The 113,407-nt window shown below is 58.8% G+C and carries 104 protein-coding genes (1 of these 104 cut by a window edge); 44 read left to right on the plus strand and 60 right to left on the minus strand.

Annotated elements, in window-relative coordinates; translation table 11 throughout:
• Positions 1-522: 522 nt before the first annotated feature.
• Positions 523-1,629 carry an AraC family transcriptional regulator gene (locus tag H598_RS0107845; RefSeq protein WP_028112530.1) on the plus strand — a complete coding sequence of 369 codons (1,107 nt, stop codon included), beginning with the start codon at positions 523-525 and terminating at the stop codon, positions 1,627-1,629.
• 3 nt (positions 1,630-1,632) lie between these two features.
• Here H598_RS0107845 and H598_RS0107850 read toward each other — a convergent pair whose 3' ends face one another.
• From H598_RS0107850 to glpK, 9 genes are all read right to left on the minus strand, one after another.
• Positions 1,633-2,784, minus strand: a complete 1,152-nt coding sequence (locus tag H598_RS0107850; protein WP_028112531.1) for an SO2930 family diheme c-type cytochrome — start codon at positions 2,782-2,784, stop codon at positions 1,633-1,635.
• A 55-nt stretch (positions 2,785-2,839) separates the two neighbouring features.
• Positions 2,840-5,470: an SO2930 family diheme c-type cytochrome gene (locus H598_RS0107855; RefSeq protein WP_028112532.1), complete on the minus strand. Its 2,631-nt coding sequence runs from the start codon at positions 5,468-5,470 to the stop codon at positions 2,840-2,842.
• A gap of 234 nt (positions 5,471-5,704) precedes the next feature.
• Positions 5,705-7,108, minus strand: coding sequence for an o-succinylbenzoate--CoA ligase (menE, locus tag H598_RS0107860; RefSeq protein ID WP_051252576.1), 1,404 nt, complete (start codon positions 7,106-7,108; stop codon positions 5,705-5,707).
• Positions 7,099-8,046, minus strand: coding sequence for an o-succinylbenzoate synthase (gene menC / locus H598_RS23695; RefSeq protein WP_051252577.1), 948 nt, complete (start codon positions 8,044-8,046; stop codon positions 7,099-7,101). The genes menE and menC overlap by 10 nt, the downstream gene beginning before the upstream one ends.
• A 7-nt stretch (positions 8,047-8,053) precedes the next feature.
• Entirely contained in the window at positions 8,054-8,842 is a 789-nt protein-coding gene (menH, locus tag H598_RS0107870; protein WP_035415682.1) for a 2-succinyl-6-hydroxy-2,4-cyclohexadiene-1-carboxylate synthase, read from the minus strand.
• On the minus strand, positions 8,826-10,544 hold the full coding sequence (gene menD / locus H598_RS0107875) for a 2-succinyl-5-enolpyruvyl-6-hydroxy-3-cyclohexene-1-carboxylic-acid synthase (RefSeq protein WP_028112535.1): 1,719 nt from the start codon (positions 10,542-10,544) through the stop codon (positions 8,826-8,828). The genes menH and menD overlap by 17 nt, the downstream gene beginning before the upstream one ends.
• Positions 10,541-11,893, minus strand: coding sequence for an isochorismate synthase (locus H598_RS0107880; protein WP_028112536.1), 1,353 nt, complete (start codon positions 11,891-11,893; stop codon positions 10,541-10,543). Before H598_RS0107880 ends, menD begins: the two co-directional genes overlap by 4 nt.
• Positions 11,894-11,998: 105 nt before the next feature.
• Positions 11,999-12,442: a hypothetical protein gene (locus H598_RS0107885; protein ID WP_156896975.1), complete on the minus strand. Its 444-nt coding sequence runs from the start codon at positions 12,440-12,442 to the stop codon at positions 11,999-12,001.
• Between the two features lie 225 nt (positions 12,443-12,667).
• Positions 12,668-14,167 carry a glycerol kinase GlpK gene (gene glpK, locus H598_RS0107890; protein WP_028112538.1) on the minus strand — a complete coding sequence of 500 codons (1,500 nt, stop codon included), beginning with the start codon at positions 14,165-14,167 and terminating at the stop codon, positions 12,668-12,670.
• A 203-nt stretch (positions 14,168-14,370) separates the two neighbouring features.
• On the opposite strand from glpK, the gene H598_RS23700 reads away from it, so the two are divergent.
• Together H598_RS23700 and H598_RS0107900 are read left to right on the plus strand one after the other, a co-directional pair.
• A complete protein-coding gene (locus H598_RS23700; protein WP_051252578.1) occupies positions 14,371-14,628 on the plus strand; it encodes a DUF3081 family protein in 258 nt (85 codons plus the stop codon).
• 177 nt (positions 14,629-14,805) lie between these two features.
• Positions 14,806-15,054: an HP1242/YdcH family protein gene (locus H598_RS0107900; RefSeq protein WP_028112539.1), complete on the plus strand. Its 249-nt coding sequence runs from the start codon at positions 14,806-14,808 to the stop codon at positions 15,052-15,054.
• 59 nt (positions 15,055-15,113) lie between these two features.
• Here H598_RS0107900 and H598_RS0107905 read toward each other — a convergent pair whose 3' ends face one another.
• Entirely contained in the window at positions 15,114-15,323 is a 210-nt protein-coding gene (locus H598_RS0107905; protein WP_028112540.1) for a dodecin, read from the minus strand.
• 116 nt (positions 15,324-15,439) lie between these two features.
• On the opposite strand from H598_RS0107905, the gene H598_RS23705 reads away from it, so the two are divergent.
• Positions 15,440-15,775: a glutaredoxin family protein gene (locus H598_RS23705; RefSeq protein ID WP_051252579.1), complete on the plus strand. Its 336-nt coding sequence runs from the start codon at positions 15,440-15,442 to the stop codon at positions 15,773-15,775.
• A gap of 53 nt (positions 15,776-15,828) precedes the next feature.
• Here the strand turns inward: H598_RS23705 and H598_RS23710 are convergent, their stop codons facing one another.
• The 3 genes from H598_RS23710 to H598_RS0107925 all read right to left on the minus strand — a co-directional run bounded on the left by H598_RS23710 (position 15,829) and on the right by H598_RS0107925 (position 20,920).
• On the minus strand, positions 15,829-16,338 hold the full coding sequence (locus H598_RS23710; protein ID WP_051252580.1) for a TlpA family protein disulfide reductase: 510 nt from the start codon (positions 16,336-16,338) through the stop codon (positions 15,829-15,831).
• Positions 16,338-18,533 (minus strand): TonB-dependent receptor plug domain-containing protein, encoded by a 2,196-nt coding sequence (locus tag H598_RS0107920; RefSeq protein ID WP_028112541.1) that lies wholly within the window; start codon positions 18,531-18,533, stop codon positions 16,338-16,340. Before H598_RS0107920 ends, H598_RS23710 begins: the two co-directional genes overlap by 1 nt.
• 767 nt (positions 18,534-19,300) lie before the next feature.
• Positions 19,301-20,920 carry a sigma-54-dependent Fis family transcriptional regulator gene (locus H598_RS0107925; RefSeq protein WP_028112542.1) on the minus strand — a complete coding sequence of 540 codons (1,620 nt, stop codon included), beginning with the start codon at positions 20,918-20,920 and terminating at the stop codon, positions 19,301-19,303.
• A gap of 320 nt (positions 20,921-21,240) precedes the next feature.
• On the opposite strand from H598_RS0107925, the gene H598_RS0107930 reads away from it, so the two are divergent.
• Positions 21,241-22,767, plus strand: coding sequence for an FAD-dependent oxidoreductase (locus tag H598_RS0107930; RefSeq protein WP_028112543.1), 1,527 nt, complete (start codon positions 21,241-21,243; stop codon positions 22,765-22,767).
• A gap of 65 nt (positions 22,768-22,832) precedes the next feature.
• Positions 22,833-23,171 carry a cytochrome c3 family protein gene (locus H598_RS25505; protein WP_169629241.1) on the plus strand — a complete coding sequence of 113 codons (339 nt, stop codon included), beginning with the start codon at positions 22,833-22,835 and terminating at the stop codon, positions 23,169-23,171.
• A gap of 86 nt (positions 23,172-23,257) precedes the next feature.
• On the opposite strand, the gene gorA is transcribed toward H598_RS25505, so the two are convergent.
• The 7 genes from gorA to H598_RS23725 form a co-directional block, all read right to left on the minus strand.
• Positions 23,258-24,613, minus strand: coding sequence for a glutathione-disulfide reductase (gene gorA, locus H598_RS0107940; RefSeq protein WP_028112544.1), 1,356 nt, complete (start codon positions 24,611-24,613; stop codon positions 23,258-23,260).
• A gap of 151 nt (positions 24,614-24,764) precedes the next feature.
• Positions 24,765-25,547 carry a glutathione S-transferase family protein gene (locus tag H598_RS23720; RefSeq protein ID WP_051252582.1) on the minus strand — a complete coding sequence of 261 codons (783 nt, stop codon included), beginning with the start codon at positions 25,545-25,547 and terminating at the stop codon, positions 24,765-24,767.
• An 88-nt stretch (positions 25,548-25,635) separates the two neighbouring features.
• A complete protein-coding gene (gene sigZ / locus H598_RS0107950) occupies positions 25,636-26,172 on the minus strand; it encodes an RNA polymerase sigma factor SigZ (protein WP_028112545.1) in 537 nt (178 codons plus the stop codon).
• 149 nt (positions 26,173-26,321) lie between these two features.
• A complete protein-coding gene (locus H598_RS0107955) occupies positions 26,322-26,858 on the minus strand; it encodes a hypothetical protein (RefSeq protein WP_028112546.1) in 537 nt (178 codons plus the stop codon).
• A gap of 24 nt (positions 26,859-26,882) precedes the next feature.
• The gene (locus H598_RS0107960) at positions 26,883-27,572 is read right to left on the minus strand and encodes a HupE/UreJ family protein (protein ID WP_028112547.1); all 690 of its coding nucleotides are present in this window, start codon (positions 27,570-27,572) and stop codon (positions 26,883-26,885) included.
• A gap of 71 nt (positions 27,573-27,643) precedes the next feature.
• On the minus strand, positions 27,644-28,051 hold the full coding sequence (locus H598_RS0107965) for a hypothetical protein (protein WP_156896976.1): 408 nt from the start codon (positions 28,049-28,051) through the stop codon (positions 27,644-27,646).
• 241 nt (positions 28,052-28,292) lie between these two features.
• Positions 28,293-28,985, minus strand: coding sequence for a porin family protein (locus tag H598_RS23725; RefSeq protein ID WP_051252583.1), 693 nt, complete (start codon positions 28,983-28,985; stop codon positions 28,293-28,295).
• Between the two features lie 241 nt (positions 28,986-29,226).
• Between H598_RS23725 and prlC the strand changes: the two genes are divergently transcribed.
• A complete protein-coding gene (gene prlC, locus H598_RS0107975; RefSeq protein ID WP_028112549.1) occupies positions 29,227-31,269 on the plus strand; it encodes an oligopeptidase A in 2,043 nt (680 codons plus the stop codon).
• Between the two features lie 53 nt (positions 31,270-31,322).
• On the opposite strand, the gene H598_RS0107980 is transcribed toward prlC, so the two are convergent.
• Positions 31,323-31,940, minus strand: coding sequence for a hypothetical protein (locus tag H598_RS0107980; protein WP_028112550.1), 618 nt, complete (start codon positions 31,938-31,940; stop codon positions 31,323-31,325).
• A gap of 390 nt (positions 31,941-32,330) precedes the next feature.
• Here H598_RS0107980 and H598_RS0107990 point away from each other — a divergent pair, with 390 nt between their 5' ends.
• Both H598_RS0107990 and H598_RS0107995 read left to right on the plus strand, forming a co-directional pair.
• Positions 32,331-33,047, plus strand: coding sequence for a TetR/AcrR family transcriptional regulator (locus H598_RS0107990; protein WP_028112551.1), 717 nt, complete (start codon positions 32,331-32,333; stop codon positions 33,045-33,047).
• A gap of 135 nt (positions 33,048-33,182) precedes the next feature.
• Positions 33,183-33,944, plus strand: a complete 762-nt coding sequence (locus tag H598_RS0107995) for a class I SAM-dependent methyltransferase (RefSeq protein WP_028112552.1) — start codon at positions 33,183-33,185, stop codon at positions 33,942-33,944.
• Here the strand turns inward: H598_RS0107995 and H598_RS26460 are convergent.
• The gene (locus H598_RS26460; protein ID WP_156896977.1) at positions 33,941-34,090 is read right to left on the minus strand and encodes a hypothetical protein; all 150 of its coding nucleotides are present in this window, start codon (positions 34,088-34,090) and stop codon (positions 33,941-33,943) included. The genes H598_RS0107995 and H598_RS26460 overlap by 4 nt on opposite strands.
• An 81-nt stretch (positions 34,091-34,171) precedes the next feature.
• Here H598_RS26460 and H598_RS23730 point away from each other — a divergent pair, with 81 nt between their 5' ends.
• From H598_RS23730 to H598_RS0108035, 7 genes are all read left to right on the plus strand, one after another.
• Positions 34,172-34,603, plus strand: a complete 432-nt coding sequence (locus H598_RS23730) for a GNAT family N-acetyltransferase (protein WP_035415686.1) — start codon at positions 34,172-34,174, stop codon at positions 34,601-34,603.
• Positions 34,604-34,785: 182 nt separating this feature from the next.
• Positions 34,786-36,441: a GGDEF domain-containing protein gene (locus tag H598_RS0108010; protein ID WP_084144381.1), complete on the plus strand. Its 1,656-nt coding sequence runs from the start codon at positions 34,786-34,788 to the stop codon at positions 36,439-36,441.
• 64 nt (positions 36,442-36,505) lie between these two features.
• On the plus strand, positions 36,506-37,039 hold the full coding sequence (ftnA, locus tag H598_RS0108015) for a non-heme ferritin (RefSeq protein WP_028112554.1): 534 nt from the start codon (positions 36,506-36,508) through the stop codon (positions 37,037-37,039).
• A 40-nt stretch (positions 37,040-37,079) separates the two neighbouring features.
• Positions 37,080-38,447 (plus strand): MFS transporter, encoded by a 1,368-nt coding sequence (locus H598_RS0108020; protein ID WP_084144382.1) that lies wholly within the window; start codon positions 37,080-37,082, stop codon positions 38,445-38,447.
• A gap of 2 nt (positions 38,448-38,449) precedes the next feature.
• Entirely contained in the window at positions 38,450-39,904 is a 1,455-nt protein-coding gene (locus H598_RS23735; RefSeq protein ID WP_084144383.1) for a DUF4145 domain-containing protein, read from the plus strand.
• 248 nt (positions 39,905-40,152) lie between these two features.
• Positions 40,153-41,490 carry a M16 family metallopeptidase gene (locus tag H598_RS0108030; protein ID WP_028112556.1) on the plus strand — a complete coding sequence of 446 codons (1,338 nt, stop codon included), beginning with the start codon at positions 40,153-40,155 and terminating at the stop codon, positions 41,488-41,490.
• On the plus strand, positions 41,487-42,935 hold the full coding sequence (locus tag H598_RS0108035; protein ID WP_028112557.1) for a M16 family metallopeptidase: 1,449 nt from the start codon (positions 41,487-41,489) through the stop codon (positions 42,933-42,935). The genes H598_RS0108030 and H598_RS0108035 overlap by 4 nt, the downstream gene beginning before the upstream one ends.
• 49 nt (positions 42,936-42,984) lie before the next feature.
• Here the strand turns inward: H598_RS0108035 and H598_RS0108040 are convergent, their stop codons facing one another.
• The 3 genes from H598_RS0108040 to H598_RS0108050 all read right to left on the minus strand — a co-directional run bounded on the left by H598_RS0108040 (position 42,985) and on the right by H598_RS0108050 (position 47,261).
• The gene (locus tag H598_RS0108040) at positions 42,985-44,007 is read right to left on the minus strand and encodes a P1 family peptidase (protein WP_084144384.1); all 1,023 of its coding nucleotides are present in this window, start codon (positions 44,005-44,007) and stop codon (positions 42,985-42,987) included.
• Positions 44,008-44,131: 124 nt separating this feature from the next.
• Entirely contained in the window at positions 44,132-46,159 is a 2,028-nt protein-coding gene (gene fusA / locus H598_RS0108045) for an elongation factor G (RefSeq protein WP_028112559.1), read from the minus strand.
• Positions 46,160-46,358: 199 nt separating this feature from the next.
• Positions 46,359-47,261, minus strand: a complete 903-nt coding sequence (locus tag H598_RS0108050; RefSeq protein WP_028112560.1) for a LysR family transcriptional regulator — start codon at positions 47,259-47,261, stop codon at positions 46,359-46,361.
• A gap of 97 nt (positions 47,262-47,358) precedes the next feature.
• Here H598_RS0108050 and yjjG point away from each other — a divergent pair, with 97 nt between their 5' ends.
• Positions 47,359-48,033 (plus strand): pyrimidine 5'-nucleotidase, encoded by a 675-nt coding sequence (gene yjjG / locus H598_RS0108055; RefSeq protein WP_028112561.1) that lies wholly within the window; start codon positions 47,359-47,361, stop codon positions 48,031-48,033.
• A gap of 3 nt (positions 48,034-48,036) precedes the next feature.
• On the opposite strand, the gene H598_RS0108060 is transcribed toward yjjG, so the two are convergent.
• The 3 genes from H598_RS0108060 to H598_RS0108070 form a co-directional block, all read right to left on the minus strand.
• Positions 48,037-48,501 carry a tRNA (cytidine(34)-2'-O)-methyltransferase gene (locus H598_RS0108060; protein ID WP_028112562.1) on the minus strand — a complete coding sequence of 155 codons (465 nt, stop codon included), beginning with the start codon at positions 48,499-48,501 and terminating at the stop codon, positions 48,037-48,039.
• An 81-nt stretch (positions 48,502-48,582) separates the two neighbouring features.
• On the minus strand, positions 48,583-50,010 hold the full coding sequence (locus H598_RS0108065) for an ATP-binding protein (protein WP_028112563.1): 1,428 nt from the start codon (positions 50,008-50,010) through the stop codon (positions 48,583-48,585).
• A complete protein-coding gene (locus H598_RS0108070) occupies positions 49,998-50,678 on the minus strand; it encodes a response regulator (protein WP_028112564.1) in 681 nt (226 codons plus the stop codon). Before H598_RS0108070 ends, H598_RS0108065 begins: the two co-directional genes overlap by 13 nt.
• A gap of 161 nt (positions 50,679-50,839) precedes the next feature.
• Between H598_RS0108070 and H598_RS0108075 the strand changes: the two genes are divergently transcribed.
• Together H598_RS0108075 and fieF are read left to right on the plus strand one after the other, a co-directional pair.
• A complete protein-coding gene (locus H598_RS0108075; RefSeq protein ID WP_028112565.1) occupies positions 50,840-51,334 on the plus strand; it encodes a Spy/CpxP family protein refolding chaperone in 495 nt (164 codons plus the stop codon).
• 109 nt (positions 51,335-51,443) lie between these two features.
• Positions 51,444-52,343: a cation efflux pump FieF gene (gene fieF / locus H598_RS0108080; RefSeq protein ID WP_028112566.1), complete on the plus strand. Its 900-nt coding sequence runs from the start codon at positions 51,444-51,446 to the stop codon at positions 52,341-52,343.
• On the opposite strand, the gene glnG is transcribed toward fieF, so the two are convergent.
• From glnG to glnA, 4 genes are all read right to left on the minus strand, one after another.
• Positions 52,340-53,734 (minus strand): nitrogen regulation protein NR(I), encoded by a 1,395-nt coding sequence (gene glnG, locus H598_RS0108085; RefSeq protein ID WP_028112567.1) that lies wholly within the window; start codon positions 53,732-53,734, stop codon positions 52,340-52,342. The two genes, fieF and glnG, sit on opposite strands and share 4 nt — an antisense overlap.
• A complete protein-coding gene (gene glnL, locus H598_RS0108090; protein WP_028112568.1) occupies positions 53,731-54,777 on the minus strand; it encodes a nitrogen regulation protein NR(II) in 1,047 nt (348 codons plus the stop codon). The genes glnG and glnL overlap by 4 nt, the downstream gene beginning before the upstream one ends.
• A gap of 184 nt (positions 54,778-54,961) precedes the next feature.
• Positions 54,962-55,480, minus strand: coding sequence for a DUF4124 domain-containing protein (locus H598_RS0108095; RefSeq protein ID WP_028112569.1), 519 nt, complete (start codon positions 55,478-55,480; stop codon positions 54,962-54,964).
• Positions 55,481-55,574: 94 nt separating this feature from the next.
• Positions 55,575-56,984, minus strand: a complete 1,410-nt coding sequence (glnA, locus tag H598_RS0108100) for a glutamate--ammonia ligase (protein ID WP_028112570.1) — start codon at positions 56,982-56,984, stop codon at positions 55,575-55,577.
• A 279-nt stretch (positions 56,985-57,263) separates the two neighbouring features.
• Here glnA and typA point away from each other — a divergent pair, with 279 nt between their 5' ends.
• The gene (gene typA / locus H598_RS0108105) at positions 57,264-59,102 is read left to right on the plus strand and encodes a translational GTPase TypA (RefSeq protein ID WP_035415692.1); all 1,839 of its coding nucleotides are present in this window, start codon (positions 57,264-57,266) and stop codon (positions 59,100-59,102) included.
• Between the two features lie 117 nt (positions 59,103-59,219).
• Here the strand turns inward: typA and H598_RS23740 are convergent, their stop codons facing one another.
• The 4 genes from H598_RS23740 to H598_RS0108125 all read right to left on the minus strand — a co-directional run bounded on the left by H598_RS23740 (position 59,220) and on the right by H598_RS0108125 (position 62,419).
• Complete coding sequence (locus H598_RS23740) at positions 59,220-60,455, minus strand: 4Fe-4S binding protein (protein WP_051252585.1); 1,236 nt, start codon at positions 60,453-60,455, stop codon at positions 59,220-59,222.
• Positions 60,456-60,569: 114 nt separating this feature from the next.
• On the minus strand, positions 60,570-61,202 hold the full coding sequence (locus tag H598_RS0108115) for a DUF2959 domain-containing protein (protein WP_028112572.1): 633 nt from the start codon (positions 61,200-61,202) through the stop codon (positions 60,570-60,572).
• Between the two features lie 9 nt (positions 61,203-61,211).
• Positions 61,212-61,427, minus strand: a complete 216-nt coding sequence (locus H598_RS0108120) for a hypothetical protein (protein ID WP_028112573.1) — start codon at positions 61,425-61,427, stop codon at positions 61,212-61,214.
• Positions 61,428-61,546: 119 nt separating this feature from the next.
• Positions 61,547-62,419: a DMT family transporter gene (locus H598_RS0108125; protein ID WP_028112574.1), complete on the minus strand. Its 873-nt coding sequence runs from the start codon at positions 62,417-62,419 to the stop codon at positions 61,547-61,549.
• A gap of 186 nt (positions 62,420-62,605) precedes the next feature.
• On the opposite strand from H598_RS0108125, the gene H598_RS23745 reads away from it, so the two are divergent.
• The 3 genes from H598_RS23745 (at position 62,606) to dtd (ending at position 64,520) form a co-directional block, all read left to right on the plus strand.
• A complete protein-coding gene (locus H598_RS23745) occupies positions 62,606-63,472 on the plus strand; it encodes a virulence factor BrkB family protein (protein ID WP_051252607.1) in 867 nt (288 codons plus the stop codon).
• Positions 63,469-63,999, plus strand: a complete 531-nt coding sequence (locus H598_RS0108135) for a hypothetical protein (protein ID WP_051252586.1) — start codon at positions 63,469-63,471, stop codon at positions 63,997-63,999. The genes H598_RS23745 and H598_RS0108135 overlap by 4 nt, the downstream gene beginning before the upstream one ends.
• Positions 64,000-64,082: 83 nt before the next feature.
• On the plus strand, positions 64,083-64,520 hold the full coding sequence (dtd, locus tag H598_RS0108140; RefSeq protein WP_028112576.1) for a D-aminoacyl-tRNA deacylase: 438 nt from the start codon (positions 64,083-64,085) through the stop codon (positions 64,518-64,520).
• A gap of 53 nt (positions 64,521-64,573) precedes the next feature.
• Here dtd and rluF read toward each other — a convergent pair whose 3' ends face one another.
• Both rluF and H598_RS0108150 read right to left on the minus strand, forming a co-directional pair.
• On the minus strand, positions 64,574-65,536 hold the full coding sequence (gene rluF, locus H598_RS0108145) for a 23S rRNA pseudouridine(2604) synthase RluF (protein ID WP_156896978.1): 963 nt from the start codon (positions 65,534-65,536) through the stop codon (positions 64,574-64,576).
• A 114-nt stretch (positions 65,537-65,650) separates the two neighbouring features.
• A complete protein-coding gene (locus H598_RS0108150) occupies positions 65,651-66,520 on the minus strand; it encodes a chemotaxis protein (RefSeq protein ID WP_028112578.1) in 870 nt (289 codons plus the stop codon).
• Between the two features lie 172 nt (positions 66,521-66,692).
• Between H598_RS0108150 and H598_RS0108155 the strand changes: the two genes are divergently transcribed.
• A complete protein-coding gene (locus tag H598_RS0108155; protein ID WP_035415715.1) occupies positions 66,693-67,544 on the plus strand; it encodes a bifunctional GNAT family N-acetyltransferase/hotdog fold thioesterase in 852 nt (283 codons plus the stop codon).
• Positions 67,545-67,594: 50 nt separating this feature from the next.
• Here the strand turns inward: H598_RS0108155 and H598_RS0108160 are convergent, their stop codons facing one another.
• The 8 genes from H598_RS0108160 to gmk form a co-directional block, all read right to left on the minus strand.
• A complete protein-coding gene (locus H598_RS0108160) occupies positions 67,595-68,464 on the minus strand; it encodes a DUF3014 domain-containing protein (RefSeq protein WP_028112580.1) in 870 nt (289 codons plus the stop codon).
• 60 nt (positions 68,465-68,524) lie between these two features.
• Positions 68,525-70,600, minus strand: coding sequence for an ATP-dependent DNA helicase RecG (gene recG / locus H598_RS0108165; RefSeq protein ID WP_028112581.1), 2,076 nt, complete (start codon positions 70,598-70,600; stop codon positions 68,525-68,527).
• Positions 70,601-70,688: 88 nt separating this feature from the next.
• Positions 70,689-72,362, minus strand: a complete 1,674-nt coding sequence (locus H598_RS0108170; RefSeq protein ID WP_028112582.1) for an AMP-binding protein — start codon at positions 72,360-72,362, stop codon at positions 70,689-70,691.
• Positions 72,363-72,910: 548 nt separating this feature from the next.
• Positions 72,911-73,618 (minus strand): tRNA (guanosine(18)-2'-O)-methyltransferase TrmH, encoded by a 708-nt coding sequence (gene trmH, locus H598_RS0108175; protein WP_028112583.1) that lies wholly within the window; start codon positions 73,616-73,618, stop codon positions 72,911-72,913.
• Between the two features lie 76 nt (positions 73,619-73,694).
• The gene (locus H598_RS0108180; protein WP_028112584.1) at positions 73,695-74,078 is read right to left on the minus strand and encodes a RidA family protein; all 384 of its coding nucleotides are present in this window, start codon (positions 74,076-74,078) and stop codon (positions 73,695-73,697) included.
• 19 nt (positions 74,079-74,097) lie between these two features.
• Positions 74,098-76,197, minus strand: a complete 2,100-nt coding sequence (spoT, locus tag H598_RS0108185) for a bifunctional GTP diphosphokinase/guanosine-3',5'-bis pyrophosphate 3'-pyrophosphohydrolase (protein ID WP_028112585.1) — start codon at positions 76,195-76,197, stop codon at positions 74,098-74,100.
• Between the two features lie 21 nt (positions 76,198-76,218).
• The gene (rpoZ, locus tag H598_RS0108190; RefSeq protein WP_028112586.1) at positions 76,219-76,497 is read right to left on the minus strand and encodes a DNA-directed RNA polymerase subunit omega; all 279 of its coding nucleotides are present in this window, start codon (positions 76,495-76,497) and stop codon (positions 76,219-76,221) included.
• A 59-nt stretch (positions 76,498-76,556) separates the two neighbouring features.
• Positions 76,557-77,180: a guanylate kinase gene (gmk, locus tag H598_RS0108195; protein ID WP_028112587.1), complete on the minus strand. Its 624-nt coding sequence runs from the start codon at positions 77,178-77,180 to the stop codon at positions 76,557-76,559.
• 277 nt (positions 77,181-77,457) lie between these two features.
• Between gmk and H598_RS0108200 the strand changes: the two genes are divergently transcribed.
• Together H598_RS0108200 and nagA are read left to right on the plus strand one after the other, a co-directional pair.
• Positions 77,458-79,200, plus strand: a complete 1,743-nt coding sequence (locus H598_RS0108200) for a glycoside hydrolase family 3 protein (RefSeq protein ID WP_035415695.1) — start codon at positions 77,458-77,460, stop codon at positions 79,198-79,200.
• Positions 79,197-80,339, plus strand: coding sequence for an N-acetylglucosamine-6-phosphate deacetylase (nagA, locus tag H598_RS0108205; RefSeq protein WP_028112589.1), 1,143 nt, complete (start codon positions 79,197-79,199; stop codon positions 80,337-80,339). Before H598_RS0108200 ends, nagA begins: the two co-directional genes overlap by 4 nt.
• Here the strand turns inward: nagA and H598_RS0108210 are convergent.
• From H598_RS0108210 to cobA, 5 genes are read right to left on the minus strand one after another with little or no spacing between them, the layout of a single operon-like run.
• The gene (locus H598_RS0108210) at positions 80,328-82,022 is read right to left on the minus strand and encodes a bifunctional protein-serine/threonine kinase/phosphatase (RefSeq protein WP_028112590.1); all 1,695 of its coding nucleotides are present in this window, start codon (positions 82,020-82,022) and stop codon (positions 80,328-80,330) included. The genes nagA and H598_RS0108210 overlap by 12 nt on opposite strands.
• Positions 82,012-83,481: a NarK family nitrate/nitrite MFS transporter gene (locus tag H598_RS0108215; RefSeq protein ID WP_028112591.1), complete on the minus strand. Its 1,470-nt coding sequence runs from the start codon at positions 83,479-83,481 to the stop codon at positions 82,012-82,014. Before H598_RS0108215 ends, H598_RS0108210 begins: the two co-directional genes overlap by 11 nt.
• A gap of 28 nt (positions 83,482-83,509) precedes the next feature.
• Positions 83,510-83,842, minus strand: coding sequence for a nitrite reductase small subunit NirD (gene nirD, locus H598_RS0108220; RefSeq protein ID WP_028112592.1), 333 nt, complete (start codon positions 83,840-83,842; stop codon positions 83,510-83,512).
• A complete protein-coding gene (gene nirB / locus H598_RS0108225) occupies positions 83,839-86,355 on the minus strand; it encodes a nitrite reductase large subunit NirB (RefSeq protein ID WP_028112593.1) in 2,517 nt (838 codons plus the stop codon). The genes nirD and nirB overlap by 4 nt, the downstream gene beginning before the upstream one ends.
• 10 nt (positions 86,356-86,365) lie before the next feature.
• A complete protein-coding gene (gene cobA / locus H598_RS0108230; protein ID WP_028112594.1) occupies positions 86,366-87,151 on the minus strand; it encodes a uroporphyrinogen-III C-methyltransferase in 786 nt (261 codons plus the stop codon).
• Between the two features lie 357 nt (positions 87,152-87,508).
• Between cobA and H598_RS23750 the strand changes: the two genes are divergently transcribed.
• Positions 87,509-90,154, plus strand: a complete 2,646-nt coding sequence (locus tag H598_RS23750) for a nitrate reductase (protein WP_051252587.1) — start codon at positions 87,509-87,511, stop codon at positions 90,152-90,154.
• Positions 90,155-90,253: 99 nt separating this feature from the next.
• Complete coding sequence (locus tag H598_RS0108240) at positions 90,254-90,736, plus strand: Dps family protein (protein WP_028112595.1); 483 nt, start codon at positions 90,254-90,256, stop codon at positions 90,734-90,736.
• A 106-nt stretch (positions 90,737-90,842) separates the two neighbouring features.
• Here the strand turns inward: H598_RS0108240 and H598_RS0108245 are convergent, their stop codons facing one another.
• Complete coding sequence (locus tag H598_RS0108245; protein ID WP_028112596.1) at positions 90,843-91,850, minus strand: adenosine deaminase; 1,008 nt, start codon at positions 91,848-91,850, stop codon at positions 90,843-90,845.
• A gap of 128 nt (positions 91,851-91,978) precedes the next feature.
• On the opposite strand from H598_RS0108245, the gene H598_RS0108250 reads away from it, so the two are divergent.
• Complete coding sequence (locus H598_RS0108250) at positions 91,979-92,938, plus strand: M61 family metallopeptidase (RefSeq protein ID WP_084144386.1); 960 nt, start codon at positions 91,979-91,981, stop codon at positions 92,936-92,938.
• On the opposite strand, the gene H598_RS0108255 is transcribed toward H598_RS0108250, so the two are convergent.
• Complete coding sequence (locus tag H598_RS0108255; RefSeq protein ID WP_342663226.1) at positions 92,939-95,113, minus strand: methyl-accepting chemotaxis protein; 2,175 nt, start codon at positions 95,111-95,113, stop codon at positions 92,939-92,941.
• Positions 95,114-95,538: 425 nt separating this feature from the next.
• Positions 95,539-96,195 (minus strand): outer membrane beta-barrel protein, encoded by a 657-nt coding sequence (locus H598_RS0108260; protein WP_028112599.1) that lies wholly within the window; start codon positions 96,193-96,195, stop codon positions 95,539-95,541.
• Between the two features lie 206 nt (positions 96,196-96,401).
• Between H598_RS0108260 and H598_RS0108265 the strand changes: the two genes are divergently transcribed.
• Together H598_RS0108265 and H598_RS0108270 are read left to right on the plus strand one after the other, a co-directional pair.
• Positions 96,402-96,608, plus strand: coding sequence for a hypothetical protein (locus H598_RS0108265; protein WP_028112600.1), 207 nt, complete (start codon positions 96,402-96,404; stop codon positions 96,606-96,608).
• A gap of 117 nt (positions 96,609-96,725) precedes the next feature.
• Positions 96,726-97,370 carry a hypothetical protein gene (locus tag H598_RS0108270; protein ID WP_028112601.1) on the plus strand — a complete coding sequence of 215 codons (645 nt, stop codon included), beginning with the start codon at positions 96,726-96,728 and terminating at the stop codon, positions 97,368-97,370.
• Between the two features lie 210 nt (positions 97,371-97,580).
• Here the strand turns inward: H598_RS0108270 and H598_RS0108275 are convergent, their stop codons facing one another.
• Positions 97,581-98,444 (minus strand): YicC/YloC family endoribonuclease, encoded by an 864-nt coding sequence (locus H598_RS0108275; protein ID WP_028112602.1) that lies wholly within the window; start codon positions 98,442-98,444, stop codon positions 97,581-97,583.
• Between the two features lie 185 nt (positions 98,445-98,629).
• A complete protein-coding gene (locus tag H598_RS23755; RefSeq protein ID WP_051252588.1) occupies positions 98,630-100,261 on the minus strand; it encodes a mechanosensitive ion channel family protein in 1,632 nt (543 codons plus the stop codon).
• Positions 100,262-100,463: 202 nt separating this feature from the next.
• Between H598_RS23755 and rph the strand changes: the two genes are divergently transcribed.
• Both rph and pyrE read left to right on the plus strand, forming a co-directional pair.
• Positions 100,464-101,183, plus strand: coding sequence for a ribonuclease PH (rph, locus tag H598_RS0108285; RefSeq protein ID WP_028112603.1), 720 nt, complete (start codon positions 100,464-100,466; stop codon positions 101,181-101,183).
• A gap of 67 nt (positions 101,184-101,250) precedes the next feature.
• Entirely contained in the window at positions 101,251-101,892 is a 642-nt protein-coding gene (gene pyrE / locus H598_RS0108290) for an orotate phosphoribosyltransferase (RefSeq protein WP_028112604.1), read from the plus strand.
• Positions 101,893-102,014: 122 nt separating this feature from the next.
• On the opposite strand, the gene slmA is transcribed toward pyrE, so the two are convergent.
• Genes slmA through coaBC form a run of 3 tightly spaced genes read right to left on the minus strand, consistent with a single transcriptional unit; the run spans position 102,015 to position 104,298 of the window.
• Positions 102,015-102,608, minus strand: a complete 594-nt coding sequence (gene slmA, locus H598_RS0108295; RefSeq protein WP_028112605.1) for a nucleoid occlusion factor SlmA — start codon at positions 102,606-102,608, stop codon at positions 102,015-102,017.
• A gap of 16 nt (positions 102,609-102,624) precedes the next feature.
• On the minus strand, positions 102,625-103,083 hold the full coding sequence (gene dut, locus H598_RS0108300) for a dUTP diphosphatase (protein WP_028112606.1): 459 nt from the start codon (positions 103,081-103,083) through the stop codon (positions 102,625-102,627).
• A 9-nt stretch (positions 103,084-103,092) separates the two neighbouring features.
• Positions 103,093-104,298, minus strand: coding sequence for a bifunctional phosphopantothenoylcysteine decarboxylase/phosphopantothenate--cysteine ligase CoaBC (coaBC, locus tag H598_RS0108305; protein ID WP_028112607.1), 1,206 nt, complete (start codon positions 104,296-104,298; stop codon positions 103,093-103,095).
• Between the two features lie 108 nt (positions 104,299-104,406).
• On the opposite strand from coaBC, the gene radC reads away from it, so the two are divergent.
• The 5 genes from radC (at position 104,407) to mutM (ending at position 106,972) form a co-directional block, all read left to right on the plus strand.
• Complete coding sequence (gene radC / locus H598_RS0108310; RefSeq protein ID WP_028112608.1) at positions 104,407-105,081, plus strand: RadC family protein; 675 nt, start codon at positions 104,407-104,409, stop codon at positions 105,079-105,081.
• Positions 105,082-105,195: 114 nt separating this feature from the next.
• Positions 105,196-105,432, plus strand: a complete 237-nt coding sequence (gene rpmB, locus H598_RS0108315) for a 50S ribosomal protein L28 (RefSeq protein WP_028112609.1) — start codon at positions 105,196-105,198, stop codon at positions 105,430-105,432.
• An 11-nt stretch (positions 105,433-105,443) separates the two neighbouring features.
• Positions 105,444-105,614, plus strand: a complete 171-nt coding sequence (gene rpmG / locus H598_RS0108320; protein ID WP_028112610.1) for a 50S ribosomal protein L33 — start codon at positions 105,444-105,446, stop codon at positions 105,612-105,614.
• A 100-nt stretch (positions 105,615-105,714) separates the two neighbouring features.
• Entirely contained in the window at positions 105,715-106,167 is a 453-nt protein-coding gene (locus tag H598_RS0108325) for a hypothetical protein (RefSeq protein WP_028112611.1), read from the plus strand.
• The gene (gene mutM, locus H598_RS0108330) at positions 106,160-106,972 is read left to right on the plus strand and encodes a bifunctional DNA-formamidopyrimidine glycosylase/DNA-(apurinic or apyrimidinic site) lyase (RefSeq protein ID WP_028112612.1); all 813 of its coding nucleotides are present in this window, start codon (positions 106,160-106,162) and stop codon (positions 106,970-106,972) included. Before H598_RS0108325 ends, mutM begins: the two co-directional genes overlap by 8 nt.
• 6 nt (positions 106,973-106,978) lie before the next feature.
• Here the strand turns inward: mutM and coaD are convergent, their stop codons facing one another.
• A complete protein-coding gene (gene coaD, locus H598_RS0108335; RefSeq protein ID WP_028112613.1) occupies positions 106,979-107,464 on the minus strand; it encodes a pantetheine-phosphate adenylyltransferase in 486 nt (161 codons plus the stop codon).
• A gap of 241 nt (positions 107,465-107,705) precedes the next feature.
• Here coaD and H598_RS23760 point away from each other — a divergent pair, with 241 nt between their 5' ends.
• The 6 genes in view from H598_RS23760 to H598_RS0108365 are tightly spaced (at most 53 nt apart) and all read left to right on the plus strand, a layout consistent with a single transcriptional unit that may run on beyond the window.
• A complete protein-coding gene (locus H598_RS23760; RefSeq protein ID WP_051252589.1) occupies positions 107,706-109,100 on the plus strand; it encodes a polysaccharide biosynthesis protein in 1,395 nt (464 codons plus the stop codon).
• Positions 109,097-109,957: a glycosyltransferase family A protein gene (locus tag H598_RS0108345; protein ID WP_084144387.1), complete on the plus strand. Its 861-nt coding sequence runs from the start codon at positions 109,097-109,099 to the stop codon at positions 109,955-109,957. Before H598_RS23760 ends, H598_RS0108345 begins: the two co-directional genes overlap by 4 nt.
• Positions 109,958-109,965: 8 nt before the next feature.
• Positions 109,966-111,027 carry an N-acetylneuraminate synthase family protein gene (locus H598_RS0108350; RefSeq protein WP_028112615.1) on the plus strand — a complete coding sequence of 354 codons (1,062 nt, stop codon included), beginning with the start codon at positions 109,966-109,968 and terminating at the stop codon, positions 111,025-111,027.
• A 53-nt stretch (positions 111,028-111,080) separates the two neighbouring features.
• Positions 111,081-111,890: a cytidylyltransferase domain-containing protein gene (locus H598_RS0108355; protein ID WP_028112616.1), complete on the plus strand. Its 810-nt coding sequence runs from the start codon at positions 111,081-111,083 to the stop codon at positions 111,888-111,890.
• Positions 111,887-112,858, plus strand: a complete 972-nt coding sequence (locus tag H598_RS0108360) for an N-acetylneuraminate synthase family protein (RefSeq protein WP_028112617.1) — start codon at positions 111,887-111,889, stop codon at positions 112,856-112,858. Before H598_RS0108355 ends, H598_RS0108360 begins: the two co-directional genes overlap by 4 nt.
• Positions 112,839-113,407: the 5' portion of an acetyltransferase gene (locus H598_RS0108365; RefSeq protein ID WP_051252590.1), read on the plus strand. The gene runs 100 nt beyond the window's last position; 569 of the gene's 669 nt are visible here — the first part of the coding sequence; the start codon lies at positions 112,839-112,841; the stop codon falls past the right edge of the window. The genes H598_RS0108360 and H598_RS0108365 overlap by 20 nt, the downstream gene beginning before the upstream one ends.

The following is a 113,407-nucleotide window of genomic DNA, read 5'->3' on the forward strand; positions in this document are numbered from 1 at the left end:
GATGGCGACCACTAACCCTGCCGCCCGCACAACTCTCCAACCGTGTCGCCCTTGCGAACGCGAGGGGCCAGTGTCTTTGGTTTGAGTACGGTGAATAAAAGCCGCTGGGTACCCGCGTGCGCGGGCACGACGGAAGGATGGTTAGGGTACGTTCACAACGACTAGCACCGATCTTTGCCGATACCTTAATCACTGCCCGTTTACTACCAACCCTGCCAATAGCACCGTCGCTCATTGCGAACGCGAGGGGCCAGTGTCTTTGGTTGTGGTTGGGTGCAATGAAAAGCCACTGGATTCTCGCCTGCGCAAGAATGACGAAAGGCAAAGCCGCTGGGTACCCACTTACGCTGCTGCATGGCGACTGGATTCTTTACTGCTTCACTGCTTAGCACTTCGAATCGGCGCAATACCAACGCTATGGTCTGGCGATTGATTCAGATTCAATGACGCTCAATTCACTGCTGCATGCATTATAAATACTGCTTTACTCCCAAATGAATCTCAGTTAAAAATGTACTCCTTATGGTGAGTTTTTGTGCAACGGATCACGTTAGAGAGGGCGAAGAAGGTAAAGCGATTGAGCGCTTTATCTGCTCGCACCCGACTCTCTATGGCGACCAACTTTATCCTGCTTTTGATCTGCGATTGCTGCATCAATACATTGAGCAGCAGCTTGGCTGTGCTTGGGCACAGCGGCTGCTGGATGCCATTGGTATTACCGCGACCGAGCTGTCTGTACGTCAATTTGTGCTGGCATGGCAAGTACTTAAAGCCATGGCGTTGGCCAGTGAATGGTTGCCGGGTTCGTTGGCAGGTTTTCATTTTGGCGCCACCTTTCGACCTGAGCATCTGCAGGGATTGCAGCGGCCTTTAGCGGGCTGTGAGACCTTGGGGCAAGTGTATGAGTTGGTACGCAGTAACCCTAACCTGGTGGGCAGCTTTACTGACAACATCGAGACTCTGTCGGCTCGAGTGATGGAAGTCAGATCGGTGAATGTCAGCAACATCGATACTGACACCATGACCTTTTTGTTTCAGCAGGGGCTGAGTTCGATGCTGAGTGTGGCTCGAATGCTGACGAATCGCCCTATCCCGCTGCTTGGAGTCTTTATGGGATGCCCCGGCCCGAGTCGTGCCGAGCACCTGGCCCTGGAGCGCGCTCTGGGGTGTCGCATCGAGTTCGGGGCCGATTTTTTCGGCTGGCGCCTGGACACCGCAATTTTGAGTTACCCCATTACCTGGCATCCCTCCGCCAGGGGGTTGGCCAGTGATGAGGTGGCCGACGATGAAACCGACTCGTTGATCAATGACATTCTGGAACTGTTGCTGCCTTGCAACTACGGATTTCCAACGCTGGAGCAGGTGGCCGAAGCGCTGCAGTTGTCGAGCCGGACATTGAGGCGTCGCCTGTCTGCCATTGGTACCTCCTACCAGAAGATACTCAATCAGGTTCGCTGCCAGTTGGCCATTGATCGATTTCAGGCCGGAGAGCGCTGCATCGATACCATTGCCGAACAGTTGGGCTTTAATGAAACCTGTAACTTCCGCCATGCCTTTAAGCGCTGGACCGGTAAGGCGCCCGGCGAGTTTATGACCGGGCTGCCAGTTCATCGCACAACCCTCTCCTGACGTTTATCCGCAACTGCCCAATGACGCTGGCAGGCTGTCTATCCATTGTCGAATCAGGGCTATCGCCTCGGTATGAGCCAGGCTTCGACCCACCATCGGCATTTTGTCTTTAGGCTCGGTTAGTTCCATTCGGTAAGGCAGGATGGAGTCCAGGCCATTGCCTGGCAGCAGATCGTAGTCCAACCCTCGGGGACCACCGTCCCAGCCTGGTGGCTGTTTGCAGATGCCATAACTGCTCTGGGTGTGATCCTCATAAAATCCCAGCCTCAGTCCTGAAATGCTGGCGTGGCCTTGCTTCTGATGGCAGTGGGCACAGTTGATGTCCAGATAGCCTTTGACTCTCTGAGTCAGGTCGGCGTTGCTGTTCAGCAGAGCCGGTGCTCGCGCGATGGTATTGGCGGCTGGCAGGCCGGCAAGCAGTCCGCTTTGTTGCCAGCGCAGTAGCTGTGAGCTTTGCTGTTCAGGGACATTAAGTAGATGGGCTTTGAGTCCGATGGGGCTGATGCGACTGCTGCCGTCGTCATCAATGAGCTGGTGGCACAACTTGCATTCCACCCGGCTGGGAATTTGATAGAGGAAATTCAGAGTCTGTTCATTGTGCGTCATGGTATGGGCCACGGCGGCGCCACTGCTGATCAGCCTGGCCTGGCCTTGCTGCCATTGATACGGCAGGGTGGTCCAGCCGGTGGCGCGGTGGATCAGCAGCCGGGTTTCTACCAGTACCTGGTTCTCGGCGCCGGTAAGACTGCTGTCAAAGGGCAGGGCGAAGGTCTTCACCAGTACGCTGCCGACAGGAAGATCGAAGGCGCTTTGAGGCTGGTATTGAATCTGCTGCCCCTGAGGCAGAAACAGAAACCGGTATTTAGAGGCGTAATCGGAGAACAGCTGTGTGGTCAACCGGTAAGCTTGCCCCGGGGGCGTCGGCGCCTGAGTCGGGATGGCAGAATCCACAAACAGGCCGTAGTCCTCAAGGTGAGGGCAATCGCTGTTCATCAGTGCTGGCCAATTGACGGTGCCAGCACTGCCTTGATCGCAGGGCGAGGCACTGACCGGCGGGTCTGGTTGTGGTGCTGGCGTTACGTCGGGGGCATTGCCGCTGCCACCACCACAACCCAGTAGTAGAGCAGCCAATAGGATACAGAATAGAAATGTCATGGAGGCGATCCTGAGTGTGAAGGGGCGGAGCCGGGGGCCCGGCTCCGCACAGAGGTTAATTACTGCAGTCGCGCTCCGGAAGGCGGCTGATCCACTCGTGGATCAGTGCCACGCCCTCCTGGTGAATCAAGGCCCGGCCAATCTCCGGCATGCGGTCACCAGGCTCATCGCTGTCCATGCGATAGTGAAGGATTGATTCCTCTGGTTTGCCGGGGACCACGTCGTAGCCCAGGTTGCCGCCGCCATAGGCAATGGGTTGCTTACAGGTACCGTGTGAGTAGCCGTTGTCCTCGTCGTAGGCGCGCCAGTATTCCAACTTCAGACCGGTGTTGGAGGCATTCCCCTCGGGGCGATGGCAGTGGGCGCAGTTGATGTCCAGATAGCCCTTAGCCAAGGCCATTACCTGGTCGTCACTCAGAGCAGACAACTGGTCACTCATGCTGTCATCGAAGGCGGGTACTGAGGTGATGCTACTCAGGTCATCCGGTACGCCGGACAGAATGCCATGGCTGACCCACTTACTCAGTTGGTTGGCGTTGCCGTCGGCATAGGCATAGGTCTGATTGAGAAAGCGCGCCTTGGGGCCGATGGGGGCGAATTTGAATTGCCCCTGGTCGTTCTCAAGCTGGTGACATTGCTTACACTCGGCAATGTTGGGCACCTTGTAATTGAAGTTATGGCTTTCGCCATTGTGCACCAGGGTCTGAGCGGAGTTGTTGCCTGGCTTGGCCAGCACGGCATCGGTTTTATCGGCGTTCCAGACGAAAGGCAGGGCCGTCCAGCCGGTGGCGCGGTGGATCAGCAGGCGGGTCTCAATCAGGGTTTCGTTGGCCAACCCTCGGATGCTGGTGTCCGCCGGCAGGGCAAAGGTCTTCACCAGTACCGAACCGACCGGGAACTCGAACGATTCCTGGGCACTGAAACTGGCCTTTTCTCCTTCGGGGACAAAGACGTAACGATACTTGGAGGCGTAGTCGGTGAACAATGGGCTGTTGAGGTCGTAGGGTAATCCGGAACCATTGGTGCTGCCGGCCGGGTTGGTGGCATCGGCAAACAGGTTGTACTCTGACAGCTGGCTGCAGTTGGCTCCCAACAGCGCGTCCCAGTTGACGTTGTCGGAGTCGGCAACACACAAACTCAGATCGCCGTCGCCCACCAGACCGCCATCGCCGTTGCCACTGTCGTCGTCGTCGGCAATGACGTTGCCACCGTCGCAGCCAGCGACATTGTCATCAATGCCACAGCCGAAGATCTCACCATTAAAGGTGACGGTGTGAACCGGCAAACTGGTTTGCTCACAGTTCATCAGGTTGGCCTGCTCCGCCTCGAACAATACAGCCGGGGCATTGGGGTTCTGGCCATCGTACAGCTGGCCATAACTGGCACCGGTGTTATTGGCGGCACAGACGTTGTCACTGCCGTCGCTGGCGAAGGGAAGTTCGCCCAGGTTGTAGCCCTGTGGCCCGGCGGCGCCGCTGTTGGCCATGGCTTCACCGAGGCCATCGTAGAGGATGGCCGGGAAGGCGCCGTGATAACCCATGTAGGCGGCGATGATGTCGGTGATTAGGTAGCCATTGGGGTTGGCGCCGGCGTTGCTGATGGTGTTGTCATGCACATAGGCATTGCGGGGCACGGCGCGCCAGCCGTCGGCAATGGGTTGGCCCGGTTGGCCGTAGTTCTGTACGAAGCTGTTGAGATCCGGTTCGGCGATGAAGAAGCTCGACAGGGTGATGGCCATGGTGTCGTGGTCGCTGATGTCGTTATTGAAGATCTCGACATCGTCGGTGGACAACACAATGATACCGGTCCCCGGTGGCACAATGTGTACCCCGGCCGGGTTGGCGCTGGCATTGGCAAAATTCTCGGTGTTGTTACGGTAGACTTTGTTGTTGAACACCCGCACGCTGGAGCCATAGTGCTGATTGCCGATCGGCAGATCAAACACCAGGATGCCGCCGGTGTTGTCGAAGGCCTCGTTGTTATAGACGTCGGCGTATTTGGAGTTTTCGATCTCGATGCCGGCGACGTTCAGTTCGGCGATGTTGTTGCGCACAACGATGTACTCAGACTGGCCGACATAGATGCCGGCGTCGGCGCTGCCTCGAACGTAGGTGTCTTCAATCAGAATGTTGCGACATTCGACCGGGTAGAGGCCATAGGCACCATTGTCTGGCCCGACGTCGCCGTGCCAGATGGTGGCCAGGTCCCTGAGAATGATGCCGTTGGTGTTCTTCAATTTGATGCCGTTGTTCTTGGCTTCGTTGACCGATAGATCGCTGATGGTGATGTCCAGGGCATTCTGCACAAACACGCCATCACCGGAGTCGGCGTCGCTGAAGTCGAGAATGGTTTTATCGCGACCATAGCCCATGATGGTGACGTTCTTGGCAAAATTGCCATCGCCGTCGACATCGCCGTCAAATTGCAGGGTTGAGGTGATGCTGAACTCCCCCTCTGGTAGCACGATGACGCTGTCGCTGCTGGCGTTAATAAAGGCATTCTGAATGCGTTGAGTCAGATTCTCTCCGGCTTCAACAAACACCGCGCCTTCAGGAAACTCCGGCCCTGCAGGTGGATCCGGTTGCTCTACCACTACGGGGTCATCATCGCTGCCGCAGCCTCCCAATCCCATCATCAATGCTGTGGCCAGCATGGCCGGTTTCAGCCAAAGGTGCTTCTGCCCCATCGTAACGCTCCTCATTGTTACATTGTTGTTATGAGTAACTAGATTCGAACGTCCGTTTACCAAAGGCAATGTGCGATCTGGCCATCGATGACTCAGGCGGCCCTGAAACTGGGGAGATTTTTAGGCTGAATTATTTCCTTAGGGAACACAAACTGTGGCGATTTAAGGTCTATTCGCAGGATTATCTTGCGGAGTTCGATCTTAACAACATTTGTCGGTGTCCTGATTTTTCTCTTAATCCCGATCGGTTTTGATCAGCCCACAGGCTTTGGCAACCGATTGGCGGCTGATTTTGAGGCCATACTGGGTTAGGTCGGATGGCCAGGAGAGGTAACGTCGGGGCCGCTTAAAACGAGCCAGTCTTGGTGCCAGGAAGTGCTCCAGCTCTGAGGCGGACGGCAGGGCTTCCCGGCACTGTAAGACGGCCACCGGAAGGCACCCAAACTCCGGGTTGGACTCGGGAAAGACCAGTGCGTCCTGAATCTCTGGATGTTGCTTCAGTGCTGCCTCAATCTCTTCTGGCTGCACGTTTTCACCACCGCAGATGAACATGTTATCGGCTCGGCCCAGGATCTCCAGTTGCCCCTGAGTCCAGCGGCCGCGATCTTTAGTGTGAAACCAGCCGTCGTCGTTAAACGGGGTCTGCAGTTGCCCCTGGTGGTAGTACCCCAGAAAACGGGTGGCGCCCCGAACCTCGATGATCCCCTCACGAAGCCGCAGCTGGCGCTGTGGCAGTAGCTGGCCGGACAGGCCTTGATCATTGGCCGGTCCGGTGGTGACCTGAGAGGCCATTTCGGTCAGTCCGTAGCTGGTGAAGGCCAGAACCGGGTGGGCATCGAGTTGGCTCAGCAGTGAGGCTGGCATTGGCCCGCCACCGAGCAGTAGCACTTTTAACCCGGCCATCAGCGAGCGGCAGTCGTCGGCGTTGAGCATTCTTGCCAGCTGAGTGGCCACCAGTGACAGGTGAGTCACCGGTTGCTCCCTGAGGGTGTCGAGTAAATCCCGCTGCCGCGGCAGTACCAGTGTGGCCCCGGCACTCAGGCAACGAAACACAATCGCCAGTCCGCCAATATGGAACATCGGCAGTGAGGCCAGCCAGCGGTCGCCCGCTTGCAAGGGGATGCACTGTGCCGATCCGGTTGCCGATGCCAGGTGGTTGGCCAGGGAATGCATGGCTGCCTTGGGGAATCCAGAAGAGCCCGAGGTCAGGATCAGGCTCACCGGTGCCTGATCGTCGCTGAGCGGCGACGACTCTGGGGCGGTGATGGTGCCGGTGTCTGGCAGAGTCAGTGCGGACACCTTGCCAACCGGTTTTCCTTCAGTGGTCCAAACGAATCGGGCATCGATCTGTTGCAGCAGTTGTTGCAGTTGTTGTTCTGGAAACCGGGGAGACAGGGGGGCAAATACGGCGCCCAGACGAATGCAGGCCAGTTGCAGCAGAATCAGGCTCAGGCTGGTGTTGTCGATGGCGGCTAGGTGGCTGCCACGGTTAACCCCCTGCGACTTGAGGCTGGCTTCGACCTGAGAGACCCGTTGATGCAAGGTGCGGTAGTTGATGGCCGTACCGGCGTGATCAATGGCGATTCGGTCAGGGAAGCGGGCGGCACCGGTTGCCGCCAGGCAGGGGATTATGGCCATAGCGGCGTCAACTGTTGCAGAGACAGGCAGGGCGTGTCGGATCGCTGCGGTAGCAGCAGGTCCTGCTGCAGTGCGTCCAGGGTGTCGATGCCCGGGGCTTGCTCCGGGGTTAACTCAGCCGCCAGTTGACCGATGGCGGTCAGGCCGACGTTGGTTTCAAAACTGGAAGAGAGTGTGACTTGAACACCGTCCAGTTCCGCCTGTTCAACCAGCCGTTGCAGGGTGGCGATGTCGCCAATCAAGGTCGGTTTCAGTACCAGGGCTTTGACGCCGGCGATGAATTGGTAACGGTAATCCGGTTGCTGCGTGGTTTCATCCAGAGCCAGCGGCAGCCCGAATTGGCTCACCAGGCGCAGGTTGTCGTCGAGGCTGGCGGTGGGTTCCTCGATGTAATCCACCCGATCCAACGGGATGGCGGCGATGAAGTCCTCGGCTTGCTCTCGGCTCCAGCGTTGGTTGGCGTCGAGACGGAAGCGGCAATTGGGGTTGGCCGCCAGCAATCGGTAGATCAGCCGGACCTCTTGCTCAACCGGGCGTCGAGCCACCTTCAGCTTGAGGGTGGCTGCGCCAGCGGCGGCGGCCACAATCTGCTCATCGTTGCCGGTGAGCAGCGGGTATGGGGAACTGACTCGCCTCGGACGGGGTTGCTGCAGCTGCCATAGGGCGCAACTGATGCCGAATCGAACCGATGCCAGTGTGGCGCCATCGTCCAGTACACCGCTTTGACACAGTGCCGGTAACAGCGCCAGCGTCTGCTGCTGGGCCTGCTCCAGGGTTTCGGTGGAAAATTGCGGCAAGGGGGCAATCTCACCCAGCCCGGTTCGGCCATCGGCTTGCAGTTGCAGGATCAGGCCTTCACGGCGATTCAGGGTCTGCCCTTTGAAGTCGATGGCAGAGTGGAACGGAATGGCGTAGCGATGCAAACTCGCGCTGATCATGGCGGTCCTAATGACGGTAACGGGTCAGGATGGTGTTAATTGTATCAAGAAAAGCGTCGTGGTTGGCGGCGTGGACATTGTGCCCGCCTGGCATGGGGTGCAGTTCGGTAATCCAGCCCTGTTGCAGCAACTGCTGCCCGAGGGAGAGGAATTTTGCATCCTGCTGGCCGCAGAGGTAGTGCACTGGCAACGACAGAGACGCCAGCAGTGGCCGAAGATCTTGCTGATGCCCCAGGCTGGTGCTCAGATAACAGGCGCCCAGGTTGGGGCCATGGTTATGGCTGCGGGCTTGAATCATGGTGGCTCGGGCGGAGGCGCTCAAGCTGGCGAATACCGGTTGTTGGTACCAGTGCGTGAGAAAGTCCTGGATGGGCGCCTGGGTCAGGCGGCGGTGCCAGTGGCCATCGGCCTGGAGTCGCTGCTGGCGCGCTTCGGTGCAGGCCAGCCCGGGGTGGGCGGACTCGAGTAGCAGGCTAAGCAGCTTCTGTGGGCAGTGCTGGGCCAGGTGCAGGGCAACCCGGCCTCCCAGAGAGTACCCCAGCAGATGGTAGCGATGGACGCCGAGCCGGTTCAGACTGGCCTCGATGGCCCGACACAATGGCAGGAACCCGGGGACCTCGGTCAGGGCGCAGTCACGGCTGCGCCCGTGACCAGGCAGATCCAAGGTAATGCAGTAATAGTGCTGGGCCAGGTCGGCAATCAGTGGCAGCCAATCTTCTCCGCTGCCGAGGAAGCCGTGCAGCAACACCAGCGCCGGGTTATCGGGGCTACCGTGGCATTCAGTGTGCAGCTGCATCTTGAACCTGAGTGGCCAGATCCATCAGCAGTTGCGCCGATTGTTCCGAAGGCAGCGTGAGTTCAATCAGGCTGGCGCCGGGGTGTTGCAGTGCCAGTCGCAGTGCCTTATCGAAGTGCTCGAGGCTGTCCGGATTGCTGTAGGGCAGGCCGAACTGGGTGGCTGCCCCCGCAAACTGCAGGCCGTGCCCCAGGCGATAGTAATCCCGACGCAGGGCGTCATTGGGGACAGGCAACAGATTGAAGATGCTGCCACCGTCGTTGTTGATGGCGATGATCACCATCGGGGTCGAGCAATCCCGGGCAACCGCCAATGAGTTGAGATCGTGCAGCAGCGACAGATCGCCGATGGCCAGAACGGTCGGTTTGCCAGTACCACGACTGACGCCGACCGAGGTAGCCAACAGGCCATCAATGCCAGAAGCGCCTCGATTGGTGAACACCGGAGCACTGTCGGCTCGTGGGGCGGCCAGGGTGTCAAACAGCCGAACCGGCAGGCTGTTGCCGATGAACAGCTGCCCCTCTGGCGGCATGACCTGGCTCAGGTGACGTATGGCCGACAGCTCGGTCAGTGGACCGCTCTGGTGCAGGCTGGCGATCAGAGAATCGATTCGGGCGTTGGTGTGCGACAATTGCGGACACCAGGGCGCCTGCGGGGTTTGCGGCCAGGGCTGATTGAGCAGTGACTGAAGGCTGCCCACAAACACCAGCTTGGGTTTGTGATTGGGATCCAGCCGCTGTGGGTGCGACAGCCAATGCCAATGTTGTCGCCACGGTTGAGCATCGATGAAGCTGAGCAGTCGCTTGGACAAGGTTCTGGCACCAACCACCAGCAGGTGGTCGGCTTCGGCCAGTTGCTGACGGCAATCGGGGCGGTGCAGCAGTTGATCGATGTGATGGATGACGCCAGGAGCCTGCCTTAGCTGCGACTGGCAATCTGCCAGCAGCGGCCACCCCAGCGTCTTCGACAGGGTCAACAGCAGTTGCGGATCCATCTCGGGCGCCAGGGTACCGGCTACGATCACCCCTTTACCCTTGGCAAAATCGCGGCATTGTTGTGGATTTGGCAACGCCTGTTGGCTCAAGTTGGCCAGTGGGCTCCAGGGGGCATCGTTTTGCAGCCACTGGCGAATCGGCGCCAGATAGTCACTGAAATCGCTGCGTTCGGCTTGCGGGTACAGGGGCTCCCGGAACATGCAGTTGACGTGGATGGGGCCATCACTGGTGCCGACAGCATGATCAAGCTGGCTCAGCAGAGCCTGAGGGCCGATGGCCAAGTCCGGGGTAGGCAGATCCACCCGGGTACAGTATTCGGCAAAAATGCCGGGCTGAATGATCGCCTGGTTGGCGCCGCAGCCGATCAATTCTGGAGGTCGATCACCGGTCAGCAGGATCAGTGGCACCTTGGTTAGGCTGGCTTCGACAATGGCCGGGTACAGATTGGCCAGGGCGGTGCCTGAAGTGGTGATGACGGCCACCGGAGTCGCGCTGGATTTGGCCAGGCCCATGGCCATAAAGGCCAGGCCCCGCTCGTCGAAATGGGTGTGGCGGGTTAGCTTGGGGTGCTCGGCTGCGGCCAGCGTCAGGGGGGTGGAGCGTGACCCAGGGGCCAGGCAGATGTGTTGAACCCCAAGGCGATGCAACTCTTCCAGCAGCAGTTTCGACCACAGTAGGTTCAGGTCGGCGAGGGTATTGTTGTTCATAGGCCGTTTAAAATTCCCATAACGGTGGCCAGTTTATTTTCCAGTTCTTGCCATTCGGCACTGGGATCGGAATCGGCGACGATGCCGGCTCCGGCAAATAGGTTGATCTGGTTATCGATAAACAGGGCGCTGCGCAGCGCCACGGAAAACTCGCTACCCAGACAGTTAAAGTAGCCGCAGGCACCGGCGTACCAGCCGCGGTTGAAGCCTTCACGCTGGCGAATGAAGGTCATGGCGTTTTCCCGCGGTAACCCTCCCACCGCCGGTGTGGGGTGCAGTGCCTGCAATAACTGCAGGTCGTTCACACCGGTTTTGACTTCCGCCTTGATCGTACGGTGCAGGTGTTGGATGTGGTTCAGTTTTAAAATGGAGGGGCTTTCCTCGGTGCCGACGTAATCGCACAGAGGTTGCAGTTGCTTCTCGATCAACACCCTGACCAGCTGATTTTCGTGTTGGTTCTTGTCATCGTCCAACAGTGCCTGAGCCAGGGCATCGTCCTCTTCCGGGGTAAAGCCTCGCACCGTGGTGCCGGCCAGAGCCTCGGTACTGAGCTCCTGCTGGCGCCGTTGGAACAGCCGCTCTGGTGAACAACTGATAAAAGTGGCGGTCGGCGTCAGCTGAAACCCGTACTGGTAACTGTTGGGGTTGAGTCGCTGCCAGGCGTGCAGGACGGTCCAGGGGTTGGGTTGGTGACTGAGCTGCAATTGGCTTTGCCGAGCCAATACCACCTTGGGGGTGTCGGCGATGAAGTCGGGTTCGGTGACCTGAGTCACCAACTCATGCCAGCGTGCTTCGCCGGGGGTGTCCTGGCGGGACAGGATGTGCCCCGGAGCCAGGGGCGGCAGTGGCTGAATGCGGCACAGGCGCTGCAGACAGTCGTTGGCGTCGCTGAGTTCGTCCAGCCAGCAGTCGGGTTCCCCCTTGAGGTTCAACAGCAACTGGGAGGATTGATCCGTTTGGCGAATTTCCAGCCGCGGCAGAACAAAGGTGGCCTGGCCAAAGGCGGACCACTCGGGCTGTTTGGTATCGAACGCCACCCCGCCATACCAGCGGACACCAGACAGGTTGTGGCTGCAGGCGGTCTGATAGAACTGGCTCAGTTGCTGCTGAGGTTGTTCATCAATGCGAACGCATTGGCACTGGCCCAGTGCTGCTACCTGTTCGCCCTGACTTCGTTGTCGCCAGTAGATTTGCGGCCACTGATTCTGGGCTGCCAACCAGGGCAGCAACAGGGTGGCGTCGATGGTTTCGGTTATCTGAACAACGGCGTGTTCAGGCTGCACATGGGCAAGCTGAGCCAGCCGGGTCTGCATGCGACCGATGGCTGTCGGTAGTGATAGCTTCTCCATCGCAGGGACTCCGAGGGCAAATGGGATTGGTTAACTTGCTGAAAGTAAGATTCGAAGCAGTTTGCTGTCAAGTATCAGCGCGCATTGCGTGATCCAGTCGGCTAACTAATGATCAATTAGTATTGCAGCTCCAATAATGGATGCCAAGCTGGCTGATAAATCTTGTGCGCCTAATTTACCAAGAAACAGGAAGTTCCACACTATTTTGCACAGGGAGTAGACCGCCATTAGCACCAGACCGGAGCGAGTTTGCTGTTGCCAGAACAGCAGCAACAGAGAGGTGATTAAAGTGGTAATCAGCAGTAACACCAGGGTTTGACTGTTGCGACTCTGCTGCAGGAACAGTCGGCTTTCAAAGGCCATGACCTCCGGCAATCGGGTGCGGCGGTGCAGGTGCGGCTGCAGCAGGCCCAGATAGATAAGCAGTGAACAGGCAAACAGCACCATCAGCAGTGGGCGCTGCTGATGGGCACAGACACAGGCCAGCATCAACAGGCTTGGCCGTAATACCAGGCACAGCAATGGGCAGGAGGTTTGTTTTTGGTTCATGGCTATAACAACAGCGGAACGGCAACAACAGGAGGATCTTGTTGTACTCCCTCTGCTGGCGGAGATCCCGTTTAGCGTCACTTTATTGGTAAAAAACGTGAGGTTAACAAGGGTTGTAACTGGGGGTTGTTGCCGAAGTAATCCGCTCGTTGCAGAAAAAACCGCCGCAAGGCGGCAATGTAACCAAATGGTGTCCTGGTTACATTGCGGTTGCGAGTTGAACGGTTAACCCAATGAGGACCAGTGCTGGCAACTGGCCACGGCCCGCTGCCAACCGCGGGTCAGGTTGTGTCTCTGCTCGTCGTCCATGCGATTGTGGAACACTCGGGGTTTGCAGATTTGCTGTGACAGGCCGTCGATGTCACTCCAGAAGCCACAACTTAATCCCGCCAGGTAGGCCGCCCCGGCCGCGGTGGTCTCGGTATTGGCTGGCCGAACCACATCGGCATTGAGAATGTCGGCCTGAAACTGCATCAGAAAGTCATTGGCAGTGGCGCCGCCATCGACTCGAAGCTGCGACAATGGTACACCGGCGTCCTGCTCCATGGCCGTGAGGATGTCCATGGATTGGTAGGCGATGGATTCCAGGGTAGCCCGGACGATGTGATGGCGGTTGCTGCCGCGGGTCAGGCCCACCAGAGTGCCGCGGGCAAAGGGATCCCAGTAAGGAGCGCCCAGGCCGGTGAAGGCCGGTACCAGGTAAGTGCCTTGGGTATCGTCCACCTCCTTGGCCAGTGATTCGGTTTCGGCGGCGGTACGGATCAGCCCCAGTTCATCTCTGAGCCATTGGATGCTGGCTCCGCCCATGAAGACCGATCCCTCCAGGGCGTAGTTGACCTGACCGGGAAAGTTGCAGGCCAGGGTGGTCAGCAGGCCGTGGTTGGAGGAGACCGGCGTCTGGCCGGTGTGCATCAGTAGGAAACAGCCGGTGCCGTAGGTGTTTTTCGCCATGCCGGAGTGATGACAGAATTGGCCAAACAATGCCGCCTGCTGATCACCGGCGACGCCGCTGATGGCCACACAGGCGTTCCCCAGCTGAGCCTGACCGTAGTCGTCGCCACTGGCTTTTACATCTGGCATCAATGAAGCAGGAATATTAAAGGCCTGTAGCAATTCCTCATCCCACTGCTGCGTGTGGATGTTGTACAACATGGTGCGGCTGGCATTGGTGGCATCGGTGGCGTGCACCTTGCCTTGGGTCAGGTTCCAGATCAGCCAGGTATCAACGGTGCCAAAGGCTAATTGTCCTTTCTCTGCCCGCTCGCGGACGCCATCGACGTTGTCCAGAATCCAGCGAATCTTGGTGGCAGAAAAGTAGGGATCCAGCACCAGTCCGGTTTTGGCGCGAACCTCGGTCTCCAACCCTTGCAGTTTCAGTTGAGTACAGAGCTCGGCGGTACGACGACATTGCCAGACGATGGCGTTGTAGACCGGCTGCCCGGTTTGCCGATCCCAGATAATGGTGGTTTCCCTCTGGTTGGTAATGCCGATGGCCGCTACCTGTTGATGGTTGACCCGGCATTTTGCCAGCAGTTCGGTGAGGGTGGCCCGTTGGCTGGCCCAGATTTCGATGGGGTCGTGCTCAACCCACCCTGGCTGGGGGTAGTGTTGCTGAAACTCGCGTTGGGCGGTACCGATGGCGTCGCCCTGTTGATCGAACAGCAGCGCCCGGCTGGAAGTGGTGCCCTGATCCAGAGCGACGATGTATTGGCTAGAGTCGGACATAATTCAATGGCTTAATTGATGATTTATCCATAGTAGCCAGCTGGTCTCAAGAGTGCCAGAGTTCGACCGAAGCTCGCCACCCGGTAGGCTGATGCCTAAACCGGATCACCGAGTTCGGGATCCGGTTCGGTTGTCGATACGTAGGACTGCAGACAGGCTGGGTAACGGCCTGCCAACCATGTTCCTCATCGGGGGAGAGCGTGATGCGCAACAGTCTTAATTGTCGCACCCTGCTGAGGGTGCACCAGCGAGTGGTGGATCGAGGGCAGTGGAGTGACGGTCGCTACGGCTATCTGGGGCTGTGGGCCTGGAGCGACTTTGATGGCTACACGGCATTTCTGGGGAATGACGATGTGACCCTGAGCGTGTTTTTTCACAACCGCTATCAGTTTGATTACTCAGATTCGGCGGCCTTGGCGCAGTTTCTGGCGGCGGTGGAGCGGGTGGCGGAATTACAATGAGGCTCAAGGCATTGCTGCCCCGGGCTCAGGGGCTGGCGGAGGCAGATCCCAGCGTCAGCAGCTGCCAATGTGAAATAAAAATGAAGCAACTTCATAACGGATAATTTACTGATCTGTATCAAGCAAACTGCCGTCGGAGCGGAGCAGAATGGAGTTAACCACAAGGAGGAATGCGTGATGATAATCCAAGACCATAGCCTGGTTAACGAGTTTCCCGCCCACGTTGAGTTGATCCAGGAGCTCAATCTGTCAGACGACAATTTCCATCAGCTTTATAACCAGTACCACGAACTCGATCGCGAAGTCCGGCGCATCGAAGAGGGGCTGGAAAACACCACCGACGAAGTGCTTGAAGGGATGAAGCTGAAGCGTCTGAACCTGAAAGATCAGTTATTTGAGAGGCTGAAACAGGCCCAAGCCGTCTAAAGAGTCCATCGTTGTTGCAGGGCAGGCTGAGGCTCAGCCTGCTTTGTGTGTCAGCGGGTTCACTCCTCCAGAGTAAAGCCGACCTTCAGAGTGACCTGCCAATAGGCCACCTTGCCATTCTCTACCTGTCCCCGCATCTCGGTTACTTCAAACCAGCGCAGATTGGCGATGGTCTGATGGGCCCGGGCAATGGCGTTGTTGATGGCGTCTTGCATGCTTTCCGATGAGGAGCCCACCAGCTCCAGCTTCTTGTAGGTATGGTTAGACATAGAAGGCTCTCCGAGATCAGGAAAACTGAGTATAGGCAAGGAGAGGCGAACTTGTGCTTTGCTGTCGTTGTCCATAGGATTCAGGAAGACAACCAGTAACGGGAAACTGAAAATCGATGGGACGATTTCTGTTTGTGATGGCGCTGATAACCGGCGTGTTGGGGTTTGCGGTGTACCAATTGGGCGCCGGAGGTCGATTGGCGGCGGAGTTAAATCGGTCTCACGATGCCGAGGTGATTCTGTACAGTGCCAGTTGGTGTTCCGCCTGCGCCGCAACCCGCCAGTTTCTGACTCAGTCTGGTCAGCCGTTTGTTGAGCTGGACATGGAGGATGATCCGGCGGCGGCGCGTGAATTTGCTCAATTCGGCGGCCACGGCATTCCACTGGTGCTGGTGAAAGGCAGTGTCGTTCGCGGTCACCAGCCTGCCGAGTTAACTCGGTTGTTGCGTTGATGGCGGGGGCGCAGGGTTGCGAACCTGGCCAATAACCGGCGTCGGCAGGTCGGTTACTGCTGTAACCCCGCCAACTCGGGTTTTGCTGTACTGCTTAATAAAGGAATCAGTTGCTCAGGCGTGGTTAATCCCCTGAAATAACGAAGATAATGACCCTGCTTGTCGGCAACCAGCAGAATCGGGGTGGCGGGAATGCCACCCATCTCCCGCTCCAGGGCCCTTGATGCCTGATAGGCTGGTAACGAGACGCCGAGATCAAACAGCGCCCGCTTCAATGCCAATCGGTTGCCGTGAACCCCCAGCATCACCGGGATGAAGCTGTTGTGTTGTTGCTGTTGCAGTTTGTCCAGAATTCGGGCTTGTTTGATGCACCAGCTGCAGTCTGGTTCGAAGAACATCATCACCACTGGCTGGCCAGCCAGGTGAGTGAGATCGGTTACCTCGCCGGAGCGCAGATTCCGGTGTTCAAACTCCAGCAGTTGTGGAGCTTCACTGCTGGCGGTGGCCAGTGCCGGGAGTAACCCCAGCACGGCCACCAACCAGAGACGCCAGAGGGTCAGCATCAGAAGGTGGCTTTCAGGCCAATGTAGGCTTCACGGCCGCGCAGCGGACCGTAGATGTAGCCCACGTCATAGCCGCCTTCGCGTCGGCCCTGAGCGTCGGGTTCACCGGCATCGTAGAACAGTGGCGTGTCTTCATCACCGGCCTGGGTGTAGTCAAACAGGTTGGCGACGCCCACGTAGGCGGAGAAGGTTTCGTTGATCTCGTAGCTGGCACGCAGGTTCATGGTGAAGTAGTCGGGTGCGTCAGTGCTCTTCTTGGAGCTGTCAACGACAAAGCCGTTGCCGTCTACCTGGTTGTAACCTTCGTAGCCATATTCGCTCAAGTCACGGCTGCCAACCCAAACGACGTCGGCGTACAGCTCCCAGCTGGCGATGTCCCAATCCATGCTCACGGTAACCCGTTCTTCGATGGGGGCAATGGCGTAGGAGGACTTGAAGGTATCGTCGTAATTGAAGTGTTCGGCGGTCAGGTTCACCGTCAGGTCGTGGGTGATCTGGTAACCCATGGCGATGTCGGTGGTGATGACGGTGGCGTCTTCGTCCAGCTGAGTCAGCTTAGGCACACCCTCGTCGGTCTCGTCCAGGGCCGCCAGGTTCTCTACTTCGGTCCAGGCGATGGAGCCGGTGGCGGTGAAGTGCTCACCTTCAAAGCTCAGGGCGTAGTTGGCGGAGTTGGAGCGCTCCAGGGAGTCGACGTCAATGACGAAGCCTAGGGTGCCATCCAGAATACCGTGGTCGGTTTCGAAGAAGGACAGCGGCGCGCGGTAGCCGCGGCCGGCAGACAGGCGAGAGGTCCACTGATCGTTGTGGCGCAGGCGCATGTCCACGCGAGGCGACAGGATAGACTCGTCAATTTCAGTGCCAGGCTTCTTAGGATCGATGAAATCCGCTTCGACCTGGTCGTAACGCAGGGCAATGTTCACTTCCAAGTCGTCGCTGGCCTGCCAGGTATCCTGCAGGTACACGCCCATTACGTCGTAATCGAAGGAGTCAGAGGTGTACTTTTTATTGGCGCTGCCGGAGCGGGAGTGAGAGCGCATCTCTTCGGTACGCAAATCGGCACCGAAAGTCAGCAGATGATCATCGTTAAGCACGTAGTTGAAACGGGCATCGAAGAAGTACATGGTGTCTTCGGCGTAGTAGTCGAAGCCTTCGTAGAAGGAGTCCTGCTCATGGTCGGCGTAGCTGGCCGACAGCGTCATGTTCAGGTCGTCGTTCATGTCGTGCAGCCAGCTCAGTGACGCTTCGTTGCGCTTGGTCTCGATCCACTCGGTGGTTTCCCAGGCTTTGCCGATGAAGTCTTCACGCACGTCGCCGTTGTTAAACAGCTGGCCGGTTTCGGAGGGAGCGTCATCAAAGGCGGCAATAATAGCCCCTTTGCTGTCAAAACGACCATCGGCGTAGGTCTCGCCCAGCATCGGGCCGCCGAAGATGTCGGAGTAGATGTTGGATACCCGCAACACGATGTTGTCGTGGTCACCGATGTCGTGGGAGATGCGAGCGCTGATGCTGCGGTTCTCCTGGGACGGCGCTTCGTTAACCTTGTTGTTGTCTTCGTCGACCTGATCGCGATCGTCATACTGAGCAATCAAGGTGGCGCGAGTCATGCCATCTTCGCTGACGCCATAACCGACGAAGCTGAACTTCTGGTAGCCCTCTTCGCCCACGGACAGATCCAGCTCGGCACCGTTTTCAATTGGTTCGGCGGTGATGACGTTGATGGTGCCGCCGATGGCCTCAGGGGCGATTAGGGAGGCGCCGGCGCCGCGGGCCACTTCGATGCGGGAGACACCCGACGTCGGAATGGCATCGACGGCGTAGAAACCGGAGATCATAGTGTGAACCGGCAGGCCGTCCACCAGGATGGTGGTATGTTCACCTTTCATGCCATTCATCATGATGCGCTTGACGCCGCACATGGAGCATTCGGCTGAGACTTTGACGCCAGGGGAGTTGTCGATCGCTTCGGTCAGGTTAACCGCGTTTTTGCTTTCGATCAGGTCGGAACCGATCACTTCGGTCTTCTGGATGGTATTGGCCAGAGTACCCGCCTGCTCAAGACGTTGGCGAACGCCCATGACTTCGATGCGTTCTACACCTTCGGTCTGAGTTTGTTTCGCTGATTCATCCTGGGCATGGGCCCCGATGGGGGCCAGCATCGCAATGATCAGGCTGGCTATTTGGGTCTTTTTCACAACGGCAGTCCTTTCTATATCCGGTACTGGAAGAGGTTTGTTGCGGAGATGGTATTGGAAGTGAGAATGGTTGTCATTACCAAATAAGGGGATTTGGTAACTTTGGGGCAACAACTTTTTGGGGCTGTGAAACAAATCACAATCGAACCGATTGTAATAAATCTTGTTCAGTCTGGCTGAATCCACCGGTAGAACGGGCTTTGGTGTTGATTGGCTTTCGAAAAGGCGAACTGCGGATGTTATCTGGTTGTGGCCGAGTGTGTGGCAACGAGATTCCGTCATTGCCATTTCGGTACGAGTTAGACTGCGTGGTTGTATACATCTGGTTACAACTGTGACGTTTTGGTTGTGTTTTTTATGATCCGGCGCCCATTTTCTACCTTAATGGTAAGAGTTGCAGTTGATAATGATTGTTATTTGAGGTTGTGTGGTTTAGCTTTTTTCTGTCGATGGCGTCATTGCCATCGGCTCGGAACCCTCTCCCGAGCGGGGATTTACGATCTGCCTGGTTGTGATGTCTCTTATCTCTTTGGTGGACTGCCTGCTGCCATAGAGATACTCGTTGCGTTGGAATTGATTGTCTCTCTTTCACATTTGCCTGTTTGTTGAAAGAAGGCGCAGCGAGGAGGGAGAGTGTTCCACTTCCATAGCGGTCATTGGTCCCAAACGCCCGCTTGATTGCCTAATTCCCCTGTCGCTGGCAACAGGATCTCCGGTTAGCGGCCACGGTGTTCGAGGCCGCTGACGTCGAGCGTCGAGTCAGGGATTCAGTTGGCGCCATTCCAGCCATACTCTTTGAGCTTGCGATACAGGGTGGCTTTGCCGATGCTGAGAATCTTCATCGCCTGGGCCTTGTTGCCCTTGCAGGCACGGACGACCGACAGAATGTACTCCCGCTCCATCTCCTCCAGGCTAAGGGCGTGGGCGGCGATTCGCTGAGGAAGGTTGGTGGGGGCGTTCAGCGACGCCGGCAGATCCTCGATGGTGATCTCCCGTCCGTGGCACAAGGCGGTGCAATACTCCACCACATTTTGCATTTCACGAATGTTACCGGGCCAGGAGTGTCCTTCGAGTATTCGGGCCACCTTGTTGGAAAAACCACGAATATTGCGCCCCATGTGACGATTCTTGCTTTCCAGAATGGATCGGGCCAGCGGCAATATGTCCTCCTGGCGTTGGCGTAGGCTGGGAATCTTGAGTTCGACCACACACAGTCGGTAATACAGATCGGCCCGAAACCGACCCTGTGCCACCTCTTGCTCCAGGTTGCGATTGGTGGCGCAGATGATGCGTACGTCCACTTTTCGGCAGTGGTTTTCTCCGACCCGGCGCACCTCCTGCTCCTGCAGGGTTCGCAGCAATTTTAACTGCATGGCGGCGGAGATTTCGCCGATTTCATCCAGAAACAGGGTGCCGTTGTCCGCCTCCTCAAACAGCCCGGCCCGGTCGCGGTCGGCGCCGGTGAACGCCCCCCGTTTATGGCCGAACAGTTCGCTCTCCAGCAGGGTTTCGGTCAGGGCGCCGCAGTTGATGGCCACGAAGGGTTGGGAGGAGCGGTTGGAGCGTTCGTGGATAAAGCGGGAGAGGCGTTCTTTGCCGACGCCGCTCTCGCCGGAGACCACCACCGAGGAGTCCACTTTGGCGACTCGGGCGGCAAGCTGGATCAGCCTGGTCATTTCCCGGTTCTGGGTGATAAAGCCTTCCACGGTCTGTTGCTGATAGGCCTTACCTTGCCGGCTGGCCTTGAGGGCTTTTTGGGTTAACTCCAGTCGTTTGGTGAGTTCCTTTAGCAAGGAGTCGGAGGAGGCCATGGAAAAAAAGGGTTTGTGGGGCTCCAACTCCTCCCCCCAGTCCTCTTTGAATTTTCCGATGACCCGGCAATACGGGTCGCCCTTGCCTATGCACATGTCCTCGATGAAGTAGACCTCGCGGTTGTGCTTCCAGGACTCAAAGCCGCTGGCAAAGCCGGTTAGTGTCCAGCAGACGGGATCGTCGGACTCACCGATACTCAACTGGTGCTGCTCCGCTTCGTAGGAGTTGTGCCAATGCACTTCCAGCAGGGTGTTGGTGCTGCCGCTTCGCGGCTTGAAGGCAAAGGTTTTGGTGATGCCAAACAGCATATGCAGGTGAGAGCCGCTTTGTGGATCGAGATAGACCTCGGGGAACTCGCTGCTGAGAATCTGACCGGTGCGCCAGCCATGGGCGTAGCCAAAACGGGTCAGGATGCAACGGGCGACAAAGGTGCCAAACTGATCGATCAACTCTTTGCGTAATAACCCTAAAGCAACGGCATCAAGCAATACCATTCTCTGGTCCTTGAATTTAATCAGCCCCTCATCAGGGAGAAAGTCAAGGAACTCTCTTGGGTTAATTTCACTGTTCAGCATAAATGCGGCCCTTTTTATTCCTTATAAAGGGTTCCAAAATGAAACCCTGGTTTCTGTCTGGAACCGACGCAGATCACCATTGTTAACCAAACCCTTTAATAACAATGCTTTACGTTTTGGCATGAAGAGTGCAATAAGTGGTTTATCGTTGGTGAGATACGCTCGTCGACGCAGAATTCTTATTTAATCTGTGAATTAATTAATAGGGCTTAGCGCCATGCAATTAATAAATGCAGACTGAAAAAGGATAACAAAAATAAAACTCTTCGGTGTGATGAATATCGTTATGTCGAGATGATGAGGATTATATTGTGAGAAATATGAAGAGACTCTCAGTTCTGGTGGCGGCCACCCTGTTCAGTGCTGGCGGCTGGGCCGCAGATATTGTCAAAGACGTTGATGTTGTCGTCGTGGGCTCAGGTGCCAGTGGCATGGCAGCCGCCGTAGAAGCTCAGGAAGCGGGCCTGAAGACGGTGTTGCTGGAGAAGATGCCGACCATTGGCGGCTCTGCCTTGTACATCGAGGGCACCTTTGCCGTCGAGACCGATCATCAGAAATCGATGTACATCGGTCTGGATAAAGATTGGGCCTATAAGAACCACATGGAGTTCAACCATGGCTTTATTAATGGTCCTTTGATCCGCAAGTGGATCAATAACTCGGCGAATTCCATCAAATGGATGGAAGACCATGGCGTGACTTTCCACGATGTGCGCACCTTGTTTGAGGATGGCTATCGTACCTGGCACATTTTTAAGGACGGTAAGGGTGTCGAGTTTGTCAATCAGATGGCCAAGTCGTTCAAACAGCACGGCGGCACCATTCTGACTGAAACTCCGGGTACCGAGATCATCTACGAAGACGGTAAAGTCACCGGCATCATGGCCGAAGATGCAGAGGGTGAGACCTACCAGTTTAATACTCAGGGTGGGGTGATTGTGGCCGCAGGCGGCTTTATCAACAACCCGGAGTATCTGAAGAAATACGGCATTCGCTCCGACTACCTGATTGTGGGTCCTAAGACCGGTCGTGATGGTGACAGTCTGCCGTGGTACGACAAGGTGGGCGCGCGTCTGGAGGGGATGGGAACCCACCTGGCGATCGGTGCCTGGTTGTCTGGTAAAGATCCAAACACCCAACTGAGCCAACCGGAGCACACCACAGTTTACTCGCAACTGGCGTCGTTGCTGCGTCAGCCCTACATGTGGGTGGCCAATGACGGTAAGCGCTTCATCGACGAGTCGCAGGCACCGCTGTGGATGAACACTGACCCTGCGGTAGAGCGGGTTGGTGGGTCTTACTTCGCCGTCTTCGATGACACCCTCAAGGATTACATGATCAATGAGGGTATCGATGTGTCTCACTCCGACTGGGTTCGCGTTGGTCACAAGCTGGACCTGCTTGAAGAGGGGCTCGAGGTCGGCCAGGAGGAGGGGTACGTGTATGTTTCCAACACCATCGAAGGCCTGGCCAAGAAGATGGGGGTGGATCCGGTCGCCCTCAAGAAGACTGTCGAAGACAACAACCGTTACGCGGTTAATGGTCTGGACGAGGAGTTCCCCAAAGACCGTAAGTACGTCCGCTCCATCAGCAAGCCGCCTTACTTTGCCGTGAAAGGCGACAACGCCACCTTGATTACCCTCGGTGGCCCCTCGACCAACACCGACATGCAGATTCTGCGGGAAAAGGATCTGAAACCGGTTGAGGGCATGTATGTGGTGGGCTGTGAAGTGGGTGGCATCTACGGTGACTCCTACAACCTGACCCTGGAGGGGATGGCCAGCTCCTTTGCCATTAACTCCGGCCGGTTTGCTTCTCAGCACATTGCCAAGAAGCTCGGTAAGTAAGCATGGAGTCGGGACCGGCGGGCTTTGCCGCCGGTCTTGTTGATTCATTTTTCGAAGGTCTATTCATGAAAACGTTTTCTCTGACTCTGCTGGCCGTTGCCGGTTTGATGTTCTCTTTCCTGGGGATGGCCTCGGAGCATCTGGCCGAACGACACGCCGGTTTTGGAATTGATTGTGTCGATTGCCACCTGACCGAGGTGCCCACCAAACGCGCCAAGAGTAAGGCGTGCAAGGGGTGCCATGGTGACAAGGTTGACGTACCGCTGTTCCAGGCCGAGGAGCGCAGCGTCGATTTCCACGAATCCCCCCATGGCAGTGTGCGTTGTACCAAGTGCCATCTGGCGCACCAGCAGCCGGTGATGTACTGCAACGAGTGTCATGCGTTTGAAAAGGCCGTTCCTTAAGGCCAGCCTTACGGGTCTGTTACGTCGCCTCAGACATGAAAAAAGCCGCTCTGTTGAGCGGCTTTTTACTGTCTTCCTTGGGCGTTTTAGCGCATGGTCACAAACTCTTCGGCGCTGGTAGGGTGCAGGGCCACGGTGTTGTCGAAGTCCGCTTTGGTGGCGCCCATCTTGATGGCCACCGCAAAGCCCTGCAGGATCTCATCCATGCCGAAGCCGATGCCGTGCAGGCCGACAATTTTCTGTTCGGGGCCGGCGCACACCAGCTTCATCTGTGTCTGCTGGCGGTGGGCGGTGACCGCGGTGTACATGGCGGCAAAGCCGGAGGTGTACACCTGAACGTTGTCTTCGCCGTACTGCTCTACCGCCTGAGGCTCGGTCAGGCCAATGGTGCCGATGGCCGGATGACTGAAGACCACGGTGGGTACCAGCGAGTAGTCCATCTTGGCGTTGGGTTGATTGCCAAACAGCCGTTCCGACAGTTGTCGACCCGCCTTTACCGCCACCGGTGTCAGCTCGATGCCCCCCTCCATGATGTCGCCGACGGTGTAGATGCCGTCGACGTTGGTGTTCTGGTACTCATCCACCGGAATGAACCCGCGGTCATTCACCTTGACGCCAGAGGCTTCGATGTTGATGACGTCGGTGGCCGGTTCACGGCCGATGGCCCAGATCAGGGTGTCGACGTTGAGGCTGTTGCCATTTTCCAGTTTCAGGGTCAGGCTGCCATCGGCCTCTTTCACCACCTCTGACGGAATGGAGTGGGTATGCAGCGTTGGCCCTTCTTGTGCCATCAGATCCACCAGGGTCTGGGTGATCAGGGGATCAAAGTTGCGCAATGGGGCGTGTTTACGCACCAGTAGATGGGTGTCGCTGCCCAGGGCATGCAGCACCCCTGCCAGCTCCACTGCGATGTAGCCGGCGCCGACCACCGCCACCCGCTTGGGTTGCTCGGTCAGGGCGAAGAAGCCATTGGAATCGATGCCGTGCTCGGCACCGGCAATCGCCGGAATGGTGGGGCGGCCACCGGTGGCGATCAGAATGTGAGGGGCGGTGTAGTGCTCGCCGTTGACTTCGATGGTGCGGCTGTCGACAAACTTGCCAAAACCGTTCACCAGGGTGACGCCATTGGCGTCCAGGCCTCGGTTATAGCCACCGTGAATGCGTTCGATGTAGGCTTCACGGCTGGCCACCAGCTTGCTCCAGTCGAATCGGTTCACGGTCAGATCGAAGCCGTAGTCGGCACCGTACAGGTTGACCGCCTCCGCTACCTGAGCCCCAAACCACATCACCTTTTTCGGCACACAACCGACGTTCACGCAGGTGCCGCCCAGGTGCTTGGCCTCGATCAGCAGCACCTTGGCTCCGCGCATGGCGGCCCGGTTGGCTGATGCGATGCCGCCGCTGCCGGCACCAAGAACGATGTAGTCAAATTGCTGAGCCATGGGAGTGATCCTTTACTGGTTAGGCCGGTTATTACCGGCATAGATGGGTCTATGTTGTACCGTTAACTGGGGTTCACCTCAACCAAAAACAAGGGATTGAGGCAATCGGTTTCGGCGGTAAGGCCCGGCGGCCTTACCGCCGCTTGCCGGGCTAACCGCAGCAGCCGCTGTCGCCACAGTTGCTGGATTTGGGCTCGCAACTGGCCAGGATGTCGCGGCATTGCTGCTGGCCGCAGCACTCATCCAGGGTGTCGGCCTGGCACTGGCAGGGCTGGCAGTGGCGCTGAATCCTGCCCAGTACCGTCTGTTCTGACAGGTAGTAAGCACTGAATTTCTCAAGGAAATCGTCGGCAACGCTGCGCTGGCCCAAGCCGGTGTCCATCAATGCCTGTTGCCAGGCCTGGGTTTTGGGGTAACCGGCGACAAAGTCGTAACCGGTGTGCTGTTTGATGATCCAGGCCCGGTGCAGCACCGGTAACCAGGCCAGATCGACCATGCTGAGGCTGTCACTGTTGAAGTAGCGTTGGCCTCCCAGCACCGTTTCCACCTTGGCAAAGGCGCTGGCCAGCTTGACGCTGTGCTGCTTGAGGGTGTCGCCATCCTTGCTGCCCATGGTCGGGCACTGAACCAGGTATTGTTTACTGCCGAGGTAACTCCAGGCTCGGTTGTGGGCGACCTGCACCGGACTCAAACCGGGCTGCAGTGGGGGATAGGCGTCTTCCAGATATTCGGCGATGGCATCGGACTCGAACAGCACCTCGCCGGTGTCGATTTGCAGCAGCGGCACCTGGCCATTTGGGGAGATGTCGAGAAACCACTGGGGCTTGTCGTTGAGTTGAATGTACTCCACCTCATAGGGCAGGCTTTTGGCTTCCAGCAGGGCGGTAATGCGTTGAACGAAGGGACAAATGGTAAAACTGATGACTTTAAGCATGGGGCCTCTCTTGTCAGTGACGCCCGGGGTTGTCCCCGGGTTACGGTGTCAAAGACGCGGGCGGCCGCAAAAGGACGCAGATTTATTTTTAGCAGCCCCGGCAATCGGGATCCTTGGGGTGGTAATCGAGGACGCCACCCCGGCCCACTTCGATGTCGCAGCAGGCGGTCAGGCGCTGACGCAGTTGCTGTCGCCCTCGTTGTACCCGGCTTTTGGCACCGGACAGGGTCAACCCCAAGTGGTCGGCAATCTGTTGCTGACTGAGCTCTTGCAGTTCGGCCAGTTGCAGCGGCACCCGGTAGCGTTGGGGCAGTTCATCGATGAGCGGCACCAGGCACTGGGCCAGTTCACGGTGTGCTTGCTCGGCGACATCGGCCTGAGGGGCCGCCAGGTCGTCGGGCAGTTCGTTGTGGCTGTGGCGCTGGCGGTGGTGATCCATGATGGCATTGTGGGCGATGCGGTACAGCCAGCCATTGAGGCTGGCGTTGTCGCGAAGCTGATGCAGGTGGGTGTGGGCCTTGAGGTAGACCTCCTGCAAAATGTCATCGATGGCGGCAGGGGAGTCAACACGCTTGCCGATGTAGCCGCGCAGTCGGTCTTTGTGGGTTTGCCAGTGATTCAGCATCAAGCGGTTCTCTCGGGTTGTTCGGGGTGTGAATAGCTCCTTGACGGGCCGGGGCAGAAAAAGACGCAAAATTTGATGAAACCAGTATAGCGTTGCCCGATGGCGGCGCCAATAAAGGCGCCCGTAGGCGCCTGTAGCTTCTGCGAAGATCAGCCTTTGATGACGTAATTGCCCTTGAGGGTCAGGGAAACCTGTACCGGCTTGCCAGAGCGGTTTTTCCAGTACCAGCCATGGGAGCCGGTGAACGGGGTCGTCAGCGATCCCTTCATGTTGCTGGAGGTGGTAATGGCAAAGCTCTCGAAGTAACCGCTGGTATCGCCTTCAGGCTCGCCATGAAAATCGAAATACAGTGGCGTGCCGTCGGTGTGCCATTCGTATTCCAGCTGAGCGTATTGGTCCATCAGCAGTTTGTACTCCAGCCCCTTACCGGCGGGAATGGTAATGGTGATCGTATCCTTACGCTGTTGGCGGGTCGGCGGGGCCTGGTCAAGGGGGATCGTGGCCGGGGCTTGGGCGGCTTCGGCCAGCGCCGTCAGCCCTAGAGCCTTGCCGGCACCGGTGGGATCAATGTTGTACTCCGCCGGCAGGATGCAGGTCAGCAGCAGTACGGCCGCCAGCAAAGCCGCGGCGACGCAGGCCTTGAACAGGGTAGCGGTGGAGTGCACCGGTGGTGTGAATTGGGTCATGTGGAATCCTTATTGTTATTGGTTTTAGTTGCTGAAATAGCCGGTCAGTTGAAAGCCCATCAGCATCAGACCGCCGCTCATCAGCAGGGTGTTGGTGATGGTGGCGAAGTTCAGGTAGCTGGAGTGGCGGCGCCAGGCGCTCATCATGATCAGCACCACCGTCAGGGCCAGGAACTGGCCGATCTCGACGCCGACGTTGAAGGCCAGAATGTTGGCCACCAGGCCGTCGTCCGGCAGGTTGAACTCCTGAATCTTGGTGGCCAGGCCGAAGCCATGGAACAGACCGAAAATCATCACGGCCGCCTTGGTGTTGGGCTGGTAGCCCAGCAGACGTTGAAAGCCGCCAAGGTTGTCGAAGCCCTTGTAGACGATGGACAGGGCGATGATGGCATCCACCAGATAGGCGTTAACGTGAATGTCTGCCAACACGCCGTACAGCAGGGTGATGCTGTGTCCCAGAGTGAATAAGCTGACGTACAGCAACACGTCCTTGGCGCGGAACAGAAAGAAAATCACCCCGACCAGAAACAACAGGTGATCGTAGCCGGTCAGCATGTGTTTGGCGCCGATGTACAGGTAGGGGAGAATGGAAACCCCTTGATTAACAGTGAGAAACTGGCGGGTGTCGTCGTCGACACCGTGGGCCAGCAGTGAGAATGACGCCAAGGCGCCCAGGATCAGTACCAGGGCGTTCAGCCATGGAGTTAGCCTCATAAGTGCATTCCTTTTAGAAGCTGTAGATGGTTATCGGTGCGAACCGATACAAAAAAGAGGGATCAGGGCGCTTAGGCGTTGGGAGGCGGAATCGGCGGCGCGTAGCGACGGCTGAGGTAGCTGAGCCGAGTCGCCGTCACGGCATCGGTAGATAGGGCCAGGTTGTGCATGGCCAGGTCAACCGGAGGGTGACAGGGGGTGTGGGAGTGGCTGTCGTGATGATGTTCCGAGGCTTCGGCACCACCGGCAAGCTGAGGCAGGTCGACGTCATCGTGATGGGTGTGGTTGCTGTGGCTGTGATGAACCTGAACCCCAAGCGGGTGCTGCTCAGCCGGGAATTGCACCGACATCGACCAGCAACTGGCGAACAATTGACACACAAAGACCACCAGCATCAGGGCCGGTGTCAACTTCGAGTGCGCCTGGCGCGATGAAGTCGGAGTGGGTATCACTTTGGAAATCCCGTTGCGTTTGGTCATTATTCACACCACAAGTGGCGGCATTAAAGCAGATGCGTGAGTGGGCGTCCAGCCGTGGTTGACTGAAAGTAAGGCGTGTTTATTGTTTTCAGGAACTGGAGTTCAGACAGCGGTGGTGCAACCAGAAAATCGCTTTTTAGAGACTGGTGCGATCGAAGTCGTGGTGCATTAGCCGGGAGGCGCCGCGCGTAGTAAACAGAAAAAAGGGAGCCGTTGGCTCCCTCGTTGCAAGGCGCTGAAATCAGAACGCGGCGGTGAAGTGAATACCACCCCAGGTGTGGCCGTCGTCGTTACCGACATCCAGTTCCACATCCTTATCGGCTTTCTGGTGTTCAACAACGGCGCTGATGGCCCAGGTGTCGTTCAGCTGGTAAGCCAGGGTGGCGCCAACAGCGGTGTGGTTGGCACCGTCGTGCTCCGGGCTGGCATAGCCATAGTCCAGACCCATAATCACATAAGGGCTAAAGGTCAGGGTTTCGGTAACAGCGAAATCACGCTGAATGCCCACTTCCACGAAGCTGCCTTCGGCCTCGGTGCTGTAGACATAGGTGACAAAGGGTTCAAACCACTCCAGTCCGCCGTAGGCGATGCCGGCGCCCCATTCGTTGTCGCTTTCGTCGTCTTCAAAGAACTCCAGACGGGTGTAGCTGGCGGACAAGCTGAAGTCGCCCAGCTCGAAACCGTACTCGATGCCGACGTTGAGTTCGTCGTAATCGACACTGGAGTCGGCGGCGTAGCCGTATGCCGCAGAGAGGGTGATGCCGTTGTCAAAGGCGGCGGCGCCGTTGGCCCAGTAGATGCCGCCTTTATCCAGGTTGTCACGACCCTCGGAGATGTACTTCGAGTCGTAGCCGAGGTCAACTTCGTACTCTGCGGCCAACACCGATGTGCTCGCCAGCGCCAGCAGAATGCCGGTGGTTAGAATTGATTTCATTGTACTTTGCCTGTTTGTTTGCCTGTAAACTTGTAAGTTGCACTACAAGTGAGAATTAATTGTATTCGTAATAAACCCGAGCATCTGTGAATGAAATCCCGAATTATTTTGAGAATCACTCCAATATCAGGATCAAGGTCACGAACAGCAGTTTTGCCCTGGTTGTATTCCGGGAATTGATCCCCATCTCTTAGGGAGCGCACTACCCTTTGTACAGGGTGATTTTTGACAAGGAGCTTGCATGACCAATCCGCTACTCAACACCGTCGACCTGCCACAATTCTCCGCCATCAAGCCGGAGCACGTTCAGGGTGCGGTGGAACAGGCACTGGCTGCGTGCCGGGATAAAGTTGAACAGGTGGTGGCAGCAGGCGCCCCCTATACCTGGGCCTCGCTGGTTGAGGCACTGGATGAAAGCGACGATCACCTGGGTAAGATCTGGTCTCCGGTGAGCCACATGAACTCGGTGGTTAGCAATGATGAACTGCGGGCAGCCCACGACGCCTGCCTGCCGGCGCTGTCCGAGTACGGCACCTGGGTAGGTCAGCATAAGGGCTTGTATCAGGCCTATAAGTCACTGAAAGCCGGTGATGAGTACGCCACCTTGACGCTGGCGCAGAAGAAGGTGATCGATAATGCCCTGCGTGACTTCGAGCTGTCCGGAATCGGTCTGGATGACGACAAGCAGAAACGCTTCGGTGACATTCGCATGCGCCTGTCCGAACTGTCCAGCCAGTACGCCAACCATGTGCTGGACGCGACCAATGCCTGGTCAAAGCAGGTGGATCAAGTTGAGGCGCTGGCCGGGTTGCCAGACAGTGCCATTGCCGCTGCCCGGCAGACGGCAGAGCAGCGCGGTCAATCCGGGTACCTGCTGACGCTGGAGTACCCCTCTTACCTGGCGGTAATGACCTACGCCGACGATGCTCAGCTGCGCCAGGAGGTGTACACCGCCTTCTGTACCCGGGCATCGGACACCGGCCCCAATGCTGGCGAGTTCGACAACAGTCCGCTGATGGCCGAGATGCTGCAACTGAAGCACGAACTGGCTCAGCTGCTGGGTTTTGACAGTTATGCGGAGATGTCATTGGCCACCAAGATGGCGGAAGCGCCGACTCAGGTGGTGTCTTTCCTCAATGAACTGGCGCTGCGTTCGCGCCCGCAGGCGCAACAAGAGCTGAAGCAGCTGACCGCCTATGCCCGTGAGCATCATGGCGTCGAAGCGCTGAACTCCTGGGATATCGGTTACTTTGCCGAGAAACAGAAGCAGCACCTGTACAGCATCTCCGATGAGCAGCTGCGCCCCTACTTCCCGCAGGATCAAGTGTTGAGTGGCCTGTTTACCACGGTAGAAAAGCTATTTGGCGTTCGGGTTTCTGAGGTCGAGGGGGTCGACAGCTGGCACCCGGACGTGCGCTTTTTCGATATTCACGACGCCCAGGGCGAGTTGCGCGGCAGTTTCTATCTGGATCTGTTTGCCCGCCAGCACAAGCGTGGTGGTGCCTGGATGGACGATTGCCGCGGTCGTCGGCAACTGCCTGGCGGCGGCCTGCAGAGCCCGGTGGCCTACCTGACTTGCAACTTCAATGGCCCGGTGGGCGACAAACCGGCGCTGTTTACTCACGATGAGGTGGTGACCCTGTTCCATGAATTTGGTCATGGCATTCATCATATGCTGACCAAGGTCGATGCCAGCAGCGTCGCCGGCATCAATGGGGTGCCCTGGGATGCGGTGGAGTTGCCGAGCCAGTTCCTGGAAAACTGGTGCTGGCAGGAGCAGGCGCTGGCGTTTATCTCTGGTCATTACCAATCCGGTGAGTCGCTGCCCAAGGCGATGCTGGATAAGATGTTGGCGGCCAAGAACTACCAGAGTGCCATGATGATGGTGCGTCAACTGGAGTTCTCTCTGTTCGATTTCCGTATGCACCTGGAGTACGACCCGCGACAAGGTGAGCGGATTCAGCAAACCCTGGATGAGGTGCGTCAGCAGGTGTCGGTGATCAAGGCGCCGGAGTTTAATCGCTTCCAGCATGGCTTCAGTCACATCTTTGCCGGTGGCTATGCCGCCGGTTACTACAGTTACAAGTGGGCAGAGGTGCTGTCGGCGGATGCTTTTGGTCGTTTCGAGGAGGAGGGCATCTTCAGTGCCGAAGTGGGAGCCGACTTCCTGAACTGCATCCTGGAGCGGGGAGGCAGTGAAGAACCGATGGCGTTGTTTACCCGTTTCCGCGGCCGGGAGCCGCAGATTGATGCGTTGTTACGCCACAGCGGCATCGCCGCCTGATACCAATCGATTCACGCTAAGGGGCCCATTCGGGCCCCTGTTTGTTTGTAGGCTCAAAACAGAAACCGGGTTTCCAGAATCAGGTTGTCGGAGGCATCGGTGCGCTCACCGCGCAGATTGAACGCCACCTGAGACACCGGGTAGAACACCATGCCAATGCTGGCGACGTTCCAGCTGTGATCAAACTGGTCGCCCAGTTGATAGCGCAGCTCCAGGTCCAGTCGCTCTGCCAGATTGCCCCGGGCCTGAACGGCAACCACCGGATCGATGGAAAAGGACTCCTGCTCCTGATGGCGCCATTGGGCGATGCTGGTGCCGATGCCCGCCAGAAAATCCCAGTTGTCGGTGTGGTGCAGGCGGTAATCCAGCCGCCCCTGAAATCGATTGATCCTGGCCTCGGTCATTGGCTGGCCTCCCTCCTGCTGCCAGTTCATGTCGGCATTGAGATCCAGCAGCCAGGTTTCGCTGAGTTGGGTCAGTGCGCCGGCGGCCAGTTGCAAGCCGGATTGGTCGGTGGCGTGAATTCTGGCCAGTGAGGCGTGGGCGTAGTTGTAGTTCACCGGGGTCAGGTAGTCGTCAAACCAACCGTCCAGCCACTGGCACAGATCCCCACACACGCTCCAGGCGCTGAAGGAGAGCAGGGACAGGTGCAACAGGGTGATTCGGATCACGCGCAATACTCCAATGAATGTGACCCATTGATTAACCGATATCGGCCGGGGATAACAGAACATTTACATGGCGGTTGAAGGATGTTCGATCCTGGTCAAATTTTTACCACCCCGATTCAAGAAAGTCGCTGCCGGCGCCGCTGTAGCCCGGATGGTGCCAATTTGATCACTTGTTTTTCTGAGTCACTGGTGGCAGGGCTGAAGGTGCACCTTGAATGATATTTTGACCTACATCATTTTTCACCGATAAAGTTTCGCAACCCTTTGTTTACTAATGGAATTGCTTCTGTAAGTGTGATCTATAACTCGGAAGGGGTAACTAAATTCTGGTTATATATCCGCATCGTGCCGGGAGAGCGCCGTGCTCTGGCAAACAGGAGTAAAAGGACGATGAGTAAATCTGATTTATACAAGGTTAGGGAAACCCGCATTCTGTTGGCTGCCCTGAACACTGCGAGCAGCAAAGGGGCTCTGGACTTTCGTATGGCCGATGTTGCTCGTGCCGCCGAATGCTCTGTCGGTACCCTCTACGGTCACTTCATCAGCAAAGAAGACATGATGGCGGCCTTGGTGCAGGTAGGTCTGGGTCGTCGCAGCGAGTTTGCCAAGAAGGTGAACGCCATTGAGCTGTCTGGTCTGGAGCGCTTTGTCAGCCTGTTGGTGCTGGAGCAGCAACGTCTGGCCCATGATGACATCCTGGCTCAGCTGGAGTTGCTGGTGTGCTACAGCGACTTGTGGCGCCGCGCCGCCGATAAGCGTGTGGCCGCACTCAGAGATGCCTCTGAAGAGTTCGATCAGCAACTGGACGCCGCCCTGGTTGAGGCCGATGGCGAAGGCTTCCGGATCAGCGATGAACAGCGTGCCCGCCTGATTGCCCGTGGCCGCGCCGCGGTGCTGGGCGCACAACTGCAGACTTCCCGCCAGACTCTGGTTCCTTGCGGGGTAATGACCAATGACGGTGAATTCTATAACGTCCTGGCCGACATCGTGCGCTGTGCCAACGGTCCAGCCCTGGAAGGCAGCGAATGGTTGCAGAAGTGTCAGGGTGCGCTTGAGTTGGGTCGCGAACTGATCGAGCAGCCGGTGTTCGGACTCGACGCCGCCTAATACGGTTGTGACCACATAGGGTTGCAGCTTGGGCCCCGGGGAGACGCTCCCCGGGGCCCAATTGTATCACCGCCATTGGCCTTGGCTTCCCCGGCCTTGGTATACTCCGCCCCTAGCTTAGTCGCCGGGTGGCCCATGTTTCCGATTTTCCTTGATTTTGACTCCGCTCCTGATTCCTTGCTGCAGGAGGTGGCAAACCGCTGGCAATTGCAGTCGGATCCTGATTCCCCTTTCTCCCTTGGCTATGAGTCGGGTGCGCTGTGTCTGCGACTGAGGGCGCAGCCCAAGATGGGCGCCATTTGTGTGGATTTGGTACAGGGCGCCAGTGCTCACCGGCGCAAGTTCGGCGGCGGCCGAGGTCAGGCCATTGCCAAGGCCGTGGGTCTGAAAAGTGGCGTGACCCCCGTCGTGGTGGACGGTACCGCTGGCCTGGGGCGGGACAGTTTTGTGCTGGCCAGCCTCGGCTGCCGGGTGATCATGGTAGAACGTCACCCTGTGGTGGCGGCGCTGTTGGAAGATGGCCTGCGCCGGGCTCGGGCCGATGCGGAAATTGGGGCCTGGGTCAGCGAACGCTTGTCCCTGGCTCCGGGCAACAGCATCGACGCCTTGGCGGACATCGAGGAGGATGTGGATGTGGTGTACCTGGACCCGATGTACCCGCACCGGGCCAAGTCAGCGCTGGTGAAAAAGGAGATGCGGGTGTTCCAGCAGTTGGTGGGCAGCGATGAGGATGCCGACGACCTGTTGACGCCAGCGTTGTCGCTGGCCGCAAAGCGGGTGGTGGTCAAGCGGCCGGATTACGCCGAGCCACTGAATGGTGTGGCTGCCACCATGGCCATAGAGACCAAGAAAAACCGCTTCGATGTGTACGTCAAGGCGGCCATGACCCAGGGCTAGCGAGGACTGGTGGGTAGCTTATCGTACTGGCGTCGCCCCAGTGCGCGGCGTCGATCGGTACTGGCGTCCGCATCCCGGGGTTCCGCCCGGCGATCGCCGTTCTGGCGTCGATCCTGCTGGCGCCGCTCCTGCATAGGGGATGACATACTGACCTCCACGGTGAAGCCTGCCTGTCTAGCATTTATAGTCGTTTTTGTGCCTTTGTGAAGTTTCCAGCGGAGATTTACATGTCCTGTCCTGATTTGATTTACCAGCCGCTCGAGGTGGAAGCACTGCCGTTGGCGGATCGGTTTTATCGCAGTCAGGGAGGGAAAGACCGCTGCCGGCGCCATGATCGAGTGTGGGTGGCCCGTCGGCAGGGGCGGATGGTGGCCGTGGCGCGCCGGGTACCGCTGGAGTCGCACTGGGTGCTGCGGGGCGTGCTGGTGGAAGAGGCCGAACGTCGTCAGGGGGTGGCCACCGAACTGCTGCGTCGTCTGCTCATGGAGAGTGAAACGCCCGTGTGGTGCTTCGCCCTGCTGCACCTCAAGTCTTTCTATCTCAATCTGGGTTTTCAATGCCCGGAGACGGCAACAGAACCGATGCCGACGGCCATTGCCGGGGCTCTGGCCGCTTACCGCCGCAGTCAGCCAGGGTTGTTGGGCTTCCTTCGGCCCTGAGCAGCGCTGCGTCGATGGCATAGTGTCTTTGATGCTGTTTTTGTTGGCTTTTTTATTTCTCTTGGGCAGCTTGGTTTTAAAACACCGGAATGAGTCGGTTGTTAGCACGCGAAATATCTAAGAGTTTCTATACTTACCAATAACTTGACCAGGATGGTCGCTCGCTGACTCAGGGATGATGGATGTTCAACTCGCGCGTATTCCTTTATTTTCCTATGGCCGCCATGATCGCCATGATGTCGGTCGCCCTGCTGATGGTCTCGCTGTTGTATGAGCATCGGTTGCATCGCCATTCCGAAGCGCGCCTGCACCATCTGGCGCAGCTGGGGGTCAGCATGGTTCGGCATCATCAGCAGCGACCGGAAGAGTCGCTGGACGGTTTGCTGGCTCAGGTGATAGACCGCTCCGGCAGCCGAATGCTGGTGCTGGATTCCCAAGGAAACATCCTGGCCGACTCCCAAGGGCAGGCGGAGGACCTCGGTGGCCGTTTCAGCCTTGAAGAGCGTCAACGCCTCGCTCAGGGAGCCGAACTGGAGGGAGGGGGGCGCTATCGGTTTGACCCGCAGCGTCAGCAACGGCTGCATTATGTGACCGCCCGCGTCGACTCCGGAGATTCGGCGGGGTCGGTAGTACTGGTGTCTGAGCCTTCTGCCCGTCTGGATAACCTGGTGCTGATGTTGCGCTTCTGGGTGCTGTTGGTATGGGCCGGCTGCCTGGTGGCCATTGCGCTGACCAGCATCGTCTTTGGTCGCTGGATGCGGCGTCAGACCGCCGCCGAAACCGAGACTCTGGAGGTGACCGTGGTGGCGAGAACCCGGGAGCTGACCATGCTGCAGCGCCTGGGGAGCCTGATGTCCGCCTGTACCTCCGTCAGCGGCGCCTGCCATGTGCTGGAGCCCATCGCCAGCCAGTTGTTGCCGGGCACGTCCGGGGCCATCGCCCTACTGAAGGTGCCCAAAGGCAAACTGGAGTTGGTGGCCAGTTGGGGAGGGCCCTGGGGAGGGCGGGATCGATTCAGTGCCGATGAGTGCTGGGCGTTGCTCAAGGGGCACGCCCATCTCAGTCGGGAGGAGGGGCTGGAGATTCACTGTGAACATTACCGTGACGACCGCAGTTGCCAACTGTGCATTCCTTTGTTGGCCCAAGGAGAAGCCCTGGGGGTGTTACAACTGTCGTTTCTGGACGAGGCATTGATGCTGGACAGTCGACCCATGGCCGAGTCGTTGGCAGAGCAGGTGGGATTGGCGCTGGCCAATATCCGTCTGCGTGACAATCTGCGTCAGCAGGCGATTCGGGATCCGCTTACCGGCCTGTTCAATCGTCGCCATATGATCGAGTTTTTGGAAAATCAGTTGGCGTTGAGTGCCCGCCAGCATGCGCCATTGTCGATATTGATGCTGGATATCGATCACTTTAAGCGTTTTAACGACACTTTTGGCCACGATGCCGGCGATTTTGTCATCAAATTGGTGGCGGAAGAGATCGGCAACCAGGTGCGAAAGTCGGATCTGGTGTGCCGCTATGGCGGTGAAGAACTGGTGGTGATATGCCCGGATACCGAAGTGATGGGGGCCCAGGAGTTGGCGAGGAAGATCATCGCGGCGGTAGCGGCCATGGAGTACAACCACGCCGGCCAGTCGTTGGGGCAGGTTACGCTCTCGGCTGGCGTCAGTTGCACTCAGGGAGCCAAGATGACCATAGAGGCACTGATGAAAGACGCCGACGATGCGCTGTACAAAGCCAAACAGGGCGGTCGCAACCGGGTCGAATTGGCCACGGGACTCGAGGCATCGCTGCCAGCGGCGGCGCTGAAGCGTGAAACCACTGAACCAGGTTGATATTTGGGTCGTAACCCTCAACAATGAGGGCCAGTAACCTATGACCAACCGGAGTGTGGCTACCATGCTGTCTAGTGCGATGATCGACAAGCTTAATGAGCAGATTAACCTGGAGTTTTTCTCCTCCAACCTGTATCTGCAGATGAGCGCCTGGTGTGAAGACAAGGGATTTGAGGGGGCGGCGGAGTTTATGCGTGCCCATGCCGACGAAGAGATGCAGCACATGCGTCGCCTGTTTACCTACGTCAGCGAGGCGGGTGGCATGCCGATGATCGGCCAGATCGAGGCCCCGGACCATGCGTTTGAGACCCTGAGTCAGCTGTTCGCCAAAACTTACGAGCATGAGCAACTGGTGACGCGCAAGATCAATGAGTTGGCCCATACCGCCTTCAGTAATCAGGACTACTCCACCTTCAACTTCCTGCAGTGGTATGTGGCCGAACAGCATGAAGAGGAGAAGCTGTTCAAGTCGGTTCTGGATAAGTTGCAGCTGGTGGGTGACAGCGGCCAGGGCCTGTATATGGTCGACAAGGAGTTGGCTTTGCTGGCTCAGTCGGAAGGCGACAGCGTCATGACGGCCACTGCCGAAGGCGCCTGATACGCGGCGATCACAGACATTTCTCCCAGACTGTGGTGCAATGGCGGCACTTGCATTTAACGTCGCCGCCTCTATGCCCCAGTCTGTCCCTACTCGGGTGCTGATCCTCTTCGGGTTAGTGAACCTGCCTTTATCGATGATCATGTCGCCGACGGCGGCCATTTTGCCGAATTTCTATATCGAGTTCAGTGCCGTCACCCTGGGTGCCATGGCCACGGTGACCTTGGTGACCCGGTTTTTTGATGGCATCACCGATCCGCTGATTGGCTTGGTGGCGGACCGATTTGGCAGTCGCAAGCCGCTGATGATGGTCGGGGCGCTGCTGTCGGCGTTGGCGGTGTGGCAGCTGTTTACCCCTGCTGCTGACAGTGGCATCGGCTACCTGATGAGCTGGTATCTGTTGCTGGCCCTTGGCTGGACGCTGGTGGAGATCCCCCACAGCGCCATCTCGGCAGAACTCAGCCACGATTATCAACAGCGCAATCGTATCTCGTTGTGGCGCCAAATATTGGGCTTTGCCGGCGGGGTGCTGTTTATGGCTTTCCCGCTGTTGCTGGGACGTGGTCGGAGTTTTGATCCGGAAGTGATGCGGATGCTGGCCGGGTTTGTGGCGGTGTCGCTGCCGCTGCTGGTGTTGCTGATGAACTGGCGACTGACGATACCACCGCAGCCTCATTGCCGCCGCGTCCGGTTGTGGGATCTGCCGGCCATGCTGGTGACCTTGCCTTACCTGAAGCACCTGCTGCTGACCCAGATTCTGTTTGGACTGGCCACCGGTGCGGTGTCCGGGCTGTTTGTTCTTTACGCCAGTCAGTATCTGGAATTGGGGGATGCCATTCCCAAAATTGCGTTGCCCATGACTCTGGCCATGGCCCTGAGCATGCCGCTGTGGCTGCTGGTGTTACGTCGAATGGACAAACACAAGCTGTGGGCGGTGTCGGCACTGGGGATGATCGGGGTGCTGTTGCTGATCATTCGCATTGAGCCCGGACCGCAGGCGCTGACGGCCATGATAATGGCCATGACCGCCTTCGGGTCTTTGGTGGGATTGTCGGCGCTGGTGCTGCCGTCGATGCTTGGCGATCTGGTGGACGTGGACATTGTTTATAACGGCAAGGCAAGAGCCGGAATTCTGTTTGCTTTTCAGGCATTAATTCTCAAAATCAACCAAGGCGTCGGTGGTGCCATCGGTATGTTTATTCCCGCCTGGTTTGGTTTTAACGCCGAGCAGGCACTCAGTGCCGAAGCGATTAAAGGGCTGAAGCTGGGATTTGCCGGTTGGCCTTGTCTGTTGTTGTTGCCGATGGTCTTGTTGGCGTGGCGTTATCCCTTGGATCGCCGCGCCCATGCTAAACTGGCTTCCCGAATTGCCGAGGGTGGCATATCGGTGTCTGACGAGCAGAGGTAAGGGTGGCAATAAACGATTTGGAACTGGCAAGGCGGCTGGATGCCGGTTTGGTCGATGATTACCGTCTGGCACGCAGTTACTGCCTGGATGTGCCCACCTTTGCCTTGATCCACTTGCGCAGCGTGGCCCATAAATTGGTCGACTTGCTGGCCGGTGCCGTCGACATCAAGTTTAAAAGTAAAAATCTCTACGATCGCATCGAGGTGTTGAATCGGGCCAAGGCCATCGATGTGCGCCTGGCCCGGCAGATTCACAAGCTGCGCTCTGAGGGTAACAAGGGCGCCCACCCCGAAAAGTACCGCCTGTCTCAGGAGCAGTTGGTGACCCTGGCACAGAAGGCGGTGGAGATCGCCGCCAACCTGATGGACGGCTGCTTTGCCACCATTAAGGGCCAACAGCCGCCGGAGTGGCAGTTTGAAGCGCTGGATCAGGTGGCGGGGCGGGAGCTGTGTTATCGCGCCGTCATGGAGGGGGATCATCAGGCCCAATACCTGGTGGGGATCTCTCTGAAGGCCAAGGGGCTGATGCAGCGGGAGCGGGAGTTGTCCTTTGCCATCGCCAACGACAGTGCCGATATCAATCTGGATGCCTCGGCGTCGTTGCTGAAGCAGGCCAGTTACTGGTTTGCCCAGGCCTGTGATCACCATGATGGCGCTCGGTTTGAACATGGCGTAGCGCTGATCCACGGCCATGGCGATCGTCAGGATCGGGAAGCCGGTGAGGAACTGGTGAAGCAAGCGGCCGATGCCGGTTTGGCACAGGCCCAGGCGTTGCTGGGGTATTTCTATCTCTCCAGTAGCACCGCCTTTGAGCAAAACCTGGTGTTGGCAGAGCGCTACCTGTTGCTGGCGGCGGAGCAGGATCAGGCCGAAGCCATGGCCAACCTTGGGGTGTTGTACCATCAGGGCGTCGACGGTGTGGCCGATACCGAAAAGGCCGAACTCTATACCGCCCAGGCGGCCCGTACCGGCTACCCGGTGGCGCAGTATCATCTGGCCTTGATGTTGATGGATAAGGAAGAAGCGGAGACCGAGCAGGCGATGCAGTGGTTGCAGCAAGCCGCCGAGCAGCGCTATCCCGATGCCATGGCCGACCTGGCTCGAGTGCTGTTGGACGGCGACCAGCTGCCTCAGGACCCGGCCCGTGCCAGCCACCTGTACCGTGAGGCGATTCGTTATGCCGGCCTGCCCAGGGCGATGTTTGAGTTGAGTCTGGCCATCTTCGACAACGAGGTGCCCGATGCCGATCTGGTGGAGGGGGCGACCCTGTTGCAGGCGGCCTACCATTACGCCGAATCCGGCAGCGATCTGCACCAGGCCATCGAGGCGTTGTCGCCGCAACTGGTGGCCGCCATCGAGGCGGAGTGCCGCCAGGCAACCAGCGAACAAACGCCGTTATTGAGCCTGATTTTGCAGCGTTTTGATCCTCAGAGGCTGCCGAAACCATTTCGGCGCTGACCTGGATCACCCTCGTCATCGTTGGCCTCGTCGGAACTTGAACGGCGTTTAAGGCTCTACTTCAGCAACAACTCGTCACTCCCGACGCATTCTTAAGGGCCGCCGCGGTTGGCGTCGGTCCAAGTGACGCTATTGTCGCGGTAGGCTTTGAAACAATTTGATGAGATTGCGAGGCGTTTATTCTTTGCTCTGCCAGCCGGTGGCTGGCATGATGTTTTGTTAATTTTTCAGTAACAAGGAGCGGTCTGGTGAAACAGTTACTCACCCCGGCTTTGGCTCTGACCCTGACCTTGACCTTGATGCCGGCATTGGCGCAGGCATCGGAACCGTCAGACGTGCAGAGCTTTACCCTGGATAACGGCATGAAGATTCTGGTGTTGGAGGATCACGCCATTCCCAATGCCAACATGTACCTGTTCTGGAAGGTGGGGTCGCGCAACGAAGTGCCCGGCATCACCGGCCTGTCACACTTCTTTGAACACATGATGTTCAACGGCTCCAAAAACTACGGTCCTAAGATGTTCGACCGCACCATGGAGGCCGCCGGGGGCGCCAACAACGCCTACACCACCGAAAACGTCACCGTGTACACCGACTGGTTCCCGGCCGATGCCATCGAGACCATCTTCAAGTTGGAATCGGATCGCATCGCTCATCTGAACATCGATGCCAAGATGGTCGAAAGTGAGCGTAATGTGGTGGCGTCGGAGCGCACCACCGGGCTGGAAAACTCCAATTGGCGTGCACTGCAGGAAGAGGTCAAGGCGACGGCGTTTCGGGCTCACCCTTACAGCTGGAGCGTGATTGGTCATGAGTCCGACATCTACGCCTGGACTCTGGATGACCTGAAGCAGTACCACAAGACTTACTACGCTCCCAACAATGCCGTGGTGGTGATCGCCGGTGCGGTGGAGTTCGAGCAGGTCAAGGCGCTGTCCGAGCACTACTTCGGTACCATTCCTGCCCAGACCCCTCCGGCCAAGGTGCGGACCGTCGAGCCGGAGCAGAAAGGGGAACGACGGGTGTACGTCCGTAAGGAGTCGGTGACCAGCCCCAACCTGATGTTTGCCTATCACGTTCCCGAAACTCAGCACCAGGACAGCTACGCCCTGGACGTGCTGATGTCGCTGCTGATCGACGGCAACAGCGCTCGTCTCAACAAGGCGCTGGTGGACGAACAGCAGTTGGCCCTGGGCATCGACGGTTACGTCCCTGAGAGTTTCGACCCGAACCTGCTGTACCTGTTTGCGGTGGCCAAACCCGGTGTTACCGCGGCCACTCTGGAACAGGCGATGATCACCGAGATCAACAAGGTGGCCGCCGACGGCGTGACTCAGGATGAACTGGATAAGATTAAAAACGCCAAGCTGATGGGATTCTACGACACCCTGGAAACCATCAATGGCCGTGCTAACACCTTGGGCACTTACGAGCTGTTCCAGGGGGACTGGCGCAAGATGTACAGCGCTCCGGAGGCCTACGCCAAGGTCACCCGTGAAGATGTGCAGCGGGTTGCCCGCACCTACCTGAAGAAATCCAATCGCACCGTGGGTGTGCTGGCCGCCGAAGAGGACAACGATCAATGAGAGCCCTGACCCTGTCATTGGCCGCCATGATGCTGGCGGCCTGCAGCCAGACGACCCCGAAAACCGACGTCGTGGCTGCCCCTGAAACCAACGCGCCGGTGTTCAAAGCGGTGGAGACTAAAGCCTTTACCCTGCCGGCGTATGAGACCGTGACCCTGAAGAACGGCCTAACCCTGCAGTTGATGGAGAAGCGCAATGTGCCGCTGATCACCGCCTCGGCCACCGTCCGTGCCGGTGCGGTGAATGACAGCGTGCCTGGACTGGCCACCATGACCGTGGATGGCTTACTGCTGGGCACCGAACGGCGCAGCAAGCAACAGTTGGAGGCCCTGGTTGACAGCCTGGGGGCCAGCCTGAGCACCGCTGCCGGTAAAGAGGGCAGCAGCGTGTCGATGCGTTTCATGAGCAAAGACGCCGATGTGATGCTGCCGCTGTTGGCGGAGCTGTTGCGCAAGCCCAGTTTCCCCGAAGACGAGGTCGACAAGGCCAAGGTTCGCTACGCAGCGCAGTTGGCGCAACAAAAGGAGAGCCCTCGCCAGGTGATTGGCTTCTATTTTGACAGCCTGCTGTATGGGGAGCACCCCTACGCCAATGCCACCGTCGGTGAGTCTGATGCGGTGTCTGGCATGGATAACTATGACCTGAAAATTTTCCACGGCAGCTGGTACCAGCCGCAGAACATGGCCATTACCCTGGTGGGGGATTTCGATGCCACTCAGATGAAGCAGCGACTGGAAGGGCTGTTTGATGACTGGCGCGGTGCTAACACGCCGGCTAAGCCACAGCTGGCCAAACAACTGCCGAACCCGAAGGCGGCCTCGGTATTGCTGGTGGATAAGCCGGATGCCATCGAGACCACCTTTATCATTGGTGGCCCGGGCGTCTCCCGCGATGATCCGGACTACGTGGCCCTGCAGGTGCTCAACACCATCCTCGGTGGCCGCTTCACCTCCTGGCTGAATGACGAGTTGCGGGTCAACGCCGGACTGACCTACGGTGCCCGCTCCCGCTTTAACACCTATTCTGCCGGTGGCAGCTTCCAGATCAGCACCTTTACCGCCACCAAGAACACCCAGGCGGCGGTGGATCTGGCGCTGAAGACCTACGCCCGCCTGTGGCAGCAAGGCGTGGATCAAGCCACCCTGGATTCCGCCAAAGCGTACGTAAAGGGGCAGTTTCCGCCTAAGTACGAGACCTCGTCTCAGCTGGCGGGACTGCTGGGACAGATGTACCTGTATGGCTTTGGTCCGGAGTTCATCAATGAGTTCCAGAATCAGGTCGACAGCCTGACGCTGGAACGCACCCAGGCGTTGATCGCCAGGGCCTTCCCTCACGACAATCTGCAGTTGGTGATGATCGGTAAGGCCGACGACATCCGCTCTTTGGCGGCAGAATACGGGCCGGTGCGTGAAGTGGCCATGGCCGCTGACGGCTTCCGCTTTTAAGCGCAGCGGTACCACAGAAAACGGAGCCCTTGGGCTCCGTTTTTTTTGATTACCGGGTCAGGTCGGACGCGGCGGGCAGGCCGCCGGCGGCGGTGGCGGCCTTAACCGCGCGGTGAATCGCCTGCTCCACCACTTCGGCGGCAATGACGCCCACTGCGTTGATGTTGCTGACCTCTATCTCGCCGGTGCCGGCGGCAAACAGGGTGTCACCGTCGTACATGGAGTGGACCGGGCGAATCGCCCGGGCATAGCCGTCGTGGCCCATCTGGGCCAGCTTCAGTGCCTGGGATTTGGTCAGCTTGGCGTTGGTGACAATGGCACCGATGGTGGTGTTGCGGCCGGCGAAGCCTTCGCCGTTGGCACCGGCCAGGATCAGGTCGGTGCCGGACACAAACCGCTGACCGTCTTCGCTGCGGGTGCCGGCGACCACGGTATTGCCGTTGACCACGTCCCCCCAGGCATTCACCGCCACCACTGCGCCGACGACCAGGCCGTTGTCCAGAGTCAGGCTGTAGCTGCCGATGCCGCTTTTGGTGGCCCGGCCCATGCCGGCAATCTTGCCGACGCTGGCGCCGGTGCCGGCGCCGACGTTGCCCTCTTCAAGGCCCTGACGTTTAGCGCTGGCGGCAGCCCGGTAGCCCATGTCGGCATCGGGGCGACGCTTAGGATCCCCCAGTGCCAGATCGAACAGTACTGCGCCAGTAACGATGGGAACGTAGGCGACACCGGTATCGAAGCCGATCTTTTGCTCCTCCAGGTAGCGGGCGACGCCGCTCATGCTGTCCAGGCCGAAGGCGCTGCCCCCGGACAGGACAATGGCATGCACTTTATCCACCAGGTTCTCCGGCTTGAGCAGATCGGTTTCCCGAGTGCCCGGGGCGGCCCCGCGCACATCGACCCCGGCGGTGGCGCCGCCATCGAAGCGCAGCACGGTCACGCCGGTAAGCCCCTGTGGGTCTGCGGCCTGGCCGATGGCCAGCCCCTTGATGTTAAACAGTGAGTCGGTGTGGTAGTCGGCCATGGCCGGTCCTCCGAGCAAGGCGCACAGCGCCGCAATGATCCATCGGGACATGCTGGAATCCAAGTGAGAATGATCGGGTGTGCATTGAGCTTATCAGATTCCACCCGGGTTGACCGTGAACCGCCACCAAAACAAAAAAAGGCGCTCAAAGAGCGCCTTAGTTGTTGATTGCCCCTTAGTGCATCAGGGATTCCTGCACATTGGGTGGGGCCACTTCGTAGCGACTGAAGGTCATGGAGTACTGGCCTTCGCCTCCGGTCATCGCCTTGAGCCGGGTGGCGTAGTCGTCCAGTGCCGCCAGCGGCGCTTCGACGTTGATGTCGACGCTGCTGTTGTCCAGCGCCTCGGTGCCACAGACCATGGCTCGATGGGCGCTGAGATCGCCGGTGATGTCTCCCATCTTGTCCTGGGGCACCTGAACGTGCATGTCCACCAGGGGTTCGAGGATCACCGGACTGGCCTTGGAGACCGCTTCCAGAAACGCTTTCTTACCGGCGGCCACAAAGGCGATCTCCTTGGAGTCGACCGCATGATGTTTGCCGTCCAGCACCACCACCTTGATGTCCTGCATCGGGAAGCTGGCCAGGAAACCCTGAGCCATGGCCTCCTTGACGCCCTTCTCGATGGCCGGAATGAACTGGCCCGGAATGGCGCCGCCGACCACCTGGCTTTCAAACTGGAAGCCTTCGCCGCGGCCCAGAGGTTCGATGCGCAGGTGCACCTCACCGAACTGGCCAGCGCCGCCGGTCTGCTTCTTGTGCCGGTGCATCGCTTCCGCCGCAGTGGTAATGGTCTCTTTGTAGGCCACCGAAGGTTTGGCGGTTTCCATGTCGACGTTGAACACCTCGTTGGCTTTCTCCAGGGCGATCTGTACGTGCAGGTCGCCTAGGCCCTGGAGTACGGTTTCGTTCTGGTTTTCCTGGTGTTCAATGTGCAGGCTGGGATCTTCCGCCACCAGTTTGTGCAGTACCTCGGCGATTTTTTGTTCATCACCGCGGCGCTTGGGCTTCACCGCCAGGCCGAAGATGGGTTGAGGCAGGTCCAGCTTCGGCAGGTGGTAGTGGTCCTCGTCATGGCTGTCATGAAGAATGGCGTCTACCTCCAGGCCGTCGATCTTGGCCAGGGCGAAGATGTCGCCGGGGATGGCGTGCTTCAACTCCAGTTGCTTACTCCCCTGCAGCTTAAACAGGTGGCTGACCTTGAATGGCTTGCGGCCATCGCCAATCAGCAGGCGCATACCGGTGTTGATGCTGCCCTGATGCAGACGGACGACCCCCATCTTGCCGACGAAGGGGTCTATGCCTACCCGGAATACATGGGCCAGCACATGATCCTCTGGGTTTTGGCTAATGGTGACCGGTTGTTCCTGTTCGCCCCAGCCTTTGAGGAACTGGGGTGGGGTCGCCTCCAATGGGTTGGGCATCACTTCGACCAGGACTTTCAGCAGTGCCGACAGGCCGATGTCTTGCTCGGCACTGGTAAAGCAGATGGGCACTAGGTGGCCCTGGCGCAGGGCGGTTTCCAGCGGGGCGTGCAGTTGCTCCGGACTCAGGGATTCTCCCTGTTCCAGATACAGCTCCATCAGGGCTTCGTCCTCTTCCAGTACGGTATCGATGAGCTCGTCATGGACGCTGGTGACGTCACTGAATAGGGTCTGGGCGCTACTGTCGGGTGCAAAGTAGCAATCGGCGACGGCGCTGCCGTCGGCCAGCGGCAGGTTGACTGGCAGGCAGCCATGGCCAAACCGGGTTTGAATCTGTTCCACCAGGGCTTCCAGCCCGGACAGGTGATCGTCGATGTGGTTGATCACCACCACGATGGCTTTGCCCTGCTCTCGAGCGTGTTCGAAGGCGCGCTGGGTGACGGCTTCGATGCCACGATCTGCATGCACCACCAGCAGCACCGATTCGACCGCCGGCAACGGCAGCAGCGCCCGGCCAAAGAAGTCGGCCAGTCCGGGAGTGTCGATGAGGTTGATGTGGTGATCGTGGTAATCGAAGGAGAGGAATGAAGGTTCCAGGCTGTGGTGATGGGCTTGTTCTTGGGCAGTAAAATCGGCGTGATTGGTGCCCTTGTCGACCCTGCCGCGGTTATTGATGGCATGGGCCCGGTACAACAGGGCTTCGATGAGGGTGGATTTCCCGCTTCCGGTGTGGCCCATCAGGGCCAGGTTCCTTATCTGCGCGGTACGATACTCAGGCATAGTCGCCTCCTTTATCTTTGTTGAATCCGGCAGTCCATTCCGAGTATAGGTAGCAAACTGGAGGTAATTATTGACCAAGGTCACGCTTTTTGCGGTCAAGAATTGTTCGGAATAACCCGCCCTGAAGGCAGCCAAACGAAGGAGGAAACGCTGAATTCATTTTCACACTCAGAGCTTGGTTCTGAGTCGAGCGTTTGAGTCAACGCTCCCAGGGCGGCGGGTTATGCCCGATAGTCTGTTGTAAAAATTCAATAAATACCCGGGTCTTGGCGGGCTGGCCGTGACGCCCCGGACTCAGGGCGTAGACGTTATGGCGCGGCAGTGGGTGATCGGGCATCAGGGCGACAAGTCGACCGGCCTTGAGCGAGTCGGCGACGATAAAGGTGGGCATCTGGGCGATGCCGACACCGGCCAACAGGGCGTCCAGCAGGACGTCGGAGCTGTTGGCGCGGAAGTTGCCGCTCGGCTGAACTCGATGGCTGCCCAGTTGCCAGTGGCTGCCGCCGAGGAAGTAGCTGTAGTGCAGGCAGTTGTGGTGTTGGAGCTGGGCGGGATGAGTCGGGATACCGGCGAGGTCCAGGTAGGCCGGGCTGGCGCACAGCACCGATTGGCAGGGGGCCAGACGCGTCGCGACCTGGGGGGAGTCCGGCAGATGGCCAATGCGAATGGCCACATCGATGCCCTCCTGCACCAGATCGATCATGCGGTCGTCCAGCATCAGGTCGATGCCGACGTCTGGATAGCGCTGAAGGAACTGCGGCAATAATGGGCTGATGTAGCGACGGCCAAACACCATGGGCAGGCTTAGACTCAGGGTGCCCTGTGGGTGGCTGAGGCGCTGTTGCAGCCTGGCCTGGCTATGCTGCATCAGTTGCCAGGCACGATGGGCGTCCCGGTAATACTCGTCACCGGCTTCGGTGAGGCTGAAGCTGCGAGTGGTGCGTTGCAGCAGTTGCACCCCTAACTGCTGCTCCAGTGCGTTGATGCGTTTACTGACCGCCGACGGTGTCAGGCCCAGGCGGGTGGCCGCGGCCGAAAAGCTGCCGCTTTCCACCACGGCCACCAGCACCGGCAGGCTGGCAAAGGGATCTCGATTTGGCATTTATTCCCTATGGGACATGCAGAATTTCCTAAAGTGTGATTATAACGCCGCGAACGCTTGTGTAGAGTAGGGCCAGCACATTTTAAGGAGCACGATTTTGAACTACGACTGGATTCTGTTTGATGCCGACGACACCCTGTTTCATTTCGATGACTTTGCCGGCCTGCAGCTGCTGTTTGCTCGCCGCGGCTGTGACTTCGACCGGCAGCATTATCTGGAGTATCAGCAGCGCAACCGCCCGTTGTGGGTGGCGTATCAGAATGGCGAGATCGGAGCCCGGGAGTTGCAGCAGAGCCGGTTTGAACCCTGGACCAGCAAGCTGGCCTTGTCGGCGGCGGAGATCAATGCGGCGTTCCTGAAGGCGATGGCCGAGGTGTGTCAGCCGTTGCCCGGGGCAAGAACCTTGCTGACGGCGCTGCACCGTCAGGCACAGTTGGGCATCATCACCAATGGCTTTACCGATCTGCAGCAGGCGCGATTGAAGAATACCGAGCTGGAGGGGCTGTTTTCGCTATTGGTGATCTCGGAGCAGGTGGGGGTGGCCAAACCGGATCCTCGCATCTTCGATCATGCCAAGTCGCTGATGGCAAACCCGGCGGCACAACGGGTGCTGATGGTGGGGGACAACCCTCATTCCGACATTATCGGTGGTCAGCGAGCCGGATTTGATACCTGCTGGCTGAATCAACACGGCCGCCCCTGCCCGGATGGCATTGTGCCGGACTTTCAAGTGCGCAGCCTGCCTGAGCTGCAGGCGCTGTTGCTGGCCTGAGCCTTACACTGCCCCGGCAAACCCTTGCTGGCGCCAGGCTTCATAGCTGACGATGGCGACGGTGTTGGACAGGTTGAGGCTGCGGCTGCTGCCGAGCATGGGGACCCGAATTCGCTGGGATTCGGGAATGGCATCGCGAACCGGTTGAGGCAGGCCACGGGTTTCGGGGCCAAACAGCAGCACGTCGCCGGGTTGGTAGCTTGGCTCGGTGTGAGGGCGGCTGCCCTTGGTGGTTAACGCGAACAGGCGTCGCCCGGCCATGGCCTGCAAAAACGCGTCATAATCGGGGTAGCGGCTCACTCGGGTCAGATCGCCGTAATCCAGCCCGGCTCGACGCAGTTTCTTCTCTTCCAGATCAAATCCCAGTGGCTCAATCAGGTGCAGTCGGCAGCCGTTGTTGGCACACAGGCGGATGATGTTGCCGGTGTTGGGGGCGATTTCGGGTTCGTACAAGGCGATTTCAAACATGGGGTGTGCCGGTTGCGTTAGGAAGGCGGAATGGTGACACAGCCAACCCGGCCGCCGCAAGCGCGGTGGCCGGCTGGTTGTTCAGGCGGCGGGCAGGTTCAGGGTGACCTTCAGTCCTCCCTGTTGGCCCAGAGAGGCGGCCACGCTGCCGTGATGGGCGGTGGCGGCGGCCTGAACGATGGCCAGTCCCAGTCCCCAGCCACCGGATTGACGATCCCGGGCCTCAGAGACGCGATGGAAAGGTTTGAAGATCGCCTCCAGCTGTGCCGGCGGCACGCCGGGCCCATCGTCTTCGACGCTGATCAGCACGCGCTGTTGCCGCTGTTCGGTGGTCAGGGTGATGCGGTGCTCACCGTAGCGGATGGCATTGCGCAGCAGGTTTTCCACTGCTCGGCACAGCAGGGTGTCGTTGCCCACCAGGGTCAAGCCATCGGCCAACTGGGTGTGCACCTGTTTGCCTTGCTGTTCCGCTTCGAAGCGGGCGCCGTCTATCACTGCATCCAGCAGACTGTCCAGGGCAAACCGCTGCCGATGTTCGCTGCCTTGATTGGTCAACCGCGACAGCTGCAGCAGCTCCTGAATCATCATCTCCATCTGGTCCGCCTGCTGGCCCAGACGCATCAGTTCATTGCTGTCTTGGCCTTTCTTGCGGGCCAGGGCCAGGGCCAGCTGGATGCGGGTCAAAGGGGTGCGAAGCTCGTGGGAGATGTCGGAGATCAGCCGCTGCTGCTCTCGCACCTGAGTGCTGAGGGAGCTGGCCATGGCATCGAAGCTCTTGGCCAGTTGGCCGACCTCGTCGCGACGATTGAGAATGTGGCGATCGACCCGAGCATCGAGATCGCCTTCGGCCAGTTGCTGTGCGGTGCGTTTGAGGGCGTTCAGCGGTTTGCCGAAGTGCCAGGCGACAAAGCCGAAGATGATGCCCGAGGCCAGCGCCATGGCCAGGATCAATACCAACGGGTTGTCCTGCAGATAGAACAGCCAGGAGCGTGGGTGGGATTTGCGCATCTCCACCAACAGCAGGTAGGGCTCACCCTTGAGGGTCAGGGGCTGAGGGCCAAACACCACCGCACTGCGGGAACGCACCGACAACTGCTGCTGCAGGTTCTCGCTTTCCAGCAGGAATTTTCGGACCGGCTTGGGCAGTCGCTGCTGGTGTCGGCCCAGGACGCCGCCCTGGGGAGTGACGATGTGAAACCGGAACCGATCGTCTTTCAGCGGCCCGTCTCTGAATTCGGGGCGCTGCATCATTCCTGGCGGTGGTCGGCGATCCGGGTGTCGTAACCGGTCAACGAAGCGATCCACGTCCTGAATCGGTAACCGTTCAATGCGCCGGGCGGACTTGGTCAGCATCTCCTGTTGCCAGGTTTGCAGTGGCTGACGGTCGTCCAGTTGCTGGAATTTGGGCAGCAGAATGACGGCGCCGACGATCACCAGAGAGGTGAGCCAGAACGCCAACAGCAGCTTGATGAACAGCCGGTTTGGCAAACCCGCCCCTACTCGAGCCATATGTAGCCTTTGCCGCGGACGGTTTTCACCCGCGGGCGACCGTCGCTACGCTCTGGCAGTTTGCGGCGCAGGTTGGAGAGGTGCATGTCCAGGCTGCGATCAAAAGGCATCAGCTTTTTGTTCAGAACCGTCACACTGAGCTCCTCTTTGGAGACGATCTGCCCGGTCTGGCTAAGCAACGCATGCAGCAGGGAAAATTCGGTGGAGGTCAGGGTTATGGACTCTTGTTGGTGCCATACCTCCTGACGTCCGGGGAACAGGGTCAGATCCCCGGCATTGAGTTGATCGGTCTGAGGGTCGGTTTTGTCGTGGGTGCGGCGCAAAATGGCCTTGATGCGAGCCACCAATTCGCGGTCGTTAAACGGCTTGGGCAGGTAGTCGTCGGCACCGATTTCCAGTCCGACCACTCGGTCGATGTCATCGCCTCGGGCAGTGAGCATTAATACCGGCAGTTGACTGTGCTGACGCAGGGATTTGAGTACCTCGAAGCCATTCATTTCTGGCAGCATGACGTCCAGCAACAGCAGGTCAAACTCCTGTTTCAGAGCCAGCTCCAGCCCTTCGCGGCCATTCTGGCTGCTGGTCAGCTCAAAGCCTTCCATCTGCAGCAATTCTGTCAGTAACTCACACAGATCCAGGTCATCTTCGACCAGCAGAATCTTACCCATTGTTGCCCTCCTATACCTTCTATAGGCTAAGCCTAACTCGTGTCGCGGGGCTTACTTGCCTTACTTTACACAGTTTTACGCAGTGATGCAGTTGCCTAACATTGCAGCGGATATTCTGGATACGTCGATTACATCTACCTCAGTCCAGAAAGGAACCGATTATGAAAACTGCAAAACGCGTTGTCCTCGCCTCCGTTGCCGCCGTTGCTCTGGCTGCTACCGCAGTGGCGGGTGTCGCCGCTCAGGACAAAAACTACGGTGGGGGTTACTACGATGGCCACCACAAACAAGGCAAGCACGACCGCGGCGGTCGTGGCCACGACATTCGCAAGATGCTGCGCTCTCTGGATCTCAGTGACGAGCAGAAACAACAGGTGCGCGACATCATGACTCAGGCTCGTGATAACCGGGTCAAGCCGGACATCGAAGCCGTGAAGCTGCAGATGGAGAAGCGCCAGCAATTGCTGGAGAGCCCGGAGTTTAATTCTGAGCTGGCCAATGAGCTGATTCAGTACCGCCAGACTCGCATGGCCGAGCGTCAGTTGCAGCAGATGCAGACGCATCACAAGATCTATCAGATTCTGACGGCGGAGCAGAAGCAGAAGCTGGCGGATCGCAAGGCACAGAAGATGGAACGGATGTTGGATAAGTTCTGATTTTTGCACTCTCTCTGTATGACGGGGCCCTTGGCCCCGTTTTTTGATCCGCCATGGCGCGGGTAGCTGATACAATTGCGACAGTTTTGAATTCAGCAAGGGCAAAGCAATGCCAACTCCTGTTCGTTCCGAGTATCAGTTCTGGGTGACCTGGGCCAGTCGTGCGTCGGTGGCCACCGCCAGCGTTCTGATCATCGCCAAGTTGGTGGCCTGGTTTTACTCGGGTTCCGCCAGCATGCTGGCTTCGTTGACCGACTCCCTGATGGATGCGGCGGCGTCGCTGATCAACCTGATGGCGCTGCGGCTGGCGATTCAACCGGCGGATGACAATCATCGCTTCGGCCACGGTAAGGCCGAGCCGTTGGCGACGCTGGCCCAGGCTGGCTTTATCCTTGGCTCCAGCTTTCTGCTGGTGTTCCATGGGGTGGACCGCATTCTTAAGCCGGCCGCGCTGTCACATTCCGGTATCGGTATCGGCGTGTCGGTGTTTGCAATCGCGTTGACTCTGGCACTGCTGTATGTGCAGCGCCATGCGGTCAAGGTTACCGGCTCCACCGCCATTGCCGCCGATGCCCTGCACTACCGCTCAGACCTGCTGCTGAACCTGGCGGTGTTGATCGCCCTGGTGCTGGCGTCGAAAGGATTCTGGTGGGCGGACGGGGTGTTCTCGGTGCTGATCGCTCTCTATATCGGCTACGGGGCCATCACTCTGGGGTACGAGGCGGTACAACTGCTGCTGGATCGTGAAGCTGAGCCGGAGGTGCGCCAGCAGGTTGAACGGCTGACACTGGAGGACCCGCGGGTGTTGGGACTGCACGATCTGCGCACCCGCCGCTCTGGCCATGTGCTGTTCGTGCAGCTGCACATCGAACTGGAGAGCGACATCTCATTGCGGGATGCCCACGACATTGCCGACGCGGTGGAGCGGCGCATTCGCACCGCCCTGCCGGACAGCGACGTGATCGTGCACCAGGACCCGCAAAGCGTGGTGGTCGCCGAGCCTGGCTAGAGACCCAGCTCTTTGATCTTGCGGGTCAGGGTGTTGCGGCCCCAGCCGAGCAGCTTGGCCGCCTCCTGTTTGTGACCGCGGCTGTGGTGCAGGGCGGTTTCCAGCATGATCTTCTCAAATTGAGGCAGTGCCGTTGCCAGCAGCTCCTGCTGGCCCTGCCTCAGGGCATCCTCAGCCCAGGATGCCAACCCAGATTGCCAGTCTCCCGGCTGACGAGGGGGCTCCTGCCCGCTGCCTGTTTGCAGTTCTGGCGGCAGGTCCGCGGGCAGGATCTCCTGACCCGAAGCCATGACGGTCATCCAGCGACAGCAGTTTTCCAACTGGCGTACATTGCCCGGCCATTCCAGAGTCACCAGCTTTTTCACCGTATCGGGGTGCAGCCGTTTGGCGTCCACGCCCAGCTCCTTGGCGGCGCGGTTGAGGAAGTGGCGGGTCAGAGCCGGAATGTCTTCGCTGCGGTCCTTGAGGGCCGGCAGGTGCACGCGGATGACGTTAAGGCGGTGGAACAGATCCTCACGAAATTCACCGTCGGCGACGCGGCTCTCCAGGTTTTGGTGGGTGGCGGCGATGATGCGCACGTCCACCTTGACCGGCTGATGGCCGCCGACCCGATAGAACTGACCGTCGGCCAGCACCCGCAGCAACCGGGTCTGCACGTCCAATGGCATGTCGCCGATCTCATCCAGAAACAGGGTGCCGCCGTCCGCTTGTTCGAAGCGGCCCTGGCGGACACCGGCGGCGCCGGTAAAGGCGCCTTTTTCATGGCCAAACAGCTCCGATTCAATCAGGTCTTTGGGAATGGCGGCCATGTTGAGGGCGATAAAGGTCTCGCTGGCGCGGGGGCTGTGTTTGTGCAGCGCATGCGCCACCAGCTCTTTACCGGTACCGGACTGGCCGTTGATCAGCACGCTGATGGTGGAGCGGGACAGCCGCCCGATGGCGCGGAACACTTCCTGCATCGCGGGCGCTTCGCCGATGATCTCTGGCACCGGAATGGCCGCTTCGCGGCGGGGCTTGGTCTGAGTTGCCGACTGCTCCAACGCCCGTTGAACCAAGGCCACGGCCTCGTCGATATCGAACGGCTTCGGCAGGTATTCAAAGGCGCCGGCCTGGTAGGCGCCGACGGCACTGTCCAGGTCCGAGTGGGCGGTCATGATGATCACCGGCAACTGCGGGTAGTGCTGTTGCACCCGCTCCAACAGCGTCAGGCCGTCGGTGCCCGGCATGCGGATGTCGCTGATGATGGCGTCCGGTTGTTGATCCGCCAGTGCCTGCCACAGTGACTCGGCGCTGGCAAAGCTGGCGCTGCTGATCCCTTCGGCCTGCATGGCCCGCTCCAGAACCCATCGAATGGAGCTGTCGTCGTCCAGTATCCATACTCGCTCGTTCATTGGCTCTCCTTAGTGGTCATCAGTGGCAGCATCAGGGTAAAGGCGGTGTGGCCGGGCCAGCTGTCGACATCGATGCGGCCCTGGTGCTGGGCGACGGCGTTCTGGGCGATGGACAGTCCCAACCCGGATCCATCGGCCTTGCCGGTTACCATCGGGTAGAACAGGGTATCTTTGAGCTTGTCGTCGATCCCGGGACCGTTGTCGATGATGCTGACCATGACCGCCATGCGATGGCGTTTTCCGGCAATGGTCACCTGACTGCAGGTGCGGGTCTTGAGGGTGATGGTGCCCCGTCCCTCCATGGCTTGGGCGGCATTGCGGACGATGTTCAGCACCGCCTGCTGCAGCAGATCCCGCTCCATGTCGAAGTCGGGAATCGACGGGTCGTAATCCCGGACAAACACCAGAGTGTCGGGAAACTCCAGGGCACAGAGTTGGCTGACTTGCTCGAGCACCCGGTGAATGTTGGCCACCACCCTGGGGCCGGGTTTCTGCGGCCCGAGCAGTCTGTCCACCAGCATTCTTAAACGATCCGCTTGCTCAATAATGATGCCGGTAAACTCCTTCTGACCCGGTTCGGTCAGTTGTCGCTCCAGCAGTTGGGCCGCACCCCGCAGGCCGCCGAGGGGGTTTTTAATCTCATGGGCCAGTCCCCGCACCAGCAATTGTGCCGCATGGTGCTGGGCGTATTGGTGCAGTTCCTGGCTGATGCGTTGCTGTTGATCGATGACTCTGAGCTCCAGCAATCCCTGACCGTCCTGCATCGGAGTTAGGAACAGGTCCACCGTGTGGTGTTGACCGTCGAGGGTGATCAGGCTCATGGCGTAGAAAGCGGACCCCTGATGGCTGGCCAGGCTGTGTTGCAGTTGCGCCGGTTCCAGACCGATGCGTGAGACGCAATCGGTCAGACGGATCTCGGTCAGGCGTCGACGGCTGAGGCCAAACAGTTGCTCGCAGGCCTGATTGGCCAACTGCACCATCAGTTGGTTGTCCACCACCATGACGGCGGCAGTCAGGTGATTTAACAAGCGGGTTTCCTCAATCGGTGCCATTGGGGTGGGTACTCCTGTGGTGACGGCTATCCCTAAGATACCACTGCACCAATTTGGTGCAACACCGGTGTGGTGGTGTGCACTTCATTGGTGATGCGCAACAAAAATGGGCTGTCGTGGCCGAATTCCGACCCGGTGGGGAAACACTGCAAGTTGTTTGCCACAATGCGTGGAGTCAGGTGCCTTTGCGCTGTGACTGCAGCACCGACTGGCGGTGCAGGTGAACGGTAATGGCGTCGCTGCTGCCCAATAACTGCCCCTGGTCGTCGATGGCTTGCAACTGCAGTTGATGGCTGCCGCGATCGACGTTGTCCAGGGTCATCGCCTTGCCGTTCATCGGTTGAGCCTGACCGTCCAACAGCAGCAGCAGGCGATGATTCCGGGCCAGGGCCGGGGTTACGGTGGCTTTGACGGTGATGCGGCCGCGGTTGTCGCGTAAGGTGGCATCTGCCGTCGGGGTCAGCAGGGTTAATTGGTAATGGGGTGCCGCATCCTCGGCCTGAGGATCGGAACCCGCGGGCAAGGTCATGGGGCGAATGCGCACCTGGCTATCGGCTGTCGGTTGCAAGCGGTCGGCTCGGGCTTTGGCTGGGGCCGTGTCGCTGTAATGAACCACGCCGTTGGCGTCCACCCAGCGGTAGACGGTGCCCTGGGCCAAGCCGCTGATCAGCAGCAGTAGTAACAGAATCCACATCCCTGGGCTCCTGATGGCGTACGTAGTCAGAGTGTAGCAGCCACAAAAAAGCCCACCAGAACGGTGGGCTTAAAATGCTGGTTTGTTTTTATTTTTAGCAGCTGTAGTACATGTCGAACTCAACAGGGTGAGTGGTCATGTTCAGGCGTTCAACCTCAGCACGTTTCAGCTCGATGTAGGAATCGATGTAATCGTCAGAGAACACGCCGCCGGCGGTGAGGAACTCACGATCCGCATCCAGGCAATCCAGGGCTTGTTCAAAGGAGGCAGCAACAGTTGGGATCTCTGCGGCTTCCTCGGCTGGCAGGTCGTACAGGTCTTTGTCCATCGCTTCACCAGGATGGATCTTGTTTTTAATTCCGTCCAGGCCGGCCATCAGCATGCTGGCAAAGGCCAGGTACGGGTTGGCGGTTGGATCCGGGAAGCGCACTTCGATGCGGCGCGCTTTCGGGCTGGGTACCACTGGAATCCGGATGGAGGCCGAGCGGTTACGGGCGGAGTAGGCCAGCATAACCGGGGCTTCGAAACCGGGAACCAGTCGCTTGTAAGAGTTGGTAGACGCGTTGGCAAAGGCGTTAATAGCACGGGCGTGCTTGATGATACCACCGATGTAGTACAGGGCAGTTTCGGACAGGCCGCCGTACTTGTCGCCGGCAAACAGGTTCTCGCCGTTCTTCATCAGCGACTGGTGGCAGTGCATGCCGGAACCGTTGTCGCCGACAACCGGCTTAGGCATGAAGGTTGCGGTCTTGCCGTAGGCGTGGGCCACGTTGTGAACCACGTACTTGTAGATCTGAATTTCATCTGCCTTTTCAACGATGCTGTTGAACAGGGTGGCGATTTCGTTCTGGCCGGCGGTAGCCACTTCGTGGTGGTGTGCTTCGACGGTCAGGCCCATCTCTTCCATCACCAGACACATGGCGGAACGCAGATCCTGCGAGGAATCCACCGGAGCCACTGGGAAGTAGCCACCCTTGACGCCAGGACGGTGACCCATGTTACCGCCTTCGAAGTGCTTGTCGGAGTTCCAGCTGGCTTCTTCGGCATCGATTTGGTACATGGAACCGGCCATGTCGGTCTTGAATTTGACGTCGTCAAACAGGAAGAACTCCGGCTCTGGACCAAAGAACACTTCGTCGGCAAAGCCGGCGCTGCGCATGTAGCCTTCGGCGCGCTTGGCGATGGAACGCGGGTCGCGGTCGTAGCCCTGCATGGTGGTCGGCTCGATGATGTCGCAACGCAGGTTCAGGGTGGACTCTTCGGTAAATGGGTCGAGTACGGCGGTGGCCGCATCCGGCATCAGCACCATGTCGGACTCGTTAATGCCTTTCCAACCGGCGATGGAGGAGCCGTCGAACATCTTGCCTTCTTCAAAGAAGTCGCCGTCAATCTGGTGGCTGGGCAGGGAGACGTGTTGCTCTTTACCTTTGGTATCGGTGAAGCGCAGGTCGACAAACTTCACATCGTTTTCTTTAATTAGTTCTAATACGTGTTCGACAGACATCCTGTTTACCTCCAAATGGCGTGTACGGCCCTAAATGCTCTGCCACAGCCTATGCTAAAGCTGTGCCAAAGTATTAAGTTATTGATGTGTAGGGTTTTTGGTGAAGGAGTGTAGCGAGCGGGATACCAAATTGCACCATAATGGTGCGTGGGTTGCTTAATTTTGGTGCAATGCACCGAGAGTAACGCAGCGACTTCCATGGCTTCTGCTCGTTGGTGAAAAAAAGCACTATCCTGTTGCTGTCCGAAAGAGTAGAATAGCCGCCCTTTTGATGCAACCATGGAGCCAGGCAGAATCGTGCTGGACAAACTAAGAAATATTGCGATTATCGCGCACGTTGACCACGGCAAGACCACCTTGGTGGACAAACTGCTGCAGCAGTCCGGAACTTTAGAGAGCCGTACTGATTTCGACGAACGCGTGATGGACTCCAACGATCTGGAGAAAGAGCGCGGTATTACCATTCTGGCTAAGAACACTGCCATCAAATGGAACGATTACCGCATCAACATTGTGGACACCCCAGGACACGCCGACTTCGGTGGTGAAGTGGAGCGTGTAATGTCTATGGTCGACAGCGTACTGCTGTTGGTGGACGCCCAAGAGGGTCCGATGCCACAGACCCGCTTCGTAACCCAGAAAGCCTTTGCTCAGGGTTTGAAGCCAATTGTTGTGATTAACAAAATTGACAAGCCGGGTGCTCGTCCTGACTGGGTAATGGACCAGGTATTTGACCTGTTCGACAACCTGGGCGCGACCGATGAGCAACTGGATTTCCAGGTGGTGTACGCCTCCGCACTGAACGGTTGGGCTTCTCACGATGCCGAGACTCAGGGCGAAGACATGACCGCCATCTTCGAGACCATCGTTGACCAGGTGTCGGCCCCTGCCGGCGACCCGGATGGTTCTTTCCAGATGCAGATCTCTCAGCTGGACTACAACTCCTACGTTGGCGTGATCGGCGTTGGCCGAGTGAGCCGCGGTAAAGTGAAGCTGAACCAGCAGGTCACCATTCAGTGCGCCAACGGCAATGTCCGTAATGGAAAAGTGGGCCAGGTACTGGGGTACCTGGGTCTGGAGCGTCACGATGTGGAAGAGGCGCAAGCCGGTGACATCATTGCGGTTTCCGGTCTGGGTGAGCTGAAGATCTCCGACACCATCTGCTGCCCGAACGAAGTGGAAGGCCTGCCGGCGCTGTCTGTGGATGAGCCAACCGTTACCATGACCTTCCAGGTAAACACCTCACCATTCTGTGGTCAGGAAGGTAAGTACGTGACCTCACGGAACATCCTGGAGCGCCTGGAACAGGAACTGGTTCACAACGTGGCCCTGCGTGTTGAGCAGACCGATGATCCGGACAAGTTCCGCGTTTCTGGCCGTGGTGAACTGCACCTGGGTGTTCTGATCGAGAACATGCGTCGTGAAGGCTACGAGATGGCCGTGTCCCGTCCGGAAGTGATTCTGCGTACCGTCGACGGTGTGTTGGAAGAACCCTACGAGACCGTTACCGTTGACGTCGAAGAGGAACACCAGGGCGGTGTGATGGAGAAGCTGGGCGTACGTAAAGCCGAGCTGACCGACATGGCACCGGACGGCAAAGGCCGCATCCGTATGGACTTCATCATGCCATCCCGTGGCCTGATTGGTTTCCAGACCGAGTTCATGACCCTGACCTCGGGTACTGGTCTGATCTATCACACCTTCTTCAAGTACGGCCCTCACAAGGGTGGCGAAATCGGCCAGCGCAACAATGGCGTATTGATCGCCAACGCGACCGGTAAAGCCCTGACCAACGCCCTGTTTAACCTGCAGGAACGTGGCCGCCTGATGATTGGACACGGTGTGGAAGTGTACGAAGGCATGATCATCGGTATTCACAGCCGTGATAACGACCTGACGGTAAACGCCCTGAAAGGCAAGCAGCTGACCAACGTTCGTGCTTCCGGTACTGACGACGCTCAGGTGCTGACTCCGCCAATCGTGATGACCCTGGAGCAGGCGCTGGAATTCATCGACAACGATGAGCTGGTGGAAGTGACTCCTGAGAGCATCCGCATTCGTAAGAAGCTGCTGACCGAATCCGATCGTAAGCGCGCGTCCCGCGAAGCGAAAAAATAAGTCGCCATTGCCGACAAAAAAAGAGCCGCTCTGCGGCTCTTTTTTTTTTGTCTTAATGCCAAGGGTGGTGGTCGACCCGAAGTGAGTGGCGATGTCAGCGAGGGCGGCCGCCTGGGGCTAATCGGCGACCGGCAGTACCGACAGTTGATCCAGCTTCGGCAGTATCGCCTGTCGAAGCTGTTCTGAGGATTCGCTCTGCCAGTAGCCGCCCAGGTAGCTGAACAGCGGAATCACAGTGACGAAAAACAGCAGGATAAGCAGGATCATTGACGGCTTCAGCGGCCAACGATGTCCTGGCAGAGACAGGGTCAGGGCGTCTTTCTTCGGGCAAGCCTGGGCACAGCGATGGCAGGCGTGGCAATCATCGACGCTGACGGTTTCCAACTGATGTACCGGAATGTTGGAGGGGCATGCCTGCTGGCACTTGCGGCAGTCCTTGTCGTCACACTCTCGCAGGCACAGGGCCGGGTTGCGGCGAATCTTGAATGGACTCAGCATCGACAACAGCCCCATCAGGGCGCCGTAGGGGCAGAAATAGCGGCAGAAGGCGTTGCGCTTAATGGTGGACAGCGTCAGTACCGCCGCCAGCAGTGCCAGGCCGATCAGAGAGGGATTGGTGAATCGCTGCCACATCGACAGATCCGCCATCAGGTGGCGTTCGCTGTTGAGGTAGTCTTCCAGGCCTGAGGAGGGGATCTCCATCACCAGGCACAGCAGCCAGATCAGCAGGCCGTATTTGGTCATCTTCAGGCTGCTGTCGAGCCAGGAGGGAAGCTGGTGATCTTTCTTCCAGTAGGGGTTGAGGCGTTCATACAGCACCTCGGAAAAGAACCCCACCGAACAGACCCAGCTGCAAAATGCCCGCTTGGTGATCAAGGCGGAGCCCAACAACGCCAGAAACAGCACCAGGGCGGCCGGGTGCTGGTGGTCGATGATGCCCTGCTCTATCCAGGCGCGCAGGGAGACCCCGGCGGTGATGGGCAGGTAGACATCCACCACGCTGGGGCGGGTCATCCACAGGCTGCCGGCGTGCATCTGCATGGCGTACAGGGCGTATTGTACCGCCACTATCACCATGGCGATGGCGAAGCCATTTTGGGTTAACTGCCGCAACTGGTCGAAGCGATCCATGGTGCGGGACGGCAGCCGACTGGGCAACAGCCAGCGCCCGGCGGTGACGGTCAGCAGGAAACAGAAGGAGGCCAGTACCAGCAGGATATCGTGGGCCATCAGCAATCCCAGCCCTGCGGTGACCGCAGCACTTATCACCCCGAGGCTACGGCTCAGGGAGACCACAATGCCCAAGGCGACCGTGAAGCCGGTGAGCAAGATTAAGGATTCGAAGATGGACATGGACCAGCCAAACAGTTTCAGATGGTCGCCAGTATCTCAGCCTACGGCCCCCTTGGCAGTGGCAGCGTTGTGGTTTTTAGACCCACTTAACAATTTGGATTGGAAACCAAATCTTTATTGCCCGAGGGTCTTAATAAATTGATCGGATTCGGCAATGGCTTTATTCATCTCGGTTATAAGAGACTGGACTTCGCCCTTGAGATCGCTGAACTCGCTGCCGATGGCGTTGACCGCATTGGCATTGAGGTTGTGCTTCAGGTACAGCTCGTTGTCTTTGAGGCGGGCCAGAACCGGTTCCATTTTCTGCTCGGCGCGGCGCATGCTCTTGAGCATGCTGGCGTATTGCCGTTTGGTGGCCGACAGGCGCTTTTCACTGTCGCGCCGCAGTTTGGCGGACTGGTACTGCTCCAGCTCCTGCTGCCACTCATCAAACATCGCCTCGGCGACGTCATCGATGCTGTCGATGCGGTCACGGACATCGTTGGCGGCCTTTTCCGAGGCCTGATATTCATCGCGGACAGTGTCGTAGACGTCTTCGAGGTCGCCGCCGTCAAAATCCACCAGTGTCTGCAGTTGCTCCAGGGCCGAACTGAACTGTTGCTGTGCCTCCTGTTGGCTCTCCTGGGCCGATTCCACCCGATCGGTAAGAATCTCCCGTTTGTGATAGCCCACTTGTTCGGCGGCGGCGTAGTATGCCGACTGGCAACCGCCGAGCATCAGGGCGGCGATCAGAATCCAATACTTCATAGTGGTCCCTTATCGGTATTTGGCGGCATCAATGATGCACCACAGGTGGAGAATGGCGCCGAGTATGGCCGGCACGATCAGGAAATAGAAAAAGTACCCTGTACTGACAAACACAAAGAACAGCAACGCGGCGAGCACTCGCCCCTGTACCAGCTGTCCCAGTCCGGGAATAAAAAAGCTGCAAATGGCGGCGATGACGTTACCGGCGGACCCCTGTCCGGACATGCGAACCTCCTTGGTTACCCTGCATACACTGAGCTCCGGGACCGAGTTTGCCCGGAAGTTGAGACAGTTATGTTAACACCGACCCGAGGTTCGGCAACACCATGGCGATGGCACTCGACTCAGCCCCGGTGTCGGCTCATCAGGTTGAACAGCGCCCCCAACAGAATCAAGCCACCGCCGACCAGGGTCCACAGCGCCGGAATTTCGGCAAACACCAGCCAGCCAAGCAGGATGGAAAACAGGATCTGTACGTAGGAGTAGGCCACGACCTTGTTGGCGGCCTCACCCTGCAACGCCTTGGTCAGCCCGACCTGCCCAACCTGGGTGAACACCCCAACCAGCAGCAGCAATCCTAGGGTCGGCAGGTCCGGCATCACCAGTTGATCCCCCAGTAGCAGCAGCGACACCGGCAGGGCCACCAGTGGGAAGTAGAGGATGATCACCGAGCTGTCCTCTTTGCCACTGAGTTTTTTTACCAGAATGTAGGCCACGGCGCTGCCGCAGGCGCCAAGCAGGGCGGCAACGACGCTGAACCAAGGCAGGGCCTGATCCGCAGAAGACAGGCCCGGCACCAGCATGGCGCTCAGTCCGCTCAGAGACAGCAGGATGCAGATCAAGGTGAACCGGTGCACCCGTTCGCCCAGAAAGTACCAGGCCAGCATCGCGGTAAAGACCGGATGCAGGTACTGCAGCAGGGTGGCCTCTGCCAGCGGCAGGGTGGTGACCGCGTAATAGACGCACATCAGTGCCAGGGTACCGACCAGACCCCGGGCCAGTAACAGCCCTCGGTGGCGGCCCAGCGGTGCCAATCCCTTGCTGCGAATATCCAGGTAGCTGAGGATCAGTGACACCAAGGCTCGGGCGGCGACAATCTCCAACACCGGAATGTCGCGGGCGCTGGTCAGCTTGACGCAGACGGTCATCAGGGCAAATCCCAGGGCCGACAACAGGGCATAGTAGAGGCTGGGGAGTGGTGGGGTGCGGGTCGGCATGGTGATGTCGAAACTTGGGGGGCTGGCTATCCGTGGCCGCCATAGTGGCGGTCGACCCGGTAGGGAGTCAAGGGCGGGGGTGACAGTAAACCGGGGGCCGGTGGAATCAAATAGGGTAAATTGTTCTTTTCTATGCCATGTTATGATCAGAGTGACGTAAGGTTGCACAGGTTTACTATGAACATCATGACTCGGGCTCGACTGCAGTGGCAACGGTTTCCCTGGCGTCGCATTCCCGCCTATTTTCGATTTTTGCTTCGGCGTAGCGTCGATAACCGCCTGCAGGTTACCTCGGGGTACCTGGCCTACATGACCTTGTTGTCGCTGGTGCCGCTGATGGCGGTGGTGCTGTCGATCTTCTCTGCGTTTCCGGCCTTCAAAGGGGTGAAGCAGCAGGTGGAGCAGTTTGTGTACAGCAACTTCGTGCCCACTGCCGGCGGTGTGGTGCAGCAGTATCTGGCGGAGTTTGTCGACAACGCGTCGCGAATGACCGCCGTGGGGGTGGTGTTCCTGGCGGTGGTGGCGCTGGCGCTGATCTCGGCCATCGATAAGGCCTTGAATCAGATCTGGCGAATTCGGCAGCGCCGGCGCTGGGTGTACTCCTTCTCCATGTACTGGATGATTCTGACCCTGGGCCCTATCCTGATAGGCGCCAGTATCGTCATGACCTCTTACCTGGTGTCATTGAAGCTGTTTTCCGACGTTGGCCTGTCTGGTGTGGTGCCGTTCTTCGTGGCGAAGTTGCCATTTTTGTTGTCGGTGCTGGCGTTTGTGATGATGTATGCACTGGTTCCCAATACCCAGGTCCGGTTTCACCATGCCCTCAGCGGTGCGGTGGTGGCGGCGCTGTTGTTTGAGGCGGGTAAGCGGGGCTTTGCCTGGTACATCACCACCTTTCCGTCTTATGAGGCGATTTATGGGGCGCTGGCCGTGATCCCGATACTCTTTGTCTGGGTGTACCTGTCCTGGATGATCCTTCTGGTGGGGGCGGAAGTGACTGCGTCTCTGCCGGAGTTCTTTGCCGTAACTGAAAAACATAAGGAATTGACATGATGAAACATTGGATGATCGCCGCCGTGCTGGTTGTGATGACCGGCTGTGCCAGTACCGGAAACGACCCGGTGACCGTCGATATGAGCGGCATGACCAACGAACAGGCCACGGACCATCTGATTGAGGCCCTGAAGTCGGAGTCTTACCAGGTGAAGCGCGCCAGTGCCGGTCGTGCATTGGTGGATTACGACGGCAGCCATTTCCTGCTGCAGCCGAAGCTGATTCCCAACGGCTTGGACCGAGTGGTGATCACCAAGTACTACGCCCTGCACCCGGATTTGGCCCAGACCCCGGAGTTACTGCTGATCATCGGCAAGTTGAATCAGCAACTGGACTTTGCCAAGTTTGTGGTGCGCGATGAAGGCAAGGCCATCGAAGTGCGCGGCGCCGCAACCTTTGTGGATAGGATCAGCGTGCTGGAGCTGACTCGCTTCATGGATTGGACCAATCAGGGTCTGGCGCTGTTGAAGCAGCAGTTCCCCCAGGCGCAGCCCATGGCCAAAGAGGTTCGGCTCAATACCCTCTGAGCGGCATCGCAAAGATGCGGGTTCCCGCTTGAGTTGCCACGGTGCTGAGGTCACACTGGGGCGACTTTGAATGAGGGGACACAATGATCGCACTGGTGCAGCGGGTTTCGACCGCAAAAGTGGAAGTGGCAGGCCGAATCACCGGCGAAATTGACCGGGGCCTGCTGGTGTTGTTGGGTGTCGAGCAAGCGGATGACACCGACAAACTGCGAAAGCTGGCGGATAAGGTGATGAAGTACAGAATCTTTTCCGATGACGAGGGCAAGATGAACCTTAACGTCCGCCAGGCCGGCGGCAAATTGCTGGTGGTCAGCCAGTTTACCCTGGCTGCCGACACTGGCCGCGGCCTGCGGCCCAGCTTTTCCCGTGCCGGTAAGCCGGAACAGGCTGAGGCGCAGTACCTTGAATTTGTCGACTATTGCCGCAGCACAGGGATGGCGGTGGAGACCGGTGAGTTTGCCGCCGACATGCAGGTGTCGTTGACCAACGACGGTCCGGTGACCTTCCACCTGCAGGTGTAGTTGCCACAACACCAACAAGCCGCTCAACGGAGCGGCTTTTTTGTGGGCCATTTTTATCCTTTGCGTTTCAGGCTCAGGGTGCGGTCGCCGGATTTACGCGGCTTGGGTTTGTCGACCTTGGGTTTGTTGGGATTGTCGACAAAGATTTTTCGACCGCTGGGCTTGTCCAGGGCGCCGCGCCCCTCTCCCTGGCCACTCGGCCGACGCGGCGCGCCAGAGCGGGGTTTGATCGGCCTGGCGGGCCGAAAGTCGCCGTCGCGGCTGCCCTTGGGTGGAGTGGTGTTCACGGCGGTTTTGCTGGAGCCCGCCACGGCCTGGTTGATGGCCGCCATCTCGTCGGCACTCAGATCCCGCCACTGGCCGGGGCGCAGTCCCGACAGGGTCACGTTCATGATGCGGGTACGCTTCAGCTTGGTGACCTTGTAACCCAGATACTCACACATGCGTCGAATCTGACGGTTCAGTCCCTGAGTCAGCACGATCTTAAACACATAGCGGCTGACCATGGTGACCTGACAGGGTTTGGTGACGGTATCGAGAATCGGTACCCCTTTGGACATTCGCTCGATGAAGCGTTCGCTGACCGGTTGATCGACGGTGACCACGTACTCTTTGTCGTGGGCGTTTTCGGCCCGCAGGATCTTGTTGACGATGTCGCCGTCACTGGTGAGAAAAATCAGCCCTTCGGACGGCTTGTCCAGGCGGCCGATGGGGAAGATGCGCCGCTTGTGACCAATGGCATCAATGATGTTGCCGTGCACGTCCCGCTCGGTGGTGCAGGTGATGCCGATGGGCTTGTTGTAGGCGATGTAGATGCGATCGGACTTGTTGCTGGCGCTGGCCTTGATGGGCTTACCGTCCACGGCGACCTGGTCGCCCGGCTGCACCTTGGTGCCAAGTTCCGGGGTGCGACCATTGATGGTGACGCGGTTCTGCTCGATGAGCTTGTCGGCTTCGCGGCGAGAGCAGAAGCCGGATTCGCTGATGAATTTATTCAGGCGTTTTTCGGTAGTCACTGTGGTATCCAACTGGTGGCCGGGTTTTGGCGCGCCACAGTATACCAAATGCAGGCCCGGCTGGGGTCGGTGGCAGAAAAAAGGCGCCCGCCGGACGCCTTAATGCTGGTCGACTCAGTGGTGTGAGCCGCGGGCGATGGCCGCCAACAGGGCTTCGGGATCAAATTTGCACAGGCCTTCGTCGGCGCCGCTGTTGTGGGTGTAGCGACGGCATACCTCGCTGTTGAGTGAGGTGTGCAGAATGATGTAGGTCTCTTTGAGGCAGGCTTCGCTGCGAACCGTGGTGGCCAGTTGGTAACCGTCCAGCTCCGGCATCTCGATGTCGGACACCAGAATCTGAATCGGTTCGCCGGCGGCGGCTTGTTCCTGCAGTCGCTCCAGGGCGGCCCGTCCGTTGGGGGCGCTGTGGTAGTCGATGCCGTGTTGCTCCAGCACGTTGGCCAGTTGTCGACGGGCAAAGCGGGAGTCGTCGCAGATCAGAATTCGCTGGCCGCGAATCTCCGCCAGGGTGGCGTCGTCGAGGACAAAATCGTCGTTGTCCTGACGGGCATTGAGGCCCACGGTTTCGTTGAGGATGCGCTCCAGATCCAGCACCTGCACCAGGTCGTTGTCGCGACGAATGACGCCGGAGCTGTAGCTGGTGTCGCCCAACTTCGTTGGCATGGCGGCAACGTCATCACTGTTGCAGTAGTGAATGGTATCGATGCCGGTCACCAGCAGACCGTACAGGCGTTCCTGCACTTCGCACACCACCACCTGTTTGCAGTCATCGGATGCCATGCCGATGGCGTTGGCCAGATCAATCACCGTCAGAGTGTGGCCCCGCAGTGGCATGGTGCCCACCACCGACGGATGGCTGCCGGGAATCTGGTTGAACTGTCGGGTGGTGACGATCTCCCGCACTTTCAGCGTGGTGATGGCGAAAGCCCGACGAGGCCCCAGGGTAAAGACCAGAAACTCTTGACGATTATTTTCTTGTGACATCCCAAATACCAAAGGTGACTGCGGTTGTAATAGTGATAGCGACGGCAGATTAGCGGTGATTAAATCACGGCGGTCAGCCTGGGTTAACCTTGCCTTGGTAGGGCCAGGCTGTCCACTTAATCTGTGCTATTCTCGGCGCTTATTTGCGCTAAAACAGATTACGCAGGTGGCCATGATATTTGTAAAGCCCGATCCAGCACAATTGACGGCGGGATTTGATCTTCGATTTCGGGTACTGCGTCAACCCTGGCAGCAGCCCAGAGGCAGTGAGCAGGATGATCTGGAGGCTCAGGGATTGCACCGGGTCGGGCTGGATGGCGACGGAAACGTGGTGGCCACCGGTCGGGTGCATTCGCTGTCGTGTCGCCGCGGGCAGATTCGCTATATGGCGGTGGCGCCTGACCGTCAGCGGCAGGGCCTGGGCACGCAACTGCTGGCAGCCCTGGAGCTGGCGGCACAACAGGCCGGTCTGGAGGTGGTGGAGCTGCAGGCGAGAGAGTCTCAGCTGGGATTCTATCTGGCCCGGGGGTATCGGGACATCGGTGTCGGTCACACCCTGTTTGGCACCGTGTCGCACCGGCGCATGGCCAAGGTGCTGGACAGTGGCGTTGCCCGTTTGACTCAGGTGTGGCATCAGACCATTCCCCTGGCCGGTTTCATGCAAGTCGAGGGGCTGTCGTTTGACGGCCGCCGTTTCTGCACTCGGGCCAGTTTCGACAGTGGCCGCAATCTGCACGGAACCCTGTTTGCCGGTGCCGGATACAGCCAGGCGGTGCTCACCGGTTGGGGGCGTGTGTGGCTGGAATTGCAATTGTGTGGGCTGGAAGGCGATATCGTGCTGGCCCGGGCGGAAGTCAGTTACAGCAAGCCGGTGGCTGAGACGCCGGTGGCCGAGGTGGAGAGTGAGGCGTTGGATTTAGCCCCCCTGCTCAATGGTCGCAATGCCAAAGTGCCGCTGACCGTGGTGTTGGCCGATGGGCTGAGGTTACAGGCGCTGTTTGCGGTGCTGGCAGAGCGACACTGAGTGGCAAACAAAAAGGCTCCCTCGGGAGCCTTTTCGGTCGGTGAGCCTGTTCAGTCGTTCATGGCGGCGCGGAAACGGCGCAAGGTCGACTTCAACTTGCGGGCATTGTCCGGTCCCATGCGCAGCATCAGCTTCTCGACGTCGGTCAGCGACTCCAGATCGGTGTCTTTAAACTCGTAGTTGACGCTGTGGCTTTCCAGTGGAATGGCGGTGTCCATCTCCGGGGCCGACAGCAGCAGGTCCATGGCGTCATCCAGGCGGTCGCGGAAGCTGTCTTCGTACCCCAGTTCGGCGTAGGCCTGTTCGAACAACGGCTCCATCAGCAGGAAGGTGTCACGCAGGGCTTGCTCATCGAGGCGGTACAGGAAACTGGTGTAGGCGTCGTAACGGTGGTAGCCGTCGGGATCCAGATACAGCTGACCATTGACGTCCACCGCTTTAAACTCTTCATTCAGGCGTTTAAACGGTCCCTGCTTACGCAGGACATTGCCTTGTGCCAGATTGTCCACCAGGCCAACGAAGCGGCGGATCAGGCTATCAGGCACCAGGAATTGACCTAATTGCATGCCATCGGACAGGCCATTGAGCTGGGCTTTGGCAAAGTCATCGGACTGGGCCAGTGTCGGCAGGGTCACTTTTGGGGCTTCGGGCTCCGGTTGTGGCTCCGGTTCGATCACTTCGGGTTCCGGTTGCGGCTCTGGCTCTGGCTCGATCACCGGTTCGGTGGGCAAGGGCTCGGCAGGCACTTCCACGATGGGCTCGATCACCGGCTCAATGGGGTCGACGGTCGCCACCGGGGCCTCCTTATCGCCGGCGAAGTAGAACCAGGCGCCGATGCTCAGAAGGATAACCAGTACCACCATCACCATGGCAATGGTGCTGGAATTGGAACTGTTGGTGTCGCGTTCATTTGAATTCATGGTGGTCTCTTTGCTCCTGTGCCGACCTACACTCCATTGTGCAAAATTAGCCCTGTCTGTCTAGGCTTGACTGTAAATCTCTCGCCCTTTTAACCACCTATCTATAAGCGGCTGCACATTTTGGGGGTAATTCCGCATCAGATGCAGGGCCAGTCGTTTCACCTGAGGGATCAGTGCTCCGTCCCGAATCAGATCGGCGATTTTCAGATCCGCCAAGCCGGTTTGCTTGGTGCCCAGTACTTCTCCCGGGCCGCGAATTTCCAAATCCCGCTGGGCGATGATAAAGCCATCGTTGCTATCTCTGAGTACGCCGATGCGGGCCTGGGCGGTTTTTGACAGCGGTGGATGATACAACAGCACACAGTGACTGGCGGTGCTGCCGCGGCCGACCCGGCCCCGCAACTGGTGCAACTGCGCCAGGCCAAGTCGCTCCGGATTTTCGATGATCATCAGGCTGGCGTTGGGCACGTCCACGCCGACTTCGATCACCGTGGTGGCCACCAACAGGTCCAGCTCTCCGGACTTGAATTGATCCATGACCTGTTGTTTTTCAGAGGATTTCATCCGCCCATGTACCAATCCGACCCGCAAATCCGGCAGTTGTTCCCCAAGTTCCTGAGCGGTGTCTTCGGCGGCCTGGCACTGAAGCACTTCGGATTCGTCGATCAGGGTGCAGACCCAATAAGCCTGTCGTCCCTGCTCCTTGCAGGCTTGGCGTACCCGCTCGACCACTTCCGGGCGTCGGCTGTCGCCCACGGCTACCGTGGTGACCGGTGTGCGCCCCGGAGGTAACTCGTCGATCACCGAAGTATCCAGATCGGCGTAGGCGGTCATGGCCAGGGTGCGGGGGATTGGGGTGGCGGTCATGATCAACTGGTGGGGGTAATTGCCGTCTTTGAAGCCTTTTTCTCTCAGCTCCAGCCGTTGATGGACGCCAAAACGGTGTTGCTCGTCGATGATGATCAGCGACAGGTGATCGAAGCGAACCTGGTCCTGAAAGATGGCATGGGTGCCGACGATCATTTTGGCGCTGCCGTCGGCGACTCGGGCCAGGGTCTGCTCCCTGGCTTTGCCTTTCAGTTTTCCTGCCAGCCAGGCGACCGGAAACCCCAGTGGCTCCAGCCAGGCGGCAAAGGCCAGGGCGTGTTGTTCCGCCAGTAACTCCGTGGGGGCCATCAACGCCACTTGTTGTCCCTGGCTCAGCACCGTCAGGGCCGCCAACGCCGCCACCAGGGTTTTGCCGGAGCCGACGTCACCTTGTACCAGCCGCATCATCGGTTGGGTCTGCGCCAGATCGGAACGGATTTCGCCGACCACCCGTTGCTGGGCGCCGGTGGGGGTAAAGGGCAGCTGGTTGAGAAAATCCCGCTCGACGGCGCGGTCCACCTGCTGCGGCAATGCCGTGTGCTGATCGGCACTTTGGCGCAATTGCAGCATCGACAGGTTTTGAGCCAGTAACTCCTCCATCGCCAGGCGTTGCTGAGCCGGGTGCTGGCCTTCGGTGAGCAGGTCGACATTGGCGTCGGCAGGGGGCCGGTGAACGTAATGCAGGGCCTGAGCCATGCTCATCTGTTGGTCGTACAACCCTTCAGGCAGCAGTTCTGGCACCGGATGGCGGCGCAGGTGGTCCACCGCTTGTTCGCACAGTTTGCGCAGGCTGAGCTGTTTCAGCCCTTCGGTGGTGGGGTAGATGGGCGTCAGGCTTTCTTCCAGCAAGGGGGCGTTGTCGTCCTCCAGCAGGCTGTACTCCGGATGGATGATCTCCAGCCCGTGCAGGCCGCGTCTGGCTTCACCAAAGGCGCGCAGTCGTTTGCCTGGTTGCAGGCTGTTTTTCTGAGCCATGGCGAAGTTAAAGAAGCGCAGGGTCAGGCTGCCACTGGCGTCGAGGATCTTCACCGTCATCATCCGCTTGCGGCCATAGGTGACATTGGCGGACAGAATCTCACCCTCTACGGTGCCGTGGATGCCGGGCATCAGGCTGGCGATGGTCCAGATTCGAGTGCGGTCTTCGTAGCGCAGGGGCAGGTGGAACAGCAGGTCCTGCACCGAGTCGACGCCAATCTTGGCGAGTTTTTCTGCTACTTTGCTGCCGACGCCCTTAAGGGAGGTGACCGGCAGGGCCGCTAGATCCGTCACACCGTTATCCAAAACCACTGTAAATATGATCAGATAATAGCAGCCCTAGGCTGAGGAATCAGCCCCTTAGTGGGGCTGACTGCGGCGCTTAGCTGGCTTTGGCGTTATTGCCGAGCTGGTCTTCCCATACCACGGCGTCATTGCGGATGTTGCCGATCAAGGCGTTGTAGCGCTTTTCCAGTACGTGGCGCTTGATCTTCAGGGTTGGGGTCAGCACGTCATTTTCCACCGTCCACGGTTCCTGCACCACCAGCACTCCGCCCAGGGTGGCGTGGCTTTCCATGGTGGCACTGACGGCCTGTGACGCGGCCTGCAGAGACGCTTGAACCTGTTCTCGCGGCAGCCCGTAGGCGGATTCTGCCAGCTGCACCAGCGCCACCGGATAGGGCTGACCGGAGCCGATGACACAAAGCAGTTCGATGTTGGTGTCCTGGGCCAACTTGCGCTCGATGGGCACCGGTGCCACGAATTTGCCTTTGGCGGTTTTGAAGTTGTCTTTGACCCGGCCGATGATGCTGACGTAGCCGTCGGCGTCAATTTCCGCTTGGTCGCCGGTGCGGAAGAAGCCGTCTTCGGTCATCGATTCGGCGGTGGCCTCCGGCTGTTTGTAGTACTCCCGGAACAGCCCCGGGCTCTTAAACAGCAGCTCGTGGTTGTCGCCGATCTTCAGCTCCACGTCCATACCGGCGGCGCCAACGGTGCCGATTTTATCCTTCCTGAACGGAAAGTTGAGGGTGGCGTAGGCGGCGTTTTCGGTCATGCCCCAGGCTTCGGTAATGTCCATGCCGATGCGGCCGTACCAGTGCAATAACGCCGGCGAGACCGGCGCGGAGCCGCAGCCGAGGATGCGGGCATTGTTGAGGCCCAACTGTTTGCGAATCTTGCGGGCTACGAACGCGCCGATGATAGGGAGGCCGAGCAGGGTATTGAGTTTGTTGTTGCCCACCTTGGCGATGATGTTTTTTTGGAACAGAGTCCACAACCGTGGCACCGACAGGAAGAAGTTCGGATTGGCTATCTGGACATCTTCGACGAAGGTGTCCAGGCTCTCTACGAAATACACCGTGCCGCCGCCAAAGATGGAGCTGCCGAAGATGTAAGCCCGTTCGGTGATGTGAGCCAGTGGCAGGTAGGAGATGACCCGATCTTTGGGAGTGCCCCCCAGGTGTTCATTGATGCGGCAGGCGGCCCAGCTGAAGGCGCCAAAGGTCATCACGGCCCCTTTGGGATTGCCGGTGGAACCGGAGGTGTAGATGATGGTCATCACGTCGTCGGCATCGGGATACTGGGTTTGAATCGGTTCAGCCAACTCCAGCAGTTGCTGCCAGTGGTACTGGGTCTTAATGCCGTCATAGCCCATTCCCAGTCGCAGCGTTTCGCCGCCGATGCCCGGTTCCTGGCTGGGACCGTCATCCAGTTTCCCCACAAATACCGCCTTGGCTTCGGAGTGTTGCAGCACGTAGCGAATGGTGTCGGCATTGGCGGTGGGGTAGATGGGCACACTGATGAAACCGCCGACCATCAGGGCGTAATCGGTAATGAACCATTCAGAACAGTTTTTCGACAAAATGGCAATCTTGTCGCCTTTCTCAAACCCCAGCTTATGCAGGGCGCCGGCCAGGCGATGGGCCATCTGGTGTACTTGACTCCAGCTGATGTCATGCAGTCTGCGTTGCTTGGGCTGGCGAAGGTAGGTTTTGTCGCCCTGAACCCGGGCCCACTGTTCCAACATCTCTACGGGGGTTTTGAACGCCTGTGTCATCTCACTCTCCCTAGGTGATATCGCGTCAACGATCCGTCTGGTTGTAGTTTTTTGATGGCATCAGCGGCAGACGGAGACATCGATTGCCTTGATGCTGTCATTGTCAGTATCGGTTCGATTGTAAAAAGCCGGCATCCTGCCGGGGATCATTCGGGGCTTGGCGGATCAGCGCCTAGCCCCTCGAAAATAGCAGGAAATTGGCGATTGTGTAGCCAAAGCATAGTGTTAAATTGCCATTTAGTGGCTTTGGGCGACGTAATTTGCGCTGTTTCAATGGCGGCGGTTGCGATCAAATGAAGCGGAAGTGGAGCCGAATGGTGAATTGTGTTGTTGCCATCGCCAACGCAGGGAGGTAACGCTGTTTTTTTGCTGACACCGAAAAAATTCCGGCGTTGTGGAGGGGACCGTCCTGGCGCCGGTTATTTTAAAAACACCTTTAATTTTAACTGCATAAGAAAAAACGGCGCGGGGGAATCTACGACGTGATGACCGGGAGCTAGGAGGGGGGTGTCAGTGGGGCCGAAGCGGCCCCACTGACCGGCGCGGTATTAATCGTCCAGGTGAGCCCAGGACTCTTTGTTCATCTGCACTTTCTGCCACCAGTCGTCACTGGCATCGATCTGGCCTTCCTCGTCGACCCGAGGGTAGGGCAGGCCTTTCTGGCGGCAGATCTTGGCAAAGATTGGGTGGCCGCCTTCAAACAGCAACCGTTGGCATTCGGCGTCGTCGATGCTGCGCTGTTGGTACATGCCGGCTTGTTGACGCTGTCGTTGGGCCTCGTACAGCATCAGGGCGGTGGCGACGGAAACGTTCAGCGACTGCACCATCCCCACCATGGGAATGATGACGTCCTGATCCGCCAGAGCCAGGGCTTCGGCAGTGATGCCGGTCTTTTCCTGACCCATCAGGATGGCGGTGGGCTTGGTGTAGTCGATGTCGCGGAAATCCACGGCGGTGTCGGACAGGTTGGTGGCGATGATCTGCATGCCTTGCGCCCGCAACTCTTTAATGGCATCGACAATGGTGTCGTGTGACTTCAGATCCACCCATTGCTGACTGCCGGTGGCGGTTCCGCCGGACAGCTTGGTTTTCTGATCCGGCCAGACGGCGTGAACCCGGTGTACCCCGACGGCGTCGGCGGTCCGCACCATGGCGGCCAGGTTGTGCGGCTTGTGGACCTCTTCCATGCAGATGGTCAGGTCTGTCTGGCGGCGGTCCAGCATGGCATTGATGCGGGCGAGACGTTCGGGGCTCATGAAACTTCCTTAAACAATGAATGCGGGGGCGCCAAAAGCGCCCCCGAAGAGTATAGCTGTGGTCGCTGCGGCGGGATTACAGGATCATCACCGCGTCCATCTCAACCAGGCTGCCCTTGGGCAGTTCCTTCACACCGATGGCGGCGCGCGCCGGGTAGGGCTGCTGGATGTATTGACCCATGACTTCGTTGACCTTGGCAAAGTTGGCCAGGTCAACCATAAAAATGTTCAGTTTGGCGATGTGTTGCAGGCTGCCGCCGGCGGCTTCACAGACGGCTTTCAGGTTATCGAACACCTGTACCACCTGGGAATCAAAGTCGTCACCAACCATCTCCATGGTGTTCGGGTCCAGCGGGATCTGGCCGGAGATGTACACGGTGTCGCCGGCTTTAATGGCCTGAGAATAGGTGCCAATGGCGGCCGGTGCGTTTTCGGTGGCGATAACGATCTTATCGGTCATGGGTTCCCCACAAATATTCTTAATTACGATTTCGCGCGACTTTCAGAACCTCGGGCTGCACCCTCAGTTTGCGCATGACGTTCGCTAAATGAACCCGATTCTTGACGGTCAGAGTCAATGCGATGGAGTAGACTCTGCCCTCTTTCTCTTCGGTGTTCAGATTATGAATATTGGCATCACATGCCGCAATAATGGAAGTGAGTTTTGCCAGAATCCCCTGATGATTCACGATTTCCATGCGTAAACCGGTGACAAACTCCTCGCGGCTGTCCTGGTCCCACTCCACATTGAGAAACTTCTCCGACTCCACCTCGCGGGCGCGTCGAATGTTGCGGCAGGTATCGATGTGCACCACCAGTCCCTTGCCGGGGCTGACGTGGGCGACGATGTCATCACCGGGGATGGGGCGGCAGCATTTGGCAAACGACAGCAGCACCCCTTCGGCACCGCGAATCGGCAGCTTGTCACTGCCGTTGGCTGACTCCAGCTCTCCGCGCAGTTTCTGAGCCACCACCAGGCTCATGGCGTTACCCAGACCAATGTCGGCCAGCAGGGTATCGAAATCGTCGTGACGGTACTCTTCCACGATCTGGTCGATGCGGCTCTGCGGAATCTCGTCCAGGGTCATGTCGCCCAGGGCGTGGTTGAGCAGACGTTTGCCCAGGGCGGTGGCGTCGCGATCCTGCAGGCTCTTGAGCACGTGACGGATCTTGGCTCGGGCCTTGGCGGTGACCACAAAGTTGAGCCAGGCGGCGTTGGGCCGGGCACCGGGGGCGGTGATGATCTCCACCGTTTGACCTGACTTGAGCGGTTGGCTCAGCGGGTAGGCGTGGCGGTTGATCTTGGCGCCGACGCAGCCGTTGCCGACGTCGGTGTGAACCGCGTAGGCAAAATCCACCGCGGTGGCGCCCAGGGGCAGTTCCAGAATCTTACCGGTGGGGGTGAACACGTAAATCTCATCCGGGAACAGATCGGTTTTTACGTTTTCAATAAATTCAAAGGAGTTACCGGCACTTTGTTGTAACTCCAGTAGGCTTTGCATCCATTTGCGGGCGCGAACCTGGGCGGTGGTGGCACTGGCTTCGGCGTCGTCTTTGTACAGCCAGTGAGCAGCCACCCCTTTGTCGGCCATCTGGTCCATGTCATCGGTGCGCACCTGAACCTCCACCGGCACCCCGTGGGGCCCATAGAGCGAGGTGTGCAGACTTTGGTAGCCGTTGGCTTTGGGGATGGCGATGTAATCTTTGAAGCGGTCCAGGCGGGGTTTATACAGGGTGTGCATGGCCCCGAGTACCCGGTAACAGGTGTCGATGTTCTTCACCGTTACTCGAAACGCGTAGATGTCCATCACTTCCTGAAACTGCAGCTCTTTGTTCACCATCTTGTTGTAGATGGAGTACAGGTTCTTTTCCCGCCCCTGCACCGTGCCCTCGATCTGCACCTCCTCGAGACGGCCGACAATGGCGTCGCGGATGGAGTTCATGATCGCTTTGCGGTTGCCGCTGGCGGCCTGCATCACCTCTTTGAGGACCCGATGACGCATCGGGTAGAGTGCCTGAAAGCCCAGGTCTTCCAGTTCATTCTTGATGTTGTGGATGCCAAGACGGTTGGCAATGGGGGCGTAGATCTCCAGGGTTTCCCTGGCGATGCGGCGACGTTTGTCCGGGCGCAGCGAGCCCAGGGTGCGCATGTTGTGGGTGCGGTCGGCCAGTTTTATCAGGATCACCCGAATGTCCTGCACCATGGCCAGCACCATCTTGCGGAAGTTTTCCGCCTGCGCTTCTTTCTTGTCGCGGAATTTGAGCTTGTCGAGTTTGGAGACCCCTTCCACCAGTTCGGCGACGGCGGGACCAAACTGCTCCGCCAGATCCTCTTTGGTGATCTCGGTGTCTTCGATGACGTCGTGCATCAGGGCGGCCATCAGCGTCTCGTGATCGAGTCGCATCTCCGCCAGAATGCGGGTAACCGCAATCGGATGAGTAATGTAGGGTTCGCCGCTGGAGCGTGTCTGCCCATCATGGGCATCTCTAGCGGTGATATAAGCGCGAGTGAGATTCTCGACCTGTTCCGGATCCAGATAACTGGACGCCAGTTCCCTCAGGCTTTCAAACAGATACAACGACGACCCCCATTATGGACGTTACAGTGCGCGTCCTTCGGCGATGGCGGCTACCGCTGCCAGTTCTGCCGCTTCCTGTTCGCGCTGAGCTTGCAGCTCCTGCTCGTCCAGTGTTTTCGCATCGATAAGGCCGGACTCGATTTCGCGCAGTGCGATAACCGTAGGCTTATCGTTCTGCTCTTCGACCAGCGGTTCCTTGCCGTTTACAGACAGCTGACGTGCGCGACGAGAGGCCACCAAGATCAGGTCGAAACGGTTGCCAATCTTATCTACGGCGTCTTCAACAGTTACCCGTGCCATGAGAAGGAACTCCTGTGTTTGAGCTTAAAAAAATGACGCAAAAGTGTACATGATGTTGGCTAGTCTGCCAACAGATCATCTAGCATATCATTGTGAGTGATCCTTTGCCCAGCTAGATGTAGCCGGTTGGCCTTCACAATGGTGGAAAATTCGTTCAGGGCGGTATCGAAATCGTTGTTTACGATCAGATAGTCGTATTCATCATAGTGGCTCATCTCATCCACGGCATCGGCCATGCGGCGGGCGATGATGGTCTCACTGTCCTGACCGCGGCTGTTGAGGCGACGCTCCAGCTCCTTGCGGGAAGGCGGCAGGATGAAGATGCCGATGGACTCCGGCATGGCGGCTTTGACCTGGCGGGCACCCTGCCAGTCGATGTCGAGAAACACGTCGATGCCGCGATCCAGGGTTTGCTCAATGGTGATGCGGGAGGTGCCGTAGTAGTTGTCGAACACCTCGGCCCACTCAAAGAAGGCGTTCTGGTCAATCAGGGCTTTGAACTCGTCTTTGCTGACAAAGTGGTAATGCACGCCATTCTCTTCACCTGGGCGCGGCGCTCGGGTGGTGTGGGAGACGGACACCTGCATGTCGGCGGGCTGGTCTTGCAGCAAAGCGCTGATCAGCGATGATTTTCCGGCTCCGCTTGGTGCCGACACAATGAATAAATTGCCACGACGAGTCATGGTAAAGGTCCACCCTATATTCGAGTATCACCTGCCGGGCAGGGCTCGGTTAGGGGCCACACCAGACGGGAGTCTAAAGAAAGCGTAGTGGTGAAGGGGCAAACACGCCCAACCACTGGGATTGAGGCGGCGTAAAGTACCACGAATGGGGGTATAAATCACCCGTGACCGAATACGGCGGCCACATTTCTTCGATGCAGATGCGGTTGCAGGCTTGATAACTCATTGAAGGGGTGGGACTCTTGGGGCCACAAGCCAAGCTGTCCCATGATGGATCATGACGTTAGAACAACAGATTGCGCAAAAACTGATGCTGGACCTGCGCTATTTCGGCGCCACGTCAGCAACCCGTACTCCGATGCGAACCCTGCCGACAGAACTGGCGGCCCTGATTGCCGATACCGGCCTGGGCGGGGTGATTCTGTTTGCAGAGAACCTGCAGGACCCGGAGCAGATCCTGACCCTCACCGACGACCTGCAGCTGGCGGCGGCCGCCTCCAATTCCGGTATACCGCTGCTGATTTCGGTGGACCAGGAGGGGGGGCGGGTGTGCCGGACGCCGCGATCCTTTACCACCGCCTTTGCCGGCAACATGGCGCTGGGCGCCACCGATGAGCGTCATGGCGATGGCTTGACCCTGGCCTGCGCCGCGGCCATGGCGGCGGAGTTGTCGGCGTTGGGCCTCAATGTCAACCACGCCCCCTGTGTCGATGTGAATAACAATCCCGACAATCCGGTGATCAATGTCCGCGCCTTTGGCGACGATCCCGACCTGGTGGCGCGCCTGGGCGAGGCCCAGGTGCTGGGGTTGGAGGAGGCCGGGGTGGTCGCGACCCTGAAGCACTTCCCCGGTCACGGCGACACCTGCGTCGACAGCCACACCGGGCTGCCGCGGGTAGAGCATGACCGATCGCGGTTGGACAAGGTGGAGCTCAAGCCCTTTGCCGACATCATCGCCCGGCAGCCACCCGGCATGGTGATGACTGCCCATGTGCAATTCCCGGCACTGGACAGCACCGAACTGGTGGGACGTGATGGCAAACCGGTACTGGTGCCGGCCACCATGTCCAGAGCCATCATTACCGATCTGCTGCGGGGGCAACTGGGTTACCAGGGCGTGGTGATCACCGACGCCATGGACATGGGCGGCATCAGCGACTATTTCGAACCCTTGGAAGCGGTGATTCAGGCATTTGCTGCCGGCGTCGACATCGCATTGATGCCGCTGCGGGTTCGGTGCCCGGAGGATCTTCAGCGTCTGCCGGCACTGATTGCCGGCGTGGCCGCCGCCGTGGCGGATGGCCGCCTGTGCTCCCAGGCCCTGTCGGCCTCGGCTCAGCGGATTCTGGACCTGAAGTGGCGCTTCAAACTGGGTAACCGTCGAGCTTCTCGGGCCCAGCGGTTGCAGTGGGCCGAGTCGGTGCTTGGGTGTGAGCCGCATCGGCTACTGGAGCAGCAATTGGCCCAGGCGTCCATTACTCAGGTGGGCGCGGCCAGTGTCTGTTTGCCGCCAACCGGATCCTGGCTGTTGTTATTACCGGAACTGGCTCAGGGGCAGGCACTGGCATCGGCGCTTCGACGTTTCGGAGACTCGAGTCTGCAGATTTTGGTGTTGTCGCCGCGTCACCATGAGGACAACGTCATTCGCGCTGCGATGGCCACGTCGGACGTGGTGATCGGCGGCTATGTCTCGCCCCGTCAGAGCGTGGCGGAACTGGGCGGCATGGATGATCTGGCTCGACTGACCGAGCAGCAGTTGATTCGGGCCCACGACCCGCTGCGGTTAAAGGGATTAATGAAAGAGGCCCGGGAAACCGGTAAGTGGGTGGTGCATCTGAGCCTGCGGGCACCCTATGATTGTCGCATTTTTGCCAAAGAGGCCCATTGGATGTTGGCCAGTTACGCCTATCACCTGGATCAGACTTCACCGCCGCACAGTGCCAGTTTCGATGCCCTGGCCAGGGTGTTGCTGGGTCAGGCAACCCCTCAAGGCAGCCTGCCGTTGAAGGAGGTGCTATGACAGTAAGGTATCGGATTGATCGTTTGTTTGACGGCCGGCAGATGCTGGCTGACCGGGTGCTGACCGTTGCCGACGGGCGGGTGGTGGCCGTGGATCAGCAGTGTCAGCATGCCGATCTGCACCTGGCGGGCATCGTTGCGCCAGGGTTGGTGGATCTGCAGGTCAATGGTGGTGGTGGAGTGCTGCTCAATGACTGCCCCGAGCCGGCCGCCATGGCGCGTCTGTTTCAGGCACACACCGGCCTGGGCACCACCTCGATGCTGCCGACGGTGATCACCGATTCGGTGGCGGTGATGACTGCCGCCGCCGACGCGGTCGCCGAGGCCCGTCGCCACAACCCTCATGGCATCATCGGCATTCACTTCGAAGGCCCGCACATTGCTGCTGCCAAGAAGGGGGCCCATTGCGGTGAGCAGATTCGACCGTTGTCCGAGGCCGAATGGCAGCTGTATCAGCGCGACGATCTTGGGGTCAAGCTGGTGACTCTGGCACCGGAGACGGTGAGCTGTGCCGAGATTCAGACTCTGACGGCCATGGGCGTCCGGGTGTTTTTGGGGCACTCCAATGCCAGCGCCGATCAGGCGCAGCAAGCCCTGAAAGCCGGGGCCGTTGGCTTTACCCACCTGTTCAATGCCATGTCGGCGTTTGGTTCCCGCGAACCGGGCATGGTCGGGGCGGCGCTGCTCGATGACAGCAGCGTGGCCGGTTTGATCGCCGATGGTCAGCATCTGGACTATCGTTCCGCCCGGGTGGCGCTGCGCTGCAAAGGGGCGGACAACATCGCCCTGGTAACCGATGCCATGCCATTGGTGGGCAGTGACCTGCAGCGGTTTACCCTGGTGGATCGGGAGGTGCATCGACAGGGGGATCGTCTGCTGGCTCACAGCGGTGAGCTGGCGGGATCGCTGTTGGACATGGGGGCCGCGGTACGCAATGCGGTGTTGCACCTGGGCGTCAGCCTGGAGCAGGCACTGCGGATGGCCAGTGCGGTGCCGGCGCGGGCCTTGGGGCTGGAGGCCGTCTATGGTCACCTGCGCCCCGGTGCCGTTGCCAACCTGGTGTGGTTGTCGCCTCAGCTTGACGTTCAGGGCACCTGGGTGGCTGGCCAGAGACAGGACGTTGAGACGTTACCCCAGTAACCACTGGGCGATCAGGGCGGCCATCAGCACCGCACTGATGCCCTGCCAGAACCGCACCGGGTGACGCTTAGCCAGGGGCAGGCTGGGCTCGTTGGCATCGCTTCGCGGGTGGCGCAACCGCTGCTGCAATTCTGATAATGAGCTCAGTCGTCGCTTGGGGTCGGCGGCGGTGGCCTGTTGCAACAGTTGGTCCAGCCACAGCGGCTGGTTGGGCTGCCACTGCCTGAGACTGCGGTAGCGCCAATCACTGAAGCGCTTTCGTTGACCCGGACGTTTATTGGCGTACGGCCGTTGCCCGCACAACAATTCGTACAGGATGATCCCCAGAGAGAACAGATCGCTGCGGTTGTCAGCAGGTTGCTCCAGCTGGGTTTCCGGGGCGCTGTAATCCACGGTGCCCACGGCCTGAGACAACTGCTGCCAACCGGGCAATTCCTGCAGGGAGCCGGCGCCAACGCTGCCGAAATCAATCAGCTTGATGTGGCCATCGGCGTCGATCATGATGTTGTCCGGTTTCAGGTCCCGGTGCACCATCTGTTGCCGCTGCAGGGCGCGCAGTCCGGCGACGATCCCGTCCACCACCGGTCGCAACTGTTGAATCTCCGGAGTGGGGTGATCCTGGTGCCATTGCGACAGCGTCTGACCGTCGATGTACTCGCAGATCAGGTACAGGAAGCGGCTGTTGTGATTCAGGCGGGTGGTCATGAGGTTGGGGTGGCTCAGGCACTGACCGACCCAGGCTTCACGGGCCAAAGCCGCCAGTTGGCTGTGGTGGTCTTCCAGGTTGGGGGACGGGGCCTTGAGAACCCACAGGCCGCCTTGCTGCCGATCCCGAACCAGGTACAGGTGAGAGCGGGGGCTGGCATGCAGGCAGCGCACTACCTGATAATGATCCAGGCTCTGGCCAGCGGCCAGGACCGGCGGTATGGCCAGGTGTTGCCACTGTTGCAGTAACTGCTGTGGCTGATCGCCGGGACACTGCTGCACCTCGATGATCAGGCAGCTGATGTTGTCACGACTGCCTTGTTGCTGTGCCAGCCTGACTAATCGTTGAGCGCTGGTCTCGAGATCCTCTTGGCGCGACAATTCGGCCTTTATCTGCTTTGGCCGAAGGTGATCGTGGAAGCCGTCGGAACTGAGCACGAAGCGATCCCCGGCCTGCAGCCGCAGTTCATGGGTATCGACCCGCAAGTGGGGGTCGGCCCCCAGTGCCCGGGTCAGTACCCGGCCATTATTGTGGCTGGCGGTCAGCACCTGCCACTGTCCGTCACGGATCAGCGCCACCTGGCTGTCACCGACCTGGTACAGGTAGCCCTGATTGCCTTTAAGCACCAGGGCGGAAAAGGTGGTCAACCATTGTTGCTGGCCGAGACCGCAATGACACAACCAGTGGTTGAGGGCGGCCAACAGCTTCGAGGCGCGGCGGTGAGTGCTCCAGCTGGCCGGGGTGGCGTAGAAGTCCTGCACAAAATTGGTGACGCTGAGGACTGCGGCCGGACCGCCATGGCTGGCATTGGAGACCCCATCGGCCAAGGCCGCCGCCCAACCGTGATGCTCGGTTTCTCGGGCGCCGGGGCGCGCCAGGGCAAAGGCGTCCTGGTTGCCGGATTTGGCGCCGGCAGCCGAGTGGCCACCGAACGCCAGGGATAACCGGGTCTGACCGGTGACAGGGTTAGCCGACACGGATCAACTCCACGCTGCCGTCTTCACGAATCTCGGTGATCTGACCCCGGGGTTCCTCCATCAGCAGCAGGGCCAGCAAGCCCACCACGGCCGTGGCGGCGATGACCCAGAAAAACGTGGCGTAATCCACCATCGACAGCACGGTCAGGTAGACCACGGCACCGACGTTGCCGTAGGCCCCGGTCATGCCGGCTATCTGGCCGGTGAGGCGGCGTTTGATCAGTGGCACGGCGGCAAATACCGCCCCCTCTCCGGCCTGGACGAAGAAGGAACAGGCCATGGCGGCGACGACGGCCAACAGCAGCGGCCAACTGGCGTCGATCTGGGCCATCAATGCGTACCCCAGGGCCAGACCCGTTGTCAGTATGATCAGGGTCCGCTTGCGGCCAAAGCGGTCGCTGAGCCAGCCGCCGCCGGGGCGGGAGGCCAGGTTCATAAAGGCGTAGGCCGAGGCCAGCATGCCGGCGTACACCATATCCAGCTCAAACACCTCGGCAAAGAACAACGGCAGCATCGAGACGACCGCCAGTTCGGAGCCGAAGGTGGCGAAATAGAGCACGTTCAGTACCGCCACCTGCTTGAATTTGTACCGGTGCTCCGCGGCCACCGGCGCTCGAAAGACTCCCTTGTTGACCCGATAGGCCTGCACCACCTCCAGAACAAACAGTAGCCCAAGCGTGCCATACAGGCCGTAAACCAGAGGCTGACTCAGCAGCTTGACCCCGGCAGGGGAGAGCTTCCAAGTTAACAGGGCCAGGGCGGCGTACATCGGCAGCTTCATCAGCAGCAACAGGGCGAAATCGCCTTTGCTGGTGACCTCCATGGCGCCGCTCTGTTTGGGTTTGAAGTAGGTTGAGCCCTTGGGAGTATCGTTAACGTTCTGGTACCAGATGACGCTGAACAGCAGGCTGAGGGCACCGGTTACCGCCACGGCGTAGCGCCAGCCGTCGTCACCACCGAACCACAGCGCCAGCAGCGGCAGAGTCATGGCGCCCGCGGCGGAGCCGAAGTTGCCCCAGCCGCCGTAGATCCCTTCGGCAGTGCCCAGCTCATGGGCGGGAAACCACTCGCTGACCATGCGGATGCCCACCACAAACCCGGCGCCGATGAAGCCAAGCAGGAATCGCGACAGGGCGGCGGTAGCAAAGTCGTCGGCAAAGGCGAACATAAAACAGGGCAGGCTGCACAGTGCCAGCAAGGCGGCGTAGGTCAGCCTGGGACCGTAGCGGTCGGTGAGCATGCCAATCACCACCCTGGCCGGAATGGTCAGGGCCACGTTGAGGATCAGCAGGGTCTTCACCTGAGCACCACTGAGACCGAGGGAGTCGGCGATCACGCCCAGGAGTGGTGCGTGGTTGAACCAGACGAAGAAGGTGATGAAAAAGGCCATCCAGCTGAGGTGGAGGATTTTCATCTTGCCGGTAAACGAAAGCAGCTTAATGCCGTCATGGGTTTGCATGGGTTACTCCTTTAACCAAAATTGGGGCTCAGTGGCGCAGCTGCACCTTGCCGTCCACCGTACGCACCGGATAAGTGGGCACCGATACAGTGTCGTCCTGCAGGCAGCGTCCGCTGCTGAGGCAGTAGTGGTGGCGATATAGGGGGGAGCTGACGGTCAGGGTGCCGTCCACCTCTGCCAGCAGTCCGCGAGACATGACGTTGGCTTTGCCGAGGGGATCGTGGTTGCCGATGGCGTACAGTTCGCCATTGGCCAGGTAGAAGATGGCCACCTGTTTGTTGTCCAGCAGGGCACAGACGCCGCTGTCAGGGCTGAGGTCGTCGAGGGCGCAGATCTCCTGCCAGTGGGATGAAGTACTCATGCCAACTCCTTGATGTCGATGGGGGCGGGACGGATCTGACCGCGCTCTTCGGTAAAGCGCACGCCGTCGTCACCGCGTTTGCTGTTGATGAAATGTTGAAACTGCTTCAGGCGTTTGGGGTCATCCAGGGTGGTTTTCCATTCACATTGATAGCGATCCACCAGCGCCTGCATCTGTCGTTCCAGCTCGGCATTGAGTCCCAGGCTGTCGTCGATGACCACCTGTTTGAGGTAGTCGAGACCGCCGTCGAGGCTCTCCAGCCATACCGAGGTGCGCTGCAGGCGTTCGGCGGTGCGAACGTAGAACATCATGATGCGATCGATGTAGGTGATCAGGGTGGCGTCATCGAGATCGGTGGCAAACAGGTCGGCGTGACGGGGGCGCATGCCGCCGTTGCCACCGACATACAGGTTCCAGCCCTTGTCGGTGGCGATGACGCCGTAATCTTTACTCTGGGCTTCGGCGCATTCGCGGGCACAACCGGACACCGCCAGCTTGATTTTGTGGGGGGAGCGGATGCCTCGGTAACGGTGCTCAATGCGGATCGCCATGGCGGTGGAGTCTTGAACGCCGTAGCGACACCAGGTGCTGCCGACACAGGATTTGACTGTCCGCATCGCCTTGCCGTAGGCGTGGCCGGTTTCAAAACCGGCGTCCACCAGCCGGCGCCAGATGGCTGGCAGTTGTTCCATGCGGGCACCGAACAGATCGATGCGTTGACCGCCGGTGATCTTGGTATACAGGCCATACTCTTTGGCCACCTGGCCGAGGACGATCAGCTTGTCGGCGGTGATCTCGCCGCCGGGAACCCGAGGGACCACCGAGTAGGTGCCGTCTTTTTGCATGTTGGCCAGGAAGCGGTCGTTGGTGTCCTGCAGGCCAACATGGGCGTCGTCGAGGATGTAATCGTTCCACAGCGAGGCCAGCATTGAGGCCACTGCCGGTCGGCAGATTTCGCAGCCACGGCCCTGACCACACTGGGTCAACAGGGCGTCAAAGGTTCTGATCTCTCGCACTCGCAGGATGTCGAACAGTTCGGTACGCGAGTAAGGGAAGTGGTCGCACAGGCTATGGTCGACGGTCAGGCCCTGTTGCTCCAGCCGGTTATCCAGCAGTTGCCCCACCAGTTGGCCACAGCCGCCGCAGCCGGTGCCGGCCTTGGTGCAACTCTTAAGGCTGGCCAGGTCACAGGCGCCGGCATCAATGGCCTCGATGAGATCGGCCTTACTGACGTCGTGGCAGGAGCAGATCTGGGCCGAGTCTGGCAGGGCTTCCACCCCGGACCCGGCCGTGCCGCCCTGCTCCTGCAGCGGCAACAACAGCGATTCAGGAGGCTGCGGCAGTGGCATCTGGTTCAGGCACAGCTGCAGCCAGTTGCCGTAGTCGCTGGCATCCCCCACCAAGACCGCCCCCAGCAGTTTGGTGCCGCTGTCGTCGACGACGATCTTTTTGTACAGGCCGTTGGCGTGGTCGCTGAAACAGTAGCTGAGGGCGCCGGGGCTACTGCCGTGGGCGTCGCCGATGCTGGCGACGTCGACGCCCAGCAGCTTCAGCTTGGTGCTCATGTCGGCGCCGCTGAAGGCGGCTTGCTGGCCTTGAATGGTGGCGGCCGCCACCTTGGCCATCTGGTAGCCCGGCGCCACCAGGCCAAAAATGCGTTGCTGCCACAAGGCGCATTCGCCGATGGCGTAGACGTTGGCGTCTGAAGTCTGACACCGGTCGTTGATGACGATGCCGCCGCGGTCGCCGATCTGCAACTGGCCCTGGCGGGCCAGCTGATCCTGAGGCCGAATGCCGGCGGAGAACACCACCATATCGGTATCCAGGCTGCTGCCGTCGGCAAAGCTCAGCCGGTAGCGGCAGGGGCCGTCCGGGGTGGCGTCGATGCTTTGGGTGGCTTTGTCGGTGTGTACCGTCAATCCCAGTTGCTCGATCTTTTGTCGCAACAAGGTCCCACCGCCGTTGTCCAGTTGCACCGCCATCAGTCGCGGGGCGAACTCGACCACGTGGGTTTGCAGGCCCAGGGTATTCAGGGCATTGGCGGCTTCCAGTCCGAGCAGGCCGCCGCCGATGACCACGCCGACCCGACTGTCGGAGGCGGAGTGTTGAATCGCCTGCAGATCCTCGATGGTCCGGTAGGGGTGGATGTGCGCTTGGTCCCGCCCCGGAATGGGCGGCACAAAGGGGTAGGAGCCGGTGGCCAGCACCAAGGTATGGTACGCGTATTGCTGCCCGTCGCTGCAGGTCAGCGTCTGTTCGGTGGTGTCGATGCTGAGCACTCGGGTCGACAGGTGGCTGATTACCCCTTGCTGCTGGTAGTCCTTTGGGTGGGCCAGGGCCAGGTCATCGGCGTTGCCGCTGTCAAAGTAGCGGGTCAGCTGTACCCGGTCGTAGGCCAGTCGAGGCTCTTCGGCAAACACCAGCAACTCAAAGTCGCTGCAGCCAGCCATCTCTTCGATAAAGCGGTGGCCAACCATTCCGTTGCCGACAACCGCAATTATGGGTTTGGTCATGACTCTCTCCTTAAGCAATCGCTTGTTGGCTTTGAGGGGGCTGCTGCCACCAACTTAGGGAGTCGGCCAGGCGGACTACCTCGCCAACGTAGATCAGGGTGGGGCTGCGCAGGTGGTGGCGCAGTGCGTCAGTGGCCATCTGTTTCAACGAGGTGATGACCACCCGTTGTTCGGGGCGACAGCCGTTTTCCACCAGCGCCACCGGCGTGGCGTCGCTCATGCCATGCAGGCTCAGTTGGTGGCGGATGTGAGGCAGTTGGTTCAGGCCCATGTAGAACACCAGGGTCTGGTTGCCTTTGGCCAGGGCGGCCCAGTCCAGTTGCAGCTGGGTATTGGCCTGGCCGGTGATCAGGGTGCAACTCTGGGACAGACCCCGATGGGTAAGGGGAATGCCGGCGTAGCTGCCACAACCGCTGGCGGCGGTGATGCCGGGGATCACTTCGGCGACAATGCCCGCCTGGTGCAGGGCCAGTAACTCTTCGCTGCCACGACCAAACACAAAAGGGTCACCGCCCTTGAGGCGCACGATCCGATGACCCTGGCGGGCCAGTGCCACCATGCGTTGATTCAGCCGTGACTGGGGCAAAGCATGGTTGTGGCGTTTTTTGCCCACGTAGATGGCGCTGGCACTGTCGGGAAAGCGCGCCCGAATGGCCTCGCTGACCAGGTTGTCATACAGGATCACATCGGCGTGCTGAATGCGGTCCATTGCTTTGAGGGTAAGCAACTCCGGATCGCCGGGGCCAGCGCCAATCAGGGAGACCTGATAGGGAACAGAATCGGACGGGGTTCGCATTGTGGCGATCTCCTGCTGAAAAGAAACGGTATTCAGACAGGGGCAAGAGCGGTGCCACAACGTGATAACTTCTGTTTATTGGCGCTTATATTGTTAATAAACAGAAGGTTGAGTTTGGTTTGGTTTTTTTGGGGCTTGTGGGGGGAGCCGCAATTCTCCCTCATAATGCACCGTTATGAGGCAGAGCTGCACTAAAGGTGGGACATTATTCATTTGAAGCGAGTGCTCATTCGGTTCTGGTTGGAATTTTAAAATTTAAACAATTGATTTAATGCAATAAATTATTAATTCGCACCCTTGGCCTCAGTGTTGCAATAGTCAGGCAATCCCATACCGACGCCCACACAGGAGAGCCCGATGACTGAGACCCGAACCACCTGCCCGTACTGCGGCGTTGGCTGCGGCGTGCTAGCCAGCGTCAACGGTGATCAGGTGCAGATCCGTGGTGACCAGTACCACCCGTCCAACCAGGGACTGCTGTGCTCAAAGGGGTTGCGGCTGGCGGATACGCTCGGTGAACGGGGACGACTGCTGTACCCGAGCATCGGCGGCCAGCGTGACAGTTGGTCCCGTACTTTGGCCTATGTGGGGCACAAGTTTCGCCAGGCAGTAGAGCAGCATGGGCCGGATTCGGTGGCGTTCTACCTGTCCGGACAGCTATTGACCGAGGACTATTATGTGGCCAACAAGCTGATGAAGGGGTTCATCGGCAGTGCCAACGTCGACACCAACTCCCGGCTGTGCATGTCGTCGGCGGTGACGGCCCATAAGCGCGGCTTGGGCAGCGACAGTGTACCGGGGTGCTACCAGGATTTTGAGCTGGCGGACCTGGTGGTGCTGGTGGGCTCCAATATGAACTGGTGTCATCCGGTGCTGTTTCAGAGGCTGCAGGCGGCGCGCCGAGCCAGACCCCACATGCGCCTGGTGGTGATTGACCCGAGGCGTACTGCCACCGCAGAAGCCGCCGATCTGCACCTGGCCATTCGTCCCGGCGGCGACTTGGCGCTGTTTCATGGTTTGCTGCGATTCCTGATTGAGCAGGGATTGCAGCGCCCGAATGCCCAGCAACTGTCGGGATGGCGCGATACTCAGGTGTCGTTACAGGCCTATGATCTGGACCGGGTTGCCGGTGAGACCGACCTGGATCGCGATGACATTATCGATTTTTATCAACAGTTCGCCGCTAACCCCCGTGTCGTTACCGGATTTTCCATGGGGATCAATCAATCCGAGCAGGGGGTGGATCAGGGCAATGCCATCCTTAACTGCCACCTGCTGACCGACCGCATCGGTCGTCCTGGTATGGGGCCGTTCTCCCTTACCGGCCAGCCAAACGCCATGGGCGGGCGCGAAGTGGGTGGGTTGGCCAACACCCTGGCGGCCCACCGGGAATTGGACGACGAGGTGGCTCGACAGGCCATCGGTGAGATCTGGCGTAGCCCACGGATGGCGTCTCGACCGGGGTTGAAGGCGGTGGAGTTGTTTGAGGCGATGGAGCGGGGCGAGATTAAGGCACTGTGGATTATGGGCACCAATCCGGCGGTCAGTCTGCCGGACAGCGGCCTGGTGGCCAGGGCACTTGAGGCCTGCCCTCTGGTGGTGGTCAGCGACTGCATCGTCGGTACCGATACTCAGCGCCATGCCGATGTGCTGTTGCCGGCCACCGGCTGGGGGGAGAAGGCCGGTACCGTGACCAATTCGGAGCGGCGCCTGTCGAGGCAGCGGGCGTTCATGCCTCCTAGCGGCGAGGCGCGGCCGGACTGGTGGATGCTGTGCCAGGTGGCCAAGGCCATGGGGTTCAATCATGGGTTTAATTTCGCCAATGAAGCGGACATCTTTCGCGAACATGCCAGCTTGTCGGCGATAAACGGGCGACTCGGCGGTGAGTTTGATATTGGGGCTCTGGCGACGCTGACCGACGAGCAATACCAGCAGTTGCCGCCGTTGCAGTGGCCTCAGCCCGCGGGCCAGCCGTTGCGACTGAACAACCAGCGCCTGTTTGCCAGTGAGCCCGAAGGCCCGCCGCGGGGGCAACTGCAGCTGTCGTCGTCAGCCACATCACCGGCAGCCCCGGGCTGGGTGCTCAACAATGGCCGGTACCGCGACCAGTGGCACACCATGACCCGCAGCGGGTTGTCGCCGCAGTTGGGCCGTCATCGCCCCTGGCCCGAGGTGGCTCTGCACCCCGAAGATGCCCGCCTGCTGGGCGTGACCGCCAATGATCTGTTAACCCTGCAGGCTGGGGAAGGCGAGCTGCTGCTGCCGGTGGCGCTGTCGGAACAGCAGCGCCGGGGAGAGTTGTTTGCCCCCATTCACTGGAGTGGCCAATTCAGTGGCCAGGCCACGGTGAATGCGGTGGTGGGGCGGGGGCGGGATCCGCTGTCGGGTCAACCCGGCTTTAAGGGGGCCAGGGTGCAGGCCCGGCCGTGTGCCGTCAGGGCGTGGGCACAACTGTGGCTGCCAGAGCCGGTGGCGATGCCGGCTGGAGTGGCGGTGTTTTGGTCCAGCCAGACTCACCCTCAAGGAGGGGGGTATTTGCTGGCCAGTGAGTTGCCGGTGTCAGACTGCGTGGAGCGGCTGCAACAATGGCTGGCGACGCTGGGGCATGGGCAGCCCAGCGTTTGCCAGGTGTCGGCCGAAGGCAACAGGCAGTTATTTGTCAAAGGAGGACGATTGTTGGCCGCCATGTTTGTGTCTCCCCAGCGTCGGCATTTACCTGGGGATTACCTGTTGCAGGCGTTACAATCGCCTGTCACTGCCACACAACAGAGATCCCTATTGATGACCCCGACCACCGAATCGCGCTTGCTGTGTTGCTGCTTGCAACTGACGGAAGCGGACGTTGATGCCGCCATTGCCGAAGGGGCCGACAGTGCCGACAAGGTGGCCGACGCCTGTGGCGCGGGCACCGGCTGTGGCTCCTGCCGCAGCGAAGTGATGGAGCGATGCCGACATGCAAAGCATGAATCAGAGAGTGAGGTTCAAAACGCTTTAGTCGATTAAGGTGATAGTTTCCATTTGTTATACCCTTGCCGTCCTCAGGTGTAATCTACACTCATTCGCCGCACGACGCGGCCCAGAAGATTCACTGAGGACACTGATATGACCACCACTAATTTGATTGGACTGAACCGAAATGGCGCCGAGGACCTGGCTGCGCAATTGAATGACCTGTTGGCAAACTATCAGGTGCTGTACATGAATGTACGGGGTTTCCACTGGAACATTAAAGGCGCCGATTTCTTTGAGCTGCACACCAAGTTTGAAGAGATCTACAACGTGCTGCTGGAGAAGGTGGATGAGATTGCCGAGCGGGTATTGACCCTGGGCCAACAGCCATTGCACGCCTTTTCCGATTACCTGCAGCTCAGCCAGATTCAGCAGGCCATTAACATCTCAAGTGGAGCCGAAGGCATCGACTCCCTGCTGGAAGGCTATCAGGTGTTGATTGCCAAACAGCGCCAGATTCTCAATGCCGCCGGTGAGCTGGGTGACGAAGGTACCTCGGCCCTGATGAGCGATTATCTGTCTCAGCAGGAAAAAGAGAGCTGGATGCTGGCGGCCTACCGGGGTCGTGGCGCCTGATTCAACCGACCAAGTTTCATCATCATCCTTGCAAGTAGTAAGCAATACATTTCATCATCATCTCTAGTTTTTGAGGGCCTTTTGGCCCTCTTTTTTTGTTTAGAGATCAATCAAAACAGGTCATCAGTTGCTGATACAGGTCAGCCTTGCGGGCGTCGGAAGCAAAACTGGCGTCGATGGCATTGGCGGTCAACTGCATCCATTGCGCCTGGGTCAGGGCCAGAGCATCTTGCACATTCTGGTAATTTTCCAGCATATAGCCACCAAAGTACGCCGGATCGTCGGAATTTAGCGTGACTTTCAAGCCGGCGTCCAACAGCTCCTTCAGGTTGTGATCGGCCATGGTATCGAAGACCCGCAGTCGTACGTTGGAGTTGGGACAGACCGTCAGAGGAATGCGTTTCTCGACCAGATGCTGCATCAGTTTTGGGTCTTCTGTGCAGGCGACGCCGTGGTCGATGCGCTCCACCTGCAGCAACTTCAAGGCCTGCCAGATGTAATCGGCGGGCCCCTCTTCACCGGCGTGTGCCACCAGTCGATAGCCCTGGGCTCTGGCGGCGGCAAAGGCCCGTTCGAACTTCTCCGGCGGGTGGCCCACTTCAGAGGAATCGAGGCCGATGCCGGTAATTTTGTCCCGAAATGGTTGCGCCTGTTCCAGTGTGTTGAGGGCCGATTCTTCGCTGAGATGGCGCAGGAAACAGAGGATCAACTCGAAGCTGATGCCATACTGTTGTTGTCCCTGGGTAAAGCCGCGATGCAGGCCGTTGATGACGGTTGCAAAGGCAATACCGCGATCGGTGTGGGTCTGCGGGTCGAAAAAGATCTCGACGTGACGCACATTCTGCTGCTGGCAGCGCTTAAGGTAAGCCATGGCCAGATCAAAAAAGTCCTGTTCGGTTTGCAGGACATTGGCACCCTGGTAATAGAGATCCAGGAAGGATTGCAAGTTGCTGAAGTCGTAGGCCTGGCGCAGGGCATCGACAGAATCGTAGGGCAGTTCAATGCCATTACGTTGCGCCAGAGAGAACATCAATTCTGGCTCGAGAGAGCCCTCGATGTGCATATGAAGTTCGATTTTAGGAAGGGATTTCAGAAACTCGGGGGTCAGGGTCATTGGCATAATCTCGTTGTAGTCATTGTTAGGAGGTTATGCCCATCTAGTCTAACTCAATTCCCGTAATCCAGTTAGCGGGGATTGTGACAACCGTTAACTTGGTGGTATCGAACGTCAGGGAGGAATCTATGGGATGGCGAATGATTGTCGCAGCGATGATGTTGACGTCTGCCGCCGCGGGGGCGGCCATCTGCAGCGATGATATGCGGATTCAGATGCACCCGTCGATGGATCAGCGTCAGCAGTCGATGCTGAGGCAGTGGCTGGTCGAAGCCGCCCGGACCGTTTCGGATTACGGCGGCGCAGTACCGGTGCCCTGTGCCAGCATCGAGGTGATGACCGCTAACCGGGGACAGGGACCGGTGCCCTGGGCTCAGGTGATTCGCTCTGGCCAGGAGGGCATTCGGTTTTATGTGAATCTGGACTACTCCGCTGAGGCGTTTCGTCAGGACTGGACTGCGATGCACGAGTTCAGTCATCTGCTGTTGCCCTTTCCCGGTAACGATGCGCCCTGGTTCAGTGAGGGCCTGGCCAGTTATCTGCAGTACCTGCTGCTCGGGCGCGCGGGTATCCTGACTCAGGAGCAGGCGTTGTCGAGCCTGGATGGGGGATTTCGGCGCGGCAGGGCGGCGGCGAGTAAGCACAACAAAAGTTTGCGTAACCTCAGTGGCGCCATGTGGGCCAGTCGCAGCTATCAGCGGGTCTATTGGAGTGGTGCCGCCTATTTTTTTCACATCGACGTGGCACTGCGCCGGTTGCCTGCGCCGTCGTCTCTGCAGCAGGTAGTGGCCGATTTTGTGGCGTGCTGTCGGCACAGTGGTCGCAGCTGGAGTGTGCCGCAACTGATTGACCAGTTTGATCGCCTCAGTGGCACTTCACTGTTCAGTCACCATTATCGTCAGATTATTGATGACAGGGGCTTTCCCGATGTCAGCGATGCCTATGCCTGGTTGGGGATGGTGGCTGATGGCGCGTCGCTGCAGTTGTCACCAGAGCCGGAGTTGCGCCGTCGGCGCACTCAATTGGTGATGGGAGCGCCGGCAGTCAAACCGGGAGCGCGGCCGGACGTTGCCGGCCGCTGGCAGTGATCAGCTAAAAAATGCCACCTGAGTATTCAGGTTTTCTGACAGTCGCTGCAGCTCGGCGGCACTGTCGGCGGTTTGTGCCGAGGTGTCGCGGGTCATGCGGTTCAGATCGCTGACCTGGGTGGCATTGGCGGCGATCTCTTGCGACACCTGGGCTTGCTGCTCGGAGGTTGTCGCCATGCTTTCGGCCATGGATGCGATGGCGGTGATCTGGCTGGTGATGTTTCTCAGGGCACCTCCGGCGGCCTGAGCCTTGTCTTTGACGGTGACGCTGGTGCTCTGGCTGGCGTTCATCAGCGCCACGGCCGAATCGATGCGGCCCTGCAACTGGCTGATGATGGCCACCACCTCCTGCACCGAGTGTTGGGTGCGGTGCGCCAGTTGTCGAACCTCATCGGCTACCACCGCAAAGCCGCGTCCCTGCTCACCGGCTCTGGCGGCTTCAATGGCGGCATTCAGCGCCAGCAGGTTGGTTTGTTCGGCGATGGAGTCGATCATATTGGTGACCGACTGAATGTTCTTGCTCTCTTCACTGACCTGATGGATGGCGTCGGTTGAGGCGTTTAACTGCTCCCCCAGATTGCCGATCTCCTGCTCCATCTCCACCACCTGGCGGGCGCCGGATTCGCTGTCGAGGTGGGCGTTGCGGACGTTGTTGGCCACCGCTTCCACCTGCTCGGCGACGGCATTGGCCGATGAGGCCATCTCTTCGATGGCAGTGGCCATCTGATCCACCTGCTGTTGCTGCTGCTCTGATTGGTTGAGGTTGTTGTTGGCGAATCCGGAGACCTCGTCGGCGGCCGCATGGGAGTGGGCACTGGTGACTTTGATGTCGCCCACCAGCTGATTCAATCGCTGCGCCATGGTACGCATATTGTGGGTCAGGTTGGTGATCTCATTACTGGAATCGGCAGGCACTTGAGGGATGTCCAGGCTGACCCGGCCTTGGCCCAGGGCGCTCATGTAACCGTTGGCCCGACTGAGGGGGCGAATGATGCGTTGCAGCGACCAGGTGACGACGGCCACGGTAAACAGGCTGGCCAGGCCGGCGACCAGGACAATCGTGGTCATTAACTGCTGAGATTCCTTGGTTACCTCGTTGATAAAGGTGCCACCGGAGATGACCCAGTTCCAACCGGAGACGGCGGCGAACACCAGGTATTTTTCACCGACGACGCCGTTGAATTCGTGCGGGTAACGCACCACGCCGGCATCGCGCTCAAACAGGTTCTGGAACGGTTTTTCCGGTGTTGCTAACTGGATGATGTTTTTGCTGAGGTTGTCTTTAACCGGATGGTGCAGATAGGCCCCGCGATTGTCGGCAGCGTTGTCGAAAATAATGGTGTAGCCACTGTCTCCCCAACTGATGTTGGACAAATTCTCGAACAACGCCTGGGCGGCCTTATCCACCGGCAGTCCGACAAAGGTGGCACCGATTAATTGACCGGCGTCATTCAGCATGGGGGCGTAGTAGGTGAGGTATTGCTTGCCAAACAGGGCCACCTTGGCGTAGTAACTTTGCAGTTGTTTGAGGGCTCGATAGGCTTTACTGCTGCGGGTCAGGGCGGTGCCCACCACCCGCTGATTGTGGTCATTGGTCAGGGAAGTGGACAGGCGGATGAAGTCGCCGTCTTGCATTACAAACACGGTGGCAACGGCGCCGGTATCCTTGGTGAAGCGGTCCACCAGACGGTTGTTGCTAACGCGTTCGCCAAAGGTGGCCAGGTCGCGTACCGCTTTGCCTTTGAGCGTTACCGGTGTAGTGGCAACAGAGAGGCCATCCAGATATTGGTTCTGAAAGGTATTTTCCAGCACTTTGGCTTCGGTTAAGTAGCCATTAAAACTTTGCTCCAGTGTCGAGCTTAATGCTTTAACCTTGGATTCATGCTCGGTCAGAGTTTTATTGAGAAGCGTTTTATAGCTCTCTTGATATACCAGATATCCAGTGATAGAGAATGACAGAACAATCAATGTGGCGATAATCGAACACAACTGAAAGCTAATGCCTTTATTCTTAAAGTTGACCAAATTAAACATTGAATCACGATTCCAGTTCAAATGAGTTTGGAAATAAATGCCATTTCGGCGACGAATGGTGCGCTCGGGCAATCGCCGCAATCTGTGCCAGAACAGGCGGTTTCGGTGTTGAGCAACCTTCATGGGCGTTGGCAATAACATAAAACAAATCAGTTGTGTGTCAATCTGTAGCTAAATTACAAAGAATGAATTGTGACTGTCAGGTGGGTTTGACGAAGAAGTTGGATCTGGATGCAGTTTGGGAAGAAATGGAGAGTGATCAGGGTGGTGATTTTAGTGGTAAATTAGAGGGGTGATTAAGGGTTAATAATGAATTTTAAAGTGTTTATTTTATCCGTAAACTTTTAGGTTGATCCAGTCGCTGTTTATATGTTTCAGGTGGATTTTTGTAAATATATACTTGCAATGACATTGGTGATGGCATGTTTTTTAGATATGGATTTAAGTAAAAGTCACTGTGTTGGCCCCAAGTCCCGGTTTGGGTGAAGGCTTGGGGCCAACTCGCGCCTTCAGTGATTGGTAAAAACACGGAAAGTGAGAAAGCGCACCCTAAGGTGCGCATACCCTCAGAATCGGTAGCCAACAGTAAACATCAGAGTGCTGAGATCCCGATCCTTGATGTTGCCGCTGGTCGCCTCGGTGGCACTGTTGTCGTTGTCGTAGGCGTTCACCTGGCCCTTCATGGCGCGGTTCCCACTGTGAATGGTGTAGTGGAGGTTGAAGTTCAACCCATTGTCCAGGTAGTAGCCGACACCGACCATCGGCTTCCACACGTTGCTGCTGCTGGCGCTGAGATCGAAGCCGGCGTTGTGGTAATCCTCGTGGCCGGGGGCGGTCTGCAGGTTGAGGCCGGCGTTGATCTTACGCTTGGACAGCTCGGCACCGGCTTTCAGGGCCAGGTGGCCGCTGCCCACTTGGAACTGGTAACCCAAGTACAGCTGGTGAGCGCGGTACTTGTCCTTGGAGTAGGCGCTGGCCATGATCGGTGTCTCGTCGTTGAGGTCCAGCGGGCCGGCGGTGCCGTTGGACTCCTTATCGCCGTTGTAGGCGTAGCCGAAGATGAAGTCCTTGTAGGCACCCTCAAGGCCCAGGGCCACCTGGCTGCCGAACTCCTTGTTGTGCGCCACACCGACCATGGGGTTGAGGGTGAAGTCCCCGGACTGGGCCAGGGCAGGCATGGCGGTGACACAGCTGAGTACGGAAGCGATTACGAATTTTTTCATTACAGTCTCTCTGATTTTCAGTGAATGGGTTCGGCTCAAGGCCGTCGTTGATGTGCCGGGTAGCATCGGTTCTCTCCCCTGGCCTGGGTCAGGCTGCTGGGGGCCGGCTTAACTTACGGGGGCCAATGCGCCAGCGACCTCCTGTCCCCGTTGAGTGGTGCCCATGGTAGGTAGGAGAGAATCACCAGACATCACTAACGGATCTGATGAGCATTGATGGCGACGTACGGTTGCCGCTGCTGAGGTTGCGACAGCCCTGGTCTGGGGCGGTGCTGCGGTTTGCGGTGGTGGGGCGAGCATCGGAGTGTGCTGCCCGGGTGGGGCGAGACTGGGTCGGGAAGCTGGAGGGGGCCATCCTTGGCGTCAGAGAGTTCCTTGATATTGGTGGTCAACCGCCGCGGGGCCGCCGTTGACCGCAGATTCACTATGGCAGCTGGAGGATTACCAAGAAATCCTATGACTCCTAGAAATCGAAGATAAATTGGCGTAAAAGCAATAACATCAGACAGAAATAGGGGTTGATGGAGACGATGACGCACACCCTTTCAGCCAATGCCAAATCGGAGTTGGGCAAGTTGTTGGTGGATACGCCGGAGTTGATTGATCTGCTGGCGCTGTTGCCCAAAGAGCAGCTGCAGTCCTACCCGACGCTGCAGAAGGAGCTGATCAGCAAGCACCCCAATGTTCGCCTCTATAAGCGGGCGCTTAAGGAGGGCAACTTTTCCAAGGAAGAGTTTCGGGATCGGGTGTTCGCCCGCCTGGACATGTTTGCCTACGAGCTGGCCACCACCATGAACACCGACTATCTGATGGAGCGGATCAGCCTGCTGGTGGGGGATGAGATCGATCGCATCGACGAGCTGTCGCTGCAGGAGATGGGCACCGATGTTATCCACCGTATCCTGGGCGATCTGTCCCAACAGGTGTTTAAGCACACCGAGCCGAAGGGAGACCACCCCTTCCTGGCGGAGCGCGGCCGCATTGATCACGGTTTCTGGCGGCACGCTGACAGGGCGTTCGATGCCTTTCTGGATGGCTACACCACCCAGGCGGCCCTGGATGCCTGGTGCCAGCTGAACCTGCACACCCGCTGTCCCCAAAGCTTCATCCGCTGGCTGAAGGTACACGGGGATCCCCGCGAGCTGGCAGAGTGGCGGGAGTATGCAAAAGGGTAGGCAATCACAGTGGCCGGGAAGTGAATCTTCGTTGCCGGTGGACGTTCGACCAACTCGGGGTTTACCCATGTCGAGCCTGACGGCCACAAGTCGGTTGTTCGAGGCCTCCCGAGTCAACACTGAGAGCTGAAGGTTAGCGTGCTCGGTCTCTGTTCCGAGTTGAAAATGAAAAGCCCCGCATTGCGGGGCTTGGCTGAGAAGGGGCGTGGCTTACTCGATGTTCTGGATCTGCTCGCGCATCTGCTCGATCAGCACCTTCAGTTCCACGGCGGCGGCGGTGATGTCGGTGCTGATGGACTTGGAGGCCAGGGTGTTGGACTCGCGGTTGAACTCCTGCATCATGAAGTCCAGGCGTCGGCCGCAGGCGCCGCCCTTTTTCAGAACCTTGCGGGTTTCGGCCACGTGGGCGTCGAGGCGATCCACCTCTTCGGCGACGTCCATCTTCTGCGCCATCAGGATCATCTCCTGCTCGATGCGAGCCGGATCCAGGTCCTCTTTCACTTCGGCCAGGCGGTCGGTCAATTTCTGACGTTGCCACTCCATGATCTCCGGCATGCGGCTGCGAACGAAGGCCGCCTGCTCGGTGACGCCATCGAGGCGCTCGATGATCATCTGTTCCAGAGCCTGGCCTTCCGAGCCACGGGCTTCTAGGAAGCTGTCGACGGTGGTGTCGAATGCCTTCATCAACTCTTTGCCGATGGCATCCATGTCTCGCTCGTTGGCTTCCAGCACGCCGGGCCAGCGCATCAGTTCCACCAGGTTCAACTGGCCGATGCCGGCCATGGTGTGCAGGTGCTGGGCCTTGTCGATCAACTGGGCGGCCAGTTTTTCATTCATCTGGATGCTTTCACCGGCGTTTTCTGCCAGTTCAAAGCGCAGGTTGACTTCGACCTTACCCCGAGCCAGGCGTTTGCGCAGGCGATCACGCAGCATGGGTTCCAGGGAGCGGAATTGCTCGGGCAGGCGCAGGTAGGTTTCCAGGTAGCGCTGGTTTACTGAGCGGATTTCCCAGGAGGCGTTGCCCCAGTCGGCTTTTACTTCACCGCGGGCGTACGCAGTCATGCTGTGGATCATTAGCTGATGGCCTTGTGATGTGGAGGTGCTGCGATTATACCAACCCCGGCAGGCAACGCCAAAAGCCACAGGGGATCTTTACCAACCAGACGAGGTCGGGGCCTCGGTGGCGGGCTCAGATCAACGTCGAGTGTGGTGAAAGGGCTCCTTTTTAATGCAGAAGGGGCCCTCGCGGGCGTGGTGGTTTAGGATTCGCTGGTGAGCGCCGTTTGTTGGTGGCTGAGTCGGCGCTGAGTGGCGTCGGCCAGCGAGACCTTATGCTGTTCCAGCAGCGTCAGTATGGTCAGGTTGAGCGCTTCGGCGACCTCCAGGTAGACCGGGAAATCGGTGGTAGTGATGTAGCTGAGAATGTTCAATTGCAGCGCCTGAGGGCCAAACTTGTGGAACCGCACCCGCACCGGCGCCTCGTCCACCTTGTCGTGGGCTTGCAGCGCCTCGGTGATGGCATCCATCAGCGGTCGCAGTTGACTGGCCTGGGTGTCGTAACGCAAGTGGATGGTGGGGCTGAAGCGAATTTTCTCGCGTTCGGAGAAGTTTTCCAGTTGCAGGTCGACAAAGGTGGCGTTGGAGATGTGAATCACGGTGCGATCCAGGGTGCGGATGCGGGTGTAGCGCAGGCCAATCTCTTCGACCACCCCCATCTGGGAGCCGAAGCGGCAGAAGTTGCCGACCCTCACCGGGGTGGACATGTACAGGGTGATGGCACCGATCAGGTTCTCCACCGACTTCTGCGCCGCCAGGGCCACCGCCAGGCCACCGATGCCGAGACCGGCGAGGATGGTGGTGGCTTTGAAGCCCAGGTTCTCCAGCCACAACAACAGGCCGGTCAGAATCACCAGGGTTTTGGCCACCGTAAACAGCGGTCGCATCAGCAGCGCGCCCTGATCTTTGCCCTTTTCCTTAAGAACCAGTATCAGGTGTTGTCGGGTCAATTCCAGTCCGGCCACCGCGACCCAGATAAAGGCAATGATCAGCAGAGTCCGGCCTTCGGCAAACGCCTGGGCTTCGATGGAAGGGCGAACCAGAGGGAAGGTCTGGCGAATCACCAGCACCAGCAGTAGCAGCCTCAGCGGGCCGCGGATGAACTTTTGCAGGTGCTGAGTGTGCTCGCCGCGGCGGCCGATGAGGGTGTTGGTCAGCCAAAACAACGGCCAGCTTATTAGGTAGGCGATCAGCAGGAACAGCAGCAGGGCCACCAGTTGCCAGCTTTGCAGACCCATCACCTCGAACACCGGCAGATGCTGGCTTAAAAACTCGCCGATGGGGCCATCGCCATGGATGCGGTACAACTCTGGAATGTAAGACAGGGTCGCGTTGGAGACCTTCCAGATGGATTCGCCGTCACCACGGGGCACCCGTTGCATATAGACACTGACTTGGCGGCGCTTCAGGGGAATTTTGCCCACCAGATCCCGATAACTGGGCAAGCCGTCTTCTGTCAGACCGTGTTTGCTGTTGCTCATGGATTGCAGGTCGACCCAGAGGGTACGATCCAGCACCACCTTCAGCTGTCGAGCCAGTTCCGCCGAGTCTAATGCGGCCACCGCTGCCGGCAGGTTGCGGGTGTCCAGGTAGTGGCCCGCTTGCTCGAAGTCGCCGTAGCGCATGGCGTGCAGCAACCCTTCCATGGAGGAGCGGGGCGAGCCGCGCTCATGTTCGTCGGCCACGGTCGGCGGCGCCACAGGGGCGGGCTTCGAAGCGGCCTCTTCTGCCGGAGTGTCTTGTTCCATGACGTTTTTCAACGTGGGGGTGGTTGCCTGGCTCCACAGTGGCAACAGCGCCCACATCAGCAGCAATCCATAGCCGACTCGTTTCATAGTGATGCTTTTTTGATCTGTTGGTGATTCAGTTATAACAGATATTTAGGGGGAAACAACCGGCGTATCAATGGCATGACCCCGGCGTGTGGCACCCGGTCCACGGCCCAGTGTCCGGCCGAGACCAGTGCCTTACGGCCTCGCTTAACGGGCGCTGGATCGGTATAATGTGACCCCAAATTTTCAAGCCAAGGCTGACTCCATGCGTCCAGATAACCGCGCCCAGAACCAAACTCGTCCCATCACCATTACCCGCAACTACACCCGTTATGCGGAAGGCTCTGTGCTGGTAGAGTTTGGCCATACCAAGGTGCTGTGTAACGCCACCGTCGAAGAGGGCGTGCCCCGCTTCCTTAAGGGTAAGGGCCAGGGCTGGGTGACCGCCGAGTACAGCATGTTGCCACGGGCGACCCACAGCCGCAGTGGCCGGGAAGCGGCCCGGGGCAAACAGGGGGGCCGTACCCTGGAGATTCAGCGCCTGATTGGCCGATCATTGCGAGCGGCCATGGATCTGAAAAAACTGGGTGAGTACACCATTACCATCGATTGTGATGTGATTCAGGCGGATGGCGGCACCCGCACCGCCGCCATTTCCGGCGCCTGCGTGGCCCTGGTGGATGCCCTCAATGGCCTGCAGCGTGACAAGAAGCTGACCAAGGACCCGCTCAAGTTCATGATTGCGGCGGTTTCCGTGGGCGTGGTGGATGGCCAGGCGGTGTGTGATTTGGAGTACGTGGAAGACTCCGCCGCCGAGACCGACATGAACGTGGTGATGGCGGAAGATGGTCGCATGATTGAGGTGCAAGGCACCGCCGAGGGGGAACCCTTCAGCCACGAGGAGCTCCTCGAGATGCTGGCGCTGGCCAAGTCGGGGATTGCCGACATCGTCGAAGCCCAGAAGGCGGCGCTCGCCGTCGGTTAATGATTTTTTGAAGCGACCCGGGTGGTCGCTTTTTTGTACCCACAATGAGAATAAAGGTCGGAAAACAGTGAAAGCTTACCAACGAGAATTTATTGAGTTTGCCCTAGAACGTAACGTATTGCGTTTTGGCGAGTTTACCCTGAAGTCTGGCCGTAAGAGCCCCTACTTTTTTAACGCTGGTTTGTTTAATACCGGTCGTGACCTGGCTCGGCTGGGTCGCTTCTACGCGGCGGCGCTGGCGGATTCAGGCATCGATTACGATCTGTTGTTCGGACCGGCGTACAAGGGCATTCCCATCGCCACCACCACGGCGGTGGCGCTGGCGGACCATCATGACATCGATAAGCCGTACTGCTTTAACCGCAAAGAGAAGAAAGATCATGGTGAGGGCGGCAACCTGGTGGGCTCAGAGTTGACCGGCAAGGTGATGCTGGTGGACGACGTGATCACTGCCGGTACCGCCATTCGCGAGTCGATGGAGATCATCAAGGCCCATCAGGCGTCGCTGTCCGGGGTGCTGATTGCGTTGGATCGTCAGGAGAAGGGCAAGGGCGAGTTGTCTGCCATTCAGGAAGTGGAGCGGGATTACGGCTGCAGCATCATCGCCATCGTTACCCTGGGTGACCTGATCACCTACCTGAAGGAGCAGCCTGGCCGCGAAGCCGAACTGGCCCAGGTCAGTGCCTACCGGCAGCAGTACGGCATCTGACGCCTGTTGGTATAACAACCGTTGCAAGGGCACTCCCGGGTGCCCTTTTTTATTGTCCTGTAATCACGAAAAACGGCACCTTTCGGTGCCGTTGTCGATGGTTTTGCCGCCATTCGGCGACATTAGCTTTGCAGCAGCTGTCGCTGGATAAAGGCCCATTGCTCGGAGAACCGCTCGGTGGGCATCAACTTGAATTCGCTGCGCACGTATTGGGCAATGCGGCCTTCGGCGTAGCTCAGCAGCAAGTTGGCCAGCATACCCTCTTCCAGGTAGAAGCCGGAGCTTTCCCGCAGCGCCTTCTCCCGCAAGGCTTGCTTGAGATTGGTCTCAATCTTGGCAAACAGCTGATTGATGCGCTCGCGCAGGCGTTCCTGCTCACCGATCAGGGCATCACCGGTCAGCAGGCGGGTGATGCCGGGGTTGCGCTCGGCAAAGGTCAGCAGCAGCTGCAGAATCAGCTGACAGCGGACCATGGTGTCGGTTTCCTCTTCCATGATCAGGTTGATGCGGGACAGCAACGAGTCTTCGATGAACTCGATCAGGCCTTCAAACATTCGAGCCTTGGAGGGGAAGTGGCGATACAGGGCGGCTTCCGACACCCCCACTTCGGCGGCCAGTTTGGCGATGGTGATGCGCTGGCCCGGTGAGGTTTCCAGCATCCGAGCCAGACACTGGAGTATCTGCTCACGGCGGTTGCTTTTTTGTGTGGTGGTCATGGCCTAGGGTCTTCTGTTACTTGGTACCGGAGTGGCCAAAGCCACCTTCGCCACGCTCACTGGCGTCAAAGGCGTCGACCTGAGTGAACGCCGCCTGCACTACTGGCAGGAACACCAGTTGGGCGACGCGTTCGCCGGGTTCGATCTCCACCGCGGTGTTGCTGCGGTTCCACAGGGAACACATCAGCGGGCCCTGGTAGTCGGAGTCGATCAGTCCCACCAGGTTGCCCAGGACGATGCCTTTCTTATGGCCCATGCCGGAGCGGGGCAAAATGGTGGCGGCCAGACTGGCGTCGCCAATGTGAATGGCGATGCCAGTGGGCACCAGTTGGCTCTGACCCGGTTCCAGCACCAGTGGCTGCTCCAGCATGGCGCGCAGATCCATGCCGGCGGATCCCGGGGTGGCGTATTCCGGCAGAGGCCAGTCGTTACCCAGTCGGGAGTCCAGGATTTTCAATTCGATAGGTGTTTTCATGGGTCGCTCTTATTGATTCAGTTTGTCGGCGATGGTGAGCAGCAACTGCCGGGCCTGGCTGGCCTTATCGCTGTGGCCCAGATCCTGGTGGCCGCCCTGCCAGTACAGGGTGAGGGCGTTGCTGTCGGCGTTGAATCCCTGACCGGGCTTGGAGACGTCGTTGGCGGCGATCATATCCAGTTGCTTGCGGGCCAGTTTATCCAGCGCATAACGTTCCACATCATTGGTTTCGGCGGCAAAGCCGACAGTGAATGGTCGCTTACTGTGGCTGGCTACTGTAGCAAGGATGTCCGGGTTGCGCACCATCTCAATGGTGAGGGTGTCTTTGCTCTTTTTGATTTTGTTATCGGCGACGCTGACCGGCCGGTAATCGGCCACGGCGGCGCAGCCGATAAAGATGTGCTGTTGATCCACCTCGGCCATGACCGCATCCAGCATCTGCTGTGCCGATTGCACGTCGATGCGGGTCACGCCCGCTGGCGTCGCCAGGGACACCGGGCCACTGACCAGGGTCACGTCGGCACCCAGTTGCCTGGCTTGCTCGGCCAGGGCAAAGCCCATCTTGCCGGAGCTGTGGTTAGACAGGTAACGCACCGGATCCAGAGCCTCACGGGTGGGGCCGGCGGTAAGCAACAGTTTTTTGCCTGCCAGTGGCTTGGGGGCGGCGGCTTCGGTGGCGGCTGCCAATGACAGGGCGGTGATCTCCTCCGGCTCCGGCATTCGCCCGGGTCCCACTTCGCCGCAAGCCTGATCGCCGCTGGCAGGACCCCACTGAGTTATGCCTCGGGCATTCAGAGTCGCCAGGTTGGCCTGAGTGGCCTGAGCCTGGTACATCACCTGATTCATGGCCGGACAGATGCGAATCGGCGCTTCGGTGGCCAGGCAGATGGCGGTAATCAGTTCATCGGCCATGCCGGCTGCCAGCCGGGCCAGGAAGTTGGCGCTGGCGGGGGCGATGATGACCTCATCGGCCCAGCGGGCCAGTTCGATGTGGCCCATGCCCTGTTCGGCCGCCGGGTCGAGCAGATCGTGGGCGACCGCATGACCAGACACCGCCTGCAGCGACATCGGGGTCACAAAGGCTTTGGCGCCGCCACTCAAGACGACACGGACGTCGGCGCCGGTCTCTTTAAGACGGCGAACGATGATTGGGGCCTTGTAGGCGGCGATGCCACCGCTGATTCCCAACACAATATTTCGAGTGATTTTGCTCATGGCCATTGGTCGTTTTTCGATAATGGCGCCTAAGATAACACAGGAAGTGCCGTGGCAATCAATGACCGATGCCACACGGAGCGAGCCGGATCCACAAGGAGGTGCGTCATGGCAATACGGGATTGGCCGAAGACCGAACGACCAAGAGAACGTCTTTTGGCTCAAGGGGTTGGTGTTTTAAGCGACGCCGAGTTACTGGCGATTTTTCTTCGAACCGGCATCGCCGGTTGCAGCGCGGTGGAACTGGCACGGCAACTGCTGACGCACGCGGGCGGGTTGAATCGGTTGTTGGCGATGGATCGCCGCCAGTTTGCCGACATTCGCGGCATGGGACCGGCAAAATACGCCCAGCTTCAGGCGGCGCTGGAGTTAGGGCGCCGCTGTCTGGGGGAGAAAAGTCAGCAGGCCGATGCCCTCACCAGCCCAGATTCGGCCCAGGAATATCTGCAGGTCAGCCTGGGTCATTTAGGGCATGAGGTGTTCGCCATGCTGTTGCTCGACAGTCAGCATCGAGTAGTCAAGCTAACGGAATTATTTCGTGGTACCATAGACGCCGCTAATGTGTACCCCCGTGAGGTGGTGAAAACGGTTCTGGCTGCCAATGCGGCAGCAGTGATACTCGCTCACAATCACCCCAGTGGCGTCAGTGAGCCCAGCCAAGCGGACCGTGCCATTACTAAACGGATACAGAATGCCTTGGCACTGATCGATGTATCGGTGCTCGATCACTTGGTCATCGGCCATGGCGAATGCTGCTCATTCGCACAAAGAGGATGGCTTTAACATCAGTTTGCTTGATCTTTGCTTCTTTATCTTGTATAAAATGCGCCCTTCGTGTGCCTCGGGCGACGGCCATACGAGGCACAATGATGCTCGAGCAATATTTTGGAGACTGAAATGTCTAAAGTATGTCAAGTTACCGGTAAGCGTCCGGTAACCGGGAACAACGTATCCCACGCAAAAAACCACACTAAGCGTCGTTTTCTGCCAAACCTGCAAACTCACCGTTTTTGGGTTGAAGATGAAAAGCGTTTCGTGAAGCTGCGCGTATCCACCAAAGGTATGCGTATCATTGATAAGAAGGGTATCGAAGTAGTTCTGAAAGAACTGCGTGCCCGCGGTGAGAAGGTTTAAGGAGATAAATCATGGCAGCTAAAGGTGGTCGTGAGAAGATCCGTCTGGTATCCACTGCTGGTACTGGTCACTTCTATACTACAGACAAGAACAAGCGCAACATGCCTGAAAAGTTCGAAATCAAAAAATTCGATCCTAAGGCGCGTAAGCACGTTCTGTACAAAGAAGCCAAAATCAAGTAATTGATCCTGGACTCTTGAAAAACCCGGCTTCGGCCGGGTTTTTTTATGGGCGATAAAAAACTACAATTTCAGAATAACTTAACTGAAGTTGAGCGTGCTTATGGCGAAACGTCGTACCTGGAACAACGTGCTGATTCTGGCGTTGTCCCTGTTTGGCATGCTGATGCTGTATGTCAGCAACCTGATCAGCCCCAACAGCAGCAGTTATCCGCTGTTGCCGGAGGGAGCCGGCATCGAGGCTCTGGTGATGCAGGAGCTGGTGGTGCGCCGCGACGGCGAACACTGGCGTTCGGCGCCGGCGGTGGCCGACGCTCAACTGCAGGCGCTGATGGCCCATTGGCGTGAGGCCAGGTTGCTGCCCATCGCCGAGCCGATTCCGGCGCCGATGCAACCGGTGCAGGTGGACCTGTATCTGGATGACGGCTCGGCGCCGATTACCGTGTTGATCTATCCTCGCTACGGCTACCTGAAGCTGCTGGGGCAGCCGCAGTGGTGGAAGCTGCTGTCGGCCGAAGGCGCTCAACTGTTAAACCGAGAAGGGAAGGATGCCTGAATTACCGGAAGTGGAAGTGACCTGTCAGGGGATCCGTCCCCACTTGCAGGGGCGGTGCGTCACCGAGGTGGTGGTGCGACAGCCGCAACTGCGCTGGCCCATCGAGCCGGAGATTCTGCAGATGCAGGGGCAGGCGATCACTGGGGTGCGGCGACGGGCCAAGTACCTGTTGCTGGAAACCGACATCGGGGTGTTGATTCTGCACCTGGGCATGTCCGGCAGTCTGCGGGTGCTGAAGCCGGCACCGGCGCCGGAAAAACACGACCATCTTGACCTGGTGCTGGACAGTGGAGCGGTGCTGCGGCTTAACGATCCACGACGCTTCGGCGCCGCCATCTGGTGGACGGGGCCCCTGCCTAAGCATCCGCTGCTGGCCAAATTGGGCCCTGAGCCCCTCACCAGCGCATTTAATGCCGATTACCTGATGTCGCAGCTTCAAGGCAAGAAGAAGGCCGTTAAACTGGCGCTGATGGACAACCAGGTGGTGGTCGGTGTAGGCAACATCTACGCCAACGAGGCGCTATTCAGCGCCGGCATCGATCCCCGCCGTCCTGCCGGTACCCTGAGTCATGCCCAGGCGTCGCAATTGGTGGATGAGGTGAAAACCGTGTTGGCACGGGCCATCAAGCAGGGGGGGACCACCCTCAAAGACTTCACCCAGGCCGATGGCAAGCCGGGGTATTTCGCCCAGCAACTGCTGGTGTATGGCCGTGGCGGCGAGGCGTGTCCGTTGTGTCAGCAGACTCTGACCGAGGTGAAACTGGGGCAGCGGGCAACGGTGTTTTGCGACCGCTGCCAGCGCTGAATCGGTTTACCGGTTTTTCAGTTTGGTGGCGACCGCGGCATCCACCAGCGGGTGCAGGAACTCGCTGACATTACCGCCATGAGAGGCCACGTCCTTGACCAGGCTGGAGGAGATGAAGGTGTACTCCTGAGCCGGGGTCAGGAAGATGGTTTCCATCTCCGGGTGCAGGTGACGGTTCATGCCCGCCAGCTGAAATTCGTATTCGAAATCGGCCACCGCCCGTAATCCCCGGACCAGCACATCGGCCTGTTCGGCCTTGGCGAAATCCACCAGCAGCCCTGAAAATCCCTTGATGGTGACGTTGTCGATGTCGTCGGTAATGCGCTGCGCCAATTCCACACGTTCATCCAATGAAAACAAAGGCTTCTTGCTGGCACTGGCGGCGATGCCGACCACCACGTGGTCAAACAACTTGGCGCTGCGCTTAATCAGGTCCAGGTGGCCATTGGTGATGGGGTCGAAGGTTCCTGGGTAGATGGCGATGCGTTTCATGTGGGCCTCTGGTGAATGGGTTAGAATGACTGCGCTCCGGCATGAAATTTTGAGTCAGTCGCCGGCGATGTTGGTGTAGAATAGCAGCTTTGCAAATACTGCTGTAGTTTCAGTATTTCCAGTGTTTTTTATCCTTTGGGTCAACGCAGGCCGAGGGGAAAACCGGTGCTTCCACAGACCGTCTGGCGACGAACGGGGTCGGCAGTGGCAGGATAAGACAGAGTAGAAGGCGAACGATTCTATGAAAAATGTGGTCATCTTTGGTGCGTCCAGCGGCGGTAAGATCGTCGCCGATGCCTTGCTGCGTCAGCCAGAGCGTTATCGACTGAAATACTTCTTGGACAATGATACATCCCGTTGGGGTCAGCAGTTGCTGGGCATTAGCATCGCCGGTGGCATGGATGAGCTGGCGGTTCTGGCCAAAGCGGAGCCCATCGATAAGGTGATCGTGGCCATCTCCAACATCGGTGAAGATGACCTGGCGGTGATCTCCGAGACCTGTCGTCAATGGGACATTGAGCTCAGAATCATTCCCCAGGCGCTGGACATTGTGTTTGAGGATCCGATTCTCAACCAGATGCGCGAAGTCAGCGTGGCCGATCTGCTCGGGCGCCACGAAGTCAGCCTGGCGGATGATCGGGTGTCGGCAGAGATTCAGGGCCAGACCGTGTTGGTAACCGGTGCGGCCGGCTCCATCGGCAGTGAGGTGGTGCGCCAGGTGGCAAAGTTTGCCCCCGCCCGAATCATCGGTCTGGACGTGAATGAAAACGACCTGTATCTGCTGGAGCTGTTTGTCGGCCGTCATTTCCCGGAGATTGCGTTTTCGTCGGTGATCTGCTCGATTCAGGATCGCACCGAGCTGGTGCGAGAGTTGACGGGACAGGGCATCGATGTGGTGTTCCACTGCGCCGCCCATAAGCATGTGCCGCTGATGGAGCGCTCGCCGGTGCAGGCGGTGAAGAATAACGTTCTCGGGACCCTCAATGTGGCCCAGGTGGCCGATGAGTTGGCCATCGGCCGCTTCGTGCTGATCTCCACCGATAAGGCGGTCAATCCCACCAACGTCATGGGGGCCTCGAAGCGGGTGGCCGAACTGATTGTGCTGGAGATGAATCGTCGCTCCGATACCCGCTTCATGGCGGTTCGCTTTGGCAACGTGCTCGGCTCTGCCGGCAGTGTGATTCCCATTTTCAAGGAGCTGCTGAAAGAGGGGCGGGATCTGACCATCACCGATGAACGCATGACCCGCTACTTCATGACCATTCCCGAGGCGGCCCGGCTGGTGATCGAGTCCGGGGTTCAGGGCCAGGGGGGCGAGTTGTTTGTGCTGGAGATGGGCGAGCCGGTGGAGATTCTGACCCTGGCGCGCAAGATGATCGAGTTGTCACGGGCTCAGTCCGACATCAAGATCATTGGCCTTCGTCCCGGAGAGAAACTGTACGAGGAGCTGTTCTACGACATGGACAGCGTGATCCCCACCGATAATCGCAAGATTCTGCTGTCCACCGCCGAGGCGGATCAGCAGCTGGACCTGACCCAACTGCGCCAGGAGATTGAGGCGGTCATCGCCGATGCCAGTGGCAGTCGGTCCTTCCTCGGTCGTTACGTGGCCAGCTTTAGTGGGGCACAGGCATGAGGACTCTGGTGGTAACCCACGTCTACCAGCAGGCCAAGCCTTACCTGACCGAACTGTTTGCCTCCATCGCGGCGCAAACCGACCAGAATTTTGATTGTGTGGCGTTCAACTATGGCCTGGACGCACCGCTGACGCAGTTCGGCTTTGTTGGTACGGAAGTGGCCAATGAGCATAATCTGGGCATTCCGGATGCTCGTGACTGGGCCCTGCGCTATGCCCTCGAGCAGGGCTATGAGCTGGCGATTTTCATCGATGCCGATGACGTGATGGCCGCCGACAGGGTGGCTCGCACCAAGGCGGCCTACAGCGACGAATATGGTTTCTACTACACCGGCCTTAATCTGCTGTCGAATCGTCAGCGTGACTTTTTCGAGGGGCAGCAGCCGTCTCAGGTGACATCGGTGGATGCGCTGATGGCGCACAACTTTGTCGGCCTGTCCCACTTTGCCCTCAATGTGAAGGCGGCAGCGGCGGTGATCGAGGCCATGACCTGTCCATTGGACGTCGTTGCCTACGATTGGTTTCTGACCTCGGCGTTGCTGCTTAATGGCCTCAAGGGCAAACGGGTGGACAGCACCACCTACTACCGTATTTATGAACAGAACACCGCCGGCTTTACCAACAGCCTGACCCCGGAGAAGCTGAAACGCACCGTTGAGGTTAAAGCGATCCATTATCGGGTTATGGCGGAGTATTGCCGGGCCCATGGCTTCAGTGCCATGCTTACGGCTTACGCCGATCGACGGCACCACTATCAAGGGCTGCTGGCGCAACTTGAGGCGGAAACGCCGGCTCAGATGCGGCAGAGACTCACGACTATTCATCCCACCAATGCCTATTGGTGGAGCGCAATTTAGGAGCTGTAATGAACAGTAAAGTTATCAAGCTGGGCGATCGCGAGATCAGTAACTTTGGTCGCCCCTACGTGATTGCCGAGATCGGCGCTAACCACAATGGGGATATGGAACTGGCGAAATCGATGATCGACTCTGCGGTCGACAACGGTGCCGATGCGGTGAAGTTCCAGTCCTGGAGCAACACTTCGCTGATCGCCAAAGAGGAGTACGATCGCAATCAGAGCTATGACGATTGCAAGAAGAAGCACTTCGGTTCCCTGTTTGAGATGGTGGACAAATACGCCCTGAGCACCGAGGACCATCACGAGCTGAAGCGCTATTGCGATGACAAAGGGGTGGCGTTCTGCTCCACTCCGTTCTCAGAAACCGAAGCGGACTTGCTGGAGTCGTTGGGGGTGCCGTTTTTCAAGATCGCCTCCATGGACATCACCAACCTGCGCCTGCTTAAGCACGTGGCGGCAAAAGGCCTGCCGGTGATCATCTCCACCGGTATGTCTACCATGGCCGAGATCGATAATGCCGTGGCAGCCATCGAGTCCACCGGCAACCGCCAGATCGTGATTCTGCACTGCATCTCCATCTACCCACCGGCGATGGAAGACGTCAACCTGGCCAACATCAGCATGTTGATGCAGGCTTACGACTACCCCATCGGTTTCTCCGACCACTCCATCGGCAGCGCCCTGCCGCTGGCCTCGGTGGCACTGGGCTCCTGCCTGATCGAGAAGCACTACACCACCGACAAGGATTTGCCGGGCTGGGATCACGCCATCTCCGCCGATCCGGCCGAGCTGAAGGTGATTTGCGACGAGTCCCGCAACATTCAGATCGCCATGGGCTGTAGCAAACGGGTGGTGTCCGAGGCCGAATTGGCCAAGAAAGACAAGTTCCGCCGCAGCGTGGTGCTGACCCGGGATCTGCAGCCAGGTCATGTGCTGCAGGCCAGCGATTTTACCTTTAAGCGCCCGGGAACCGGCATTCCTCCGGAGATGGAGATGCAGGTAATTGGCCGCACCATGAAGGTAGCCAAGGGTGAAGACGAACTGCTCAGCTGGGATGATCTGGGCTAAGTAAACCGACAACAATAGAGGGCGCCGTCGGCGCCCTTTAGGAAACTAACTGCATGAAAACCGTAGCCTGTATTATTGCTCGCACCACATCGACGCGGCTGCCACTGAAAGTGCTGCGCAGCTTCGATTCCGAGCGTCGTGTGTCGATGCTGGACATCATCAGCACCAGTTTGAAAAAGGCCCGCCGGGTCGACGACATTTTTCTGTGCACCTCCAGCGAAAGCTGTGACGACATCATGGAAGACGTGGCCGATAAAAATGGCATCCAGCTCTACCGCGGTGCGGCGACCGCGGTGATCGAGCGGATGCTGGCTGTGGCCGAGCAGACTCAGGCGGACTACGTCATTCGGGTCACCGGTGACAACGTGTTTACCGCCGGTGACATGCTGGATGAGCAGATTGGCCAGTGTTACGAGCAGCAACTGGATTACTGCCGGGTGGTAAACGTACCGCTGGGGATCACCGCCGAGGTGATCAAGGTGACGGCACTGAAGGACATCTACGCCAAGATCGATCCCGAGGTCAGTGAGTATCTGATGCTGTTTGCCTTTGATCCGAGCTGTTATCGCTGCGGTGTGCTCAAGGTGGATAAGGATTACAGTCATTTCAGCCTGACGGTGGATACCCCGGCGGATCTGGCCGTCGGCCGGGCGCTGTTGCGGGAGCTGGGGGATCGGGCCGATGCCGTGTCCCTGGCCGGGGTGCTGCGTATGCTGGATCAGAAACCGGATACCTTCAAGGCCATTCCCATGGATACCAACATCAAGTTGCCCTACGGCAAGAATGTCGACTTTGCCGCCTTCCTGGCGGATCAGCAGCGACGCATTGATGCCTGCCACGTGGTGAAAGAGGTGCAGTTATGATTGTGATTGCCGAGACCGCCTTCAATCATGAAGGGGACTTTGATTATCTGTTGAGGTTGATCGATGCCGCCGCCGACAGCGGTGCCGACATGATCAAGTTTCAGGTGCTGATCAATGCCGATGAGTTTGTCAGCCACGGTGCCGACAGTCACGGGTTGATCACCAGTTGGTGTTTCACCTTAGAGCAGTGGCAGCAGGCGTTGGATCGGGCCGAATCCCGAGGGTTGCGGCTGTTCCTGATGCCGCTGGACACCGCCGCGGTTGCCCTGTGCGAGCGCCCTTCGGTGGAGTTTGTCGAGATCCATTCGGTCAGTTTCAATGACCAGGCATTGATTGACGCGGTACAGGCTCTGCCCAAGACTCTGGCCTTTGGCATTGGTGGTCGTACCCTGGAAGAGGTGGAGTACCTGGTGGCCACCTATGGTGAGGATCGGTTGTTGCTGATGCACGGCTTTCAAGCCTACCCCACCGACATCGAAGACGTCTGCTTTGAGCGCATCAATCATTTGTGCCAGCGCTTTCCCGGAGTGCGCATCGGCTACGCCGATCATTCACCGCCAGACAGCGATGAATCGCTGGAGGCCTGTTTGATGGCTTACGCGCGCGGGCTGCGCATCTTTGAAAAGCACGTCACCCTGGAAGCGGAGCGCACCGATGCCCAGGCTGGATTACTGCCGCAGGCGATGGCCCACTTTGTGGCCAGAATGCGGCGTTTTCATCGCCTCGGCAACCCGGATGCGGCCAGCTGGCAACCGATGACCGACGCCGAACTGGTGTATCGTCAGCGCCAGAAGCAGGTGGTGGCCGCCGAAGCGATTGAAGCCGGTCAGGCCTTTACCCGTAACAACCTGATGTTGTGTATGCACACCAGCGCTGGCAGTCATACCCGCATCAGTGACCTGTTGGGTCAATCGGCCACAAGCAGTTACCGCAGTGGTGAGGTGATCGATGAGCCTGCCGCAGACTGAGTGGTTGCAAGGCCTGAAAGCCGAGGGCCGAGCGGTCTATGCCGTGTTCGGTGCCGGTGGTCATGGCAAGGTGGTGGCGGATGCCATCGAGCAGCAGCACCCCGGTTGTCAGGTGGTGGTATTTGACGATGCCGACGATGCGTCGTCCGCCTGGCCGCTGATGGGCGGTGAGCAGCAACTGCTGGCTTGCCGATCCCACCTGGACGGCGTAGTCGTGGCCATCGGCAGCAATCCGGTACGCCTGGCGGTGCAACGGCGTTTGCAGCAGGCCGCAGTGGCGATGTTGACCGTAGTGCACCCTCGTGCTTGCGTCAGCCAGTATGCCAGGCTCGGGGCTGGAACCGTGGTGTTGGCCCACGCCGTCATCAATGCGGATGCCCGGGTTGGTGACGCGGTGATCGTCAATTCTGCCGCCGTGGTTGAGCACGACTGCCGGGTCGCCGATGCGGTACACCTGAGTCCGGGCGCCGTGATGAGCGGTGGCAGTCAAGTGGGCCAGTGCAGCTGGCTGGGAGCGCAATCCTGTTTGCGTCAATTAATTACCGTGGC

It is taken from the genome of Ferrimonas kyonanensis DSM 18153, from assembly GCF_000425405.1.
In the GTDB taxonomy this organism is placed as follows: Bacteria; Pseudomonadota; Gammaproteobacteria; order Enterobacterales; family Shewanellaceae; genus Ferrimonas; species Ferrimonas kyonanensis.

What these genes read in the sequence shown, in the direction of transcription:
- H598_RS0108160 (WP_028112580.1), bottom strand. Translation starts at nt 68,464, where the DNA reads ATGAATTCAAATGAACGCGACACCAACAGTTCCAATTCCAGCACCATT.
- H598_RS23750 (WP_051252587.1), top strand. Translation starts at nt 87,509, where the DNA reads ATGACTGAGACCCGAACCACCTGCCCGTACTGCGGCGTTGGCTGCGGC.
- H598_RS0107850 (WP_028112531.1), bottom strand. Translation starts at nt 2,784, where the DNA reads ATGACATTTCTATTCTGTATCCTATTGGCTGCTCTACTACTGGGTTGT.
- H598_RS0108180 (WP_028112584.1), bottom strand. Translation starts at nt 74,078, where the DNA reads ATGACCGATAAGATCGTTATCGCCACCGAAAACGCACCGGCCGCCATT.
- ftnA (WP_028112554.1), top strand. Translation starts at nt 36,506, where the DNA reads ATGCTGTCTAGTGCGATGATCGACAAGCTTAATGAGCAGATTAACCTG.
- H598_RS0108170 (WP_028112582.1), bottom strand. Translation starts at nt 72,362, where the DNA reads ATGACACAGGCGTTCAAAACCCCCGTAGAGATGTTGGAACAGTGGGCC.
- H598_RS0108350 (WP_028112615.1), top strand. Translation starts at nt 109,966, where the DNA reads ATGAACAGTAAAGTTATCAAGCTGGGCGATCGCGAGATCAGTAACTTT.
- H598_RS0108345 (WP_084144387.1), top strand. Translation starts at nt 109,097, where the DNA reads ATGAGGACTCTGGTGGTAACCCACGTCTACCAGCAGGCCAAGCCTTAC.
- nirB (WP_028112593.1), bottom strand. Translation starts at nt 86,355, where the DNA reads ATGACCAAACCCATAATTGCGGTTGTCGGCAACGGAATGGTTGGCCAC.
- H598_RS0107885 (WP_156896975.1), bottom strand. Translation starts at nt 12,442, where the DNA reads ATGAACCAAAAACAAACCTCCTGCCCATTGCTGTGCCTGGTATTACGG.
- rph (WP_028112603.1), top strand. Translation starts at nt 100,464, where the DNA reads ATGCGTCCAGATAACCGCGCCCAGAACCAAACTCGTCCCATCACCATT.
- H598_RS0107880 (WP_028112536.1), bottom strand. Translation starts at nt 11,893, where the DNA reads ATGGAGAAGCTATCACTACCGACAGCCATCGGTCGCATGCAGACCCGG.
- H598_RS0108270 (WP_028112601.1), top strand. Translation starts at nt 96,726, where the DNA reads ATGACGCACACCCTTTCAGCCAATGCCAAATCGGAGTTGGGCAAGTTG.
- H598_RS0108040 (WP_084144384.1), bottom strand. Translation starts at nt 44,007, where the DNA reads ATGTCCCGATGGATCATTGCGGCGCTGTGCGCCTTGCTCGGAGGACCG.
- glpK (WP_028112538.1), bottom strand. Translation starts at nt 14,167, where the DNA reads ATGTCCGACTCTAGCCAATACATCGTCGCTCTGGATCAGGGCACCACT.
- H598_RS0108360 (WP_028112617.1), top strand. Translation starts at nt 111,887, where the DNA reads ATGATTGTGATTGCCGAGACCGCCTTCAATCATGAAGGGGACTTTGAT.
- rpoZ (WP_028112586.1), bottom strand. Translation starts at nt 76,497, where the DNA reads ATGGCACGGGTAACTGTTGAAGACGCCGTAGATAAGATTGGCAACCGT.
- H598_RS0107845 (WP_028112530.1), top strand. Translation starts at nt 523, where the DNA reads ATGGTGAGTTTTTGTGCAACGGATCACGTTAGAGAGGGCGAAGAAGGT.
- H598_RS23745 (WP_051252607.1), top strand. Translation starts at nt 62,606, where the DNA reads ATGACTCGGGCTCGACTGCAGTGGCAACGGTTTCCCTGGCGTCGCATT.
- typA (WP_035415692.1), top strand. Translation starts at nt 57,264, where the DNA reads ATGGAGCCAGGCAGAATCGTGCTGGACAAACTAAGAAATATTGCGATT.
- H598_RS23725 (WP_051252583.1), bottom strand. Translation starts at nt 28,985, where the DNA reads ATGAAATCAATTCTAACCACCGGCATTCTGCTGGCGCTGGCGAGCACA.
- H598_RS0107925 (WP_028112542.1), bottom strand. Translation starts at nt 20,920, where the DNA reads ATGCTGAACAGTGAAATTAACCCAAGAGAGTTCCTTGACTTTCTCCCT.
- nirD (WP_028112592.1), bottom strand. Translation starts at nt 83,842, where the DNA reads ATGAGTACTTCATCCCACTGGCAGGAGATCTGCGCCCTCGACGACCTC.
- H598_RS0108215 (WP_028112591.1), bottom strand. Translation starts at nt 83,481, where the DNA reads ATGCAAACCCATGACGGCATTAAGCTGCTTTCGTTTACCGGCAAGATG.
- H598_RS0108010 (WP_084144381.1), top strand. Translation starts at nt 34,786, where the DNA reads ATGTTCAACTCGCGCGTATTCCTTTATTTTCCTATGGCCGCCATGATC.
- H598_RS0108035 (WP_028112557.1), top strand. Translation starts at nt 41,487, where the DNA reads ATGAGAGCCCTGACCCTGTCATTGGCCGCCATGATGCTGGCGGCCTGC.
- H598_RS23720 (WP_051252582.1), bottom strand. Translation starts at nt 25,547, where the DNA reads ATGCTTAAAGTCATCAGTTTTACCATTTGTCCCTTCGTTCAACGCATT.
- H598_RS23710 (WP_051252580.1), bottom strand. Translation starts at nt 16,338, where the DNA reads ATGCTGACCCTCTGGCGTCTCTGGTTGGTGGCCGTGCTGGGGTTACTC.
- H598_RS0108150 (WP_028112578.1), bottom strand. Translation starts at nt 66,520, where the DNA reads ATGTCACAAGAAAATAATCGTCAAGAGTTTCTGGTCTTTACCCTGGGG.
- H598_RS23740 (WP_051252585.1), bottom strand. Translation starts at nt 60,455, where the DNA reads ATGTCCATCTTCGAATCCTTAATCTTGCTCACCGGCTTCACGGTCGCC.
- rpmG (WP_028112610.1), top strand. Translation starts at nt 105,444, where the DNA reads ATGGCAGCTAAAGGTGGTCGTGAGAAGATCCGTCTGGTATCCACTGCT.
- H598_RS0108095 (WP_028112569.1), bottom strand. Translation starts at nt 55,480, where the DNA reads ATGTGGATTCTGTTACTACTGCTGCTGATCAGCGGCTTGGCCCAGGGC.
- H598_RS0107960 (WP_028112547.1), bottom strand. Translation starts at nt 27,572, where the DNA reads ATGAGGCTAACTCCATGGCTGAACGCCCTGGTACTGATCCTGGGCGCC.
- H598_RS25505 (WP_169629241.1), top strand. Translation starts at nt 22,833, where the DNA reads ATGAAAACGTTTTCTCTGACTCTGCTGGCCGTTGCCGGTTTGATGTTC.
- dtd (WP_028112576.1), top strand. Translation starts at nt 64,083, where the DNA reads ATGATCGCACTGGTGCAGCGGGTTTCGACCGCAAAAGTGGAAGTGGCA.
- H598_RS0108325 (WP_028112611.1), top strand. Translation starts at nt 105,715, where the DNA reads ATGGCGAAACGTCGTACCTGGAACAACGTGCTGATTCTGGCGTTGTCC.
- H598_RS0108065 (WP_028112563.1), bottom strand. Translation starts at nt 50,010, where the DNA reads ATGGCTCGAGTAGGGGCGGGTTTGCCAAACCGGCTGTTCATCAAGCTG.
- H598_RS0108255 (WP_342663226.1), bottom strand. Translation starts at nt 95,113, where the DNA reads ATGTTATTGCCAACGCCCATGAAGGTTGCTCAACACCGAAACCGCCTG.
- H598_RS0107905 (WP_028112540.1), bottom strand. Translation starts at nt 15,323, where the DNA reads ATGTCTAACCATACCTACAAGAAGCTGGAGCTGGTGGGCTCCTCATCG.
- cobA (WP_028112594.1), bottom strand. Translation starts at nt 87,151, where the DNA reads ATGCGAACCCCGTCCGATTCTGTTCCCTATCAGGTCTCCCTGATTGGC.
- H598_RS23700 (WP_051252578.1), top strand. Translation starts at nt 14,371, where the DNA reads ATGCGCAACAGTCTTAATTGTCGCACCCTGCTGAGGGTGCACCAGCGA.
- H598_RS23755 (WP_051252588.1), bottom strand. Translation starts at nt 100,261, where the DNA reads ATGAAACGAGTCGGCTATGGATTGCTGCTGATGTGGGCGCTGTTGCCA.
- H598_RS0108070 (WP_028112564.1), bottom strand. Translation starts at nt 50,678, where the DNA reads ATGGGTAAGATTCTGCTGGTCGAAGATGACCTGGATCTGTGTGAGTTA.
- H598_RS0108155 (WP_035415715.1), top strand. Translation starts at nt 66,693, where the DNA reads ATGATATTTGTAAAGCCCGATCCAGCACAATTGACGGCGGGATTTGAT.
- menH (WP_035415682.1), bottom strand. Translation starts at nt 8,842, where the DNA reads ATGCAGCTGCACACTGAATGCCACGGTAGCCCCGATAACCCGGCGCTG.
- H598_RS0108355 (WP_028112616.1), top strand. Translation starts at nt 111,081, where the DNA reads ATGAAAACCGTAGCCTGTATTATTGCTCGCACCACATCGACGCGGCTG.
- H598_RS0108050 (WP_028112560.1), bottom strand. Translation starts at nt 47,261, where the DNA reads ATGCCAAATCGAGATCCCTTTGCCAGCCTGCCGGTGCTGGTGGCCGTG.
- H598_RS0108125 (WP_028112574.1), bottom strand. Translation starts at nt 62,419, where the DNA reads ATGCCGACCCGCACCCCACCACTCCCCAGCCTCTACTATGCCCTGTTG.
- H598_RS0108135 (WP_051252586.1), top strand. Translation starts at nt 63,469, where the DNA reads ATGATGAAACATTGGATGATCGCCGCCGTGCTGGTTGTGATGACCGGC.
- H598_RS0108120 (WP_028112573.1), bottom strand. Translation starts at nt 61,427, where the DNA reads ATGTCCGGACAGGGGTCCGCCGGTAACGTCATCGCCGCCATTTGCAGC.
- H598_RS0107855 (WP_028112532.1), bottom strand. Translation starts at nt 5,470, where the DNA reads ATGGGGCAGAAGCACCTTTGGCTGAAACCGGCCATGCTGGCCACAGCA.
- coaBC (WP_028112607.1), bottom strand. Translation starts at nt 104,298, where the DNA reads ATGAGCAAAATCACTCGAAATATTGTGTTGGGAATCAGCGGTGGCATC.
- H598_RS23730 (WP_035415686.1), top strand. Translation starts at nt 34,172, where the DNA reads ATGTCCTGTCCTGATTTGATTTACCAGCCGCTCGAGGTGGAAGCACTG.
- H598_RS0107900 (WP_028112539.1), top strand. Translation starts at nt 14,806, where the DNA reads ATGATAATCCAAGACCATAGCCTGGTTAACGAGTTTCCCGCCCACGTT.
- menD (WP_028112535.1), bottom strand. Translation starts at nt 10,544, where the DNA reads ATGAACAACAATACCCTCGCCGACCTGAACCTACTGTGGTCGAAACTG.
- fieF (WP_028112566.1), top strand. Translation starts at nt 51,444, where the DNA reads ATGCCAACTCCTGTTCGTTCCGAGTATCAGTTCTGGGTGACCTGGGCC.
- fusA (WP_028112559.1), bottom strand. Translation starts at nt 46,159, where the DNA reads ATGCCTGAGTATCGTACCGCGCAGATAAGGAACCTGGCCCTGATGGGC.
- H598_RS0108275 (WP_028112602.1), bottom strand. Translation starts at nt 98,444, where the DNA reads ATGATCCACAGCATGACTGCGTACGCCCGCGGTGAAGTAAAAGCCGAC.
- H598_RS26460 (WP_156896977.1), bottom strand. Translation starts at nt 34,090, where the DNA reads ATGTCATCCCCTATGCAGGAGCGGCGCCAGCAGGATCGACGCCAGAAC.
- mutM (WP_028112612.1), top strand. Translation starts at nt 106,160, where the DNA reads ATGCCTGAATTACCGGAAGTGGAAGTGACCTGTCAGGGGATCCGTCCC.
- H598_RS0108060 (WP_028112562.1), bottom strand. Translation starts at nt 48,501, where the DNA reads ATGTTTGAAATCGCCTTGTACGAACCCGAAATCGCCCCCAACACCGGC.
- dut (WP_028112606.1), bottom strand. Translation starts at nt 103,083, where the DNA reads ATGAAAACACCTATCGAATTGAAAATCCTGGACTCCCGACTGGGTAAC.
- H598_RS0108115 (WP_028112572.1), bottom strand. Translation starts at nt 61,202, where the DNA reads ATGAAGTATTGGATTCTGATCGCCGCCCTGATGCTCGGCGGTTGCCAG.
- menC (WP_051252577.1), bottom strand. Translation starts at nt 8,046, where the DNA reads ATGATCAGCGCGAGTTTGCATCGCTACGCCATTCCGTTCCACTCTGCC.
- H598_RS0108260 (WP_028112599.1), bottom strand. Translation starts at nt 96,195, where the DNA reads ATGAAAAAATTCGTAATCGCTTCCGTACTCAGCTGTGTCACCGCCATG.
- sigZ (WP_028112545.1), bottom strand. Translation starts at nt 26,172, where the DNA reads ATGCTGAATCACTGGCAAACCCACAAAGACCGACTGCGCGGCTACATC.
- glnA (WP_028112570.1), bottom strand. Translation starts at nt 56,984, where the DNA reads ATGTCTGTCGAACACGTATTAGAACTAATTAAAGAAAACGATGTGAAG.
- H598_RS0108020 (WP_084144382.1), top strand. Translation starts at nt 37,080, where the DNA reads ATGGCGGCACTTGCATTTAACGTCGCCGCCTCTATGCCCCAGTCTGTC.
- H598_RS0107930 (WP_028112543.1), top strand. Translation starts at nt 21,241, where the DNA reads ATGAAGAGACTCTCAGTTCTGGTGGCGGCCACCCTGTTCAGTGCTGGC.
- coaD (WP_028112613.1), bottom strand. Translation starts at nt 107,464, where the DNA reads ATGAAACGCATCGCCATCTACCCAGGAACCTTCGACCCCATCACCAAT.
- prlC (WP_028112549.1), top strand. Translation starts at nt 29,227, where the DNA reads ATGACCAATCCGCTACTCAACACCGTCGACCTGCCACAATTCTCCGCC.
- H598_RS0108245 (WP_028112596.1), bottom strand. Translation starts at nt 91,850, where the DNA reads ATGACCCTGACCCCCGAGTTTCTGAAATCCCTTCCTAAAATCGAACTT.
- gmk (WP_028112587.1), bottom strand. Translation starts at nt 77,180, where the DNA reads ATGACTCGTCGTGGCAATTTATTCATTGTGTCGGCACCAAGCGGAGCC.
- glnG (WP_028112567.1), bottom strand. Translation starts at nt 53,734, where the DNA reads ATGAACGAGCGAGTATGGATACTGGACGACGACAGCTCCATTCGATGG.
- H598_RS0108200 (WP_035415695.1), top strand. Translation starts at nt 77,458, where the DNA reads ATGACGTTAGAACAACAGATTGCGCAAAAACTGATGCTGGACCTGCGC.
- H598_RS0107995 (WP_028112552.1), top strand. Translation starts at nt 33,183, where the DNA reads ATGTTTCCGATTTTCCTTGATTTTGACTCCGCTCCTGATTCCTTGCTG.
- slmA (WP_028112605.1), bottom strand. Translation starts at nt 102,608, where the DNA reads ATGACCACCACACAAAAAAGCAACCGCCGTGAGCAGATACTCCAGTGT.
- H598_RS0108075 (WP_028112565.1), top strand. Translation starts at nt 50,840, where the DNA reads ATGAAAACTGCAAAACGCGTTGTCCTCGCCTCCGTTGCCGCCGTTGCT.
- menE (WP_051252576.1), bottom strand. Translation starts at nt 7,108, where the DNA reads ATGGCCATAATCCCCTGCCTGGCGGCAACCGGTGCCGCCCGCTTCCCT.
- H598_RS0107955 (WP_028112546.1), bottom strand. Translation starts at nt 26,858, where the DNA reads ATGACCCAATTCACACCACCGGTGCACTCCACCGCTACCCTGTTCAAG.
- H598_RS0108240 (WP_028112595.1), top strand. Translation starts at nt 90,254, where the DNA reads ATGACCACCACTAATTTGATTGGACTGAACCGAAATGGCGCCGAGGAC.
- rpmB (WP_028112609.1), top strand. Translation starts at nt 105,196, where the DNA reads ATGTCTAAAGTATGTCAAGTTACCGGTAAGCGTCCGGTAACCGGGAAC.
- radC (WP_028112608.1), top strand. Translation starts at nt 104,407, where the DNA reads ATGGCAATACGGGATTGGCCGAAGACCGAACGACCAAGAGAACGTCTT.
- trmH (WP_028112583.1), bottom strand. Translation starts at nt 73,618, where the DNA reads ATGAGCCCCGAACGTCTCGCCCGCATCAATGCCATGCTGGACCGCCGC.
- gorA (WP_028112544.1), bottom strand. Translation starts at nt 24,613, where the DNA reads ATGGCTCAGCAATTTGACTACATCGTTCTTGGTGCCGGCAGCGGCGGC.
- H598_RS0107965 (WP_156896976.1), bottom strand. Translation starts at nt 28,051, where the DNA reads ATGACCAAACGCAACGGGATTTCCAAAGTGATACCCACTCCGACTTCA.
- nagA (WP_028112589.1), top strand. Translation starts at nt 79,197, where the DNA reads ATGACAGTAAGGTATCGGATTGATCGTTTGTTTGACGGCCGGCAGATG.
- H598_RS23705 (WP_051252579.1), top strand. Translation starts at nt 15,440, where the DNA reads ATGGGACGATTTCTGTTTGTGATGGCGCTGATAACCGGCGTGTTGGGG.
- H598_RS0107990 (WP_028112551.1), top strand. Translation starts at nt 32,331, where the DNA reads ATGAGTAAATCTGATTTATACAAGGTTAGGGAAACCCGCATTCTGTTG.
- H598_RS23760 (WP_051252589.1), top strand. Translation starts at nt 107,706, where the DNA reads ATGAAAAATGTGGTCATCTTTGGTGCGTCCAGCGGCGGTAAGATCGTC.
- H598_RS0108250 (WP_084144386.1), top strand. Translation starts at nt 91,979, where the DNA reads ATGGGATGGCGAATGATTGTCGCAGCGATGATGTTGACGTCTGCCGCC.
- H598_RS0108265 (WP_028112600.1), top strand. Translation starts at nt 96,402, where the DNA reads ATGAGCATTGATGGCGACGTACGGTTGCCGCTGCTGAGGTTGCGACAG.